General features: G+C 42.8%; 89 protein-coding genes, 2 tRNA genes, 1 other RNA gene and 1 other annotated feature (2 of these 93 running past the window's edge). Of the genes, 8 read left to right on the forward strand and 84 right to left on the reverse strand.

The annotated features are described in order from the left end of the window. From ABUA31_RS01055 to ABUA31_RS01080, 6 genes are all read right to left on the reverse strand, one after another. Window positions 1-249: the start of a DivIVA domain-containing protein gene (locus ABUA31_RS01055; RefSeq protein WP_055144408.1), read on the reverse strand. Its footprint begins 414 nt before the window's first position; 249 of the gene's 663 nt are visible here — the first part of the coding sequence; its start codon is at window positions 247-249; the stop codon falls past the left edge of the window. Window positions 250-415: 166 nt separating this feature from the next. After that, window positions 416-862 carry a D-aminoacyl-tRNA deacylase gene (gene dtd / locus ABUA31_RS01060; RefSeq protein WP_015534965.1) on the reverse strand — a complete coding sequence of 149 codons (447 nt, stop codon included), beginning with the start codon at window positions 860-862 and terminating at the stop codon, window positions 416-418. Between the two features lie 76 nt (window positions 863-938). Next, window positions 939-1,445 (reverse strand): acetolactate synthase small subunit, encoded by a 507-nt coding sequence (ilvN, locus tag ABUA31_RS01065; protein WP_022216434.1) that lies wholly within the window; start codon window positions 1,443-1,445, stop codon window positions 939-941. Window positions 1,446-1,526: 81 nt separating this feature from the next. Next, the gene (gene ilvB / locus ABUA31_RS01070) at window positions 1,527-3,251 is read right to left on the reverse strand and encodes a biosynthetic-type acetolactate synthase large subunit (RefSeq protein ID WP_349818368.1); all 1,725 of its coding nucleotides are present in this window, start codon (window positions 3,249-3,251) and stop codon (window positions 1,527-1,529) included. A gap of 101 nt (window positions 3,252-3,352) precedes the next feature. Further along, window positions 3,353-3,641, reverse strand: a binding site (T-box leader). Window positions 3,642-3,715: 74 nt separating this feature from the next. After that, window positions 3,716-5,026, reverse strand: a complete 1,311-nt coding sequence (locus tag ABUA31_RS01075) for a GNAT family N-acetyltransferase (RefSeq protein WP_349818369.1) — start codon at window positions 5,024-5,026, stop codon at window positions 3,716-3,718. A 109-nt stretch (window positions 5,027-5,135) separates the two neighbouring features. After that, on the reverse strand, window positions 5,136-6,491 hold the full coding sequence (locus ABUA31_RS01080) for an MATE family efflux transporter (RefSeq protein WP_055144404.1): 1,356 nt from the start codon (window positions 6,489-6,491) through the stop codon (window positions 5,136-5,138). 210 nt (window positions 6,492-6,701) lie between these two features. Here ABUA31_RS01080 and asnB point away from each other — a divergent pair, with 210 nt between their 5' ends. Continuing rightward, complete coding sequence (gene asnB / locus ABUA31_RS01085; RefSeq protein WP_015534968.1) at window positions 6,702-8,558, forward strand: asparagine synthase (glutamine-hydrolyzing); 1,857 nt, start codon at window positions 6,702-6,704, stop codon at window positions 8,556-8,558. 106 nt (window positions 8,559-8,664) lie between these two features. Here asnB and ABUA31_RS01090 read toward each other — a convergent pair whose 3' ends face one another. The 36 genes from ABUA31_RS01090 to ABUA31_RS01265 form a co-directional block, all read right to left on the reverse strand. Continuing rightward, on the reverse strand, window positions 8,665-13,728 hold the full coding sequence (locus tag ABUA31_RS01090) for a GLUG motif-containing protein (RefSeq protein ID WP_349818370.1): 5,064 nt from the start codon (window positions 13,726-13,728) through the stop codon (window positions 8,665-8,667). Between the two features lie 42 nt (window positions 13,729-13,770). After that, complete coding sequence (locus ABUA31_RS01095) at window positions 13,771-14,424, reverse strand: TetR/AcrR family transcriptional regulator (protein WP_022216428.1); 654 nt, start codon at window positions 14,422-14,424, stop codon at window positions 13,771-13,773. 163 nt (window positions 14,425-14,587) lie between these two features. After that, a complete protein-coding gene (locus ABUA31_RS01100) occupies window positions 14,588-15,538 on the reverse strand; it encodes a HipA domain-containing protein (RefSeq protein WP_015534970.1) in 951 nt (316 codons plus the stop codon). Then, a complete protein-coding gene (locus tag ABUA31_RS01105) occupies window positions 15,535-15,870 on the reverse strand; it encodes a HipA N-terminal domain-containing protein (protein ID WP_022216427.1) in 336 nt (111 codons plus the stop codon). Before ABUA31_RS01105 ends, ABUA31_RS01100 begins: the two co-directional genes overlap by 4 nt. Further along, on the reverse strand, window positions 15,870-16,070 hold the full coding sequence (locus tag ABUA31_RS01110) for a type II toxin-antitoxin system Y4mF family antitoxin (protein ID WP_015534972.1): 201 nt from the start codon (window positions 16,068-16,070) through the stop codon (window positions 15,870-15,872). The genes ABUA31_RS01105 and ABUA31_RS01110 overlap by 1 nt, the downstream gene beginning before the upstream one ends. Window positions 16,071-16,302: 232 nt before the next feature. After that, a complete protein-coding gene (locus ABUA31_RS01115; protein ID WP_015534973.1) occupies window positions 16,303-16,884 on the reverse strand; it encodes a dipicolinate synthase subunit B in 582 nt (193 codons plus the stop codon). Window positions 16,885-16,931: 47 nt separating this feature from the next. Then, a complete protein-coding gene (locus ABUA31_RS01120; protein WP_173794517.1) occupies window positions 16,932-17,849 on the reverse strand; it encodes an NAD(P)-dependent oxidoreductase in 918 nt (305 codons plus the stop codon). A gap of 60 nt (window positions 17,850-17,909) precedes the next feature. Then, window positions 17,910-19,097, reverse strand: a complete 1,188-nt coding sequence (locus ABUA31_RS01125; protein WP_055144391.1) for a D-alanyl-D-alanine carboxypeptidase family protein — start codon at window positions 19,095-19,097, stop codon at window positions 17,910-17,912. Window positions 19,098-19,198: 101 nt separating this feature from the next. Next, complete coding sequence (scpB, locus tag ABUA31_RS01130; protein WP_015534975.1) at window positions 19,199-19,873, reverse strand: SMC-Scp complex subunit ScpB; 675 nt, start codon at window positions 19,871-19,873, stop codon at window positions 19,199-19,201. 13 nt (window positions 19,874-19,886) lie between these two features. Then, entirely contained in the window at window positions 19,887-20,645 is a 759-nt protein-coding gene (locus ABUA31_RS01135; protein WP_022216424.1) for a segregation and condensation protein A, read from the reverse strand. A 122-nt stretch (window positions 20,646-20,767) separates the two neighbouring features. After that, window positions 20,768-22,234: a stage IV sporulation protein A gene (gene spoIVA / locus ABUA31_RS01140; protein WP_349818371.1), complete on the reverse strand. Its 1,467-nt coding sequence runs from the start codon at window positions 22,232-22,234 to the stop codon at window positions 20,768-20,770. 174 nt (window positions 22,235-22,408) lie between these two features. After that, window positions 22,409-33,064, reverse strand: a complete 10,656-nt coding sequence (locus tag ABUA31_RS01145; RefSeq protein ID WP_349818372.1) for a Cna B-type domain-containing protein — start codon at window positions 33,062-33,064, stop codon at window positions 22,409-22,411. Between the two features lie 217 nt (window positions 33,065-33,281). Beyond that, the gene (locus ABUA31_RS01150; RefSeq protein WP_349818373.1) at window positions 33,282-34,271 is read right to left on the reverse strand and encodes an NAD(P)H-dependent glycerol-3-phosphate dehydrogenase; all 990 of its coding nucleotides are present in this window, start codon (window positions 34,269-34,271) and stop codon (window positions 33,282-33,284) included. Between the two features lie 375 nt (window positions 34,272-34,646). Then, window positions 34,647-35,306 (reverse strand): glycerol-3-phosphate 1-O-acyltransferase PlsY, encoded by a 660-nt coding sequence (gene plsY, locus ABUA31_RS01155; RefSeq protein ID WP_173794513.1) that lies wholly within the window; start codon window positions 35,304-35,306, stop codon window positions 34,647-34,649. A 2-nt stretch (window positions 35,307-35,308) separates the two neighbouring features. Further along, entirely contained in the window at window positions 35,309-36,631 is a 1,323-nt protein-coding gene (gene der, locus ABUA31_RS01160) for a ribosome biogenesis GTPase Der (protein WP_022216420.1), read from the reverse strand. 25 nt (window positions 36,632-36,656) lie between these two features. Next, window positions 36,657-37,967: a DUF512 domain-containing protein gene (locus tag ABUA31_RS01165; protein WP_015534981.1), complete on the reverse strand. Its 1,311-nt coding sequence runs from the start codon at window positions 37,965-37,967 to the stop codon at window positions 36,657-36,659. Window positions 37,968-38,029: 62 nt separating this feature from the next. Continuing rightward, the gene (gene pgeF / locus ABUA31_RS01170) at window positions 38,030-38,875 is read right to left on the reverse strand and encodes a peptidoglycan editing factor PgeF (protein WP_349818374.1); all 846 of its coding nucleotides are present in this window, start codon (window positions 38,873-38,875) and stop codon (window positions 38,030-38,032) included. A 13-nt stretch (window positions 38,876-38,888) separates the two neighbouring features. Continuing rightward, window positions 38,889-39,248, reverse strand: a complete 360-nt coding sequence (locus tag ABUA31_RS01175) for a YraN family protein (protein ID WP_015534983.1) — start codon at window positions 39,246-39,248, stop codon at window positions 38,889-38,891. Between the two features lie 40 nt (window positions 39,249-39,288). Beyond that, window positions 39,289-40,044, reverse strand: coding sequence for a ribonuclease HII (gene rnhB / locus ABUA31_RS01180; RefSeq protein WP_015534984.1), 756 nt, complete (start codon window positions 40,042-40,044; stop codon window positions 39,289-39,291). Between the two features lie 64 nt (window positions 40,045-40,108). Then, entirely contained in the window at window positions 40,109-41,134 is a 1,026-nt protein-coding gene (lepB, locus tag ABUA31_RS01185; RefSeq protein WP_349818375.1) for a signal peptidase I, read from the reverse strand. Then, a complete protein-coding gene (ylqF, locus tag ABUA31_RS01190; RefSeq protein ID WP_015534986.1) occupies window positions 41,135-41,983 on the reverse strand; it encodes a ribosome biogenesis GTPase YlqF in 849 nt (282 codons plus the stop codon). Window positions 41,984-41,993: 10 nt separating this feature from the next. Further along, complete coding sequence (gene lepB, locus ABUA31_RS01195; protein ID WP_117548919.1) at window positions 41,994-42,566, reverse strand: signal peptidase I; 573 nt, start codon at window positions 42,564-42,566, stop codon at window positions 41,994-41,996. A 110-nt stretch (window positions 42,567-42,676) separates the two neighbouring features. Then, window positions 42,677-43,024: a 50S ribosomal protein L19 gene (gene rplS / locus ABUA31_RS01200; RefSeq protein ID WP_055272925.1), complete on the reverse strand. Its 348-nt coding sequence runs from the start codon at window positions 43,022-43,024 to the stop codon at window positions 42,677-42,679. 319 nt (window positions 43,025-43,343) lie between these two features. Further along, window positions 43,344-43,685: a transfer-messenger RNA gene (gene ssrA / locus ABUA31_RS01205) on the reverse strand. A gap of 94 nt (window positions 43,686-43,779) precedes the next feature. Next, complete coding sequence (locus tag ABUA31_RS01210) at window positions 43,780-44,127, reverse strand: hypothetical protein (protein WP_015534988.1); 348 nt, start codon at window positions 44,125-44,127, stop codon at window positions 43,780-43,782. 154 nt (window positions 44,128-44,281) lie between these two features. Beyond that, window positions 44,282-44,755, reverse strand: coding sequence for an SsrA-binding protein SmpB (smpB, locus tag ABUA31_RS01215; RefSeq protein WP_022216414.1), 474 nt, complete (start codon window positions 44,753-44,755; stop codon window positions 44,282-44,284). Then, window positions 44,718-46,901: a ribonuclease R gene (gene rnr, locus ABUA31_RS01220; RefSeq protein ID WP_349818376.1), complete on the reverse strand. Its 2,184-nt coding sequence runs from the start codon at window positions 46,899-46,901 to the stop codon at window positions 44,718-44,720. Before rnr ends, smpB begins: the two co-directional genes overlap by 38 nt. A gap of 116 nt (window positions 46,902-47,017) precedes the next feature. Further along, complete coding sequence (secG, locus tag ABUA31_RS01225) at window positions 47,018-47,269, reverse strand: preprotein translocase subunit SecG (RefSeq protein WP_015534991.1); 252 nt, start codon at window positions 47,267-47,269, stop codon at window positions 47,018-47,020. Window positions 47,270-47,360: 91 nt separating this feature from the next. Further along, window positions 47,361-50,024: a YfhO family protein gene (locus ABUA31_RS01230; RefSeq protein ID WP_349818377.1), complete on the reverse strand. Its 2,664-nt coding sequence runs from the start codon at window positions 50,022-50,024 to the stop codon at window positions 47,361-47,363. A gap of 107 nt (window positions 50,025-50,131) precedes the next feature. After that, window positions 50,132-51,613, reverse strand: a complete 1,482-nt coding sequence (gene thiD / locus ABUA31_RS01235; protein WP_082431249.1) for a bifunctional hydroxymethylpyrimidine kinase/phosphomethylpyrimidine kinase — start codon at window positions 51,611-51,613, stop codon at window positions 50,132-50,134. 25 nt (window positions 51,614-51,638) lie between these two features. Beyond that, entirely contained in the window at window positions 51,639-52,283 is a 645-nt protein-coding gene (gene thiE, locus ABUA31_RS01240; RefSeq protein ID WP_201858981.1) for a thiamine phosphate synthase, read from the reverse strand. A gap of 71 nt (window positions 52,284-52,354) precedes the next feature. Beyond that, window positions 52,355-53,176 (reverse strand): hydroxyethylthiazole kinase, encoded by an 822-nt coding sequence (gene thiM, locus ABUA31_RS01245; protein ID WP_055144359.1) that lies wholly within the window; start codon window positions 53,174-53,176, stop codon window positions 52,355-52,357. A 140-nt stretch (window positions 53,177-53,316) separates the two neighbouring features. Next, window positions 53,317-53,736, reverse strand: coding sequence for a large conductance mechanosensitive channel protein MscL (gene mscL / locus ABUA31_RS01250; protein WP_015534993.1), 420 nt, complete (start codon window positions 53,734-53,736; stop codon window positions 53,317-53,319). 145 nt (window positions 53,737-53,881) lie between these two features. Continuing rightward, complete coding sequence (gene gpmI / locus ABUA31_RS01255) at window positions 53,882-55,426, reverse strand: 2,3-bisphosphoglycerate-independent phosphoglycerate mutase (protein WP_015534994.1); 1,545 nt, start codon at window positions 55,424-55,426, stop codon at window positions 53,882-53,884. Window positions 55,427-55,535: 109 nt separating this feature from the next. Beyond that, a complete protein-coding gene (locus ABUA31_RS01260) occupies window positions 55,536-56,294 on the reverse strand; it encodes an exodeoxyribonuclease III (RefSeq protein ID WP_055144946.1) in 759 nt (252 codons plus the stop codon). 266 nt (window positions 56,295-56,560) lie between these two features. Then, complete coding sequence (locus ABUA31_RS01265; RefSeq protein ID WP_055144352.1) at window positions 56,561-60,196, reverse strand: carbohydrate binding domain-containing protein; 3,636 nt, start codon at window positions 60,194-60,196, stop codon at window positions 56,561-56,563. A gap of 224 nt (window positions 60,197-60,420) precedes the next feature. Between ABUA31_RS01265 and ABUA31_RS01270 the strand changes: the two genes are divergently transcribed. Next, window positions 60,421-61,179: a helix-turn-helix domain-containing protein gene (locus tag ABUA31_RS01270; RefSeq protein ID WP_022216405.1), complete on the forward strand. Its 759-nt coding sequence runs from the start codon at window positions 60,421-60,423 to the stop codon at window positions 61,177-61,179. Window positions 61,180-61,312: 133 nt separating this feature from the next. On the opposite strand, the gene tpiA is transcribed toward ABUA31_RS01270, so the two are convergent. From tpiA to gap, 3 genes are all read right to left on the reverse strand, one after another. Next, window positions 61,313-62,065 carry a triose-phosphate isomerase gene (gene tpiA, locus ABUA31_RS01275; RefSeq protein WP_004852916.1) on the reverse strand — a complete coding sequence of 251 codons (753 nt, stop codon included), beginning with the start codon at window positions 62,063-62,065 and terminating at the stop codon, window positions 61,313-61,315. Window positions 62,066-62,157: 92 nt separating this feature from the next. Then, window positions 62,158-63,372 (reverse strand): phosphoglycerate kinase, encoded by a 1,215-nt coding sequence (locus ABUA31_RS01280; RefSeq protein ID WP_022216404.1) that lies wholly within the window; start codon window positions 63,370-63,372, stop codon window positions 62,158-62,160. A gap of 214 nt (window positions 63,373-63,586) precedes the next feature. Continuing rightward, a complete protein-coding gene (gene gap, locus ABUA31_RS01285) occupies window positions 63,587-64,624 on the reverse strand; it encodes a type I glyceraldehyde-3-phosphate dehydrogenase (protein WP_004852921.1) in 1,038 nt (345 codons plus the stop codon). A gap of 334 nt (window positions 64,625-64,958) precedes the next feature. Between gap and ABUA31_RS01290 the strand changes: the two genes are divergently transcribed. Further along, complete coding sequence (locus ABUA31_RS01290) at window positions 64,959-65,780, forward strand: histidinol-phosphatase HisJ family protein (protein WP_022216403.1); 822 nt, start codon at window positions 64,959-64,961, stop codon at window positions 65,778-65,780. A 153-nt stretch (window positions 65,781-65,933) separates the two neighbouring features. Here ABUA31_RS01290 and ABUA31_RS01295 read toward each other — a convergent pair whose 3' ends face one another. The 18 genes from ABUA31_RS01295 to thyA all read right to left on the reverse strand — a co-directional run bounded on the left by ABUA31_RS01295 (window position 65,934) and on the right by thyA (window position 90,144). Continuing rightward, window positions 65,934-66,323, reverse strand: coding sequence for a hypothetical protein (locus tag ABUA31_RS01295; RefSeq protein WP_055272917.1), 390 nt, complete (start codon window positions 66,321-66,323; stop codon window positions 65,934-65,936). Between the two features lie 317 nt (window positions 66,324-66,640). Further along, a complete protein-coding gene (gene mnmA, locus ABUA31_RS01300) occupies window positions 66,641-67,690 on the reverse strand; it encodes a tRNA 2-thiouridine(34) synthase MnmA (protein WP_238050542.1) in 1,050 nt (349 codons plus the stop codon). A 75-nt stretch (window positions 67,691-67,765) separates the two neighbouring features. Then, window positions 67,766-68,947 (reverse strand): cysteine desulfurase NifS, encoded by a 1,182-nt coding sequence (gene nifS, locus ABUA31_RS01305; RefSeq protein WP_055272915.1) that lies wholly within the window; start codon window positions 68,945-68,947, stop codon window positions 67,766-67,768. Between the two features lie 164 nt (window positions 68,948-69,111). After that, entirely contained in the window at window positions 69,112-70,599 is a 1,488-nt protein-coding gene (locus ABUA31_RS01310) for an MATE family efflux transporter (protein ID WP_055272913.1), read from the reverse strand. Between the two features lie 600 nt (window positions 70,600-71,199). Then, window positions 71,200-72,261, reverse strand: coding sequence for an electron transfer flavoprotein subunit alpha/FixB family protein (locus ABUA31_RS01315; RefSeq protein WP_015535002.1), 1,062 nt, complete (start codon window positions 72,259-72,261; stop codon window positions 71,200-71,202). Between the two features lie 27 nt (window positions 72,262-72,288). Next, window positions 72,289-73,074 (reverse strand): electron transfer flavoprotein subunit beta/FixA family protein, encoded by a 786-nt coding sequence (locus ABUA31_RS01320; protein WP_022058361.1) that lies wholly within the window; start codon window positions 73,072-73,074, stop codon window positions 72,289-72,291. Between the two features lie 17 nt (window positions 73,075-73,091). After that, window positions 73,092-74,258 carry an acyl-CoA dehydrogenase gene (locus tag ABUA31_RS01325; RefSeq protein ID WP_004852934.1) on the reverse strand — a complete coding sequence of 389 codons (1,167 nt, stop codon included), beginning with the start codon at window positions 74,256-74,258 and terminating at the stop codon, window positions 73,092-73,094. Between the two features lie 42 nt (window positions 74,259-74,300). Further along, window positions 74,301-75,173, reverse strand: coding sequence for a 3-hydroxyacyl-CoA dehydrogenase family protein (locus tag ABUA31_RS01330; protein WP_022216397.1), 873 nt, complete (start codon window positions 75,171-75,173; stop codon window positions 74,301-74,303). A gap of 154 nt (window positions 75,174-75,327) precedes the next feature. Then, window positions 75,328-76,119 carry an enoyl-CoA hydratase-related protein gene (locus tag ABUA31_RS01335; protein WP_004852940.1) on the reverse strand — a complete coding sequence of 264 codons (792 nt, stop codon included), beginning with the start codon at window positions 76,117-76,119 and terminating at the stop codon, window positions 75,328-75,330. Window positions 76,120-76,144: 25 nt separating this feature from the next. Next, on the reverse strand, window positions 76,145-77,329 hold the full coding sequence (locus tag ABUA31_RS01340) for an acetyl-CoA C-acetyltransferase (protein WP_044998303.1): 1,185 nt from the start codon (window positions 77,327-77,329) through the stop codon (window positions 76,145-76,147). A 140-nt stretch (window positions 77,330-77,469) separates the two neighbouring features. Continuing rightward, the gene (locus ABUA31_RS01345) at window positions 77,470-79,449 is read right to left on the reverse strand and encodes a YgiQ family radical SAM protein (protein WP_055144341.1); all 1,980 of its coding nucleotides are present in this window, start codon (window positions 79,447-79,449) and stop codon (window positions 77,470-77,472) included. A 4-nt stretch (window positions 79,450-79,453) separates the two neighbouring features. After that, complete coding sequence (locus ABUA31_RS01350) at window positions 79,454-80,446, reverse strand: rod shape-determining protein (RefSeq protein WP_349818378.1); 993 nt, start codon at window positions 80,444-80,446, stop codon at window positions 79,454-79,456. Window positions 80,447-80,558: 112 nt separating this feature from the next. Then, the gene (locus tag ABUA31_RS01355; RefSeq protein WP_349818379.1) at window positions 80,559-84,068 is read right to left on the reverse strand and encodes a hypothetical protein; all 3,510 of its coding nucleotides are present in this window, start codon (window positions 84,066-84,068) and stop codon (window positions 80,559-80,561) included. A gap of 79 nt (window positions 84,069-84,147) precedes the next feature. Next, window positions 84,148-86,484, reverse strand: a complete 2,337-nt coding sequence (locus ABUA31_RS01360; protein ID WP_349818380.1) for a tetratricopeptide repeat protein — start codon at window positions 86,482-86,484, stop codon at window positions 84,148-84,150. Between the two features lie 38 nt (window positions 86,485-86,522). Further along, window positions 86,523-87,512: a rhomboid family intramembrane serine protease gene (locus ABUA31_RS01365; RefSeq protein ID WP_238050297.1), complete on the reverse strand. Its 990-nt coding sequence runs from the start codon at window positions 87,510-87,512 to the stop codon at window positions 86,523-86,525. Window positions 87,513-87,539: 27 nt separating this feature from the next. After that, window positions 87,540-88,649 (reverse strand): heavy metal-binding domain-containing protein, encoded by a 1,110-nt coding sequence (locus ABUA31_RS01370; RefSeq protein ID WP_022216390.1) that lies wholly within the window; start codon window positions 88,647-88,649, stop codon window positions 87,540-87,542. Window positions 88,650-88,770: 121 nt separating this feature from the next. Further along, a complete protein-coding gene (locus tag ABUA31_RS01375; protein ID WP_349818381.1) occupies window positions 88,771-89,271 on the reverse strand; it encodes a dihydrofolate reductase in 501 nt (166 codons plus the stop codon). A gap of 42 nt (window positions 89,272-89,313) precedes the next feature. Continuing rightward, window positions 89,314-90,144, reverse strand: a complete 831-nt coding sequence (gene thyA / locus ABUA31_RS01380; protein ID WP_022216389.1) for a thymidylate synthase — start codon at window positions 90,142-90,144, stop codon at window positions 89,314-89,316. Window positions 90,145-90,299: 155 nt separating this feature from the next. Here thyA and ABUA31_RS01385 point away from each other — a divergent pair, with 155 nt between their 5' ends. Then, entirely contained in the window at window positions 90,300-90,701 is a 402-nt protein-coding gene (locus ABUA31_RS01385; RefSeq protein WP_015535007.1) for a helix-turn-helix domain-containing protein, read from the forward strand. Between the two features lie 60 nt (window positions 90,702-90,761). Further along, complete coding sequence (locus ABUA31_RS01390; RefSeq protein ID WP_349818382.1) at window positions 90,762-91,205, forward strand: helix-turn-helix domain-containing protein; 444 nt, start codon at window positions 90,762-90,764, stop codon at window positions 91,203-91,205. A 5-nt stretch (window positions 91,206-91,210) separates the two neighbouring features. On the opposite strand, the gene mnmL is transcribed toward ABUA31_RS01390, so the two are convergent. The 5 genes from mnmL to ABUA31_RS01415 all read right to left on the reverse strand — a co-directional run bounded on the left by mnmL (window position 91,211) and on the right by ABUA31_RS01415 (window position 99,065). Further along, window positions 91,211-92,089, reverse strand: a complete 879-nt coding sequence (gene mnmL, locus ABUA31_RS01395; protein ID WP_349818383.1) for a tRNA modification radical SAM protein MnmL/YtqA — start codon at window positions 92,087-92,089, stop codon at window positions 91,211-91,213. Between the two features lie 27 nt (window positions 92,090-92,116). Continuing rightward, entirely contained in the window at window positions 92,117-93,763 is a 1,647-nt protein-coding gene (locus tag ABUA31_RS01400; RefSeq protein WP_055144329.1) for a putative manganese-dependent inorganic diphosphatase, read from the reverse strand. A gap of 170 nt (window positions 93,764-93,933) precedes the next feature. After that, the gene (carB, locus tag ABUA31_RS01405) at window positions 93,934-97,140 is read right to left on the reverse strand and encodes a carbamoyl-phosphate synthase large subunit (protein WP_055144327.1); all 3,207 of its coding nucleotides are present in this window, start codon (window positions 97,138-97,140) and stop codon (window positions 93,934-93,936) included. Beyond that, window positions 97,140-98,213: a carbamoyl phosphate synthase small subunit gene (locus ABUA31_RS01410; protein ID WP_022216387.1), complete on the reverse strand. Its 1,074-nt coding sequence runs from the start codon at window positions 98,211-98,213 to the stop codon at window positions 97,140-97,142. Before ABUA31_RS01410 ends, carB begins: the two co-directional genes overlap by 1 nt. A 192-nt stretch (window positions 98,214-98,405) precedes the next feature. Continuing rightward, window positions 98,406-99,065 (reverse strand): epoxyqueuosine reductase QueH, encoded by a 660-nt coding sequence (locus ABUA31_RS01415; protein WP_082418038.1) that lies wholly within the window; start codon window positions 99,063-99,065, stop codon window positions 98,406-98,408. 164 nt (window positions 99,066-99,229) lie between these two features. Here ABUA31_RS01415 and ABUA31_RS01420 point away from each other — a divergent pair, with 164 nt between their 5' ends. Beyond that, complete coding sequence (locus ABUA31_RS01420; protein ID WP_022216385.1) at window positions 99,230-99,460, forward strand: hypothetical protein; 231 nt, start codon at window positions 99,230-99,232, stop codon at window positions 99,458-99,460. A 98-nt stretch (window positions 99,461-99,558) separates the two neighbouring features. Here ABUA31_RS01420 and ABUA31_RS01425 read toward each other — a convergent pair whose 3' ends face one another. From ABUA31_RS01425 to ABUA31_RS01455, 7 genes are all read right to left on the reverse strand, one after another. Then, window positions 99,559-99,975, reverse strand: a complete 417-nt coding sequence (locus tag ABUA31_RS01425) for a putative ABC transporter permease (protein WP_022216384.1) — start codon at window positions 99,973-99,975, stop codon at window positions 99,559-99,561. A 55-nt stretch (window positions 99,976-100,030) separates the two neighbouring features. Beyond that, window positions 100,031-100,552 (reverse strand): DUF6106 family protein, encoded by a 522-nt coding sequence (locus ABUA31_RS01430; protein ID WP_022216383.1) that lies wholly within the window; start codon window positions 100,550-100,552, stop codon window positions 100,031-100,033. Window positions 100,553-100,619: 67 nt separating this feature from the next. Then, window positions 100,620-101,174, reverse strand: a complete 555-nt coding sequence (ispF, locus tag ABUA31_RS01435) for a 2-C-methyl-D-erythritol 2,4-cyclodiphosphate synthase (protein ID WP_349818384.1) — start codon at window positions 101,172-101,174, stop codon at window positions 100,620-100,622. Between the two features lie 59 nt (window positions 101,175-101,233). Further along, window positions 101,234-101,307: transfer RNA gene (locus tag ABUA31_RS01440), tRNA-Met, on the reverse strand. Window positions 101,308-101,319: 12 nt separating this feature from the next. Next, a tRNA-Val gene (locus tag ABUA31_RS01445) sits at window positions 101,320-101,392 on the reverse strand. A gap of 92 nt (window positions 101,393-101,484) precedes the next feature. Then, window positions 101,485-102,018 (reverse strand): DUF1700 domain-containing protein, encoded by a 534-nt coding sequence (locus tag ABUA31_RS01450; RefSeq protein WP_022216381.1) that lies wholly within the window; start codon window positions 102,016-102,018, stop codon window positions 101,485-101,487. Window positions 102,019-102,055: 37 nt separating this feature from the next. After that, window positions 102,056-103,123, reverse strand: a complete 1,068-nt coding sequence (locus tag ABUA31_RS01455) for a transglutaminase domain-containing protein (RefSeq protein WP_242859624.1) — start codon at window positions 103,121-103,123, stop codon at window positions 102,056-102,058. 233 nt (window positions 103,124-103,356) lie between these two features. Here ABUA31_RS01455 and argH point away from each other — a divergent pair, with 233 nt between their 5' ends. Continuing rightward, window positions 103,357-104,766: an argininosuccinate lyase gene (argH, locus tag ABUA31_RS01460; protein WP_117548889.1), complete on the forward strand. Its 1,410-nt coding sequence runs from the start codon at window positions 103,357-103,359 to the stop codon at window positions 104,764-104,766. A gap of 5 nt (window positions 104,767-104,771) precedes the next feature. Next, entirely contained in the window at window positions 104,772-104,969 is a 198-nt protein-coding gene (locus tag ABUA31_RS01465) for a hypothetical protein (protein WP_022216378.1), read from the forward strand. A gap of 91 nt (window positions 104,970-105,060) precedes the next feature. On the opposite strand, the gene sigG is transcribed toward ABUA31_RS01465, so the two are convergent. The 9 genes from sigG to ABUA31_RS01510 form a co-directional block, all read right to left on the reverse strand. After that, on the reverse strand, window positions 105,061-105,843 hold the full coding sequence (sigG, locus tag ABUA31_RS01470) for an RNA polymerase sporulation sigma factor SigG (RefSeq protein WP_022216377.1): 783 nt from the start codon (window positions 105,841-105,843) through the stop codon (window positions 105,061-105,063). Between the two features lie 168 nt (window positions 105,844-106,011). Further along, on the reverse strand, window positions 106,012-107,607 hold the full coding sequence (locus tag ABUA31_RS01475; RefSeq protein WP_015535017.1) for a peptide chain release factor 3: 1,596 nt from the start codon (window positions 107,605-107,607) through the stop codon (window positions 106,012-106,014). 21 nt (window positions 107,608-107,628) lie between these two features. Further along, on the reverse strand, window positions 107,629-108,129 hold the full coding sequence (locus tag ABUA31_RS01480; protein ID WP_015535018.1) for a helix-turn-helix domain-containing protein: 501 nt from the start codon (window positions 108,127-108,129) through the stop codon (window positions 107,629-107,631). A 37-nt stretch (window positions 108,130-108,166) separates the two neighbouring features. Further along, complete coding sequence (locus tag ABUA31_RS01485) at window positions 108,167-108,913, reverse strand: 4'-phosphopantetheinyl transferase superfamily protein (RefSeq protein ID WP_173795382.1); 747 nt, start codon at window positions 108,911-108,913, stop codon at window positions 108,167-108,169. 93 nt (window positions 108,914-109,006) lie between these two features. After that, window positions 109,007-111,577 (reverse strand): tubulin-like doman-containing protein, encoded by a 2,571-nt coding sequence (locus ABUA31_RS01490; RefSeq protein ID WP_118649173.1) that lies wholly within the window; start codon window positions 111,575-111,577, stop codon window positions 109,007-109,009. A gap of 171 nt (window positions 111,578-111,748) precedes the next feature. Continuing rightward, a complete protein-coding gene (locus tag ABUA31_RS01495; protein ID WP_349092668.1) occupies window positions 111,749-112,711 on the reverse strand; it encodes an NYN domain-containing protein in 963 nt (320 codons plus the stop codon). 20 nt (window positions 112,712-112,731) lie between these two features. Then, window positions 112,732-114,162, reverse strand: a complete 1,431-nt coding sequence (locus ABUA31_RS01500) for an alanine/glycine:cation symporter family protein (protein ID WP_349818385.1) — start codon at window positions 114,160-114,162, stop codon at window positions 112,732-112,734. A 167-nt stretch (window positions 114,163-114,329) separates the two neighbouring features. Continuing rightward, complete coding sequence (locus tag ABUA31_RS01505) at window positions 114,330-115,259, reverse strand: hypothetical protein (protein WP_015535022.1); 930 nt, start codon at window positions 115,257-115,259, stop codon at window positions 114,330-114,332. A gap of 35 nt (window positions 115,260-115,294) precedes the next feature. Further along, window positions 115,295-115,343: the final stretch of a hypothetical protein gene (locus ABUA31_RS01510; RefSeq protein ID WP_022216370.1), read on the reverse strand. 878 nt of this gene lie beyond the right edge of the window; 49 of the gene's 927 nt are visible here — the last part of the coding sequence; its start codon lies off the right edge, out of view; the stop codon is at window positions 115,295-115,297.

The following is a 115,343-nucleotide window of genomic DNA, read 5'->3' on the forward strand; positions in this document are numbered from 1 at the left end:
TGCTGCGTTGGCTTCCTTCTTGGAACCAGGAGCAGCCTGCTCGAGCTGCTTCTCAAGCTCATAAATCTTTACGCTGTTCTCCATAAGGTTCTTCTTTGACACTTCGTTCTCTGACTCAAGAGCTGCATACTTTGTCTCAAGTTCTGCATAATCTTCTGCAACTGAGCGCAGGAAGCTGTTAACCTCATCCTTATTATATCCAAAAAGTCCTTTTTTAAAGGTTTTAGATTCAATCTGATCCTTTGTCATTGTATAGTTCTCCTTTTCAGTATTAGTTCTCTCTATAATATTATCCTTTGCATATAGAAACTCCACTTGTAATTATATTAACAAATATTCATTTTTTCAACAATATTGTTGGATTTTATAAAATTTTCCCAATATATTACAATTTTTTCGGCAAATCATGGATATATTACAATTCATTACTGTCAAGTAATATGGTAAATGGCCCATCATTGGACAGATCCACTTTCATATCTGCACCAAATTCTCCATGTTCCACCACAGGAACAAACTCACGGCATCTTTCAATTATATACTCATACATCTCATTGGCCATATCAGGCGCTCCTGCACCAGTAAATGATGGTCTGTTGCCCTTCCGGCAGTCTGCGCACAAGGTAAACTGTGAAACGATCAGGAGTTGGCCGTTTACACTGTTTATGTCAAGATTTGTCTTGCCATTTTCGTCGGCAAATATCCTCATCTTCACAAGTTTGTTTATCATCTTGTCAGCGATCTCTCTGGTATCCGAATCGTATACTCCGACAAACACCAGAAAACCTTTCTGGATGCTGCCTATCATATTTCCATCTACCTCGACTGATGCGTGATTGACACGCTGTATAACAAATTTCATTTTACGGATCCTTTCATAATCTTTTTACAGACTATTTTACCAGCAATATCATTTTGACAGCTATTTGCCGGTTGTACTATCTGTCCGACATGCTTATCGCTTCAACTGCAACGCTGCCACCTCTTACAACCTCTATCCTGTTAGGGAAGCTCTCCTTGAACAGCTTTATGGCATTGTCGTTCTTTGCATCCGTCTGGACACACTCAACAAGCACAGATTTCTTATTATAATCTGTTATCTTATAGCCAAATGCATTTGCAATTCGGAACACCTCGTCCTTATCTTCATTTGAGCAGCTATTGACCTTGACATATAAGATCTCGTTGTTGTGGATTGCAATATCTGTGTAGTCGACGACCTTGATAACCTCCACACTTCTGTTGAGCTGTTTTTTCACCTGCTCAAATGTCCTGTCATCACTGGTGAAACCGATGGTCATTCTGGATATTGTCTCATCCTCGGTTACTCCAACGGTTATAGTATCTATATTGTATGATTTGCTTGAAAACAAACCTGAAATTCTTGCAAGTACACCTACCTCATTCTCTACGAACAGGCATATCCATCTCTTCTTTACGCTCATTCTATATACCCCTTTCATCTGGATAATATACAAATCTATATATGTACATTCTATTACCAATATAAAATCAATTTATCAATATCAGCAGTCAAGTATCATGTCATTCAGTGACTTTCCACCCGGAACCATAGGAAATACGTTGGCCGTAGGATCGATGAAGAATTCTATAACTGTAGGTCCGTTTGTATTTGCCCTGGCAGCCTCAAATGCCGGCCTGATTTCCTCAGGCTTTGTAACTCTGATGCCCTTTGCATCATAGCTCTCTGCCAGTTTTACAAAGTCAGGAGAATACTTTGGACAGCATTTATCCGGATTCTGACAGTCTCTGTTGCATCTTCTTCTGTATCTGAGACATGTACTGCTGTATCTCTTATTGAAGAACAGCTCCTGCCACTGGCGTACATTGCCGAGATAGCCGTTGTTCAGTATACAGAGGGTAACAGGAAGCTCAAGCGCAACAGCTGTAGCCATCTCCTGAATGTTCATCTGGACTCCGCCGTCTCCGGATATACAGATAACATCTTTATCCATGTTGCCAAGCTTTGCGCCTATGGCAGCAGGAAATCCATAACCCATGGTTCCAAGACCTCCAGAAGTTAAGAGCTGTTTGTTCTCGTCTATATCAATGTACTGCGTTGTCCAGAGCTGATTCTGTCCAACATCAGTTGTAACGATGAGATTGCTGTACATATCGTTTATGGTTCTGATGATAGCCTCAGGAGTCACACCATCATATCTGTTCATGTTGATAGGATACTCAGCCTTGACATTCATAATGTCATCCACCCAGCCTTTGATATCAAGAGGTTCTGCATATTCAAGCATCTTGGATATGGCAACCTTGGCATCAGCAACAATAGGTATATCTACCTTTATATTTCTTGATATGGACGCTGCATCTATATCAACATGTATGATCTTGGCATTCTTGGCAAATGTATCTATAGTACCTGTTATTCGGTCGTTAAATCTACATCCGATGGAGAAAAGTACATCGCTCTCCATGATAGCCTTGTTGGATGCCATGTTACCATGCATACCGATGTTACCGACATAGAGTGGATGGTCAGTAGGAATAGCACCCTTACCCATAATTGTAGTAACTACAGGTATACCGGTCTTCTCTGCAAGCTCCTGCATTTCTTTTCTCGCATGTGCGATATTGACTCCGCCGCCGCAGAGGAACACAGGCTTCTTTGCATTCTTAAGCTCCGCAAGGGCTCGCTTGATCTGTCCAACATGTACACCCTCTGAAGGCTTGTAACCTCTGATATTTACTTCTGTAGGATACTCGTCACTTCCCATGGCAAGCTGTATATCCTTAGGAATATCAACAACTACAGGACCTGGCTTTCCGGTTCTTGCTATGTAAAAAGCATTTTTAATGATCCTTGCAAGATCTTCTCTCTTTCTTACTGTGACTGCATACTTACATATGCTTCTTGTGATTCCAACTATATCAACCTCCTGAAAAGCGTCATTTCCAATAAGGTTCAACGGAACCTGTCCTGTAAAACATACCAGTGGCACACTGTCGTAGTTGGCTGTGGCAATTCCTGTTACAAGGTTTGTCGCACCTGGACCGCTTGTTACCAGACACACTCCAACTCTTCCTGTTGAACGTGCATATCCGTCCGCTGCATGAACAAGTGCCTGCTCGTGTCTTGGAAGTATCATATCAATACCTTCTGCATCATACAACGCATCAAACAGGTCTATCGCTGTTCCACCAGGGTATGCGAACAGAGTGTCTACTCCCTCTTCCTGCAACGCTTTTACAAACATCTTTGCTCCATTGATCTCCATATCTTATACCTCCTGTAAAGTTCATGATAATCTAAACTTACGCCTCGGGATGTATATATGCACCCCATGCATAGAAAAAGCCCTAAGCGCAACTGTTTTACGCTTAGGGCGAATATGTTCATATCCGTGGTACCACCTAAATTCAGACAAATGTCTGCACTTATCAGATACTATAATAAATTATCACTGTAATCATTATTAATATCTTATTCCTGTAACGGGGAAAACCGTTGAAACCTACTCGACAACAGCCGACAAATATGTATGCTGCAATCTTTCAATCCACTGCTCGAAGGCTACCTTCCACACATTCCTGATGAAGACTCTCACCACCGTCTTCTCTCTGTTGATCGGGGGGATGCATGTACTCCTCCTCGTCATAGCATTTGACTATTTCCCGGTCGTTTTACGACCCTTAGATGTGATTATTTTATCATTAACATGAAGATGTGTCAACGATTCTTTTACTTGCCCGCCAGCAGTTCAAACCAGAACACATCATAACCTGCCGCAGCGGCAACTCTCTGTGATGCTATATGTGACATTCCTGTGCCATAATATGGAATTTTGCCACACCTGAGTATATCCTTGGTCAGTTCAGATACCAGCGATGTACCCACATGTCTTCCCTCAGCTTCTTGAACAACATTTATACCAATCTGCCAGAAGTCGTCACTGTCAGCGCTTGCGCCAGCCATACCAATAATCTCACCATCTGATACAGCTGCCACAGCAAGTACATCAGGTGTGTTATCATCAAAGCAGAAAGCTTCACACCACCTGTCATCTCCTTTGAATTGCAGGATCTCATCCCCCGTATACCTGACAAGGTTAAAATCTTCTTTTATCATCGAATCAACAGTTTTATCTGTAGTATCTTTTCTCACTGCCTGTTCGCTCAGTTCCGTCGGAAGGTAAAATGGGTGAGCAGATTTCAATTTACATCCGTATCTGGAAAGAATACTGTCAAGCTCACGAAATTTCTCTATATCCATGAACCATTTGCCAGATGCATTCTCATAGCGTTTTCTGCATTCTTCTACAATCTCTCTACGACCGGTAAATAGCAGCTTGCCATTTACCACAGCTATTTTGAGTGGGCACTTTTCCTGTCCTTTGAACCGTCTTTGTCCTTCTATCTGTCTGTATTCAGAAAATATATTGTCACTGGAATATATATCGGCCGCATCACAGCAATAATCCCTGGCCAGCTGATCATACAGTGAATTATTCATCTTTTCAGACAGCCAATGTTTTCTCGTCATAATATTTGTATGTCCTATCCGGACTTCATTCAAAAGAGGCACATCCACTTCATCACAGGTATGATGAAACACAAATCCGAGCTTTTCCTGTACTATGCGGGACTTGGAATTGCCATCGTAGTAACCGCACCATATCGTTCTCATGCCCAGATCAAGGAATCCATGTTCTATAAGCCTCCCAGCCGCCTCCGGTGCGTATTCGTTGCCCCAGTGAGGCTTTCCTATCCAGTATCCAAGCTCACATTCGTCATCGCGGTCTGTCATATCTGTCCTTCCGTTTAACAGTAATTCAATGGCTCCGACAACCAGACCGCAGTCCTTCAGACACACTGCGTAACACTCCGGTCCATTAAATACATTCCGTATCACATCAAGGCTATATTCCCTGCTCTCATGCACAGGCCAGCCAGCTATAGGTCCCACATCAGGGTCACTTGCATATTCAAATAATATATCTACGTCACTCTCCTGCCAGTGACGTAATATTAATCTATTAGTTTCTAAAATCAAATCATATATCCCCTTTCATATAAGACTTTCTTTTTCTGATACGTCTATTCTAAATTATATATGCCACTGAATGTCGCACCCACTGTTTAGCTAATTCAGCCTTTTTACCTCAGTCTGTGCTTTCCCAGTTTTTCACTATCCTCAGATATTTGCCGAGATTGATAAAAGATCTAACGATCTCGTCCACTATGACTGCAAGAAAGACACCTGCTATTCCAAGCTTAAGGACAAACACGAACAAAAGTGCCACAGAAACCACCCACAACGTGCCAAACAACTGTGTTATGAGCATCCATATCGTGTTGCCACTGCCCCTGATCGCATTGCCAACAACTATGTTTGCTGATTTTGCGAAAAGATTGATGCTGATAAAGATCAGATATATCCCACACGATGCAATTATACTCTTGTCGTTGGTGAAAAGTGATATGATCTGCTGTGGAAACGCAAGACAGACACCGAGTGTGATGATTCCAACTACTATACACAAGCCATACGCACAGACACATACACCCTTGTATTTACCCAGATCATTGTTTCCTTTTGCCTCACCGGTTAGTGTCATTGTACCGTTTCCTATCGCTCCAATGATGACAACCGCCAGAACTTCAACACTGAATATGATGGAATAAATTCCGGCAGCCATCTCATTTATGGCGTTGAGAATCCTTATAAGCAGCAGATTGCCAAGATTCCATGCAAAATCCTCAAGAGCTGTGTTCACTCCCAGCTTTGCCGACAAAAGATACGGCTTTATATGTGCCTTTACTACCCATTTCATAGATGGTTTAGTGTTAAGTTTCTTGCTTGATACCACGAATATCACTGCAAATATAAGTCCAGAGTACTCCGCTATTGTCGTCGCTATGGCTGCACCCTTTATCCCCATGGCTGGAAACCCAAATCTTCCAAATATCATAACCCAGTCAAGGAGTATATTTACACCAGATCTTAATATTCCATATACAACAAGTGGTTTGGTATAGTTTGATGTCTGGAGTATGACGCTGAATGCACCGCCCAGTCCTGTTATCAAAAATACGGGCGCATAATACCTGGAATAATCAAGACACATCGGCATCAGGCCATCTGACACACCCATGAGTCTGAATACAAATTCAGCGCAGAATGTCCAGAAGAAAAATAACAGTATCGGTATGATATTATTGTATTTCACCATGGCACCGGAGTATTCCTCTATGTGTTCGGTATCTCCTGCACCAACACCCTGACTTATCAGTATAGACGCTCCTGTCACGATGGAGAAACAGAACGACATGGTGGTCCACATCGGTGAAGTCACATTGCCAAGTGCGCTCATGTACATGCTGTTTACGTGTCCTAAAAATATTCTGTCTATAAGCATCTGAAGCTGCGATATAAGATTGCTCAGCATGATTGGAACCGCGATGTTTAAAAGTCCCGGAAGGTATTTTTTGTTAGTCTTTATTAAAGTGTTTTTCATTGCAGTATTTCTCTTTCTATTATCAATATTTTGTAGGTTCAAATGTCATGATGCTTATTGCCGATTTTGTGTTCATACTCACCGAAAACAAATATGATACATTATATCAATACTTAACATATCTTGCATCAAACTTATAGTATTATATAAAAGTTCTATAAAATCAACTCCCCAATATAATATATAGATACCACAAAAAGAGGTAAATATATGTGTTCCATCGCAGGATTCTATAACTCCAACAGGATTTTCAATACCGAACATGAACGATACTCATACATATTGAACGACATGAATAAGGCACTTGCTCACAGAGGTCCGGATGCACAAAATACAGTGCTGTCATCGCACTGTGGAATGGCACACACAAGACTTTCCATACGTGACGTAGCAAGAGGCGAACAGCCTATGAAAAAGGTCATCGGCGAAAATACTATATACATAGTGTACAACGGCGAGATCTACAACACAAAGGAACTGAAATCGGAGCTGCTCGCCCTTGGATATACATTTGATACAACTTCGGACACAGAGGTTATTCTCAACTGTTTTCTTCACTTCGGTCCCGATTTTGTTCACAGGCTGAACGGAATATTTGCATTTGCGATATATGACGAACATATCCAGACCATATATCTGTACAGGGATCACTTCGGTGTGAAGCCGCTGTACTACTCAGTAACTGATGACGGAACACTTGTCTTCGCCTCAGAGATCAAAGGACTGCTCTACTATCCAGGTATAAGGCCTGTCATTGATGCACGGGGACTATGTGAGGTGTTCGGAATCGGGCCGTCCAAGACTCCAGGCTGTGGAGTATTTCAGAATATAGACGAAGTAAAGCCGGGACATTTCATGAAATTCTCACCCTACGGAATGACAGACTTCACATATTACCGCATAACCAGCAATCCTCACACTGACAGCTATGAAGACACTGTGGAAAAAGTCCGTTATCTTGTCAAGGACAGTATAGAGAGACAGATCGTATCGGATGTGCCTGTATGTACATTTCTCTCGGGGGGCATCGACTCATCAATCGTCAGCAGCGTATGCGCCGCAAAACTCAGGGAGCAAGGGAAAAAGCTGCACACTTTCTCATTTGATTTCAAAGATAATTCTAAATATTTCAAGTCAAATGCATTCCAGCCGGAGCAGGATCGACCATATGTAGATATGATGGTAGCCCACATAGGTTCAGACCACACATATCTCACCTGCAATTACAGTGATCTTGCAGACTATCTGTATACTTCCGTGGAATCAAGGGATATGCCGACCATGGCGGACGTGGATTCATCACTTCTGTACTTCTGTTCATTGGTGGCAAAGGAATACAAAGTTGTACTAACAGGGGAATGCGCGGATGAGATATTTGGAGGATACCCATGGTTCTACAGAGAAGAACTGCTTTCATCTGATACATTCCCATGGATGAAGGATCTGTCGCCAAGGCTCTCAGTACTGTCGCCGGACATCATAGATAGTCTTGATATACCGGGATATGTGTCATCACTATACAATTCTCTCCTGTCCGAGATCAATCTTCTTCCGGGGGAATCCGATACAGAAAAGCGGCGCAGGCAGATATCTTATCTGAATATCAGGATGTTCATGCAGACATTGCTTGACCGAATGGACAGAACAAGCATGGCAAGCGGACTTGAGGCGAGAGTTCCATTTGCAGATCCACGAATACTTGATTATGTGTTCAATGTTCCATGGGAGTACAAATATTCCGAAGGCTGTGAGAAAAAGCTTCTCAGAGAGGCCATGAAGGATTATGTTCCGCACGAAATCATGTACAGAAAGAAAAGCCCTTATCCAAAGTCATATGACCCTCATTATGAACAGGAGCTTGCAAAGAGGCTTCTCTGCGTGCTAAATGATCCGGAAAGTCCTCTTCTGCCTCTCATCGACAGAGAATATGTGAAAAGTTTCATAAATGCGCCAAAGGATTACGGCAGGCCGTGGTTCGGTCAGCTCATGGCAGGACCTCAGATGATGGCATATCTTCTTCAGATTGATCACTGGCTGAGAAAATATGCTATTGTCCTTGACATATAAAAAGACTTCCAGACTTCTGTATACATGCGGCGTATCGAAAATGGCGAATACGCTGCATGTACAAGAGTTCTGAAAGTCTTGTTTTTACAGGCAATTTATATATTTGTTATTTATAGATTGCTTTCGCAGAAGGACTGCCCTTCTTTATCAGTTTCTTGTATGCTGTGGCCTTATTCCTAGGTACTGCAAATGTAATTTTGCTGTATGTTCCACTGAAGGCTTTTGCGCCAACGCTCTTGAGCTTAGCTGACTTTATCGTCATCTTCTTAAGGTTTTTGCATGATAAAAATGCGTTTGCCCCTATGCTTGTCACATTGTTGCCGATAGTGACATTCTTAAGAGCAGTGTATCTGCTGAATGCATTTGCGCTTACAGATGTTATCTTAAACCTTACATCACCTATAACTACAGTGTCTGCGATGGTCAGTGATGCAAATCTTTTATCTGACCTTGAGTACGTTGTTCCGGCAATTGCAACTGTTCCTGTGCCGTCTGCCTTTGCTCCGGTTATTGTGTACCTGAACTTTCCAACTGTATATGTCTTTCCCTTAGCAGCCTTTACTATGGCAAATGTCTTTGTTATTTTACCAGAATATGCATTCTTACCACATATTGTCACACTTGCCTTGCCCACCGCTTTGTTCTTGCTGTAGGTGACAGTGTAATCCTTGTTCAGTCTGAGCGTCTTTGTGCCAGCCTTGACAACAAGCGATCTCTGGGTGTGCGCTCTTCCATTGTAGATCTTGTTCTCTATTCCGGAAACCGTGATCTTGCTTGTCTTTTTGCTTATATCAGTTGTTGCAAGTTTGGCAATACTTGCTGTTTTCGCAGCCTTGCACACGGTACATGTGTATGTCCTCACACCGGCTGCTGTGTATGTAGGTTTCTTTGTTACCCTGCCGGAATTCCACTTATGTCCAAGTTCCTTTACACACACACCTGTGCTCATGACATCGCCGCAGACTGAGCACTCTGTATGTCCTGTTCCTGCCTTTGTGCAGGTTGGAGCCTTCTCTCCTTTTAGTGTATACTTTACAGTCTTACCATCTGAACATGGTGCTCTGTATATGGTTACCTTTAGCTCTGTGCTGTCATAGTTTTCCTTGTCATCGCCAGCGTATACAGCTGTTGCCACCACTGATCCGCCTGCCTTTATCGCAGTGGCTGTGTCAGCAGCAAGCCATACCCAGTCTCCCGGAAGTGCGATACTTCCAACGGTCTTATGTGTATTATCTACACTTAACAGCAGATTCGGCATTGCAGCCTTGCTCACATTTACCGTGATCTCAATTTCTGCTGTGTTGTAATTCACACTGTCAGCCGGCGTAAATACAACGGTGTACAGCGTCTTGTCACTGTCAGATACAAACGGCTTTAGAGAATCATCCTTCCATGCAAATGTTCCAAATATCTCAACCTTGTTAATACCGTCAAAATATGCTGTTCCTCCGTATAAAACAGACTTTGCAAGGCTGTCGCCATATGTTATTGCACTTGCTGTCGGCAGATCAGCTATGTTTACATTGGCCTTTAAGACATTTACCTGAATAGTTCCCCTGATCGAATTGTAGTGTTTCTGGTCATCCGGGGTAAATACTACATCATAGTCTGTTACATCAACCACAGGAACTGTGGAATCGTCAGCCCAGCTCCATGTTCCGGTTATGTTTTCTCCTGAAACTCCGATTACGGCTCCGCCCGAAATGCTTGCTTCATTTAAGGTTTTGTGTGGATCGTAACTTATCGGATCTGCCACCGGAAGTTCACTTATAACCGGATCAGCTTTAACTATATCGAATTCAGCCTTGCAGTTTATATCGTAATTTCCGCCCGTGGCATCCGTGATGGTTATCGTTGCTGTTCCAACTTCTGTGTTATCACTGTAAGATACTTCATATTCGCTTGAAGGAATGACTGTCTCACCGTCCATAAGAGCAAACTCAGGCTCTACCTTCTGTCCTGTGTATGTGTACTCAGGCTTAAGTCCGTCAAATGTTGGACTGCTGATCTTCTTTGGCTCAATGGTAAATGTCACGTTCTTTGTTCCTGAGTAAGCACCGATTCCTGTTACAATCGCAGTCGCTGTGCCAGCGTTGATATTGTCGGAATACGTTACATTATAATCTGAGCCTTCTTTTAGCTGTACAGAAAACATATTGTCCCAATTATAATATACCTTTACAGATGGTTTTAACTCACTTCCGGAGTAGATGATGTTTTTATTTTCATCTAACTCTGCATATACTTTATCGTTCAGCAATGCTCCAATTCTAAGCTTATTATCTTCTATACTTGTTGACAGATCAATTATAGAATCATCTGATGATGCGTTGAACCAATCTGACTTTAACGCAATGCCATCACCTGCTACAGCATATGCAGCACCTTGTTGTACACCTATTCCATCCAGAACAATCGGAATAACATTATGAGGCTCTGCATTTATAATTATTTTTTCTCCGTATATTCCATACAAATATATTCCGTCATTGATTTTTATATCACTGTTGTTAAAGTATAATTTTATTGTTTCATCAGCTAGAATTATCTTGTTTATATCTCCACCATTTAGTATCAATTGACCCATAGTATGTATCGTTCCCGAAATTTTTACATTACCAATTGTTACTGTTGAATCTTTTTTTATATCTAAATGACCTTTTACGTCTCCTCCCGTCTTAGAATCAATTATCGTTATTTTTCCGTTTTTTACATCAATATCATCTGTCTTATGTCCATTTATGTCTATAGTAAAATCAGAATCGGGATTGTTTATATCAAGAGCTGTATTTGTATCTTCCATAACGGTGACAACACTGTCCGGCATGTTTTCGGCATAACTTATTGCTTCTGGCAGTGAAACACAGGATATAGTCTCATCACCTTTTGTGACTGTCGCTGCAAGTTTCTCACCGCAGTATCTGCATATGCCATCCTCGAAGTTATGTTTGCCAAATACATCCTTTTTCTCATTGCTGTATGACACCGAGGCAATTTCAGATGAATCGTTACAGCCCATATAAGTTATGCTCTTATATACCTTCGGACCATGTAATACAGGATAGGTGTCTGTTCCGATGGTCTGTCCCCAGATTTCTGCTGACTGACCGTTCTGCAGGAGATACGCAACTTCACCTGTTTTGAATTGCTCTGTCGTTTTACCTTCAACCTTTTCAGTGGTTCCGTCATTCGCGCCTATCGCATTTCCAGTATAAATAGTGCTGTCGTAATAACAGTTTGTAATGCTTGCATTGGATTCATTACGTCCGATCACACCTCCTACATTAACCCCTGTACCACTGACACTACCGGTATTATAACAGTTTGTGATAATTCCTTTATTCCATCCGTTCACGCCTCCTACATATCCACTACCACCAACACTACCGACATTATAGCAGTTTGTGATAGTTCCTCCGTCATTATATCCGCTCACGCCTCCTACATAACGTTCTGTACCACTGACGCTACCGGCATTATAACTATTTGTGATGGTTCCTCCGTCATTATATCCGTTCACACCTCCTAGATTTCCTAAACCACTGACGCTGCCGGTATTATAACAGTTTGAGATAGTTCCGGTATAATTATTTCCACACACGCCTCCTACCTTGCTGGTACCATAGAAATAAGAATCCAAAATACCTGCATTGGCAATCTTACCATTGTTACGACCGAACAATCCTACATCATAACTATTCTCTTGATTGAAATACAATCCACTGATTGTGTGGTTTTGTCCATCAAATATACCAGTGTATGGACTTGCGCTAGTTGCAATCGGTGTCCATTCCTTAAATGTTCCCTCATTCAAGGTTCCATCCGACTTCAGAACATTTGCATTCACAACAATATCCGCTGTCAGGACTGCATTGGCTGATTTATTCTGCGCTACGCCTGAAAGTGTGCCATTTACAAGTCCGGCAAACCAGTAGAGCTGACCTGCATTACTGATCTCGTAAACCGCATCCTTTGTCCCGTCCTCATTAATATCATACTTGTCCGTAGTGAGCACCGCCGGCTGATATGCGTCGCAATCTGTACAAAATCCCTGCGAATTATAATTGTGTGCTTCCGTCTCTTTAGTCACATATCCGATCGGACAGTCTTTGCATGCTACTCCTTTTGTATGTTCTTTGTCATCTTGCCAAATGTATGTAATATCACCGTTTGTATTATGTTTGTGTTCAGCTCCATCTACCAGAATTGTGGCTCCATCTTCAACAATAAGCTTGTCCAGATTGGTGATGCTTGCACTACTCTCAAATTCTATGCTTTCTCCACTTGCAATCGTTAAATCTTCTTTTAAAGCGGCTTTGCCATATACATATGTTTTCGTTACATCATCACCGGTCTCAATGTCGTTCCATTGCTTTGTGATGACAGAGTTGCTGAAGTCACAATCACTTAATACAGGTTCTTGACAGGCTAAAGCACGGCTAACCACGATCTGGCTTCCTGATACATTAATTTGTTGATTTGATCTAATTACCTCACCTTCGTATCGTTCTGTTGTTGCTTTCGCTTCAACATAACTGTCTACTATATTAATTTTATCACCACTAATTACGTTTGAATGATCCTCCTCATTTGCTACCACATGGCTATTTTCAATCGTTAAGCTGCCGCTACATTCAATTTGGGAAGTCTCCAGCGTTGCTCCTATAATTTTTATATTATTATTATTTGAGCCTAAGTCATCTGCACTGATTTTTCCACAACTTAGACTTTCATTCTGATTGTTACCATTTATTTCTAATGTAGGCACAATTCCGCTTTCTGTTAAAATACTTTGAATCACCATATCTGATCTCATAGTATTTGTTCCGGATAACATAATCGAAAGATCACCGTTCTGAATCGTAATGTTTCCAGAAATATACGCATTTTCCAGTACAAGCTGATTCCTCGTGATGTCATAGTACCAATTGGTTCCCTGATATATCGTGTCATCATTACCAGAAACTCCATCATCTTGCAATTCCCCATTATCAATAAGCCTTGTTGAGCCCATCAATAAATATTTGGGTATTTTTTCCGTTGTAGTCTCCTCTGCCTTAGCATTCATCACTCCCCAGCCGCTTACACCCATCACCGGCGCAGGCGACGTAACCACCGCTGCAGCAAGTGCAAATATAATTCCCTTCTTAAATACTAATCCCTTTCTCATTCCATACCTCCATTTCCATAACAGTCTCTCCTGTGAATTCTGTTACTTTATCCCTTTTGTTGCGTAATCAAGTATCATTTCCTTAATCATTATCAGCTCGTCCGTGTAGTCCTTGTTGTCGTCCGATCCCCATATGAAGCCCTCCGCATAATGAGCGCAGGCCGTCATCATGGAGTGGACGGTGACACGCATGAATTCTGCTTCCGGTATGTCTGTCCGGATAGTTTTGTCCACCCTCGCTTTCTCGTACATCATGTGAAGTCTTGTATCCACCGAATACAGTGAACTGTGAAAATCTACAAGCTGATCATTGTTCTTGCCTTCATGTGTCACATAGTAGTTGAAGTTGTCATTGTACCTGAGCAATGCCTTGTGATGCTGATACATATCTATGTAGCTGTCCATGGTAAATCTCAGTCTGTCTATGGCTGGTATGTCATGTACAGACGATATAGGTCTTCTCGCGTCCAGGCCATCCAGGTATCTCTTCCACTGATCAGCACATACCGCTATGACCAGCTCAAGCTTACTTGGATAGTACCTAAACAATGTAGCCCTTCCCACGTCGGCAGCCCTTGCGATATCTCCCATGCTCACCGCCTCTATCTTCTTGTCTACGAACAGCTCAAATGCAACATCAAGGATCTTTCTTTTGCGCTCGTCCATTTCCTCTTTCAGTTTTTCCGGATCTCTCATATATTACTTTTCACTCCAAAGTTATATTGTGATACTCCCTGTCTCACAATAAATATTTTACAGGACTATCTTATGTCAGTCAACAAAAATCCCAGAAGTCACATTTCGAATCACATTTCGATAGTAAGTAACTTCTGGGATTTCGTATTATATTAAATTTTTATCAATCTGCCAAAATCAGCATTCTTTCCTCAATCAAATGATTGAAGTCTGATTTCATTTTTTCAGGTATATAAGATTCGTCACACATCTTTTTCATTTTATCCTTATTTTTAACTACCAAACTTATCATCTTCTCCGCTGATATCCGACTTAAACCACATACATCAGCAAATATAAGGAAATCTTTTCTTCTCACATTTCTCTTTTTCCCATTCATCGGTATCGCCAATTGCTCTGTATCCTCAGGCATGATAACATTTATCGGCAGCAGATCATAGGCTGGTGAGAGAACATAATCTCCGCTTCCCACCTCTGTTTCAATAAGCGAAAAATTCTTCAAATGCATATCGGAATTGCCAGTCACGAAAGAAAATACAATTCTCATATAGAATTCTGCCATATCCAGACCTACACGACTTGAATATTTTTCTATGATCTTTGCACATCGCTCGTATGAACCTTTATATTTGTCCTGTGTAAGACGATAGTCCAACTGACAGAAATCTTCCATTGCAAGCATTTCAACAGTTGTTTTCTCGAATATCCTATCCACTCTTTTAGTAATATATGCCATCTGCCCATTTCCTTTGATCAATGCATGCGGCACCGTTGAAATTCCTATCATATCAGCCATAGACATCACAAGCTGCTCCGCTTCAGGCATCGCTTTAAATTGATCAACCTGAGGTTTAAGTATATATCCTGTTGGGTAGTTTACCAATGTAAGTCTTGGATTACCTGGTTCAGAAAGCAGGTGTAACGACAGTTTCTTCTGTACACCCGGGACCGTATACCCCTTGTTTATACTTTCCTCTGCAAGAACTTTTAGTTTCTGATCATCTATATCTATGTCTGGCAGCTTAGTCGTCATAAAAAATCTCTTCACACAAGCTTTATGCCAGCCTGTTCCGTCGTCATTTTTCAAAGTTTTTCCACAGCACAAACAATTCATATGCGATCCTCCCTGACACTTACATTGCCTATCGCATCGCGGCATGCAACAAGCAGCAATCCAAACCTGTCCCTTACATCTATTTTCCAATTTCTACTGACCACATCAAGCAGCCAGCCCTCGGGGATGAGTCCATCAAAAAAAGAAAATAAAGTCTTGGATCGATACATGTCCTTCGACAATGGCATGGTAAGTGATACAGCACTGGCATTTTCTCTATCAAGATATTCTTCATCGTAAGAAAATGTATATCCCTCGTCGGTCTCACATAAAATTCCCGCAAATTCATTTCTTATATATACATAAGCCGTTCTAAAAGTATTATCCACCATCAATCATCCTTTCTCCCTGGAACCGCCTCCATGCCGAACATTGCAAGAGCTTCATTGACCTTGTCCATACGCACAGTTTCTTTCCCCTGTTCAAGTTCGCGGACAAATCTGAGTCCGAGGCCTGATCTTATTGCGAATTCTTCCTGTGTAAGACCCGCTTCTTTTCTGTTAGTCTTTATAAATTCAGCTATCTTATTCATCGTTATTACCTCTTATATGTGATTCCTCCTACACGTGATTCCTCTTACACGTGATTCTTCTTATACGCTATTCTCCTTATATATTACACCCGATAAGGTATAATTTCAATCAAATATAATATTTTTTATACCATAACGGGTATAAAAAATATTATATAAAACAAAACTACACCCGATGGGGTATAATAGCCGCAATAAGCAACAAACTTATACCCTATCGGGTGCAGTAAAACTACTTTATGAGAACCGGCTGTATCTGCCTTCCCTCAAGAGCCTCCTCTATGGTGGCTGGGATGAGATCAAGTCTGCTTATGAGTGAATTGGGTTTCTTCACACAGTTATCCTGTTCAAATGGAACAAAATAAATATTTTTCATGTTCATGAGCTGGCCGATATTCTTGAAGTTCATACCCATGGCATCATTTGTCGAAACCGATATGATGAGCGGCTTATTGTTCCTCAGATGTGCCTTCGCAGCCATGAGAACCGATGTGTCTGTTATTCCATTTGTCAGCTTGGCGATGGTGTTTCCGGTACAAGGTGCTATGACCAGCGCATCAAGATAGGCCTTGGGACCTATAGGCTCAGCCTCCTGTATAGTGTAAATACCCTTTCGCCCTGCTATCGTCTCAACGTCATTTACGAATTTGTCAGCTTTTCCAAATCTTGTGTCGTACTCTGCGGAGTGAGGCGAGAATATCGGATACACATTTATTCCCATCTCAACCATTTTCTTTATTTCTATCTTAATCTTATCAAAGGTACAAAATGAACCGGTTATAGCCATACCTACATTGCACTTTGATAAATCCATGTTATATACACTCCTATTTATTAAGCGTCAGTTCATACAAATCCATTTCAGCGGTGAGCCGACACTGCCTCTATCACTGCATCGGCAAGAATCATCCCCGAGGTCTTTGGAGACAGCTTACCCGGGATTCCCAGGCTGTGTTTATAAGGAATATCATGTTCCTTGCAATAATCAAAATCCACCCCTCCCGGCATAGATGCTATATCTATTACAACCGCATGTCTGCTGAGCAGAGACAGGATATCTTCACATACAACTCTCGCAGGTACTGTATTGAAGCAAAAATCCACTTCTGACAGTATATGCTTATATATCGGAATATCCTCAAATGACATAACCTTGTAGCCTATGAGCGCCGCATCACTCCTCTGCTTTGGACGTCTTGCCATAACTATTACATCTGCTCCCCAGGATGCAAGCCTTTCGGCAAGAACCCTGGCACATTTGCCAAATCCCGTCACCAGACATACGCTTCCGTCTATATTAATATCAGACAGCTCCTCCGCATCGCAGACTGCCCCCTCCGCGGTTGCAACTGCATTTCTCTCGGCCACAACATCATCTGCAAGAAAATCAAATACATAAGGACTATTTTCGTTTGTATCAGACATATATTTGCCTATCCCGCCTCCAAACACAATGTCAAATTCCTTGCTGCATTCCAGAATGCTGTTCACGGTGAGAAGGGTTCTGCCGTTGACAAATTCACCATCCCTCGTAACAGGCACAGGAAGAATGATAGCTTTCAGCATTTCTACAGATGGAGACGCACATTCGCCCTCTATCAGTCTGCGAAAGCCCACTCCTGAAGCCCCCGAAATAATGGTGACCGGCGAATGTCTCAGCAGATCGGCATCATATGGATCGAAATGAAACACATTACTGCCTTTCTCCGCCAGATTGAGAGACATATAGCAGCTTCTCCTGTCACCGCCTACCACGTAGTATACACAATCCATATCCATACCTCAGTGCACCGCCCTTATATTATTGATAATTTAGGATATGCCTGTGCCAGGCAAATGTTACATTGCAGCACGATATAAAACTTTTATTATCTCATCCTTAAATGTCACATCTGCTATCTCCTCGGACACAATAACATTCTCAACATCTATAAGTTCATCGTCCAGGTACACTTCAAGCGAACCGGCCACAGCGCCTTTATGCACAGGTGCCTTTAATGTATCCGCGACTTTGTATACATACTGTATACTACCTTCAGATGCTGTCACAGTCCTGTTCAGCCTGCATTTTGTCGCTGTGCTTCCATCTGCCGACGAGCCCGATGAATATGTTATCCTGATGTCAGGCGAAGCAGGCGCCTTAAGCTCCGTGTATATGGTGTGTTCCTGTGCAAATGCCACAAGTGCCCTGGAATCTTTCCATTTATAAGTCTTATTATTCGGCCATCCGCAGCCAAGGAGAGCCCATATATATGTATGTCCCTCAACCTCCGCAGCTCCTATATAGCAATATCCAGCATCGCAGGTAAAGCCGGTCTTTCCTGACAATGCGCATGGCATCATATCGAGAAATGCATTGTGATTAATGCATGCAAATGTTCTATTTCCGGTATTATCAGTGAATGTGTATGATTTTGTTCGGGTAATCTTCAGAAATTCATCCTTTTGGGGTGAAATAAGAATACAATACCTCATGATCCTGACAAGATCCTCCGCAGAGGTGCCATGGACGCCATTTTCGTCCTGGGCATCCAGACCATTTGGCGTGATAAAATATGTAGAATGGCAGCCTATCTCCTCAGCCTTTGCGTTCATCATCTCCGCAAAGTGCTGTACACTGCCACCGATATGTTCCGCTATGACTACAGCGGCGTCGTTGTAGCTCTCGAGCATCATGGCGTACAACATGTCTTCAAGTGTGTACTTCTCGCCGTCACGAACCCCAAGTCTGACCTCAGGCATCTTGGATGCATAGGATGAAGCTGTCACATCATCCGCCAGATTCCCGCACTCGATTGCAAGTATACATGTAAGTATCTTGGTCGTGCTGGCGTTGGGTCTGTGCTCATCACTACATTTGTCATATAGTATATCTCCAGTCTCCCCATCCAGCAGAATCGCATTTCTGGCAAATAGCTGTACATCCGCTGTATTGTCTTCCTCAGCATACGCTTTTATAAATATATTGTTACCAACGAGAAACTGTATTACCAGACTTGCTGCAGTCCAGGCTGCAACAAGCAACATAAACCGCCTTATGCGTGATCTTTTTCCTGTAGAAAACATATGCATATACCGTCATATCCTCATAATATTGGTCATGATATTATATTACAGGAACATGTCTGTTATTCTTCGGATGTCGTATCTACACTGAGCGTGAAATCTGCTTCCTCCAGCGCTTCTTTCTTGAAGTCCTCTATCTTATCAGGGCTTATCATCGGAAGATCATTTGTCGATGACACTCCAAAGCATCTGAGGAATTCCTCTGTTGTTCCAAACATGATAGGTCGTCCAGGAGCATCAAGTCTTCCAACCTCCTGCACGAGATTGTACTCTATGAGCTTGTTTATGGCATGTACACATGAAACTCCTCTTATAGCCTCGATCTCGGGCCTTGTTATCGGCTGTTTGTATGCAATTATAGACAAAGTCTCAAGAACAACATCCGTGAGGGAAAGCTTCTTCGGTGTATTGACAACCTTGGCGAGAATTCCATAGTATTCGTTGCGCGTACAGAGCTGAAGCGAACCGTCAAGATCTATGATCCTGATACCCCTGTCGCTGTTGTTGTAATTATATATGATACCCTCAAGCTGCTTTGTAAGCTTCCTCTTGTCCATCTCAAGAGCTGAGGCAAGTCTGTCGATCGATACAGACTCACCCACTGAGAAAAGTATAGCCTCGATGGCGGATGTGAGATAATCGTCACTGTACTCCTTGTCCGTCCTGGCCTCCTCATTCTCTTCTGAAGGGGTATTTACTTCATCTATTTCCTCATTCTGTAAATCTTCGTTATTCATCGTTACCTCATCTCTATATAGTATCCAGAGAATCAATGATTATCTCTCCGAATATATCTTCCTGTCTGATCGCTATTGCGCCTATCTTCATAAGCTCAAGTATGGCAAGGAATGTGACTATGATATTCATCTTTGATGCCTGCATCTCAAGCAGTGTCCTGAAGTTTATGCCCTCCAGTCCTCTGACTTCTTCTCTTACCTCCGCCATCTTCTCCTCAAGGGAAATCTCCTCCCTCTCGATCTCTTTGAATTTGCTTCGTATCGGATCTACCTTGTCGACCTGCTTACGCATAACCGATTTGAATATCTCATTGAGCTTCTGGAGATCCACATCAGCCTTGGAGATCAACTCATAAGGATCGACCTCCTGCTTGACATTCTTCACCTCAGCCGGTATGGTCGCCTTCTTGAAAAATGCCTTGTTTCCCTCAATCTCCAGATCCTTCAGTTCACCGGCAGCATACTTGTACATCTTGTACTCAAGCAGTCGTCTGACGAGCTCTTCTCTAGGATCCTCTTCATCCTCAGGATCCTCCTCATCCTTCGGCAGGAGCATCTTGGACTTGATCTTGATCAGAGTCGCCGCCATGACCAGAAATTCGCTCATGACGTCAAGATCTTCTTCCTCCATATTGTTCACATATTCCAGATACTGCTCTGTGATAGTGACGATCGGAATATCGTATATATTGACTTTGTTTTTCTCTATCAAATGCAAAAGAAGATCCAGTGGGCCCTCAAATACATTAAGCTTTACATCTATCGCAGACATATGTACGTCTCCATCCTGAATTGATAACCACCATAATGTTCCATGCCCGGACAATCAAATGTCTAAGGCATCCACCAGAACACCTTAGACATTTTAACATAGCCTGCCATAAATATGCAATCTTATATTATTATGCACACCATTCCGCCATTTCCGTCATTTACGATCTTCTCCATGGTATTCTGAAGCTTCTGCTGACTCTCCGCACCTATCTTGCTGACCTTGTTGTTAAGTCCATCGTCAACGAGTTGTTCTATGGTCTTGCCAAATATATTAACTCCCCACATATCTCCATCATCGCTGTTGTCAGATATGTATGTGACAAGATTATCCGCCTGCTCCTTGCTTCCCACAAGAGGCATGATCTCGGTGGTGATATTCGCCTTGATCATATGTACCGATGGCGCGCTTGCCGATATCTTCACTCCAAATTTTCCTCCGGTCTTTATAACCTCAGGACTTCCGAGCTGGACATTCGACTTATCCGGCATAACGAGGCCATAACCTCCATTGTTCACCTGCTCAAGCGCTCCCATGACACTCACACAATACTTACGATTATCTGCCATGGATTTGAGCTCAGTGATAAAATCGTACTCGTTTGTTATATCTGCGCCCATCATATCTGACAGCATTGCGTAATAATAATTATCGTAGATATCGACGTTTATATTCACACATCCATCCGCCATATTTATGCTGGAACACTTATATCTCTTGACATATTCATTCTCAGGGTAGTCCATATGATCGATATCCCTCAGGCTGTCTGCAGCCGCCATTATCTGGACTGCATCACATATAACGCTGCTCTTGATCTCATTGTCATCATCGACAACCTCAAGCCATTTCGGTATCTCAAAATATATAGATGTGACAGGGAAGCTCATAAGAAGTTCTGTAAAAATATATGTAATATCCGATTCTCTGAGCTGCTCCACGTTTACCGGAATAACACTTGCACCATATGTATCGCTCATTTCTGCCGAGAGCGCGGCCGTCTGACTACTGGATGGTTTGTCGGTGTTGAGAAGAATGACAAATGGCTTCCCAATGGTCTTCAGCTCATCAACAGTCTTCTGCTCAGCTTCAAGATAGCTCTCCCTCGGAAGCTCACCAAAGCTGCCATCCGTGGTCACAACAATCCCAACAGTTGAATGGTTATTTATAACCTTGTTTGTGCCTATCTCCGCCGCCTTGGAAAACGGAATGTCATAGTCAAACCACGGCGTTCTCACCATTCTCTCCTTGCCATCCTCAAACTGACCCTCGGCATCCTTGACGACATATCCCACGCAATCGATCATCTTTACCTTCATATCCAGATTGTCAGCAACATTGATTGATACAGCTTCCTTTGGTATAAATTTTGGCTCAGTTGTCATTATGGTCTTTCCTGATGCCGACTGCGGCAGTTCATCCTGTGCAAGCTGCCTGTCATTTTCCCCTGAAATGTTAGGAATAACCATCTGGTTCATAAATCTTTTTATAAATGTGGATTTTCCTGTTCTCACCGGTCCAACTACGCCGATGTATATTTCTCCGTTTGTTCTCGCCTTGATATCCTGATATACCTGATACTCCTCCATACATCCTCCTGACATGCTATTTATTTACATAATTGCATTACTGTAAACACAATAGATCTACGGTCATTTTCTATATATAGCATATGAATGTAACTGCTGTTTTATGAACAAAAAAATCCCCCAGAATACCACCATATAAGGTGATATTCCCGGGGGACATGTCACAGCTTTGTATTACTTGCTGCTCTGATTATCTTTTCTCTTTTTAGATGCCACAATAACACCGCATCCGGCAAGACTTATTAAGAGCACAACTGCTATTGGTACAACAGGAGCTCTGTCACCAGTATCCGGCTTGTTCTTGTCCTCTGTTGTTATTTCAGTTGTCTGTGTTGTCTCTGTGGTTTCGGTTGTCTCTGTGGTTTCCGTAGTCTCGGTCGTTGTTGTCTTCTTATCAACCATTGTGATAGTCACTACAATATCCTCACCGGCTGCAACCTTATCATCAGAAACTGTGAACAGTATATCATCAGCCTTGTCATAGCCCGAAGGAGCCTTAACCTCTATGAGTGCATAGATCTTGCCAATTACAAGTACATTGTTGACTTCATGCGCACTGCCATCTGTTACCCACTCATCAATGAGTTTTCCATCAGCATCCTCGAGTCGAAGTGTTGCGCCCTTTACAGGAACACCATCCTCATCTACTTTCTCAAAGCTGTATTTTACTGAAGGTTCAAGCCATGTAATGTTTCCATTCTCATCAACTCTGGCTGTGACTTTACCTGTGTCAGTATTAAAACCACCGTCAAATGATTCAACTGTAATCTTTCCGTTCTCATCTTTCTTGAACTTGATTGATATTGGCTGTTCAGATACATAGTATCCATCCGGCGCCTGTATCTCTCTGATCGTATACTCTGTGCCGATCAAAATACCGTCAAACTTGAGAACTCCGTTGCTGTCTGTTGTAGCCTTAGCGACAAGCTCTTCCTCACCATTCTCGTTCTCCTTGTAGAGTCCGTATACTGAATTTGGAAGCTTTATGCCATTGTTCTCCTCTGCAACCTTCTCTATCTTGAGATCTGTTCTAGGAAGATCATTTATCAGTGTGTTATCCTGAACACCATTTAACACTGCATAAGTGTCAATGTTTGCCTCTGTTACCTCTGCTGTGTAGACTGTGTTATCGATAATATAATCTCCGATAGTCTTACTCTCTTTTACAAGATACGTACCAATCTTAAGATCCTTGAATGTCACAACACCATTTACACTTGTTGCTGTCATTACAGGATTCTCACACTCTGTATCTGTACCCTCATAGAGCGCAAACTCTACACCATCAAGCATTTTTACATCATCAGGGTCTTCAGCACATGACTCCTTATAAAGTCCAGCCTTAGTGAACTTGACAGTGCCAAGCTTGTAGGTATCAACGAACTCTACATCGGCTGTATTTCCACCAATAAGTGTTATTCCGGATGCCTCTGTTCCTTCACCGTCTATTCCATCCACAGTATAGCTGACTGTTACCGCTGCTCCATCATATGCATATGATGTTTCCTCAACTGTATATGTACCATCCGGCACATTTACAAGAGTTATCTCATACTTGCCATTTCCAAGCTTTGCCACCTCAGAGTCTGTAAGCTTTATGATCTTACTGTAGCCTGCATTGTTTGTAACATTGAACGTTACATTTGCCGCTGCATCATCTGCTGTAATATCTCCATTTATGGTCTTGGTAAGTTTTATAACATTTGGCTTGTATGTGTTTGTTATGTCATATCCAGTAACAGATGCCTTGTATCCCGAAACAGCATTCTCTGATACAGAATACTTGATCAGGGTTCCATTATCTTTGTACTTTGGTAAATCTGTAAAGCTGTAATTCCAGTCAGTATCTGCTGTAACCACGAGGCTCTTTATAACAGTACCATCTGCAAGAAGCTTAACTGTTATTGAATCTGGTCTCTGACCATCGTGATCATCGTCATCAACCCACGTCTTAGTACCTGATACATTGATCGTCTCAGGTGTGTGCTGATTGTCAACCACATATCCATCAGCTGCATTTCCTGTTATGACTGTTGTGTAACCATCTATAGTTGTAGTCTCCTCAACTGTGTAGTCGATGGTCTGTCCATTTTTCTTCTCGTCAAGAGCATTCCATGTATGTGTCCAGTTATTTGCCTTGCTGAGTGTTACCCCAGAGCCAGCTACAACCTGTCCATCAGCCAGAAGACGAACCATTACGCTAGGTGTTCTCTTGCCGTCCTGGTTATCATTATCACTCCACTTCTTTGTAACTGATACACTTGTCTTTCCCGGTGTGTAACTGTTCGTGATATTATAACCTGTAACCTCACCTGTATATTCTGGTACATCAACCTCAGATACAGAATACTTGATCTGAATTCCACCATCTCTATACTTTGGAAGATTTGTAAAACTATACTCCCAGTTTTCTGCCTCGGTTACCGTCTTTGTAGCATATACGCTGCCATCTGCAAGAAGGTTTACCTTGATATTTCCAGGTCTCTTGCCATCCTGATCGTCCGCATCATCCCATGACTTGCTGCCGCTCACTGATGTCGTCTCTGGTGTATAGCTGTTCTTTATTGTGAATCCTGTCTCAGCATCGCCTGTGACTGTGGTTGTATATCCATCAATTGCGGTTATCTCTCTTACACTGTAGACGATATTCACACCACTCTTCTTGACATCAAGTCCTGCCCATGTATATGTCCATTTGTTGTCAGCACTGAGAGTTGTTTCTGATCCAACGACAGGAGTTCCATCAGCAAGGAGTTCAACCTTTACTGAACTCTCTCTCTTGCCGTCCTGATTGTCGGCATCATCCCAAGCCTTTGTAACTGATACACTTGTCTTTCCTGGTGTGTAACTGTTCGTGATATCATATCCATTTACAAGTGTCTGATAATCCTCAACAGCATTTTCTGTGATACCGTATGTGATCTCGTTGCCACCTGCGTACTTTGGAAGATCTGTAAAGCTGTACTTCCAGCCGTTCGCAGCTGTAACTTCCTTATCAGCCACCTTCACTCCGTTTGCAAGAAGATTTACTGTGATCTTTCCTGGTCTCTTACCATCCTGATCATTTGCATCATTCCATATCTTCTTACCACTTATTGAAGTTGTCTCTGGTGTGTAACTGTTCTTGATGATATAACCGGTCTTCGCAGATCCTGTGATAACTGTTGCATATCCTTCAACCGATGTAATCTCTTCAACAGTATATTCAATAGGTGATCCATTCTTGTTGATATCAAGATCACTCCATGTATGACTCCAGTTGTTGGCATCACTGAGATCCACCTCAGAATCTGCAACTACGTTTCCGTCGGCAAGAAGTCTTACTTTTATATTTCTAGCTCTCTTGCCATCCTGGTTATCAGCATCATCCCAGGCCTTTGTAACTGATACACTTGTCTTTCCTGGCGTATAACTGTTCGTGATATCATATCCGTTGACAAGTGTCTGATAGTCCTCAACAGTATCCTCTGTGATGGTGTACGTGATTTTATTGCCATTTTTGTACTTTGGAAGATCCGTGAAATTGTACTTCCAACCATCTGCCTCAGTTACTTCCTTCGTAGCATATATGTCTCCATCTGCAAGAAGATTTACCGTAATCTTTCCTGGTCTCTTGCCATCCTGATCGTTTGCATCGTTCCAGGTCTTTGTTCCTTCTATATTGATCGTTTCAGGCGTGTGACTATTGGTAAATGTATATCCGTTTTCTGCGTCTCCTGTCACAGCTGTAGTGTATTCGGAAACAGCATCCTCAGTTACTTCGTATGTTATCTCTGATCCATCTGCATATTTAGGAAGGTCTGTAAAACTAAACTTCCAGTCATTTGCTGCTGTGACTTCAAGACTCTTGATCTTTGTTCCGTTTGCAATCAGGTTGACTGTGATACTTGGAGGTCTGATACCATCCTGATTCTCACCGTCGTCCCAGATCTTAACGCCCTTTACTGATGTCGTCTCTGGTGTGTAGCTGTTCGTAACTGTGTATCCTGTTGTCATATCTCCGGTTATCACTGGAGTATATCCTTCAGTAATATCTGTTTCTTCTACAGTGTAAGCTATCGCAGCTCCATCCTTGTTCACGTCAAGATCTGTCCATGTATGTGTCCAGTTGTTATCTGCTTTTAATATAGTCTCTGAGCCATCTACTGCTATTCCGTTCGCAAGCAGCTGAACCTTTACACTCGTAGGTCTCTTTCTGTCCTGATTGTTTGCATCATCCCAGCTCTTTGTGACTGACACACTTGTCTTTGCCGGTGTATATGTGTTTGTAATGTTATATCCGTCTATTACAGTAGCATAATCACCGACCGCATCCTCTGTAATGGTATAAACTATCTTGTTGCCACTGCTATACTTTGGAAGATCTTTGAAACTATACTTCCAGTCTTCCTCAGCTGTAACAGTCTTTGTCTTGTATAACTGACCATCCGCAAGAAGATTTACAGTTATGCTCTCAGGTCTCTTTCTATCCTGATTGTTTGCATCATCCCATGTCTTTGTACCAGCTATATTGATGGTCTCTGGTGTGTAGCTGTTGGTTATTACAAATCCTGTCTTGGCATCACCCGTGACCTTCTTCGTATATCCGGTTACTGTAGCTGTCTCATCTACTGTATAACCTATAGCTGTACCGTTCTTATAAACTGCAAGATCTTTCCATGTATACGTCCAGTTGTTGTCCTCTTTAAGAGTTACCTCTGAACCGGCAACCTCTGTGCCATCAGCAAATAATTTGACAGTGATTTCTTTTGCCCTCTTGCCGTCCTGATTTCCAGCGTCATCCCAGATCTTCGTGACATTGACATCTGTAGTCTCTGGAACATGTGTGTTTGTAATATCATAACCATTTGGAGCTGCTGTATATCCCTCCACACTGTCCTCTGTGATGGTATACTTTATCTCCTGACCATTGCTGTACTTTGGAAGACCTGTAAAGCTGTACTTCCAACCTTCTGCCTCTGTAACAGTCTTTGTCTTGTAAGTCTGACCATTTGCAAGGAGATTTACTGTGATGCTCTTAGGTCTCTTACCATCCTGATCATTTGCATCATTCCAGGTCTTTATTCCATCGATATCTATCGTCTCAGGTGTATGACTATTGGTAACAGTGAAACCTGTCTTGACATCTCCTGTAACTTCAGCCTTATATCCTGGCACATTGCTTGTCTCTTCAACAGTATATGTTATATCCTTACCGCCGGACTTAAGTGGAATATCGTTCCATGTGTTTGTCCAGTTGTTATCGGCATTCAGTGTTACTTCTGAATCTGCAACATCTGATCCATCAGCAAGGAGCTTGACCTTAACACTGGTTTCTCTCTTGCCATCCTGATTATTGTTATCATCCCAAACCTTTGTCACTGAAATGCTTGTCTTACCAGGTGTGTAGCTGTTGGTGATGTTATATCCATCTATCAAAGTTGTATAATCTTTAACAGCATCCTCTGTTATTGTATACATGATCTCTGATCCGTTGTCATACTTAGGAAGATCTGTGAAACTGTACTTCCAGTTATCATTCTTTGAAACCTTCTTTGAAGCAACCTCATTGCCATTTGCAAGAAGTCTTACTGTAATCTCAGAAGCTCTCTTTCCGTCCTGATTATCTGCATCATTCCATGTCTTTGTTCCGCTGATATCAATTGTCTCAGGTGTATGACTGTTGGTGATGACAAATCCAGTCTTCACGTCGCCGGTTATCTTGGTATCATAACCCGCAACCGCATCCTCTTTAACGGTATAAGCTATCTCATTGCCGTTATCATCGTACTTTGGAAGATCAGCAAAGCTGAAATTCCAGTTACCTGACGCATCAGGGGTAACCGTCTTACTTGCGACCTCAGTCGTTCCATTCATAAGACGGACTTTAATATCCTTAGCTCTCTTGCCATCCTGATTATTATTGTCATCCCAAACCTTGGTTCCACTTACCGTGATAAATGCCTTGTATTCATTCGCCACAGTCACAAGTGATGATGACGATGATGAAATAACAACATCCGCAGCCGTATTGCCTGTTGATGAACCTACAGTATATGTAACTTTATGTGTATATCCATCAAACGCTGCACTTGTCTCTGTTACAGTGTATTTTCCATATGGAGCATTATTGATAACGTAGCTTCCTAAGTAAAACTGATCATATGTTACGATTGTAGGTCCCTTGTATCCCTCAGGGCCTGATATTGTAAATGTGATCTGCTTCTTCTGTGCATCTGTAAGCTTTGTATCATCGAGGTCTCCGCTGAAGAACTTCGTGATAACAAGGCTTCCAACATTCAGCTTGTTTGTGATCGTTGCAGCGGTAACTACATCGTTCTCATCCTTTGTGAGCTGAACATCGCTTGTATATCCTTCTACGTCATCCTCATCTACAGTGTAGTTGATAAGATTGCCATCGGCATCCTTCTTATCAAGATCTGTAAATGTTCCACTCCAGTTATTTGAATCATTGAGTGTAAGTGTCTTGTCAACGATCTTTGTTATATTGCCCGCCGCATCCTCTGTGGCAAGTGTAACTTTGATGTTCTTTGGTCTTGCTGACAGAATGTTGTCGCTGTCATCCCACTTCTTGGTTACAGGAATATCGATCGTCTCATTTGTCACCTTTGTGTTGGTGTTCGTGATGGTGATCGTTCCGGTTGCTGTTCCATTATTACTTATTGTGACCTGGTAATCAGCATTATCGAAATCCTCTTCTGCAAAGTAGTAGAGGTAGTTGCCATTTGCATCAGCTACTTTAAGCTCTATCTCATCACTTGTCCACTTATTTGCACTATTTAAGGTAATTGTCTTTACAACAGGATCTGTGTTCTTGTCGTAACTTGATGGATTAGTTGATGCATAGATCTTAACTGTTATACTGTCAACCGGAATATCCTTCAGTGTTCCACCTGCAGCATCCTTCCATACCTTTTTAACAGTTATCTTTCTGTTCTCAGGAGTGTTATCTACTGGCAGTGTATAATCCTGTGAACCTTTGCTGTCAAGGACTATGTCTGAGATAGAATCAGTTGTCACCTCAGCAGGTTTCGGTCCTGTCAGGCTGGATGAGATATTGTTCTCATATATGTATATAGGATCTGTGAGCTTCTCATAACCCTCTGGTGCTTCCACCTCTATAAGCTTGTAATAGTAATTATAATACAAACTTGATAATGTAAGTCTTCCCTGTTCGTTAGTTACTCTTTCCTCATCGCTTCCAGGTACCATGAGATTCCAGTTAGTGTCTGCACTGTTGTTTGGATCACCATATCTGTAAAGCGCAAACTTCGCACCAGCAAGCTTGATTCCTGTCATTATAGAGTCAGTTTTTATTATCGAAAGATTAAACTGCTCTGTATCAGTTCCCATTGATGAATCCTGATCATTGATGTTCGTGTCCGTTGATGACGAATCTGCCGAACTTGTAGATCCAAGAATACCAACGCTGTTCTTAACATCCGCTGTAAGCTTACCTGTATATACAAGAGTATATGTATACTTCAGAATAAACTTTGTCTCATCCGGCATGGTGAGTGTCAGTGTAGACATCTTAGCTGTCGTATCATCTGCATATGTATAGCTGTATTTGTCCGCCGGAACTTCAGCGCCTGTATCTGCGTACAGAAGCTTAAACGAACCATCCTTGATAAATACTCTCTTTACTGCATCCGCATTGCTGTAGTCATACTTGTCAACTACAGTTATGGATCCTGTATTGCCAAGAGCCTCACCCTTCTCATTGATATGCACAGTATATTCAATACTGTTGGTGTCATTATCATAGTTTCCTGCAGTTTTGGTAATATTCGGTCCAGTCACAGTAACCTTTGCGCTGTCATCCTTGGTCTTAGTTGAACCGTCGGTTCTGACAACTGTTGCCGAACAATTGTTGGTGAATTCCACGTCACTGCCACCAACAACGGATGATATATCCTTTGTGACCTTGACTGCATAGTAGACAACAACCTTGACATTTCTGGTATAAAACTCAAGTGACTTTATGTCAAAACTAATACTGTTGCTTGCCACATTAAAGTTCTCTATATAATTATTTGCACCTGTCTGAGGTCTCGTCTTATTATCTGCATAATAAGAAACAAAATATATTCCAGCATGGCCAATAGTCTCTCCTACACCCTCTGGAAGCATATCACTCTTAAGGTATGTAGTATCGAGCTCAGTTCCTGCAGGAAGTGTATCTGTAAAGGAAAGTCTGTCTCCATCTCCATACGCAAAGTCACCGTTGAGAACTACCTTATATACGAACACATTGTTAGCCTTGTCATATACTACAATGCTTTCTTTCTCATCAGTACCATTAGTGTAGCTGTACTTCTCTACAACAGACCCCTTCGTTATTCCAGATACAGGATGTGAATCCTGTGATGTCTTGGATGAACCATCAATAGTAAGAGTACCCTTGTTGACTGCCGTATACTTGCTGTCAGACTTTACTGTCGTATTATATGTGATAACATAATCTATCGGGGTCTCCTCCGTGCCTGTTATATCTCTGAGGAATTCTATTGTATATCCTATTATGTAGTTATCAGATGATGCCGGAACATCTGCAACGCTGTCAATAGTTGAAAGCGTTGGTGCCCATACATTTGAGAAGTCAGCGTATGTTACCTTTACCTTGTAGTCAACTCCCTCTGTGAGGCCAGCTATTGTAAGTCCGTTTATCTGATCTGCCGTAAAGTAATGCTTTGGAAGTGCTCCATTATCATATGTTACAGAGTCAGTATATGTATCATTCGCATTGAGCTTGTCAACGCCAGATATTGTAGACTTCCATGCAAGGGTATATGTATCATCGTTCTCCGTCTCTGATACGAATTCCTTCTTTACTGAATCACCGGCCACCTCTACAGTCGCCTCGGCGCTGTCCGTAACTCCGTTCTTCTCTATTGTCGCTACATTCTTATAAACATCAGTCAGCTTATCAAGCTTGGATGAATCTGTTGTGTAGGTGAACACGATCTTGGATTTGTTCTCTGTCACATCAACCCTTGAAGTTCCATCCGTCAAATAAAGTTTACCATTCTCTTCCACAAAGCTTGCAGGAAGATTGATAGTGGTTGAAACATCTGTGTCATTTATGGATACGCTGCACGTCTTTTCGTCTGTGAGCTCTGTCCCATTCTTTGTGAGTATATCCGATACTGACATTCCTGTCAGATTCTTCTTCTTATCCGCATTCACGGTTACTGTCCATGTTATGGTTGACTTGTCACCTGACAGTGAACCGGTCTTACTTATGGATGCTGTAGACTTGCCGGCATTGTACCATGTACTGCTGTCGTTATCAGTATGCTCGTCATGTGAATCATCTGACACGTCTACACAATTCTTATTGTGTACATTTATGCTTCCGATGTCATCGGCAATATCTGAGACAATAACCTCGTATGTGATCTCATACTGTGAATTAGCGTCAAGCTTCGGAAGCTTTCCATTTATAACTGTTTCACCATTTCCTATGGTTCCTGTTGCAGGAGTCACATATCCATTTGCTGTGACATCCGTGTACTGTCCGTTGCTGTCCTTGAGCTTGCATGTAACATTCTGTACTGTTCTCTTGGCATCAGATCCAAGTTTTGAGTCAAGTTCATTTGCAAGAATATCATCAAGTGTAATATCACCATCGCTTCCATACTCAGAACTTACTATAACCTTGTATTTGTAAACTATCTTGTGATCGTCAGGATCAATGCTCACACCATCTGAGGATTTTGTAACCTTGAGATCTGTGGCACCATCCTTCACATATTTGTAGCCCTTGTTGGTCTGATCCTTATCATCAACCTTTGAATTCTTAGCCTCTGCAATATTGCTCTGGTTCAGATTGATCACGTCCTGAGAAAGATCATCGACTTTACTCTTTACTGTATAGGTTATCTTATATGACTCCTTTGCTCCGAGTGCAGGAAGAGTTCCTTCTATACTAGAGGTACTACTGTTATATGTGAGTGATGAGCTGCAGTCTGTGTTGTCAGACTTGATCACCTTTATATCTGTAACTTCAGGTATGACACCTGCTATGTCGTTGGCTATAACATCACTAAAGTTCAGATCCTCACTGGCACTTCCATGATTGGATGAAACTTCTACGGTATAGTCAAAGTATACATATCCATCCTTAGGATCTGTAACTCTACCCTCGGATGCGGTCTTCTTCACATCCACATCAGGCTTGAAATCCACATCCACAGTCACAATCACAGTGCTTGTGAATTTGTTCTCGACCTGGTTTTTCTCATTGTACTTTGTGAGATCCATATCGATCCACGCCTTGAAGAAAGCCTTGAGCTGGGCTCCCCCCTCGAGTGCTGTATGATCGATCGTCGCAGTAAGGACTCCGTTCACAACTGAATACGAACCGATCCTGTTACCACTTCCATCAGTTATATTCTCATTCAGAATATCGGAATTAAACTTTATGGTATCCGGCATCGTATAAGTAAATGTTGCATCTTCACCAGACTCCACTATGCTATTAACAACATTTTCCGGAAACACTATATCCATAGACATCTGGATATCTACACCGGCTTTTGTAGGATCATTTGGATCTACAGGAAGCGGCGTTGTGGACGGTCTGGAACTGCTACCATATATATTACCTGCTTTATCAGCAATCGTAGCTCCAGTAATATAATCTTCAAGATTTCCGGTTACTGCTGCACTCGACAGCATTGCTATCGAATCAGTAGCCGTGGCGTATGCGTCTCCCCCTCTCGTCTCGGCCGCATTGGACCAACTATAATTAGAAGGCGAAATCAACGTAGTTATCATAACTACCGCCAGCAGCAGTGCTATAAGCTTTTTCGTAGTTTTTGCCATTGTAATACCTCTTTTCTAATTATTTTTCGACTTACACACTTGCTTTAAATTTATCATAACACATGGTAATTGTAAACAGTTTGTGAACAAAAAGAACAGTTTTCTGTTGCTTTTTTGTTCACATTTACTTTATCGTTTAATTATTAGTTGATTTTGTACTACTATTCTTCGGCAGCATAATCTATCGAAATATATCAAACATATAAAATATAATCGATTACAATTCACTCTTTCTGTCTCTGTTGAGAAGCTCTGTGAGAGCCTCTTTTGCCGTCATGCCATTAAATAATACGTTATTGACTGCTTCAACGATAGGCATCTCAACCCCATGCTCCCTGGCAAGTGCCAGTGTTGCCTTGGCAGAATAAACACCCTCAACAACCATCTTGACCTCCGCCATAGCTTCCTCATAGGTCTTACCCTGACCGATGAGATATCCGGCATTCCTGTTACGGCTGTGCTTGGATGTACATGTAACTATAAGATCTCCCATTCCTGAAAGTCCTGACAGCGTCTTGACATCTGCGCCCATGGCAAGTCCAAGTCTCATGATCTCCGCCATTCCTCTGGTCATAAGAGCAGCCTTCGTGTTGTCGCCAAGTCCAAGTCCATCTGATATTCCGGCTGCCAGAGCTATTACATTCTTCACTGAACCACCCAGCTCAATACCAGTCACATCAGTGCTTGTATATACCCTGAAATAATCGTTCATAAATGCGTTCTGGATCGTCTTTGCAATCTCTATATCACGGGCACCGGCAACTACCGTTGTAGGTATTCCGCGGCCTACTTCCTCTGCATGTGACGGACCCGAAAGGACAGCCACCTTAGCCTGTGGGATTTCTTCCTCAATGATCTCCACGAGAGCCTTGAGTGTGGACTCTTCTATTCCCTTACTGACATTCACGATAAGCTGTCCGTTGCTCACCTTGTCAGCGATGTTCTTTGCTGTGCTTCTGACAAACGGAGAAGGCACTGCGCACACTATCATCTCCTGACCAATAACAGCCTTTGACGCATCTGTTGTATATTCAATACTGTTGTTAAGTATAACGCCTGGAAGTCTGTCTCTCTGCTCATGAAATTCCTTGAGCATGGCAACCTCTCTCTCATCTATAGACCACACTATAACCTCGTGTCCATTTCCTGCCAGCAGATTAGCAAGTGCAGAACCCCATCCACCTGCTCCGAGAACACCTATTTTCATCGTAAAATACCTCCAAAATATTTATATTTCTTTTTTCAATCCTTGAATCATTTTTTTCTATTTTAACTTTTTTTCATCATTTAATCCAGTCTATAGTGACAATACATGGATGTTTTTGCAAATTTTTACTGTATTTTTAGATTCTGGGCTAGTTATGTAAACTCACATTATTCTAATCAACAGTTTTTAATACGCATTTCACTGCGTATAAATATCACATAACCATAATCTCAGTTTTATGTATACTCATTATGTTATCTGATTTTGTTTTATCCAGACATCTATAAAACGTTGCTCACTACAAAAAATCTCCTCCTTCCTGTTTTATCCAGTAAGGAGGAGATTCAATAACTCTCTATTCGCTTCCGCTTTCCATCAAGCCTTCTTAGAACCAAACGACAACTTATTCTCCGTTCCCGCTATCAGTCTCTTGATATTCTGCCAATGTCTTATCACGGCCATTCCGGCTATGATTCCCGCCATGATTATTCCTTCGATCATTTTGGCATTCGATGTGAAATTATAATCTCCATGAATTGCAAATACTGTGTATAATATGAAGAATCCGATCATGATCGTAAGTGATCCAACCGATACATATCTTGTTATCACAACACTTATAATGAACGCTGCAAGGAGTATCACTACCAATCTCCAATCCCACAGACCTACTATCATTCCGCCGCTGGCAGCAATTCCCTTGCCGCCCTTGAACTGCATATAGAATGGGAAGTTATGACCAAGCACAACTCCAAGTCCTGTATACAGTACGAACATGTATGCATTACCTATACCTAGCTGGCCAAGTATGATATGTGTCAGTGAGCAGGCGATTATTCCTTTGAGGAAATCCCCCAGGAAAACTATCAGTCCAGCTTTCTTTCCAAGAACTCTCAGTGCATTTGTCGTTCCCGCATTTCCACTTCCATACTTTCTTATATCAACACCTTTTATCCTGCCGTAAATATACGCTGTCTGAATGAGTCCTACTCCATAGCCCCCAACCAGACATATAGCCCTAATCAACATCTCCATGACTACTTCTCTTTCCTCTCCCTGATTATGAATTTTAGAGGTGTACCTCTGAATCCAAAGGATTCTCTTATCCTGTTCTCTATATAACGTGTATATGAGAAATGCATAAGCTCCTTGTCATTTACAAATATGACAAATGTAGGAGGTTTAACTGACACCTGGGTAATATAATAGAGCTTAAGTCTCTTACCCTTATCTGATGGTGGCTGCTGCATAGCAACCGCCTCACTCATAATCTCATTCAGAACACCAGTAGCTATGCGGAGTGAATGATTCTCTATAACAGCATCTATGGTCTCGAACAGCTTTGGAAGTCTCTGTCCGGTCTGGGCTGATATGAAGAGCAGCTCCGCATACGGCATGTATGAAAGCTTGTTTCTGATCTCCTCTGTAAACTTATATATGGTCTTGTCATTCTTCTCGATGGCATCCCATTTGTTCACAGCTATTATCATTCCCTTGCCACGATCATGTGCGATTCCCGCGATCTTGGCATCCTGGTCGGTTATTCCCTCCGTTGCGTCTATTACGAGGACTGCAACATTACATCTCTCAACCGCTGATACTGTTCTTATGATACTGTATCTCTCTATATCCTCTTTAATCTTGCTCTTTCGTCTGAGTCCCGCTGTGTCTATGAATACATATTCTCTGCCATTTCTGACGATCTCTGTATCCACGGCATCTCTTGTAGTTCCGGCTATATCTGATACAATAACCCTGTCCTCACCGAGAAGCTTATTAATTATAGAAGATTTTCCTACGTTTGGCTTTCCTATGATGGCGATTCTAGGTCTCTCATCCTCCGTGTCATCCTTTGCAGACTCATTGAAGTGTGATACCACCTCATCGAGCATATCTCCTATTCCAAGTCTGGATGAACCTGATATAGGATGTGGATCTCCAAGTCCAAGATTATAGAACTCATACACATCCGGCATGAACTTTTCAAAGCTGTCTACCTTGTTGACAACGAGAACTATAGGTTTCTTGGATCTTCTGAGCATATCGGCAACCTTGGCATCATCATCAACCATTCCCTGTCTGACATCCGTCATGAACAGGATGACGTCCGCTGTCTCTATGGCTATCTCTGCCTGTTCTCTCATGCTCTTAAGTATAATATTGTCTGACTCCGGCTCAATTCCTCCTGTGTCTATCAGAGTGAAATTGTAATCCAGCCAGTTGATATCAGCATAAATTCTGTCTCGCGTAACTCCCGGTGTATCCTGAACTATGGATATCTTTTCTCCGGCAAGCACATTGAACAGAGTTGATTTACCTACATTGGGTCTGCCCACTATGGCAACTATAGGTTTACTCATTCTATCTTCCTCCATATATAATTAATTACATATCATCGCCAATTACTGCATGAATAAAATCAGCACCACTTGATTCTACAATACAAACATCGACTTGTAAAGCATCTGTGAGCTCTGCAAGTGTCACATCATCAAGGAATTTTGGCTCATCCGCCATAAGAGTATTGGAAGGCAGTATAAGACGCTGCCCAAGAGGCTTTCCTGTGAGCTGCTTTCTTATATCTCCACCCGTAAGCAATCCAGTCACGGTTATTCTGTGTCCAAAAAAATCATTAATGATCTTATACAGATGCACCTTCACATTAGGAAACTTCTCAGGGATCCTGTTAGCAAGGAGCTTTATGGAATCATATACGAGCACTCCAGTAACCATGGACACCTCATACTCTCTGTCATCGCCCTCTACGCAGCTCCACTCTTCATCAAACTCATCAATGAGCAGTCTCACCATGCCCACACCATTTTCAAGCTGGATAAAGCCATCATACCTGTCAGCCTCAGGGAAATCCCTGCCAGCATTTATATACCATTCATCACTTGCCTGGACAAAATGTGTGCCATGCTTTTCAAATGCCTTTTTCTGAAAATGTTCTATTATATCAATAACCTCGCAGGCGTCCTCTCTGTTGAACGGTTCAAGATGGAACAAGCCATCTCTGTAATCTGACAAACCGACAGGAACCACGGACAAGCTCTCCATAACAGGAACAAACTCCATAAGATCAGAGATCGTACGCCACAATTCCTCCCCATCATTTATCCCCTTGCACAGAACTATCTGTCCATTCATAGGAATACCAGCTTCATAAAATTTCCTTATATAGTCAAGTATGGCACCGGCAAATCTGTTGTTCAGCATACTGCAGCGCAGCTTGGGATTGGTAGTGTGCACCGATATATTTATCGGAGCAAGGTGATAATTGATTATTCTGTCAATATCCTTTTCCTTCATATTAGTAAGGGTAATATAATTTCCCTGAAGAAATGACAGTCTGGAATCATCGTCCTTGAAATATATAGTGTCTCTCATACCTTTCGGGTTCTGATCGATAAAGCAGAATATGCACTTATTATAGCAAGACTTGTAATTATCCATCAGGGAATTTTCAAAAACAATCCCTAGATCCTCGTCATAATCCTTATCTATCTCCAGAAGCCACTCCTCGCCGTCAGACTTCCTCACGAGAAGTTCTATATATTCGTCATTTATGAGATACTGATAGTCAAATATATCCTCTATAGGATGGTCATTGACCGCCAGAATATTATCTCCCGGTTCGATCTCCATCTCCTGGGCTATACTTCCCTCAAGTATTTCCTTTACAATATGTTCCATAATTTCCTCTTTTATATTAATTGTCTACTGATCAAAAGCTGCAGCAAATGAATAACGCCCTATCATTCAGGGAGCATGATCACTGCCGCAAGATTACCCCGCAGGCCTTTGCTCGCCCTGTGTGAAAAAAGCCATTCGCTGTTACAGCATGTACATATATTTGTCACGTCAATATTCTCAGGTTTTACACCTGAATCAACAAGATTGTAATAGTTGGCCTTGTGGAGATCAAGCAGATATTTGCCATTACCCTTGCTAAATACGATCTGAGCCGTCTCTGCTTCCGTATATGCCGCCATAAAGCGTTCAGCTACATCTTCACTCACCTCATAGCAATTCTTGCATATAGAAGGTCCTATGGCGCAAATAAGATTCTCTGGAGATGTTCCATATTCAGACTTCAATCTGTTTATCATATGTCCGCTTATCTTGCTGACGGTTCCCTTCCACCCGGAGTGATTCGCCGCAACAACCTTTTTCACCGGATCATAGAACAATACAGGGACACAGTCCGCATAAAATGTCATAAGTGGTATCCCCGGAACATCCGTCATAAGTCCATCGATCTCCAGAATATCCGACTCTCTGATTATTCCCTTTCCGGCATCCTTCTCTGTAACTTTATATATGTCTGTCTTATGCACCTGATCTGAGAACACAAGCTTTTCGTAATCATACCCCACTGCAGCGGCAAATCTGCGGTGATTCTCCATTACCAGATCCGCATCATCGCCTCTGTGGAAGCTCAGGTTCATGGAACCCAGATATCCCTCACTCACTCCGCCGATCCTGGTGGAGAATGCATTTACAACTCCGGCTCTGTCCAATTTGTCAAATGATATATAATCCACGCCATCCACCGTGTGGACATGTGTTGAATTGTCTTTCCTAATATACTTTATATCCATATCCGCCATCCTATCAATATCCCGAATACTCAAATGCATTTTCTATATGATGTATATCCTCACCAAGTATGGTTATCACATCAAATCTAACCGGGGTGTCCATTCCATATCCATATTTGTTCAGGAAGAATAATGCAGTCCTACATATCTGTCTCTGCTTGCGCACATCGACAGCCTCCTCCGGCAAGCCCTTATGTACTCCGGACCTATACTTCACCTCGATAAACACTATATATCCATCGTGTTTTGCCACTATATCTATCTCACCGCTGGCCACCCTGAAATTCCTGCACAGGATCTCATAGCCCCTGCCAGCCAGATGATCAGCAGCTAAAGCTTCCTTTTCATTACCGGTTGCTCTGCTGTTATACATCATTTCACCTTTCCATGAATATATGTGTGATGAACAATTGTTATACAAAGTTCTTGATAAACGTCCTTCTGTGTATTGCGCACGGACCGATCTTCTTGAGCGCATCAATGTGCTCTGCCGTACCATATCCCATATTTTTTGCAAATCCATAACCCGGATACAGACTGTCATACTCAACCATAAGCCTGTCCCTTGTAACCTTTGCAATTATACTTGCTGCCGCAATCGACGCAGACAGCGTATCACCTTTTATTATGCCTACCTGCTCGATATCAACACCCGGAATATTAACCGCATCGTTTAACAGGAGCTGTGGTTTAACCTGAAGCTTCGATATAGCCTGCTTCATCGCCTCGTAATCTGCATTGAGAACATTTATCTCGTCAATTACTTTCTCGTTTGCCATACCCACGCCTACAGCTACAGCCTTCGCCATGATCTCATCGTATAGAGCCTCCCTCTTCTTCGGTGTGAGCTGCTTGGAGTCGTTGAGGTATAAAATATCACAGTCCTTTGGAAGAATGACTGCAGCAGCCACTACAGGGCCTGCAAGCGGGCCTCTTCCGACCTCATCTATACCACATATATATCCCTTATCAGCGTATTTTCTCTCAAATTCAAACATTTTATAGCTGCGGGCTTTTTCCTTTTCAAGAGCATTGATCTTTTTCTGAGCGGACGCTATGATCTTCTTTACCCCATCTCTCTCATCGTCGCCATACTTCTCGATAAGCCCCGAATATTCACTTATATCAGCATCAGCAAATACTTTTTTTATCTCCGCTATACTTTCCATATGTCCTCCACCTAAAAACAAGGACCATTGCCACTTTTTAGGCAACAGCCCCTGATATCTTATCCTATTCTATCTTGCCAAAACCGCCTGTAAATCTGAATACAGCCCTGCCGATGATGTCTTTCTTGTGTATATTGCCAACATCCTCCACACGGCTGTCACGGCTGTTGTTTCTGTTATCTCCCAGAACAAAGTACTCGTCATCACCCAGTGTGATCTCCTCGGCTGCAACTCCGCGCTTGTCGCTGGCTATGGCCTCTCTGCCATACACATCGCCCTCCAGAGGCTCGTCATTTATATTGATAACACCATCTTCGTCTATATACACTGTCTCACCCGGAAGTCCGATTATACGCTTGATGAAGAAGGTCTCATCATCGTCTCCATACGGGAATACAACCACATCAAATCTCTTCGGCGAGCCAAATTCATACTCAAGCTTGTCGATCCATAATGTATCTCCGCTGTGAAGAGTATTGCTCATGGACTCTCCACTGACCTCTGTTCGCTGTCCGACAAATGTGAGCACAGCCCAGCATATGCCAATTACTATTATTATATAAATACACAGAAATATGAGATCCTTGACAATATTGACTTCCTTTTCGGCCTTTTCTTTCTTTTTTGCCTCTTTCTTCTCTTTCCTGAGCTGCTTCTTTAAAGCCTTCTCGTCAAGTTCTCCATCCCCATTGTACACTTCTTCAGAAGAGTCTGTATTAACCGCTTCTGCAGTTTTATCTGAGCTCTCAGATTTAGCTGCTCCTGCAACTTCTTCCGATGTCTCCTTCTGAGATGCTTCTTCCGATTTATCTGCTGTCTCCGCCTTTGCATCAGCCGAACTCTCAGCGACTGCTTTGTCCCATGACCAGGAGGACTTCTCCTTATTTTCCTGCTCATCGTCGGCAGTTTTCTTTTCAGCTTCCTTTGCTTCCTTCGCAGCCTTTTTTGCAGCCTTCTTCTGTTCTTTATCTATCGCTTTCTGACGCTTCTTCTCATATTTGGCGATCTCTTTGTCCCTTTCCTTCTTCGCAGGGTCATCCTCAAATATATCGTTTAACGCATCAGCAACATTCTTGTTTTCTTCACTCATCTAGTCTTCCTTCGGGGTCTCCAATGTAATACGCCCCAGCTTTCCCGATCTGAAATCATCGATCAGCAGAGCCGCAGCCTTGTCATAATCGAGCTCCCCGCCCTTCTTAATGCATTGTCTCTTCTCTGCGATACCTGTCAGCATCTGTACAGGATCATCAACACTTTCAATATTATACCTTTGAACAAGGGTATTACAATAGTTTGCCTGTAAAAATTTAATTAATTCAACCGCTATATCCGTTATGCTGAGTATCTCATCATTGATCGAACCTATGAACGCAAGTCTGAGACCAACGGCCTCATCATCGAATTTCGGCCATAAAATACCGGGAGTGTCCAGAAGCTCAATATTCTTTCCAAGTCTTATCCACTGCTTGCCTTTTGTGACACCAGGCTTATTTCCAACCTTGGTGCAGGCCTTTCTCGCATAGGAATTGATAAACGTGGATTTGCCGACATTCGGGATACCGACTATCATCGCCCTTATCGGACGGTTTATGATTCCCCTTTTTCTATCCCTCTCTATCTTCTCTTTGCAGGCCTCCTGCACGATATTGTTGATACTCTTCATCCCCATACCGTCACGGGCATTTATCTTTGCAACGGCAAAGTCTTTATTCTTATAATAGTTTTCCCACTTTGTTGTGACTGCATCATCCGCAAGATCTGATTTGTTGAGGAGTATGAGTCTGTATTTGTTCTTTGCAAGCTCGTCTATATCAGGATTCTTACTACTGAATGGGATTCTTGAATCCACCAGCTCTATGACGATATCTATAAGTTTTATATCCTCCTGCATCATTCGTCTTGCTTTTGTCATATGTCCGGGATACCACTGTATATTCATATCTCTACCTCTATTTTATCTTTACTCTGCCCAGCATCTCGCTCTTTTGCACATTGCCAGCCGCCTGAAATCTTGAATCCTGGCTGTTGTCCGGATTGTCTCCGAGCAGGAAGTATTCATTCTCTCCAAGTGTGATCGCAGATTCCGCTATTCCGGCTGTTTTTATCTCACAGTCGACGGGATAATCTGCAAGCGGATTGCCATTTATATATACCTGACCATTCTGGATAAGCACAGTCTCACCCGGCAGGCCTACCACTCTCTTGATGGAATAGTATTTGTCCTGATTCTCAACTATACGATACGCTACCACATCGTATCTTTCCGGGGATGTCACCAGATAAACAGCCTTATTGACCAGATACGATTCTCCATCCGTCAGTGTCGGCTCCATGGATGGTCCTACCATATATACCGTCTGGAATCCAAATGCAACAAAACCATAACCAAGTATAGCCGCTGTCAGTATCGATATGAACCAGCCAAGTGCGCTCTTCATAGTCTTTTTCAATGATCTCTGTTGTCTTCTCTGACGCCTTTTTTCTCTCCTTATCCTTCGGAGTCTGTCATATCTCTCACTCATGAATTCTATCCTTCAATCATCAATATATTTGTTCAGTTCATTTCATCCATTCTAAAAATGGCTGGAGTAGAAATACTCCAGCCACTTTTACTTTCATGTTACAAGCTTTATTATTTAACAAGCTCCTTAACCTTTGCTGCCTTACCAATTCTTGAACGTAAGTAGTAAATCTTAGCTCTTCTAACTTTACCTTTTCTTACAACTTCAATCTTCTCAACGAAAGGTGAGTGTACAGGCCATGTCTTCTCAACACCGCATCCGCTAGAGATCTTTCTAACTGTGAATGTCTCTCTGTTGCTTCCGCCCTGTCTCTTTACTACAGTACCCTCGAAGATCTGGATTCTCTCCTTGTTACCCTCTTTGATTCTGTTGTGTACCTTAACAGTGTCTCCTACGTTGAACTCATCAACGCTCTCCTTCATCTGTGAAGCTTCAAGATTCTTAATGTAATCGTTCATTGTGTTCCTCCTTAATATTCTGATGTTCTTACTACCATATCCACCGGATATATGGGCACAGAGGACCATCACTCTTTTCACAACTCATTTAATATAACATACTGAAATTGTAGATGCAAGAAGAATTTTCGGATTTTATCCGTTTTTTAGCAAACAGGGCATATAGATTGATTTCTATATGCCCTGTTGCATTAAATATCTTGTTCGACTTAATTCAGTCAAGTGGAGCAGACGCATTAGAAGACGAACTTCGTTCGCAGGCGTCTGCGTGCTTCACAAGGATTCCTCCCACCTACGGCGGGCCCCTCCTTATGAAAAATAGTGGAGCTGGCGGGAGTCGAACCCGCGTCCAAAAGCTCATTCACTACAGTTTCTTCCATCACAGTCAGTGCTTTAACATTCCCTCAGCCTATCGCCCACTAACATGCTATAGACCTTAGTAGCTTCATGGATTTTCCTACATCGCAAAGCTTAGATGCAGGAGTTTGCCGAAAATCGACGCCATTCCTAAAGGCTCGGCGTTCCTAAAGGATGACGACTGCCCTTAGGCAGCGTATGCTAAATTATCGTTAGCGTTTATTTTTTTTCCAGCTTTTAGCGTGGCTCTGGTCCACGGATGGCTTCCATAGCTTCAAAACCCCTGTCGAAACCAGTCAACCCCTGATCATAGATCAGTGATAACCAATCATTTATAATATATGCAGCAAATATCAAAATAATACTTGCGCCTATATATCTTAATTTATCAGATGCTCTTACTCAGCGTCAGCAGTTGTATCTTCCTCTGCATCTGTCGCCTCTGCTGTATCTTCTGCATTTTCAGTTGTGTCTGCTGTGTCCTCAGCATCGGAAGCTGTGGCAGAAAACAGAGTGTCATAACCGCTGTCCTTCCAAGTCTTGTCTACATATTCTGACAAGCCTGAAGCATCAACATACTTAGGTATCGCCTTATATATCTTCACACCCGCAACGCTTCCAACTATAGCAGCGATAACAACGATCGTAACTGTTATAGCAATAATCTTCTTGATCTTCTGCTTCCTGAGTATCTCCTTGCGGTGCTTTTTCTCATATTTCTTCTTATCTACTTTACTCTGACTCATAACGCCCTTCTCCAGACTATCGTTTATTTGATTCCGATACACACATTATATCTGAACCAGCTTATCTTATTCAACACCTTGCTAGTATAACACAAGCTGCATTATAATTCCAATAATAAGTTTGATTTCACAGAAATTCCACAAACGCTCACGATCAGAAGTCCTTGCTCCTGCTCTTAAGATCTCTCTCCATCTCGCGCTTCATATCCTTCTTGGCGATATCCTCACGTTTGTCGTAGAGCTTCTTACCTCTTGCCAGACCTATCTCCATCTTGACAAGTCCATCTCTGATATATACCTTGAGCGGCATAATGGTATAACCCTTCACCTTCTGCTGTCCGATAAGCTTGTTGATCTCGTACCTGTGGAGCAGCAACTTTCTCGTCCTGAGCGGATCTTTATTGAATATATTCCCCCTCTCATATGGGTTGATATTCATTCTGTACACATACACCTCGCCGTGGTCTATTCCGACAAATGCTTCCTTGATACTGCAGTGTCCCTGTCTTATGGACTTTACCTCGGTTCCCACAAGCTCTATTCCGGCCTCAAACTTCTCTTCTATAAAATACTCGTGATATGCCTTTTTGTTATTTGCGATGAGAGTGTTTCCTCTTTCCTTTGACAAATGTATCCTCTCCTTTATATACAATACTGAAATCTATCGACTTCGTCATCTTGTCTGTATTCTTCACCTTTATCTGTATAGGATCACCGATGGCATATTGTTTGCCCGTGTCCTCACCTATCATAGCATAATCTTCCTGAGAAAAATAGTAATAATCGTCGCGCATATCTGCCACGTTCACAAAGCCTTCCACCGTATTCGGCAGTTCCACGAACATTCCCCGGTTTGTAACTCCTGAGACAAATCCGTCATAGACCTCGCCAATGTGAGCTGACATATATTCCACCTTCTTGAGCTTCTCCACATCACGCTCAGCTTCCTCAGCTCTTCTCTCCTTGCGCGAATTGTCATCAGCCACCCTGTCAAGTATCATGCTGTAATGTTCTATTCTCCTCGAGTCAAGTCTGCCATGTATATTTTCCTTTATTATACGATGTATCTGCAGATCTGGATATCTCCTTATAGGAGAAGTAAAATGACAGTAATACTTACACGAAAGTCCAAAATGTCCTGTGCACTCCGTTGAATACTTCGCCTGTTTCATGGTCCTCAGCGCCATCCTGCTCACAAGATTCTCATAAGGCTCACCCTTTATCCTGTCAAGTAGCTTCTGGAATTCTTTCGGATGTATATTCTCCTTTGATGCCTTAAAGTACATTCCAAAATTACTTATAAGGAGCGCCAGCTGCTCAACCCTGTCTGCATCAGGTGTCTCATGGACTCTGTACTCAAATGGTATATCCTGCCAGAAATAATCCTCAGCAATCGTCTCATTTGCAGCAAGCATAAAATCTTCAATGATCTCATTGGATCTGCGTCTCTCATATACACCTATTGATACAACTTTGCCGTCGGAGTCTATCTTGATCTTCGATTCGTCAAAATCAAAATCTATTGAGCCTCGCTTTCTTCTGTTAGCTCTGAGAAGATCCGACACATGAAGCATCATCTCGAACATAGGCACAAGCTCCTCATATTTTCTGGTCTCCCCTGGATCGTGATCCTCGACAATTGCAGACACACTTGTATATGACATTCTACGGTCCACATTGATCACAGTCTCACATATCTTATGTCCTACTATGTGGCCCTTCTGATCTATGTCCATAAGGCAGCTCAGCGCCAATCTGTCCTGCCCTTCATTCAGCGAACAGATACCATTTGACAGCTTGTGCGGAAGCATAGGTATTACCCTGTCCACGAGATAACAGCTTGTACCTCTGTTAAGTGCCTCTTTATCCAGAGGGGAATTCTCCTTTACATAGTGGGTCACGTCAGCTATGTGCACACCAAGCTTGTACATTCCGTCCGCCTCATAGAGTGTTATGGCATCGTCCAGGTCTTTTGCATCCTCGCCATCTATCGTCACTGTCTGAAGATGTCGGAGATCCGTTCTGCCTGCCATCTCCGATGCGCTGACAAAATCAGGGATCTGTGAAAGGCTGTCCATGACCTCGTCAGAAAAATCGACTGGAATGTCCAGAGCTCTGACCACAGACAGCACGTCACTCTCCGGATCATTTATATGTCCAAGTATCTCTATAATCTTTCCCTCCGGAGACTTCACTTTGTCTCCATAACTGATGATCTCCGCCACAACCTTATGTCCAGCCATGGCGCCCATGGAATTTGCCTTGGATATAAATATGTCTCCATCTATTTTCAGATTGTCAGGTATGACAAATCCAAAGTTCTTATTCTTCTGATAGACTCCGACAACCTTCTTTAGTCCACGCTCAAGTACCTTTATAACCGATGCTTCCTGCTTCATTCCCTTCGGTCTGTCCTCCGCACGTATGAGGACTGTATCACCGTGGAACGCTCCCATGGTATTCTTCTCAGGGACAAAGAAATCCTCCTTCATGCCCTCAACGCGGACAAATCCAAAACCTCTCTGATTGCCGATAAATATTCCCTTGTATGTCCCTTCTCCGACCTTCTGATATCGTCCTTTTGCCGATCTGATGATCAGTCCCTCCTCTGTGAGGTCATTCAGTATATCGAGAAATGTCTGTCTCTCATCTCCAGGGACCTGAAGGAATGTACACATCTCCTTGAACTTCATAGGCGGATAATCATCATCGCATATAAATTCATATACCGTCTGTTTTCTTCTGTTGTATAACTCCAAATCCTTATTATCCATAACAAACCCTTTCTATATACATTATGCCCGCATCCCTACCGCACAAATACATTGCATAATGAGCAAAAAAATGCTTACATATATCAGTTAATATATGTAAGCATCAGAAATCATTATTAGTTGAAAAGCTTTGAGTCAAGCAGTAATGCAAGTACAAAGAAGAGAACTGTGAGAACTGCTGTTATCTTCTTAAGTATCTCCTGCTTTGAGCTTCCCTTATTCTTGCTCCAGTAGGAATTGTCAAATCCGCCGCCTGCTCCTGATATGGAACTTGTAAGGCTCGCATCCTTTCCTTCCTGTGAAAGAACCACTATTGCTAATACTATACATACTATAACATAAATTACCATTAATATTGTCTTCAGCATCTTAACACCTCCGTTTCCGAAAAAATGGTGTGTGTATAATTTTAACACCAACTTGAAACATAATAACACAACAAAATAATATATTCAATAACTATTTTCTTCGTTTTCTGTAAAACTCCGCAAATACCAGCATTGCGATACCTATTATCGAACAGGCAATACCTGCGCCTGCATATTTCACATGGAATTTCATCTCAACAACATTCTCACCCTCAACAAGACTTATAGAATACAGGCTGTCTACCACCTTATCCGGCTGTACCTTCTGGCCGTTAACTTTGACTGTCCAACCATCACAGTAAGGAATAGATGTGAATAAACTCTGTCCTTCCTTGGCATTTACAACAATTTCTGCGCTGCCATTTTCTATATCCATCACATCAGGGGTATATTTCTCAAGCTCCTCTGCTATGCTTTTCAGCAAATCCAGATCAAGAACATAAAACTGCTCTGCTCCATCATCCAGATCTAGCTTCTGCTTTGAGTGAAGCACAACCTTGTAGTAATCACGATCCTCATTTACAGGAATATTGAACACTGACGGCGAAAGCCATCTGGCATATCCGGTCCTGTATATTCCATTGACATTCAGCTTTGCATTAAACAGACTGTTCCATGGGATATTGCCATAAGCGATGTAATTGCCTTCCGGGATCTCCATCTTGTATACACGCTTCTTCGCTTTACTTACAACCGTCTCGTACTTTAAAGGCTTATAGATCTCAACCTTTCTGCCGAGCAGCTCGCTGTAGAGCTCATTTTGATATTCAAACGGATTGCCGTTATATTTTGCCGCTGTATATTTGCCTGAATCATATACAAATGCCATAGGCAGGCTGTATGGGTTCTCGTATACACCGGCTCCATTTGCATTGTCTGCAATATCCTCTACTTTATCCATGCCCTCCAAAGCATAATCAGATACGATGTATCTGACTCCCAGCAGTGAATCAGTTCCAAGCACCGGCATGTTGACAACACTTAGGTTATCGCCTTCGCTCCTGTATCCCGTGTCCACAAGGAAGTTCAGCACTGTGCTGTCAGCGGTTGACACATACGATCCTATCGCCCAATACCCATAACCAAACGACTCGTCATAATTTGCTCTGACATTGTTCTTATATTTAAAATTATCATCCGTATCTTTGCCATTATTGTTTTTCTTTTTTTCGAGTGATCTTGTCGCCCTTGATCTGGTCTGGCTGATCCTGTATGTATCGGAATCATATTCTTTCAGATCATTTATAAGGCCTTCCATAGCCGTCTCATACTCAACAAAACTCTCACCGTTGTCGATATGGATATTGTCCATTTGCAACATCACGCTGTATCCTGTCTCAACAGTCAGCACTGCACACAGAATGACCGTAAATATAATCCCGAACACTCTTCCGGCTCCTACGTTTTTCGAAAGCCTGCTTATGAGTGCTATCAAAACGGCTACCCCTACAATAAGCGCATCGGTCAGCCATACAAGTTTGTTATCCTGGACTCCATGCAGATAGTTTACACCAAGCATAGCCGCACTGAATATCGCACTTGCAATGATAACCCGCCATTTTACAGCATTCAGATCCTCCGAGAGGAAAAATTCAGCGGCAAAGAATAATATGCAGAATATTCCAACATGTGAATATCTGTACCAATATGATCCAACCTCTTTGAACAGAGAAAATGCCATGCACAATGGATTCCAGTAAAACATGAGCAGCATTACCACAAGCGTGACAAATGCTAATATCTTCTGCTTTACATTGTGTTTCTTACCGATGAAGATTCCAATAAATCCTATCAACGCCAGACATCCGCAGTACAGAGACACGCTTCCCTTCTGACTCTGTGCGCCAAGCGAATATCCGTCTATCACAGATGAAACATCACCGATAAATGACATGTCGAGCAGAGAGCCTAAATCAAGACTTCCTCTTACACTGTAACGCATCGCACCTATCGTCGGAAGGAACAACACCCCACTGATCAGAACTCCCGCCAGCATTGAATATATAAACCGTCCAAGTTTTCCGGCAAAATCCTTTATGACAGTCTTCTCAGCCTTAGTATCCCCACTGTACAATCTTGAATATGCAAATTCAAACAAAAACCAGAAACAGGCAAATACACAGTTGATTCCGCCCATATACCAGTTGAACAGAACTGCCAATGCAACTGATACGGAAAGCATAACAGGCCTGCCACCGTTAACCACTCTGTACACGCCCAGCATTATGAGCGGTAACATATAGAAGCCGTCAAGCCACATTATATTACATGCCTGGGCGATTCCATACTGACTCACTGCATAGCTCACCGCCAGAAAAATGATAAGTGCCTGTTTTTTCACAGAACCATCATTCCACTCTTCAAATCTCCTGTTGAGATAAAATGCAAATGTCGCCGCCGCACAGGCAAGCTTTAACGTTATGATCACATGTACGAACAATACAAGCTGGGATTTGTCGAATAACAACAGCAATAAATTGAACGGGCTGGAAAGATAGTAACTGAATACTCCTATGCAGGCCCCTCCTATAGATTTGCTGAAAGAATAATCTATATTATTTTTGCCGTCAAATACATCCTTCAGATATGCCGGAAAATCAAGATACTGAAAATCAGCATCCTTGGATGCGAGTGAATGTACTCCGAACGGCACATACTTTTTTATATAAAACAGAAGCCACAGCAGGCAGAATGTGATAATGCCCGCTGTAAGCATCTGAATAACGAGCTGTTTTCTCTGTTCTTTCTCCATCATATTCTTCTCCAGATTATTTAGTTTTAATATAATACTACACAATCTGTGAAAATACTATATAGATTAAAAATTTTTAATGAAAGAATTTCTAACTTTTACATACTGATTTATAACATATACCTACTTCGTATATCGAAACCATGATTCAGCGGTCCACTGCCCGATCCCAGATCCAGCATGGCCGCCAGGGCACCGGATATATATTGTTTGGCCATTCTAACTGAATCACTTACATCATATTCCTTTGCGAGATTTGAAGCGATCGCACTTGAAAGCGTACATCCTGTGCCATGTGTATTCGGATTATCAATACGCTTACCCGAAAACCAGGTGATATTCTCCCCGTCAAAAAGCATATCATTTGCATCATTTATGCTGTGTCCACCCTTTACAAGGACAGCGCAGCCATACTTTCCGTATATACATCTGGCAGCATTCTCCATATCAGCTACGCTCTTCACCGATATACCAGTGAGCGCCTCAGTCTCAGGTATGTTTGGCGTTATGAGCTTTGCAAGTGGGAACAGTTTACCGGTCATGACCTCCACCGCATCATCGCTTATAAGCTTAGCACCACTGGTCGCCACCATCACAGGGTCAAGCACGACATTCTCCGCATTGTATCTGGCAAGTCTGTCAGCTATCACATCAATAAGTTCAGGAACAGATACCATTCCTATCTTGACCGCTTTCGGCCGTATATCGGTAAACACCGCATCTATCTGGGCGCCAAGTACATCAGGGATAACGTTCATGATAGCAGTCACTCCTGTGGTATTCTGAGCCGTGAGGGCTGTGATCGCACTCATACCAAATACGCCATTTGCCTGCATGGTCTTGAGATCCGCCTGCACACCTGCGCCACCTGAGGAATCGCTTCCGGCTATGGTGAGGACAGGCACAAGACGGCTTCTGTCAGAATTTATACTGCACAGCATGTCATCCATACTCTTAAAATAATGATCACAATGTGCTATAAGATCTCCCTGTCTGTCCCTGCTGGATTCGTCAAAGAGACCGACCACAACAAATCCTCCGTTCTGTGCTGTCTCCGCCGCATGATATGCGTCCTCGAATACAAATGTATCCGAAGCCGGAGTTCCCATAAACTCAGCCGCCATCTCATATATCTTAGGTGAGGCTGCCTTGCCCACGCCCACCTCAGAACATGTAAATATCCTGTCAACATACTTCATAAGTCCTGTCCGCACAAGTGCTGCCTCAACATGGCATCTGTCTGTGGATGTTGCAACAGTGACCGGGATATCATATCTCTTTAAGAACCTCAGCAGTTCAGGCACACCTGACTTCGGCTCAACTTTATTTGCATAGAAATCGCGCACAGTCTCATTGATACCGTCTATAATCTCCTTCGCGCTGAGTTCAAGTCCATAGTGTTCCTGCATATATTCTGCGCCCTTCATCATGGTCATGGTGAAAAGCACCTTCTCAAGATCAGGTTCTGCCTGTATCCCCTGTCCCGCCAGATACATCTCTCCGGCATGATCCCACATAGGCATAGAGTCAAGCAGAACCCCATCCATATCAAATATCGCACCTTTTATATCACTGATAACTATTTTTTTCATGTACACCTCTATATCATATATTTAGTCAGGCATCAAGCATATTCTCTACAGAAAACTTGAGCTCCTCTGTGGCCTTCTGTATGTCCTTCTGTCCGAATATGGCACTTATAACTGCCACACCGCATATTCCGGAGCCCGCAAGCTCGGCCACATTATCCTTTGTTATGCCGCCTATGGCAATGACCGGTATGGACACCGCCTCACAAATGGCCTTGAGAGTTTCATGGCTCACATCGTCCGCGTCATCCTTTGAACCTGTTGTAAACACTGCTCCTACACCAAGATAATCTGCGCCGTGCTTTTCCGCTATAATCGCCTGCTCGACAGTCTGTGCAGACACTCCAAGTATCTTGTCAGGGCCGAGTATCTTTCTGACGTCCATGGCCTCCATATCACTCTGTCCCACGTGTACACCGTCAGCATCTATATCTTTTGCTATGCTGACCTCGTCATTGATGACAAATGGAACTCCATATTCCTTACAAAGCTTCTGTATCTCCTTCGCCTCAGCGAGGAAGTCTTCTCTGTCGAGCTTCTTCTCCCTGAGCTGTACAAATGTTGCACCGCCGTCAAGTGCCTTCTTTACCTGATCATACAGAGTCTCTTCACCAAGCCAGTGTCTGTCAGTTACTGCGTAGAGCAAGAGCTCTTTCTCACTGCAATTTATCATACTATCCGTCCTTCCTATATGTTTCGATCCCGATCTGATGCAGATCCAGGCAATTATTAGACTTCCGTCAATTATCTGATTTCAAACTTTGCACCCTGTTCAAGTGTATCCCCGTCCATATTGTATATGGCGTCGATTATCCTGTTCCTGTATGTTGAATTCCCCTCAAATGCCTGCAGATGGGAATAACCAATCTCCCCAGCAAGTCCCATGACCATGACAGCCACTGCAGCAGCCTCAAGCTTGTTGTCCTGATTTGCCACAACATATGCTGTCATCATTCCTGAGAGCTGGCAGCCTGTTCCAGTGATCTTACCCATCTCAGGACGGCCGTTTCTGATTACATAACATTTCTCGCTGTCCGCAACAAGGTCTATTGCGCCTGTTACAGCTATGATAGATCCCGTTTCAGCAGATAGCTTCTTGACAAATGCCACTGCATTATCAAGCGTATCCTCCGTAACCGCATCTGCCACATCGGCATCAACACCCTTTGTACTGCCGGAACCATATGCCAGAGTTTTGATCTCAGAGATATTTCCCCTTATAACATCAAATCTAATCTCCTTCATAAGTCCAACAGCCGTATCAGTTCTGAGCTTACTTGCTCCTGCTCCAACAGGATCGAGAAGTACAACATGTCCAAGTTCATTTGCCTTCTTCCCTGCCAGGTACATTGATGGAATAGTGTTCTTGTTAAGTGTTCCTATGTTGATATTCAGACCACCACATATACTTGTGATATCCTCCACGTCACCCTCATCATCCGACATGATAGGACTTCCACCGCACGCCAGAATGACATTTGCCACATCATTTACAGTTACATAGTTTGTTATATTGTGTACCAGAGGTACATTCTTTCTCACATTTTCAAGGCACTCTTTTATCATGTTTTTCTGTCTCCTTTATATATACTCTGTTGTTTATCTGCTAATCTTTTTTGACGAAAAGCGGCCATACCATAAGGCACAGCCGCTTTTCTTATGCTGTATGTATCCCTACGCCGGCGCTGATCCAGGTCAGACCTGATCTACTCCTGGGCAGGAGGTACATCAGATGTACAATGCATACACTTTGTTGCTTTGATATCTATCTCACCCATACAGTATGGGCACTTTCTTGTGAGAGGAGCTGCCTCCTCTTTCTTCTTACCAAGATCCATGATCGCATTGATCCCCTTCATGATGACAAATATAACAAATGCCATGATTATGAAGTTGATAACTGCTGAAATAAACGCTCCATACTCGATATACTGTCCTGTATGGAATATCTGAAAATGTCCACCAATCTCTGCTCCACCGATACTGTTGATTATTGGTGTGATGAAACAGTCTGTAAAAGATGTAACCAATGACTGGAACGCTCCACCAATGATAACACCGATTGCAAGACTCATCACATTTCCCTTAAGGGCAAACTCCTTAAACTCTTCCAAAAACTTCTTCATATGTATCCTTCCAACTGAATACAGCACCAATCATAACAAACTTATATTATAATTCGGTGCCGTATCTTTTATTTATTGTTTCTCGCGCAATTGATATGACATATATCTACATTTGCTGTCATTGCTAATCGCACATCATCTTTTTTTACTTTCTTACAATAAGTGACTTGCCTGTCATCTCCTTAGGCTGAGGAAGTCCCATAACCTCAAGAAGTGTAGGTGCGATATCTGCAAGACATCCGCCCTCACGAAGCTCTACATCTTCACCATAGTTGTAAAGGATAAATGGTACAGGGTTAGTTGTATGAGCTGTATGTGGAGCACCGGTCTCATAGTTGATCATCTGCTCTGCGTTACCATGATCAGCACAGATAAAGAGAACACCATCAACCTTATCAATTGCCTCTACAGCAGCGCCAACGCACTTGTCAACTGTCTCTACAGCCTGGATAGCTGCTGGGATAATACCTGTATGACCAACCATATCAGGGTTTGCAAAGTTGATGATGATCACATCATACTCGCCACCAAGGATAGCTGCATTGAGCTTCTCGCTTACCTCTGGAGCGCTCATCTCTGGCTGGAGGTCATATGTTGCTACAGCAGGTGACTTTACAAGGATTCTGTCCTCGTTCTTGTTAGGCTCCTCAACACCGCCGTTGAAGAAGAACGTTACATGAGCATACTTCTCTGTCTCAGCAAGTCTGAGCTGCTTGAGGCCCTTAGCTGCAAGGTACTCACCGAATGTGTTGTCAATCTCTTCCTTCTTGAATGCTACAAGCTTGTTAGGTATTGACTCGTCGTAGTCCTTGAAACATACATATGTGAGTGGCATGCGGCCATTTGCTCTCTCAAATCCATCAAAATCATCACAGCAGAATGCTCTGGTGATCTCGCGGGCTCTGTCTGGTCTGAAGTTAAAGAATATAACTGAATCATTTGGCTTAACAAGTGATACAGGCTTACCATTCTCTGTGATTACTGTAGGAAGAACGAACTCATCATATACTTCCTTGTCATATGACTCCTGCATAGCTGCAACCGGGTCCTCAGCCTGAACGCCCTCACCTGTTACAAGTGACTTGTATGCAAGCTCTACTCTGTCCCATCTGTTATCTCTGTCCATTGCGTAGTAACGGCCTGACATAGATGCAACCTTACCTACACCAATCTCCTTCATCTTTGCGATAAGCTCCTCAAGGTATCCCTTACCTGATGCAGGCGGTGTATCTCTTCCATCGAAGAATGGATGAACGTATACGTTCTCAAAGTTCTGCTTCTTGCAGAGCTCAAGGATCGCATAAAGGTGTGTATTGTGGCTGTGAACACCACCATCTGAGAGAAGTCCCCAGAGATGAAGATCTGAATTGTTCTTCTTGCAGTTTTCTATTGCAGCAAGCATCTCCTCGTTCTCAAAAAAATCTCCATCAGCGATTGCCTTTGTGATTCTTGTAAGCTCCTGATATATGATACGGCCTGCGCCGATATTCATATGACCTACCTCTGAATTGCCCATCTGACCGTCTGGAAGTCCTACAGGAAGTCCTGAAGCTGCGCCCTGCACAAATGGTGCTGTAGCCATAAGTTTGTCCATAACAGGTGTCTTTGCAAGTGCTACTGCATTGCCCTCTGTCTTGTCACTGAGACCATATCCGTCGAGGACCATTAAAACTACTGGTTTCTTACTCATAATTTTTCTCCTTTTTATTTATTCCGGCTAAATGCCTCTTAATCATAATTCACTCATTTGAGATTATACTTATATAATGCCTATTTTTCAAGTTCAAATCCAACTCAAATCACAGGTCAATATCCAGTTCAACCGGGCAGTGATCAGATCCCATGATATCAGTGTGTATCTTAGCATCGACAAGCTTGTCCTTCAAACTCTCAGATGTGAGAAAATAGTCGATACGCCAACCTGCATTCTTCTCCCTTGCCTTGAATCTGTACGACCACCATGAATATATATTTTCCTGATCCGGATAAAAATATCTGAATGTGTCGATGAAGCCATCATCTAGAAGCACCGTCATCTTCTCTCTTTCCTCATCAGTAAATCCCGCATTCTTCCTGTTTGTCTTTGGATTTTTCAGATCTATCTCATTGTGAGCCACGTTCATATCGCCGCACACTATAACAGGCTTATTCTCCTCAAGCTTTTTCAGATATGCTCTGAAATCATCCTCCCACTTCATCCGGTAATCAAGCCTTGCAAGCTCGTTCTGTGAATTTGGTGTATATACAGTCACCATGTAGAAGTTCTCATATTCAAGTGTTATGACACGACCCTCATGGTCGTGTTCATCTATGCCTATACCTTTTGTTTCACTCAAAGGTTTCTCTTTTGTGAAAATAGCCGTACCTGAATATCCCTTCTTATCCGCATAGTTCCAATACTGATAATATCCTGGCATATCAAGTGTGAGCTGTCCCTCCTGCATCTTGGACTCCTGTATACAAAATATGTCTGCATCTATGCTGTTAAAAAAGTCCATGAAGCCTTTACCGGCGCATGCCCTTATTCCATTTACGTTCCATGAGATAAGTTTTTTCATAAATTTATATACCATTTTATCCTTTCATTATTATTTGGGGAAAATCATGTTTTATTTTATCATGTCGCCTACCGGCTCCATGCAGGCATTCGCATTATGACGGCTTGCGCAAGCGCATCCGTCGCAATGCTCATTATATCATACAAACACCCATTCTGACTGTCAAATCATTTAAAAATTCACCAAAATCCTGCTATGGCCACAATGAAAAAGGCAGCGACGATCCGCCGCTGCCTAAGGGTATATATTATTTTTAGGGGTCAAATTTAATTTTTTACAAATGATACATTTGATATAGAAACTGTATGTGCTCCAAGTGTGTATCCTTCAACATATCCCATTGAGAAGAATAATCCGGCACCTGTATCAACAGTGATACCATCTGTGAAAACTTCTTCCTTAGGTGTAATTGTGAGTGTTACATCCTTAGCCTCACCAGCTGTAAGAACTACATCTTCACCGCCATGCCATGCATATCCGGCTGAAGGAGTCATAACAGCAACCTTCACAACTCTATCAACATCAGAAACCAATGTACATTTAAGAGTATATGACTCGCCCTGCTCAAGAGATAATCCCATCTGCTTAAGCTGGATGTTCCAGTCTGCCTCACCCACGTTTTCAACACTGTATGTGATCTTTCCATCTCCAGCCTCAAATGTGGCATCTCCAGGAGCAGTTACTGCATTTTCCCAACCGGCAAGGCTACCATCCTCACTCATCTCAAATTCTGAATTTGTGATAAGATTCTTGCCTACAGGCACATCTATCTCTGGAGCTGAAGTCTTTTCAAGAACAATATTGTCAATACAGATTCTATGCTGATCAGTAATTGCCGAACCATTTTCTCCGCCTGCGCCAAGTGCAATATTGAAAATACTCTCTTCGTCTGTGTCACAGGCCATCTGGAATGTGTTTGAAACAGTCATATATTTCTGATCAGCCTGATCGTATGCATCAAGCTTTACTGTTTCCTGAACATATGGTGTCCAGTCCTCTGCACCTGTACTATCCTTATGCGTGCTTCCATCTCTCTGTATCGCGTACTGAACAGTTCTCGACACAGAGCTCTTTATATCAAATGAAAGCTTGTACCACTGACCTTTCTCAAGCTTGATATTATTCTGCTTGAGCTGTATCTTCCAGTTTTGGTCACCTGAATTCTTTATTGTGAAGTCAGCAGCATTGTCCTCCTTCTGGCTGTCCACAACAGACTCTGCATCCGCACTGCTGTCTATATACACATCATATCCAGCAAAATCTGCTGAAAAGTTCCCATTGAGAAGAAGTGAATCCTGCATTATCTTCACATTGTCTAACAGAACTTCTCCGCTGTTACCAAAATCAATGCTGATTGAACTGTCAGTCACTTCTTCTCCGGTCTCAAACTTGTAAACATAATTCTTAATTCCTTTATCCAGAGTTACAGCAAACTTTGAATCTCCTGTAGTGATAATTATATTCTTTCCCTCAGTTGCAGTCTCAGCATCAAATTTAAGTACATACTTTGTATTTGGGGCATACGCAAGCTCATCCTGTGATAATACGAAGTTGCCATCTATACTCTCATCCAATGACTTGTATGAAAATCTTCTTCCGTCAGACAGACCTGTCACCTTATACTCAGCACCGCAATTGTTGCTGACTGTCCAATATCCAAGTCTTCCTGTTCCTTCCTGAAATTCTCCATTGTAAACTAGGTTTCCATCAGCGAGGATCGTCTTCTTGTCAACTATCTCAGTCTGATTTGTCTTTACCAGCTTTACATTTGCAATATGTACACCAGCCACGCTTCCCTGATTGCCGAAGTTGAATTCTATTCTTCCCTTGTCATCAGATGAATCAGTCATCGTATACTCATACTCAAATGTCTGTTTCTCTGTTGTCATATCAAATTTTGTATCCTTAAGATATCTTCCCCATGATCTGGTTGGCGCTGAGACATCAATTATGCCTGTTCTCGCCTCATCCGCCCACGCATCAAATGAAAGCTTGTATGTGGCACCTTTTTCTACAGGAATATCAGGCTGTACCAACTGTATGCTGTAATCAACCGTTCCTGCATCAATTGTATTTATGTTGATTGTATTGTTCTCGATGACCGCTGTTCCTTCGCCGCCATTCTGCGCCATAAAAATCCAGTTTTCTGCATCTCCCAGATCCTCGGTCTCACTAAAATCACCATTTATTACATAATTGCCATTTTCATCCGGATCACGAATTATAACTTCACGCTCTGGCTTTGTCACATTTTCGTCATAAGACTCCTTCTGGTATACTCTCACATAATCAACATATAAGCTCTCACTGTTAATATAATCTGCATCTGCATCCGGATTTCCTGGCCAATTGCCGCCAACTGCAAGATTGAGTATTACATAGAATGGCTGATCAAACGGTGCCGGATAAGTAACTGTACCTTTTCCGGCAGTTGTAGAATACCAGTCATTTTCCTCATGCATCTTAACTCCATCTACATACCACGTAATTTTTCCAGGCTCCCAGTCGCATGTAAATACATGATAGCTGTCCGCAAATGACTTTCCATTTGAAAGTGTATATTTTCCCTGTGACTCTGAATGCGGATTGCCATAGTGAATCGTTCCATAGGTTGTATATGTATTGTCTCCAAGAACCTCCATCACATCTATCTCACCACATCTAGGCCACTGTCCATACAGACTCTCATTTGTAGGCATCATCCATGCTGCAGGAAGATAGCCCTTACCTGTAGGTACCTTTGCTCTGAACTGTACTCTGCCATACTTGAAATCCTGCTTATTCTGTGTGTTTACTCTTCCCGATGTATATGATATAGAACCATCCTCATTCACTTTTTTCTTTGAGCTTATAATAAGTGTGCCATTCTTGACTTTTATATTATCTTCAGAATCAACATATGACTGAAGCTCATTATTGACCCAGCCAGGCTCATGGAGTTCAACATTCCAAATATCACGGTTGAGCTCTGTTCCGTCAAATTCATCATGCCATAAAAGTTTATACCCCTGCGACTCGTATTTATTTTCTACAGTCACCTTCTTATTTACAGTCACTTTACATGTTGCTTTCTTTCCTGAACCGTCAGCAGCTTTTGCTGTGATTGTAGCTGTACCTGGTGCTATAGCCTTCACAACGCCTTTTGCAGAAACCGTTGCAATCTTTTTATTGCTCGATGTCCAACTTAACGTCTTGTTGGTTGCCGATGCAGGAGCGACAGTAGCTGTAAGAGTTTTACTGCTTCCCTCTGTGATAGTGAGTGTTGCCGCTGAAAGCTTGATAGAAGTAACTGGCTGTTTTACTGTAATCTTACATCTTGCATATTTGCCACTTCCATCCATAGCCTTCGCAGTTATATATACTCTTCCAACCTTAACTGCTTTTACAACACCTTTCGAGGAAACTGTTGCTATTCTTTTATCTGATGATGACCACTGAATTCTCTTATATGTGGCATTCTTTGGAGCAATTGAAGCTTTTAACGTCCTGCTGGTTCCTTTAAACATGTTCACAGCCTTTGCAGACAATTTAACAGTCTTCGTAGGAACCCCAACATAAACATTAAACCTATACATTACCTTTGGGTTTGCAGCACTCTTCACTGCTACAACCGCTTTTCCTGATTTTACCGCTTTGACAACACCCTTGTTATCTACTGTAACTATCTTCTTATTTGATGATACATATGTTACTTTTTTGCTGATCTTACCTGTAACTACAACTCTAGGTTTCACCCGAAACTTTGTACCCTTTTTTAGTACAAGTTTATTTGTGACAAGATTTGTCACAGTTACAGACTTTACCGCAGCTTTTGATGTTCTAGCGCTAACGTCTGATGGACACAGAGTGATCAACATACAAACTACAAGTATCATAGCCACAAGCTGTTTTAACCTTCTCATAAAATACTCCTCTCCAAAAATAAAATAATAATATTTACGACGTCGCATCTTTATAAAGTATTTTGATAATAACATCTTATACATTTGCCATATATCGTTTTATTGCTTTTTATATAGTTTACATGATATATTATAGAGGAGTTGTAAAGTAAGACTTTTATAAACTTTTGATAACATATAAATTTTTACCCTGACACAATTTACTGGAAAGGATTTATACACATATGAAATACTCAAAGGAAATATTCTACCAGGAATTTATAAGACGCGAAGATTCAACCAATAGAGCGCCCTATAACCCTGAACTTGAATTTTACTCAATAATACAAAATGGAGATATAGAACAGGTTAAAGAATTGTGTAAAGCCTCACCACTTAAGGATAAAAAAGGACTCGGCTTACTATCTGAAAAGCCGGTCAACAACATAAGATATCATTTTGTCATAACAACAGCCCTTGTTGCAAGATACTGTATTGAAGGTGGTCTCGATGTGGCAACTGCTTACAATCTCAGTGATTTTTATATAAAAAAGTCAGATACAATGAAGTCTGTGGAGGATATATCTGAATTACATGCATTCATGTGCATCGACTATGCAAAAAAAATGCGAAACCTTAAGAAAAATTCCATATGCTCCAAACCGGTCGCAGAGTGCATAGACTACATATACGATCATCTGCATACTAGGATCACTGTTGAACTTCTGGCAAAACGTGTCAATCTCACCCCGTCATACCTGTCAAGGCTGTTCAAAAAAGAGACCGGAGATAATATCGGACATTATATAAAAATGCTAAAACTTGATACTGCAAGGAACATGCTCATATACTCTGATTATAGCCCTGCCCAGATAGCACAGACTCTCGCATTTCCAAGTCAGAGTTATTTTACCGAACAGTTCAGATTACATACTGGTCTAACACCTGCGAACTATAGAAATATAAATTTAAGGCAAACCCCATTTCATAAAAACAATACTTAGTTCCTGAAATATACCTCCTTGTTTTTCTAAGCGTAAACAAAAGGGATTACCTTGTGATAAAGCACTTGATAATCCCTTTCAATATTCTATATCAGATTTAATCTAAAACTAATATATTTTGGCCTGTTTAAAATTACTTTCCGGCATTTACAACCTGACCGAAATCAGCCTTGAGTGAAGCACCGCCGATAAGACCACCGTCGATGTCTGGCTTTGCAAGGAGCTCAGCAGCGTTGCCAGCGTTCATAGAACCGCCGTACTGAATTCTTACCGCCTCAGCTGTATCTGTATCGTAGATCTCAGCGATGAGATCACGGATTCCCTTACATACTTCCTGTGCCTGATCTGATGTAGCTGTCTTACCTGTTCCGATAGCCCAGATTGGCTCGTAAGCGATAACCATTGACTTAACCTGATCTGCTGTTACGCCAGCGAGATCTGACTTGATCTGAAGACGGATCCAGTCCATAGTAACACCGAGCTCTCTCTGCTCAAGTGACTCACCACAGCAAAGAATAGGGGTGATACCAGCCTCAAATGCCTTCTTAACCTTCTTGTTGAGAAGAACATCATCCTCCTTAAAGTAATCACGACGCTCTGAATGTCCGATGATAACGTACTTAACACCAGCATCAACAAGCATTGCTGCTGAGATCTCGCCTGTGTAAGCTCCGCTCTCCTCGAAGTACATGTTCTCTGCACCTACAGCTACGTTTGTTCCCTTTGTTGCCTCAACAACTGGTACGATATCGATAGCTGGTACACAGTATACTACATCTACGTCATCATTCTTTACTAAGTCCTTTAACAGGTTAACAAGCTCAACAGCCTCGCTAGGAGTCTTGTTCATCTTCCAGTTACCTGCAATAATCTTCTTTCTTGCCATTGTAATCTACCTCTTATATTTGTATTTTTTGATGAGTACCGGCCTGAACCGGCACCCACCAGTATAATCTTTATATCTCAGTGATATACAAATTACTTGTCGTTAGCTGCTGCTACGCCCGGAAGCTCCTTACCCTCAAGGAACTCAAGTGAAGCTCCACCACCTGTTGAGATGTGGCTCATCTTTGAACCGTAACCAAGCTGGTTAACTGCTGCTGCTGAATCTCCACCACCGATGATTGTTGTAGCATCTGTATCAGCAAGTGCTGCTGCAACTGCCTTTGTACCGGCTGCAAGTACAGGGTTCTCGAATACACCCATAGGTCCATTCCAAACAACTGTCTTAGCTGTCTTAACTGCGTCTGAGTAAAGCTCGATAGTCTTAGGTCCGATATCGCAGCCTTCCTTGTCTGCAGGCATCTTGTCAGCGTCAAATACCTCTGTCTTGATGCTTGGATCGTCGATAGGGTTAGGGAAATCCTCGATCATAACTGTATCAACTGGAAGAAGAAGCTTCTTGCCAAGGCTCTCTGCCTTTGCCATCATCTCCTTGCAGTAATCGATCTTAGAATCGTCTACAAGTGACTTACCGATCTCATATCCCTTAGCCTTAAGGAATGTGTAAGCCATACCACCACCGATGATAAGTGTATCACACTTCTCAAGAAGGTTTGAAATAACATTGAGCTTGTCAGCAACCTTAGCACCACCGAGGATAGCTACAAATGGTCTAACTGGGTTCTCTACTGCATTGCCAAGGAAGTCGATCTCCTTCTGCATTAAGTAACCAACTACTGCTGTGTCAACAAGTCCAGCAACACCAACGTTTGAGCAGTGAGCTCTGTGAGCTGTTCCGAATGCATCATTTACAAATACATCACAGATGCTTGCAAGATCCTTAGAGAAAGCCTCTCCGTTCTTTGTCTCTTCAGCTCTGAAACGTGTATTCTCAAGAAGGATTACATCTCCGTCCTTCATAGCGTCAACTGCAGCCTTAACTGTGTCGTCAACAACCTCAAGGCTTGGTACAAACTTAACCTCCTGTCCAAGGAGCTCTGTAAGTCTCTTAGCAACTGGTGCAAGGGTCTTAGTCTGCTTGTCCTCCTCAGTCTTAACCTTTCCAAGGTGTGAACAAAGGATAACCTTTCCACCGTCAGCGATAAGCTTCTTGATAGTAGGAAGAGCTGCAACGAGTCTGTTCTCGTCTGTGATCTCTCCGTTCTTTAATGGTACATTGAAGTCGCATCTGCAAAGCACGCGCTTGCCCTTAACATTGATATCATCTACTGATTTCTTGTTTAATGACATTTCTAATTCCTCCTAAATAATGTTATAGAACAGAAAACTATAAGTTGTCCTCTGCCCAGCTACCTACCCGCTCTTATGCGGGAACATAGAAACGCATAATTGCTTCCTACGAAGAAAAAAGGGCCCGGTCCTTGGAGACCGGACCCTCTATTAGGTCTAATAAATACTTTTAAATGAGCTTACATTATAAAAGCTAATTATAGCTTGAAATAACTTATGCTAACTCTGCGAAGTACTTGATTGTTCTAACCATCTGGCTTGTGTATGAGTTCTCATTGTCATACCATGAAACAACCTGAACCTCATATAAATCATCAGCGATCTTTGATACCATTGTCTGAGTTGAATCAAATAATGAACCATATCTCATACCGATAACATCTGATGAAACGATTGGATCTGTGTTGTAACCGAATGACTCTGAAGCAGCAGCCTTCATTGCAGCGTTGATTCCATCAACTGTTACATCAGCACCCTTAACAACTGCTGTAAGGATTGTTGTTGAACCTGTTGGAACTGGAACTCTCTGAGCTGATCCGATAAGCTTGCCATTTAACTCTGGGATAACAAGACCGATAGCCTTAGCAGCACCTGTTGAGTTAGGAACGATATTAGCAGCACCTGCTCTAGCTCTTCTTAAATCGCCCTTTCTGTGTGGTCCGTCAAGTATCATCTGATCACCTGTGTAAGCGTGGATTGTTGACATGATACCAGACTGGATTGGAGCATAGTCATTAAGAGCCTTAGCCATTGGTGCAAGACAGTTAGTTGTACATGAAGCTGCTGAGATGATCTGATCATCAGCTGTTAATGTATCCTGGTTAACTGAGAATACGATAGTCTTAAGATCATTACCAGCTGGAGCTGAGATAACAACCTTCTTAGCACCTGCGTTGATATGAGCCATTGACTTCTCCTTTGAGCAGTAGAAACCAGTACACTCAAGAACTACATCAACACCGATCTTACCCCAAGGAAGGTTGTTTGCATCTGCCTCCTTGTAGATTGTAAGAGTCTTACCATCAACTGTGATTGTGTTAGCCTCATCATCAGCTGAAACTGTGTGAAGGTTCTCACCGATCTTGCCACAGTATCCACCCTGTGCTGTATCGTACTTGAGAAGATCTGCAAGCATTGAAGGCTTTGTTAAATCGTTGATTGCAACAACTTCATAACCCTCTGCACCGAACATCTGTCTGAATGCAAGACGACCAATACGTCCAAAACCGTTAATTGCTACTTTTACTGCCATTTTTTATTCCTCCTAGGTTTTTGAAATATAATAAAAGTATTTATCAATCTGCTACGCGGGAACGTAGCAAATAAATCGTGTTAAATACACAAGCTAATCATACATTCTTTAGGTATAAATTTCAAGCCTTAATCTCATTTTTTTAGTTATCATCTATCCAAAATAGACAAATTTGTTTTAACAAATTATACTAATGGGCTGAGGCTATAGAAAAAATGTTTCTACTACAATTTGATAATAATAAGATTACTCAACAGCTTTACTTTATATATTTTTTTCAGTGTTTTATGTTATAATATGAAACGCAATGATTATAAACGGAGGTATACAGAAAATGATCATCTGTGATTCGCATATACATTCGGAGTTCTCAAGCGACTCTTCCGCTCCACTGGACAGTATAATCCAGAAGGCAATACAACTTGGAATTCCAAAGATCTGTCTGACAGATCACCACGATATAGACTTTCCTATCAATCCGGAGGACGGTTTTGACTTCCAACTTGATTTCGATTCGTACTTTGCTGCGATAGACGAAATACGACACAGATACGGAGATCGGATTGACGTGAGAAGCGGCGTGGAACTCGGTCTCATGAATACGGTTGCCGGCAAGGCAAGGGACATTGCTGATAAATACAAAAATGAACTGGACTTTATCATAGGATCATCACACCTTGTCAGGGGCCTCGACCCATACTATCCAGCTTACTATGAGGGACGTACAGAGATAGAAGGTATACGTGATTACTTTGAGTCCATTCTTGAGAATGTGACTCTGATAGATGACTTTGACGTATATGGTCATCTTGACTACGTAGTAAGATACTGCCCATCAGGCGAGAAGATCTTTAGGATGGCAGATTATAATGATGTGCTTGAACAGATTTTCAAAATAATCATCCCAAAGGGAAAAGGTATAGAGATCAATACCGGAAGCCTGTACAAGAATATGAGTTACGCACATCCTCACATGGATATCCTGAAACTCTACAAGGATATGGGTGGCGAGATCATCACAGTGGGATCTGATGCACACAAGCCCGAATATCTGTGCTATGATTTTGAGACATATGCAAGGGATGCCCTCACATCACTCGGCTACAGATACTACTGTACATTCAAGAACAGAAAGCCAGAATTCAATCCGCTGTAAAAAAAAATTGCAAAATATCAATTTATTTATATACTTATAAATATAAAAAGATGGAACACATACGCCAGTTCAATGGCTTATATGTTCCATCTTTTTTATACCGTAAATTCAATTCCGGCAGTCACCTGACTGCTCTATTTGTTTCATATCTCATTATGTATTGTTTCCTGTATAGTACGGACTATGTGGTATATCATGAATGTCTGTTTTTCTCATTTTTTCAAGATAATCGCCTCCGGCGCCATCCAGATCACCATATATCGCATTTGGGCAATAACTGAGGAGCATGTCAAGGACTTTCTTTTTTCTCTTTCCGGTCACAAGTCCTCTTAAATTAATATATACATTATTTTCATGATTTCCAGTATACATACAGTAATATTCCAATTTGCCTCTTCGCATACTCGTATATACATATGTTATAAGATACACATCCCATCTGTACGCAAGGTTGTATCTCATTGTCTTTGATGCGATAACCTCATGTGAAGCCATAATGTATTTATTCTCATAGATAATATCACCATACAATTTGTCTGCCATTTCAAACACACTGCCACCATGATTTTTATTCTCTCGGTTGAGCAACTTCTCCGGAGTCCGTATAATCCTAATGCCATCCCATATGCATATAACCGAAATTACAGTCAGAAAAATCAATGGTCCTGTGAAACTATTCAATTCAAACTCTCCATTATGTATCATGGAGCATATAGTGATTATCATAAAAACAAAAATCACTGAAAAGATACCAAACAATATTCATCCACGCACTTTGACGTCTTTGCGCAAAACTTCTCTGCCTGTATCACCCATACGAAATCTCCTTATGTCAGACCATCACCCTTTGTAAAACCCTGTCAACAGATGCTTCCTCCGCCAAGCACATGATCATCTTCATAGAACACTACAGCCTGTCCCTTTGTCACAGCTCTTACCGGCTCGTCAAATACTGCTTCTACCAGATCTTCATCTATCTTTCTGATGGTACACATACTTCCCTTATGATTGTATCTGATCTTCGCCTTGACATGCATTGGCTCCGTGAGATCCTCTATGGACATAAAGTTCAGTCTGTTGCATATCAGCCTTTCTGAAAATACATCTCCGTTCTCTCCTATAACAACCTGATTTGTCTCAGGTATGATGTCCACCACAAATACCGGATGCCCCATCGCAAGTCCCAGTCCTTTTCTCTGTCCTATGGTGTAGTGTATGATTCCCTTATGTCTTCCGATCGCATTGCCATGTATGTCTACAAAATCTCCCGGAACCGCCTTAAGTCCTGCTTCATTCTCAAGATAACCGGCGTAATCTCCATCTGGCACAAAGCATATATCCTGGCTATCCGGCTTGTGAGCCACCATAAGTCTGTGGTCCTCTGCAATTTTTCTGATCTCAGGCTTGCTGTACTCTCCAACCGGCATGAGTGTCCTGGCGAGCTGCTCCTGGGTGAGATTGTAGAGAGCATATGTCTGATCCTTCTCTATTCCCCTGGCCTCCTGGAGAGTATATCTGCCATTTGGAAGCTGTATGATCCTTGCATAGTGTCCCGTAGCAATATAATCGCCCCCGATGGCCATGCATCTCGTAAGCAGAGACTCCCATTTTACATATCTGTTGCATGCAATACATGGATTCGGAGTTCTTCCGCATTTGTATTCGTCCACAAAATAGTCTATTACGTACTTCTTGAATTCTTCCTTGAAATTCATAACGTAATACGGAATATCGAGCTGCGATGCCACACGCCTGGCATCATCCACAGCAGAAAGTCCGCAGCATCCGGCATGGGCACTCACCACGTCCCTGTCCTCATCCTGCCATATCTGCATGGTAACTCCTATTACATTGTAGCCCTGCTCCTTGAGCAAAAGTGCGGCAACCGACGAGTCGACTCCGCCTGACATACCAACACACACTGTCTTCTTATCTGTATCGACCAAATTTTTTCCCTCTTTATACATAGTTATATCTTGTGTAATTTACATGTTTCTCCTGGCAAAATCCTGATACGCAGGTGACATTTTTCTGAGATTTTCCACGATTCTCTTGAGATTATCTACCACCGCATCCGCCTCATCCATGGTGTTCTCATATCCCAGAGTCAGTCTGACCGCACCATGGGATATCTCCTTCGGAAGCCCTATAGCTGTCAGCACATGGGAGGGATCAACAGAACCCGATGTACATGCGGAACCGGCAGAAGCACATATGCCCGCCATATCAAGCATGATGAGGATCGTCTCGCCCTCAACGAACTGGAAGCTGACATTTACATTGTTCGGAAGTCTGTCTTTGTCATGTCCGTTCAGTCTGGAATAAGGAATCTCCGATAAAATTCTGTGTATTATATGATCTCTGATATCTGTCTCCTGCTTCATCCGATCTTCCATTGAGAGCATCGCAAGCTCCGCAGCTTTGCCCATTCCTACAATCCCCGGTACATTCTCTGTTCCGGCACGTCTTCCTCTCTCCTGCTGGCCTCCGTGGATAAAGCTTCCAAGCTTTATTCCGCTCCGTATATACAGAAACCCGATTCCCTTCGGGCCATTAAGCTTATGTCCGCTGCTGCTGAGCATATCTATGTTCATGGCATTTACATCCAGTGGTATCTGTCCATACGCCTGAACCGCATCCGTGTGGAATAGAATGCCATGTTCATGCGCAATAGCTCCTATCCTGCTTATCGGCTCTATGGTTCCTATCTCATTGTTTGCAGCCATAACCGAGATGAGGATCGTATCCGGTCTTATCGCCGACTCCAGCCTATCAGGATCAACCATCCCCTTCTCATCCACATCCAGATATGTCACGTCAAAGCCCCTCTTCTCCAGATACTGACATGTGTGAAGAATGGCATGGTGCTCTATCCTGGTCGTAATTATATGTTTTCCCTTATCCTGAAAGGCTTCCGCTACAGCCTTTAAAGCCCAGTTATCCGATTCCGAACCACCGCCCGTGAAATAGATCTCCTCAGGCTTTGCGCCAAGCGAATCAGCAATTATATCCCTCGCCACATTTATCACATCCTTATTTCTCGATGCAAATGTATATACGCCTGAAGGGTTTCCAAACTTTTCTGTAAAATAAGGCAACATGGCGTCGAGCACTTCAGGTCTCACCGCCGTCGTCGCTGCATGATCCATATATATTAACTTTCCCATTTTCGCTCTCTTTCCATTACCTTTTCTGTCACTTGTCAATGACAAATGCAACACTGCATTCATCACACGAAACTATATTACTATATAGTATTCTACCACTATACAAATGCCACGTGCTATGTATATATTATTATGCTCTCATCATATCTCATTATCTTCGTCTCTTAATCTCTTTGGACGCTTTCCATAGGCTTTACTATTTTCTTATAGACCCTGAGAAGAAAGATCGTCGATATGATCACACTGAAAACCTCTGCGATAGGGAACGCTGCCCACACACCATTCACACTGTTCATTGCTTTCGACAGGAAATATGCCACAGGAAGTATGACAAAAAGCTGTCTCGCCATAGACACTATCATACTGTACACGCCCTTTCCTACAGCCTGAAACATTCCCGAACATGTGACAGAAAATCCCGCAAATATAAACGCTGTACTCATGATCCTGACCGCTGGTATACCCATCAACAGCATCTCATCTGTGGCATCAAATATTTTAAGTATCTGTCCCGGAAATACCTGCATGATAGCAAGACAGAATACCATAATGGAACAACCGACCATCACACCAAGCTTCATGGTGCGTTTCATTCTGTCAGGTTTCTGCGCTCCGTAGTTGTATGAAATTATCGGTATCATTCCGTTGTTCAATCCGAATACAGGCATAAATGCCATACTCTGCACCTTGAAATACGCTCCGAACACTGCAACGGCCAATTTCGAGAATGAGTACAGTATCAGATTCAGGAAATAATTCATCACAGAACCTATTGCAACCATGATAACCGACGGCACACCTACGCTGAGAATCTTACCAATTATCTCGCCATGTGGCCTGAATCTTCTGAGTGTTATATGGAGATCCGGATTCTTCTTGATATTAAATATCATAGCAAGAGTTCCGGCTATACACTGTCCACATACAGTTGCAATGGCAGCACCCTTTACTCCCATTTGTGGACATCCGAGAAGACCAAATATCATTATAGGATCAAGTATAAGATTGATGACAGCACCGAGTATCTGGGTTATCATACTGTACATTGTACGTCCCGTGGACTGCAGCAATCTCTCAAATGTCATCTGGAAAGCTATACCGAAAGCACAACAGCAGCACACCTTGAGATACTCTGTTCCATATTGGATTACCCGTGCATCCCCCGTCTGACTTTCCATGAATGTCCTTGCAAAGAATAAACCTATTATCAGGAATATCACATATCCTATCGCCTCAAGGAATATTCCCTGTCTGGCAACTTCATTTGCCCTGTCAAATTTCTTCTCTCCAAGTGCCTTGGATATAAACGCATTAAAGCCAACTCCCAGTCCCGAGAAAACTCCTATCATCAGATTCTGTATCGGAAATGCCGTGGACACAGCCGTAAGTCCGTCCATGCTGAATCTTGACACAAACACACTGTCCACAACATTGTACATAGCCTGGAACAGCATGGAAATTATCATAGGAAGTGACATTGACATCAGAAGCTTTCCCTCAGACATCACACCCATCTTATTTTCTCTGCTCTCACCTGCGAACGCCTTTCCATTAGCAGATATTGTTTTATTATCAGATATTATTTTCTCACCAGATTTTTTTCTGTTATCAGGTGATTTTTCATTATTTTCGACGCTGTCTTTCTCTTTCATATGTACCTCTCCTCTGCATGCTCCTGCTGTGCATAATGTACTATACCTGCCATTTGTGCTTATCCTCACACACACTTATCTTCACTTGCACTTATCCTCACATGCATACTCTCTTTATCTACTATACTCAAACTAATTAATATTACATTATTTTTGTATTATTTACAATACACTTGTATTTTGATTTTCGATCTCTATTTTCTGATTTCTAATTTTCGATTTATCGATTTCTCATCGACTCAATTCACCGACTCGTATATTGGACCCATATATTCACATTTACAATCATCAATTCATTTATAGCTCACTAATAATGCTATTCACTCATCATCGAGCAGAGTATCCCTAGTAATGAAAACGGACACTCAATAAAAAACAGCACATAATTTTTCGCAAGTATATCCTCAACACAACCCTCACGTAGCCGCACACAAATCATTCCGTACCTGAATTCATCCTGCAACAGCCCTATGCAATTCAAACGATTCTACAATTCAGACCACCATACAGCTCAAAAAATCCCCCTCTTGAATATCAAATCCAAGAGGGGAACTTATAATTGATAATCTAAAATTATCTATATGACAAACAAGCTGTTAATTACTTATTAGCAAGCTCTGCTTTGATAGCCTCTGTAAGAGCTGGAACGATCTTGTTGAGATCTCCAACTACACCATAGTCAGCTACATCAAAGATAGGAGCATCCTCATCCTTGTTGATAGCAACGATGATGTCTGACTCTTCCATACCAGCTACGTGCTGGATAGCACCTGAAATACCGATTGCGAAGTATACCTGTGGACGAACTGTCTTACCAGTCTGACCAACCTGAAGCTCCTTTGGCTTCCAGCCTGAATCTACAACTGCACGTGAGCATGATACCTGTCCACCAAGTACCTCTGCAAGATCATCAAGGAGCTTGAAGTTCTCTGCTGAACCAACTCCACGACCACCTGAAACAAGGATTTTAGCATCCATGATATCCTTGATATCTGAGATAGCCTTTGAGATCTCAAGAATCTCAACATACTTGTTGTTAGGTACGAATCCTGGATTGTACTCGATAACCTCTGCCTTCTTACCAGCTACCTTGTCAAGCTTCTGCATAACACCTGGACGAACTGTAGCCATCTGTGGACGGTTGTCAGGACATGCGATTGTAGCGATTGTGTTACCACCGAATGCAGGACGTGTCATAAGAAGCTGATTGTGCTTCTGCTCCTGATTTGGAAGTGCAACAAGAGGGAAATCACCGATCTCAAGTAATGTACAGTCTGCTGTAAGACCTGTAGCAACTCTTGCTGAAACTGTTGGACCAAGATCTCTACCGATTGCTGTAGCACCAACTAAAACGATCTCTGGCTTGTACTCATTGATAACTGATGCAAGTGCGTGTGCATATGGCTCAGTTCTGTACTCCTTGAGCTCTGGATCGTCAACAACGATAACTCTATCTGCGCCGTACTCTGCAAGCTCATCTACAAGACCCTTAACGTCTGAACCGATAAGGACTGCAGTTACCTGCTCATCAAGCTTCTCTGCCAGTCTCTTTCCTTCGCCGATAAGCTCGAAAGAAATACCACTTAACTTATTATCTACCTGCTGTGCAAAGACAAATACGCCTTTGTAGTTCTTCATTTCTTCTGCGTTCATTGCGCCCATTTTATTCACCACTTTTCCTTTACTATATTAGATTACATGCTTATCCTTTAACTTGCCAACAATATAGCTAACTGCCTCATCTGGAGAATCAGGAACAACCTTCTCGCCTGCACCCTTTCTTACCTTATCTGAAGCCTTAGCGATCTTTGTAGGTGAGCCCTTAAGACCGATGTTAGAATCATCAACATCAACGAGGTCTGCTCTGCCAAGTGTTGTGATCTCTGCATTAACTGCATCGAAGATTCCACCTGGAGTCATGTATCTTGGCTCATTTAACTCAGAAAGTGCTGTTACAAGGCAAGGCATCTTAGCCTTTAACATATGATATCCGTCATCATACTGACGCTTAACGATAACTGCGTCTCCGTCAACCTTGATCTCCTGTGCATATGAAATTACAGGAATTCCAAGATGCTCAGCGATCTGTGGTCCAACCTGAGCTGTATCTCCATCGATAGCCTGACGACCTGTTATGATCAGATCATAATCAAGCTTTCTGAGAGCTCCAGCGATTGTTGTTGATGTAGCCCATGTATCAGCTCCACCAAGAACACGGTCTGTTACAAGAACACCCTTGTCAGCTCCCATAGCGATTGCTTCCTGAAGAACGTCAGCAGCCTTTGGAAGACCCATTGTAAGAACTGTTACCTCTGCACCATACTGATCCTTTAATCTAAGCGCAGCCTCAAGTCCTGCCTTATCATCAGGGTTCATGATTGTAAGCATTGCTGCTCTGTTTAATGTACCGTCTGGGTTGAACTGTACTCCACCCTTTGTATCAGGTACCTGCTTTATACAAACTATAACCTTCACGTTAAGTACCTCCTATATTACTTTAATAAGTTTGCAGAAATAACCATACGCTGAACCTCTGAAGTTCCCTCGTAGATCTCTGTAATCTTAGCATCACGCATCATACGCTCAACATCGTACTCCTTGATGTAACCGTAACCACCGTGTAACTGAACACACTTTGTAGTAACTTCCATAGCAACCTCGGCTGCGTAAAGCTTAGCCATAGCTGCCTCTACTGAGTAAGAAACCTTAGCACCGCTCTGGTACTCATCCTTCTTTCTTGCTGCCTTGTATACGAGAAGCTTAGCTGCCTCGATCTTTGTTGCAAGGTCTGCAAGAACAAACTGTGTATTCTGGAACTGAGCGATTGATCTGCCGAACTGCTTTCTCTCTTTAACATAGTTTACTGTTGTCTCGAGAGCGCCCTCTGCAATACCAAGAGCCTGAGCAGCGATACCGATACGTCCACCGTCAAGTGTGTGCATAGCGATATTGAATCCCTTACCCTTCTGTCCAAGAAGAGCGTCCTTTGGAATACGGCAGTCTGTGAAGATAAGCTCGTATGTTGAAGAACCACAGATACCCATCTTGTTCTCCTTTGTACCGAATGTAAATCCAGGTGTACCCTTCTCTACGATGAATGCTGAGATCTCCTTCATCTTTCTGCCACGCTTCTCAACGATACCAGTAACTGCGATAACGATATATACGTCAGCCTCTTTACCGTTTGTGATGAAGCACTTTGATCCGTTAAGTACCCACTCGTCTCCGTCAAGTACAGCCTTTGTCTGCTGTCCCTGAGCATCTGTACCAGCACCTGGCTCAGTAAGACCGAAAGCACCAAGCTTTCTGCCTGAAGCAAGATCAGGAACATACTTCTCCTTCTGAGCTGGTGTACCAAATGTTACGATAGGATCAACACAGAGTGATGTGTGTGCTGATACGATAACACCTGTAGTACCACAAACCTTTGAAAGTTCCTCAACGCACATAGCATATGTGAGAATATCACAGCCCTGTCCGCCTAACTCCTTAGAAACAGGGATTCCTAAGAAACCATACTTTGCCATCTTCTCTACAGTCTCTCTAGGAAATCTGTGCTGTTCGTCAATTTCCTGAGCAAGAGGCTTTACTTCATTCTGCGCGAACTCTCTGAATAAATTCTGCGCCATTTCATACTTCTTGTCTAAAGCGAAATCCATTCTAATTATTCCTCCATGAATATATTATATTACTTAGCACTATTACTGAGCATCAACTGGTGTCTTTGTACGATCAGCATTGTATACATAGAATCCTCTGCCGCTCTTAACACCAAGGTTGCCGCCACGTACCATCTTACGAAGTAATGGACATGCACGATACTTGCTGTCACCTGTCTCATTGTACAGAACGTCCATGATTGCAAGACAGATATCAAGGCCTACGAAATCACCTAACTCAAGTGGTCCCATTGGATGGTTAGCACCAAGCTTCATAGCAGCGTCAATACCAGCTATGTCTGATACACCTTCCATCTTGATGAATGCAGCTTCGTTGATCATTGGGATGAGGATTCTGTTTACTACGAATCCAGCAGCCTCGTTAACCTGTACTGGAGTCTTACCGATCTCCTCTGAGATCTTAACGATCTTCTCTACAATCTCAGCTGGTGTATTAACACCTGCGATAACCTCGATAAGCTTCATTCTGTCAGCTGGATTGAAGAAATGCATACCGATCATAGGACGTGTAAGACCATTTCCAATCTCTGTGATAGAAAGTGATGATGTGTTTGAAGCGAATACACACTCTGGCTTGCAGATCTTGTCAAGCTCAGCAAATGTTGTCTTCTTTACTTCCATGTTCTCGAAAGCAGCCTCAACTATAAGGTCGCAGTCTGCACATAAGTCTTCCTTAAGACCTGGAGTGATGCTGGCAAGAATACCATCAACCTTCTCCTGTGTCATCTTTCCTTTTTCTACGAGTCTTGCATAACCCTTAGCGATCTTGTCCTTACCGCCTTCAGCCCACTCCTGCTTGATATCACAGAGTGCAACCTCGTATCCGTCAACCTGAGCAAATGCCTTAGCAATGCCCTGACCCATGGTTCCTGCACCAATTACGCCAACCTTCATTTTTATGTCCTCCTAAATCTTTTTTTCCGGTAAACATGAGAAATTCATATACGTTTCGTTTAACATGCTACCATAATACTTATATCACACATTTAGGATGGTTTACCTTTATCAGATTCCCCACCCTAAATGTTAATATCAGAACTGTTAATTATTACTTATTCTGGAAAGGAACAACCTTAAGTTTCTTCTCCTTGTCTTTCTCAAGGAAATTGCCCATTCCTGCCTTCTGATCCTCTGTCTCGAAACAGTCACCAAAAAGCTTCTCTTCAATAACAATTGCCTGATCCATATCTACCTGTAAGCCATCGTTGATAGCCTTCTTGCAGTTTCTTACTGCAATAGGAGCGTTTGCTGCGATTCCGGCTGCCATCTTCTTAGCTGCTGGAAGGAGCTCCTCAAGTGGATAAACAGCGTTCACAAGACCGATTCTGTAAGCCTCGTCTGCCTTGATGTTTCTTGCTGTGTAGATAAGCTGCTTAGCCATGCCTGCACCTACAAGACGTGCAAGTCTCTGTGTTCCGCCAAAACCAGGTGTGATTCCAAGACCAGCCTCTGGCTGACCGAATATTGCATTCTCTGAGCAGATTCTGATATCACAGCTCATTGAAATCTCGCATCCGCCGCCAAGAGCGAATCCATTCACTGCTGCGATGACTGGGATAGGGAATGTCTCAATGGCTCTGAACACATCGTTACCCTTCTTACCGAAGGCCTCTCCCTCTGCCTTTGTGAGTGTTGACATCTCACCTATATCAGCTCCGGCAACAAATGACTTCTCACCGGCACCTGTAAGAATAAGACATCTTGTTGTATCAAGATCAACTGCCTTGAATGTTGCATCAAGCTCTTCAAGAACTGCACTGTTGAGTGCGTTCAAAGCCTTTGGACGGTTGATTGTGATAATTCCTACATATCCATCCTGTTCGTATGTAACAAACTCCATGATGTATCTCCTTTATTATCTAAAATTAGTCCTCGATCTTAACGACTGTTGAGCAGCCCATTCCACCACCGATACAGAGAGTAGCAAGGCCTGTCTTAGCACCCTTTGCCTGCATCTCATGAAGAAGTGTAACAAGAATACGGCATCCTGAAGCTCCAACTGGATGTCCAAGAGCGATAGCACCACCGTTAGGGTTAACCTGCTTGTCAACATCAAATCCAAGTTCCTTAGCAACTGCTACTGACTGTGCAGCAAATGCCTCGTTTGCCTCGATAACATCGAAGTCCTCAATCTTGAGACCAGTCTTAGCCATAACCTTCTTGGTTGAAGCTACAGGTCCGATACCCATGATTGAAGGATCAACTCCGCCAAGTGCTCCAGCTACCCATGTAGCCATAGGCTTAACGCCAAGCTCCTTAGCCTTCTCCTCGCTCATAACAACGATAGCTGCAGCACCATCATTGATACCTGAAGCGTTACCAGCTGTAACAAATCCGTTAGGATTGATTGTTCTGAGTCTTGAAAGTGTCTCAACTGTTGTACCAGGTCTTGGTCCCTCATCCTTCTTGAACTCAACCATCTCTTTCTTCTTCTTTACCATAACTGGAACGATCTCAGCATCAAATGCACCTGACTCCTGAGCTGCAACAGCCTTCTGCTGGCTCTTTGCTGCAAACTCATCAATCTCCTCACGTGTAAGACCCCACTGCTCACAGATATTGTCAGCTGTCTTGATCATGTGATAATCATTGAATGCATCCCAGAGAGCATCGTTTACCATTGTATCTACGAGTACACCATTGTTCATTCTGTAACCGAAACGACCCTTCATCATAGCGTAAGGAGCCATAGACATATTCTCCATACCACCTGCAACTACGATATCAGCATCTCCTGCCTCGATCATCTGTGCAGCCATGTTGACACAGTTAAGACCTGAACCACAGACAACGTTAACTGTAACAGCAGTTGTCTCGATTGGAAGTCCTGCCTTGATTGAAGCCTGACGTGCAACGTTCTGTCCCTGACCAGCCTGGATAACACATCCCATGTATACGTGGTCTACCTGATCTGCAGGAACTCCTGCTCTGTTGATAGCCTCCTTGATAACGATTGAACCAAGCTCTGCTGCTGGTGTTGTGCTGAGTGATCCACCCATTGTTCCGATAGCTGTACGACATGCGCCTGCTAAAACAATCTTCTTTGCCATTTTCAAATCCTCCATTTAAAAAAATATTAGTGTGACATAAGACTACATATAAAAAAACCTTAAAGGTTCACACAATCTGCCATAATTCTAGCACAAAAGCATGTGCCACGCAACCAAAAATGAACGACTCCGCGAAGGAGCTATTTCCTTTTATTCCTGTTTTTGCCATTTTTAGCATTCTTCTGCCCGGATGATTTTGTGTTTTTCTGTGGAACAACTTTATTATTTTTGCTGTTTTTACCATTATTGATTGAATTGTTCTTACTTTTATCATTTTTGCCATACGAACGTTGTCCCTGGTGTTCACCTTTCCTGTCCATCTTTCTCGGCGCTATCAGACATTTTTTATCAAAACCGATAAGATCCTGTCTGCCGGCCTTTATGAGCGCCTCTTTGACCAGATCATAATTCTCCGGTTTTCTATACATCATAAGAGCCTTCTGCATTGCCTTTTCATGTGGATTATGAGGTACATATACCGGTTTCATGGTTCTAGGATCGACTCCGGTATAGTACATACATGTGGATATCGTGGACGGCGTAGGATAGAAATCTTGCACCTGTTCAGGCATATAGCCTATATCCCTTACATATTCGGCAAGCTCCACCGCCTCCTTCAGCGTAGATCCGGGATGTGATGACATCAGGTACGGAACAACATACTGCTGCTTTCCAGTCTTTGCATTTACCCTTTTGTATCTATCAATGAATTTCTCATATACACTGTTCTGTGGCTTGCCCATCATCCTGAGAACATTATCCGATACATGCTCCGGCGCAACTCTGAGCTGTCCGCTTATGTGCTTCTCGCAAAGCTCTTTCAGGAATTCATCATTGCTGTCCGCCATCACATAATCGAATCGTATTCCCGATCTGATAAATACTTTTTTCACACCCGGAACCGCTTCCAGCTTCCGCAGAAGCTCAACATAATCCTTGTGGTCAACCTTCAGATTCCTGCACGGTTCCGGGAACAGACACTGCTTGTTGGTGCATACACCATATTTATCCTGCTTTGCACATGATTTATGCCTGAAATTCGCAGTCGGCCCTCCGACATCATGTATATAGCCTTTGAAATCAGGATCATGCGTCATGCGCTCCGCTTCCTTTATCAGTGACTCGTGGCTTCTTGTCTGTATGATCCTGCCCTGGTGAAATGTCAGTGCGCAGAAGCTGCATCCTCCGAAGCAGCCCCGGTTGCTCGTCAGGCTGAATTTTATCTCTGATATAGCCGGGATACCGCCCGCCTCCTCATATATCGGATGGTAGTTATTCATATATGGCAGATCATACACATCGTCCATCTCCATCTGGGTGAGCGGATAAGCCGGAGGATTCTGAACAACATATCCTCTGTTTCCGTATCCCTCAACCAGCGTTTTAGCCGAGTATGGATCTGTATTTATATACTGTGTATAAAAGCTTCTTGCATATTCCAGTCTATCCTTTGAAAGACTGTCATAATCCGGCAGTATAATGGAATCCTCGGGCACACCGGATATATCCTTTGTCCTGTAGCATGTACCCCTGACAAATGTGATATCTTTCACATCTATTCCGCTGTCGAGCGCCTCCGCTATCTCTATCATGCTGTGCTCACCCATGCCATACGAAAGTATATCGGCGGATGAATCCACCAGAATGGAATGTTTCAATTTATCAGACCAATAATCATAGTGTGCCATACGTCTGAGGCTGGCCTCTATACCTCCGATTATGATCGGAACATCCTTGTACGTTCTCCTTATCAGATTACAGTAGACCGTGGTGGCATAATCAGGCCGAAGTCCCATCTGTCCACCTGGAGAGTACGCATCCTTCTGTCTTCTCTTCTTGGACACAGAATAATGGTTCACCATGGAATCCATATTGCCTCCGCACACCAAAAAGCCCAGTCTTGGTCTGCCAAAAACATCAATGCTCTTGTCATTCTTCCAATCAGGCTGGGCAATCATACACACCTTATATCCATATCTCTCAAGCAATCTGCTTATGATTGCAGGGCCAAATGAGGGATGGTCAACATAGGCATCACCTATGACAAACACAAAGTCCGCCTGTGTCCACCCTCTCTTCTTCATGTCCTCCATGCAGATCGGCAAATAATCTCTTTCCATACATTTAATCTTCTTTCTTATCGCTGAGGTTGACAGACATTCCAGCGCCGAGAGCCACTGCCTCAAGTGCTTTTTCCGATACATATGCCTCTATCCCTGTGCGCTCTTTGATTATTCTGTCCATTCCGTATATAAGACTTCCTCCTCCGGTAAGCACAATGCCCGATACCGCAATGTCAGCCACCAGCTCCGGCGGTGCAGTCTCAAGAACATTGTGTATTGCTCCAAGAATATGCTCTGTAGTCTCCTCAAATGCATCCACTGTTTCATTCGCAGTTATTGTTACAGCCTTTGGAAGTCCCTTGATAAGATCACGGCCCTTGATCACATACTCAACATCTTCATCACGCTTTACGACTGAGCCAACAGCAATCTTCGCATTCTCCGCTGTCTGATAACCTATAAGCAGGTTGTATTTTCTTCTGGCATACTTGATGAGTGCATTATTATAGTCATCTCCGGCGTATTTTATGGAGCTGCTCTCCACTGCACCACCAAGGGATACGACCGCAATATCCGTGGTTCCACCGCCTATGTCGACCACCATATTACCCTTTGCCTCATAGATATCTACATTTGCTCCTACAGCAGCAGCCAAAGGTTCCTCCATGACATACACAGTCTTGGCACCGGTCTTGTACACTGCTTCCTCAACAGCTCTTCTCTGCACCTCGGTAACACCGCTTGGAACACACACGCATATCCTTGGTCTTCCAACTCCCGAACGTTTCTCCATTGCGCTTCTGATAAATGCCTTAAGCATTATCTCCGCTATTGTATAATCAGATATAACTCCCTTATTGAGAGGTCTGACGACCTCTATATTCTCCGGAGTCTTTCCTATCATTTTCTTGGCTTTTGTTCCTATTGCTATTACTTTTTTTGTAGATACTTCATATGCGACAACAGACGGCTGGTTTACAACAATTCCCTTACCTCTTACGCTGATCAATACATTTGACGTTCCTAAATCTACTCCAATATCAGTTGAAAGCATATAAATTCTCCTTTATCACAACAAAATAATACCAGTGCTATAACACAGATATTATAAGCACTGGTATTGTTTTTTTCAACAAAATTCTACAACGGTATATCCGTCACAAAACTTATTTTATCTCTTTTTTAAGAATCTTCTTATCGATAGGATCTCTGGTCTCAGCAGCCTTCATGGCATCATCCATAGCACCGAGAAGTCTGTCGATATTTCCTGACTCCATCGCCATCAAAGCATTCTTTATAGCTGTATCTGCTCCGCTCTCAAGCTTGAAGCCCTTCTCATCAGCGTAGCACTCTGCCACATTGATCATTCCACTCTCATTGATCTGGTCAAAGTATACTCTGTTGTTGAACGATCTTGCCTGAGTCATATTTGCTGCAAGCATATTGCTGAGAGCTGTCTTCTCTCCTGTGAGGATGATCTTAACATCATTCTTCTCAGGTGAACACATATCAACCATCTCTTTGAATCTCTCAGGTGTTATAAGTCCTGCACTCTCAATGATAAGACATCCGCCCTTGAGCTTGCCAACTGCTCCTGCAAGCTTACCGCTGTTTATAACCTTTGCCTTAACCTTTGCCTTTGCCTCAGACTTGCAGATTCCCATATCATAATAGAACTTTGCAAAATCCTCACCGACCATGGTAAGTCCAAATCCGTGCTGTCCAAGAATAACAACATTCTTAGATCTCTTAGGATCTACCTTGAGAGTCTGGAGAACGTTAACGATCTGTGCACCAGCAGGCTCGACTCCGAGATACTTGTAGAGGTACTTTGCCTCCTTAGGCAGTGATTTACGTCTCGCAGCAACAGCCTCACTTACTGAAGCAGCCATAGTTGCTTCTTCATCCTGTGTGATAACCTGTGCAGCTTCCTCAACCTTGCCTTCCTTCAGAAGCTCTTCCTGCTTCTTGTACTCTTCCTCACGCTTTATAGCCTTTTCAAGTACCTTTGCAGCAGCAGTAGCCTTGCTTCTTATATCCGCGAGCTGTTTCTTGACATCAGCCTCGGCCTTGTCTATTGCTGAGAGATCTTTCTTCTTCTTCTCCTCAGCCTCGGTCTTGGCCTGATCAGCAGCCTCTTTTCTTGCAACAACGCGCTCAGCCTGTTTTGTCTTGAGCTCAGCGATCTTGTTCTTTAACTCTTCTTCTTTCTTCTTTGCATCATCGAGAAGCTTCTTAGCATCAGCTTCAGCCTTTGTCTTCATATCTGAGGCTTCCTTCTCAGCCTTCATAGCTGCAGTCTGAACCTTCTCGAGCTCACTTGCCTCTGCCGTAGCATACTTCTCTTCCTCAGCAGCAAGGAACACCTCATGCTTGGTCTCTCTATCTTTTCCTTCTGCCGTAAGCTTATCTGTCTTTTCCTTGGCAGCAGCTTCCGCATTCTGGATCTCAACCTCTTCTGCGATCTTAGCCTCTTCGACTACCTGCTCCGCTTCCTCGGCAGCAGCCTCTGCCTTTGCCAGAAGATCCTCAGCCTCAACAAGAGACTTCTTAGCTGAGTCGAGAGCTTCCTGAGCCTCTGCCTTCGCAGCCTTGAATGAGTCATTCTCCTTCTTTGCAGCGGCAACATCCTCACTGATCTTCTTGTTGTCGTTCTCAGCAGTTGTAATCTGATCAGCAACCTTCTTTATGAACTCTTCGCTGTCTGAAATCTTCTTCTGAACCTCTTCCTTGGCTTTCTTTGCTGCCTCAAGAGCCTTTGCAGCCTCCTCCTCAACCTTCTCTGCCTTCTTCAGTTCTTCCTTCTGTATTGCAAGCTTTGTGTTTGCATCATTTCTGCTGTTCTTTGCATTCTTAACAGCCTTCTCTGACTCCTCAAGCTTCTTCTGGAGCTCATCAAGAGTCTTCTGTGACTGACTCTCCATCTCAGTGGTATTCTTAAGATTAGCATCAGCCTCTTCCTCAGCCTTCTTAGACTCGCTGAATATTGCACCAGCCTTTGTCTTGTCTGCCTCGGCAGTCTTCATGATCTTGGCTGCTCTTGCTTCCTCATCTGTGCGCTTCTTCTTGGCCGTCTCTATAGACTTCTTCTTATCCGCATCTATGTCTGCCAATTTCTTCTTATCAGCATCAACAGCCTTGTTGTACTCAGCAACACCCTTATCCACATTAGTCTTCTTGGTGTCTGCAAGTGCCTTTATAGCCTTGTCGGCAGCAGCCTGAGCCTCATTGATCATATTGTTCTTATATGTATCAGGATCACTCTCCTTGAGGATTCTGTCTGACTCTTTCTTAGCAGATTCATTTGTATCTGATATCTCTTTCTTGAGCTTTGCAATATTGGCATCAAGCTCTTTCTCCTCTCGCTCAAGCAGTTCAGCATCATTATTCTTCTTTGCCTCAGCCTCCTGTGCCATCTTTGCATCATAGTTCTGCTTCTTGGCAGCAAATTCTTCAAGCTGCTTTTCGAGATCCTTCTCTGTCTTCTCGCATTCCTCGATGGTCTTCTTCGAGGTCTCAGCATGTTTCTTTGCCTCTTCAGCATTCTTTCTGGCATCGTCGATCGCCTGCTGCTTCTTTGCCTCAGCCTCAGCCTTAGCCTTTTCAGCGGCAGCCTTCTTTCTTGCCTCTTCTGCCTCTTTGCGCTTCTTCTCCTCTTCAGCCTTACGCTTAGCCTCTTCCTCGGCCTTCTTCTTAGCTTCTTCCTCAGCCTTCTTCTTGGCTTCCTCCTCAGCTTTCTTCCTAGCCTCCTCTTCAGCCTTCTTCTTGGCTATCTCCTCAGGACTCTCCTCGTCTATATTGGACAGGTTCTTTATTCCTGCTCCAAGGAAATCGTCATCATCGTCATCATCATCATCAAAATCATACAATGACTCTCCAGCCGCAGCCTGCTTGTTTCTATCTGGGAGAATGCTGAACAGATCTCCGTTCGCATCACTGCCTCCCTTAGGTGACTTAACTTTATTCACCTTTGCATTCTTATCAGTTACCCACTCAAGTGTCTCTTCATCCTCAGCATTTTCATCATCATCAGTGAGAACAATATTGCTTCCACCTGTTGACTTAACTGTACCTTCAGTTCCGGCGCCGAACTTAAATCCGCCACCAAGACCGCCTTCTGTTTTAGGTGTTTTTCCAAGACCGCCGCCAAGGCCGCCTGATCCAAGGCCTCCCTCTGTCTTAGGTGTACTTCCGAGTCCTCCGCCAAGGCCGCCTCCGAGTCCTCCAAGACCGCCTTCACCTAATCCGCCGCCAAGGCCTCCTCCGAGACCACCGCCCGACATATCATCAGCGATGCCTCCAAGGTTAAGACTGAGCTTAGGTGCAGCTCCCTCTGTTTTTTTATCTTCTTTTTTATCTTCAGGCTTCAGTCCCTCTCCCTCTTTTGGAACATCGTCCTGCTTTTCATCCTCAGTTGAAGTTTCCGGTTCATCCTCATGAACAATTCCAAGAGCCTCTTCTCTCTTACGGCGTTTCTTAGCCTCGATTCGTTCTAACTCCTCCTTGGACAAAGTTTTGTGTTGGCTTTTAGCAGTCTCAGCATCTTTCTTCTTGCTGCCGCTCTTGAGAAGTTCTTCCTCTTCTTCCCTCTTTTTCTTGGCAGCTTCTGCAGCTCTTTCCTTTTCAAGCTGTGCCTTGATCGCCGCAATCATTGCTTCTGTCTGATCTAAAGCCAATTCCCTCGCCTCCTTCCGTTTGTTCAAATAAAAAGCAATACACTATATGTATGATCATGCTACTTTATTTCTTCTTTGATCAGCCCTTCAGTCTGAACGGCTTTTTCTTCGGTTGCTCTGGTTCAGCGTCAACCGTTTCCTGTTGTGGGGATTCCTGCTCATCTGTCTTCTCCTCGTCGGGAGCTGCCACATCATCCTCTTTATCTTCATCATCAAAATTCAATATAGAATTGAATTCCGTGTTGAATTTAATTCCAAGTCTTGCAAGGAGTCTGTCTGTTTCACCGATAAGATCCTCCTCTTTCTTAAGACTTTCCAATATCTTGGCTTCATCAGCCTCTATCTCTGCATTTATATCTTTCTCTGCCGACAGATCATACAGTGCTGCATTCTCTGTGTTGTAGTCAGGGAACAGACTGCTCTTAAACACCGGGAAGCCATTATTCTTTGGCTTTTCCGGTTCTGTCTCCATCGCAATTTTCTCTTCTGACTTATCCTCTGCTTCCATTGTGAATTCCTCTTCGACCTCTGATTCAGCTTCAGCCTCAGTTTCTTCGATCTCCAGTTCAGCCTCAGCTTCAAATTCTTCCACCTCTGGTTCGACTTCCACTGGAACTTCTTCCATCTCAGATTCCTTAGATTCCGCATCGATTGTAAATTCTTCTAACTCTGGCTCAGCTTCAGTCTCAAATTCATCTTCAATCTCCGCTTCGGCATCGATTGTGAATTCTTCCTCAACCTCCGGCTCTGCCTCGACTGTGAATTCTTCCTCAGCCTCTGGCTCTGCCTCGATCGTGAATTCTGCGCCAACCTCAAGTTCTTTTTCGAATTCAGGCTCAGAATCTGCATCTACCTCGAATTCTTCTTCGATCTCCGGTTCGATCTCAACTGAAACTTCATCAACTTCCGGTTCATTCTGCTCTACACCCGGCTCAACAGCAGTTTCTTCCACATCATTCTGAGACTCCGCATCTTCCATCAGATCCTCGAGATTCTCATCGTCAACCTCGAACTCCTCAAGAGATTCAAAGGCTTTATCAAAATCAAACGTTTCTGATTCAACCGGTTCATCAGGCAAAGTCTCCGGCTCTGCATCCGCCTCAAATCCATCCTCAAAGTCTCCCTCGAACTCAGGATCAAAGGTCTCCACAACAGTATCGTCTTCAGAATCGCGATCTGACGCACTGTCAGATACGTCATCAGAATCGTCACCATCAACTTCAACCATGACTACTTCCTCCGGCTCTTCTTCGATAACATAGTTATCTTCCTCCACCGGTTCGGAATCCTCATACTCATTGTCGTTATCTTTGTTATACACCGCTGCATCCTCAGGAGTCAGCTCCCCGCTTATCTCAGTCATATCCTGTGACTTTCCCTCAGGAGCTTTCTCACTGTCACTGCTCATCGCCTTGAGCTCAGGCTTTGCCGTATTCCCGGCATCATCAGCAGTATCGGAAATAACTTCCTCGAGCAGTTGTTCCTTGTCAAGATTCTCGTTCTTCAGAGATTCCATCTCCTGCTCGACAAGCTCTTCCTCTTTCCTTGACATCAATCCAAATAAACCTCTGGATTTCTTCTTCGGCTCAGAATTCTCTTCTTCCTGACGAGCTTCCTTTTTCTGCTCTTTTTTATCCTTCGATCTAATCCACATCTGCTTGAATTTCATGGAACTCGTCACAGGTGCGTCATCCTCGACCATGATCATGATCTTAGCATCCTTTGGATGCATTCTCAGATCGTCTTCTTCCAATATCTTATTTTCATTTGCTCTTGTATCTGCCTGCTCAGGATCATCATCCGACATCTCCGTGTCAGGATAACAATAAATCATGGATTCAAGATCCACATCGCCGCCCATGAGCTTGTCCAGCATATACAAATGTGAAGAGTTCTTGTAATGCGCTCTGAATTCAACACAGGCGCTGTCAAACTTCTCCCTGTTTCTTATGTACGCATGAAGCAGAAGCATCTCAAAATCCCACTCTTCATCCGTCTCAACATCATTCGCCGACACCAGTATGCTGTAAAGTTCATTCACGGGCTTCCTGTGTGCCTTGGCTATCATATATTCAAGTCTGTATGTACCTGCATCCTTATTGGCCTGATTAAATGTATATATCTCAAAATAATGCTCTGCAAGCTGTGTAAATCCCATGGATAAATACAGTTTTATCAAAGAATATATTATCTTGTTACCAGCCGGAGCCATGGCATGTGCCTTGACAAGCGCCGCTCTGGCCTCAGGATATCTTTTGTTCTCGTAATACACCTCGCCGCATATTCTAATAAACTGTGGACTAAGTGACTTCGACAGATCCTGATGTTCAAGTATATCGAGAGCGAGACTGTAATCGCCATTGTCTGCAAGTTCCTTTATTTTGTTTACACTTGACATACTGATTCCAGTACTCATAACCCAGCCTCCCACTTTTTTATCATCGTATTATTTTATCATAAACGGCTATTCTTTACAACCTTTTGATTGGTCAGCAAAAGGACTATCCCGGCCACTAACCCGGCCGCAAATCCCGCCACATGGGCAACATTATCAATACCTTCTGACATCTTTCCGTTAACCAGTGTCAGAATAAATAATATAAGCATATTAATAAGTGACAGATCCTTCACCCGGCCTTTATTATAAAATGCTATGACAACCAGCACTCCCAGAAGACCAAATATCGCTCCGGATGCACCAGCCGAGTAAGCATATGTATTATTATAAAAACAATCTATGTATGATGCAAATGACGCAGTAAGACCCGTGGCAATATAAACTATGATATAATTGAATCTGCCTATTATATTCTCAACCCTCGCACCGAGTGCGATCAAAATCACCATATTTCCAACCAGATGTGCTATTCCAAAATGTGTAAACATTGATGTCAGGAATCTGTAATATTGTCCTTTTTCTGATATCGCAAGCACTTCCACAGCCAGTTCCGTAGGTTGATATACAAAGATACATGCAACGTACACCAGAATATTTATCAACAGTAATATCGGTGTTACAACACCGAACATTCTTATCAGATTGTGCTGGGATCTGCGGTTATCCACCACCGTTTTTTTATCGATCACATCATAGAGTGAGTCAAAGTCAGTGGGCTGATTCTCAAATATATACAGCTTTCCGTAATCCTCCGCGAACAGCCAGACATTGTCCAGTTCTTCAACTATCTTTTTTGTCATATCATCAAACATTCCGTTTGGAGTGATGAGTATATTGAGAAGATTGACTTTTATATGCGAATCCGAAGAAACATCAAGCAATATTTTATTATTGAACTTTTTCAGAGTCTCAGAATCAAGATTATGATTACTGCCTATAACAACAATATATACGGCATCGCTGTCTGCTCTGCCGTATACATTGTTACTTTCCGGATTGAGTTGTCTGTAACCCTTCTCCTTAAGATTTTTTATTATCTGTACCATGTACTGTTGCATATCGTCTTATAATCCCTATAATCCAAGGAAGAGATTCTCAACTTTCTCGATAACAGAGTCCTTCATGGATCCTCTGCTCTTCTCGTAATTAAGACCGGACTCCATGATCTCAAGAAGCTGCATTCTCATTCCTGTATCAATGTCCTTGATGTACTTCATGAGTACATCCTTGATCTCTATTACATACTCTTTTGTCTTCATCTCTTCAAGCATAGGCTCGTAGTTGAATGTGATAGAGTTCTTCATCTCATCCTGCTTTCTTCCACAGATCACACATTCCTCTGCGCCGCCTTCGTTTACGTGTCCACAGTTACATGTCCACACAAGTCCGTCTGACTTGTAGTTTGCAACTGCATCAATTCCCTTTTTGAGCTTGAGTGCCTTAAACTTAACGTCAGACATCTCAATTCCGATAGAATCCGCATCTATCTCGTATACTCCGCTGGCCTTGACATACTTCTTGATGTATACCTTGACGGAGGATATCATTTTTATATACTTGTCCGGAAGCTTACACTCCACATAATCCGACTTGAGGAGCTTGAGGTTGGTCTTATCAAATGTAAAATCAACATCCGGCAGTGTTATATTGTCACCATAGATATTGGTGAACTGAAGCTCTGCCTTAAGTGCCTTTATATCGTCGTTATTGTAGTTGTTGAACCACACGGAAATCTTTGTTCCCTTGCCCTCTGATGCAAGCACCACCTTTGATGCTCTTGGCACGAGCAGGTCGTAATAGTTTCTTACATATATCTCGTTTCTGATAAAGCTGCTCTTGTCAAATTCCGACTTGTACTGCTCCTTTATGTTTACCAGAGTTCCACTGGCAACAACAGCAGTTACGTTGTTGGTGTATTCCTCAACACCTGTTCTGAATCCAACTACAGCATTGTACTTCGTCTCACGGACCATATCTGTGAAATTATTGATTGTTTCATTGAGGATCTCATCGATCTTCTCCTGATAGATATCTCTTCTATCCGTGGCAATATCCGCAATAGATGTTCCGAAATCCTTCAAAAAGTTGGAATTAAGTATCGTCTGTGTGAACTTGTATGTTCCATAGCCAACGATATCATATCCCTCAAAGCTTGTTCCCGATGTAATTAATACTTCCTTCATTAGCGCACCTCCCAAATATAAAAAAATTGTATCACAATAATCTTCATTTAACAAATGTTTTTTGTGAATTTTTAATCAAAAAAAGGTGCTTTTTTGTGAATATTATAAAAATAATTATAATTTATTTCTTCAGGTCACTATTTTTATATGTGACAAATGTGAAATTCACCTCTGACACATCCTCACCCGGTCTCTCATCCGTCACATCCCAGTTGTCCAGTTTGTCGAGATTCGAAATGAAGGCATCGGCCTCAAATTCCCTGTCTATTTTGGTGATTACTGCCTCATCACAATATGGTATGAGCTCATCGTAGATAGTCTGTCCGCCTATGACAAAAATGTCATCCGTATCATATTTTGCCAGTTCTGTAAACAGTTCGTCCATAGAGTGGACAACCACCGCATCCTCAACTGCATATTCAGGTTTCCTGCTGAGAATTATATTTGCCCTTCCCTTGAGTGGTCTTCCGCCCGGAAACTCCTCCAGAGTCTTCCTTCCGAGAACAACGACATGCCCCATCGTGGTCTGTCTGAAATTTCTCTGATCCTCCGATATCCTTATCAGTAATCTGCCTTTATTTCCAATGGCCCAATTCTTATCTACCGCTGCAATAAACTTCATATGTCCTCCATCTGTATAATTCCCGTCCCATGCTTCATAGTCTTATATCGCAATAGGAATATTCTTAATCTGTGGTCCTGTCTCATAGTCTTCTATCCTGAAATCATCCAGAGTAAAGTCATAGAAATCTTTGACATCCGGATTCATATAGAACTTTGGAGCAGGATGTGTAGGTCTTGTTATCAGCTCCTTGACTATCGGTATATGTCTGTCATATATGTGTGCATCCGCGATCACATGTACCAGTTCTCCCGGCTTAAAGCCCGTGACCTGGGCAAGCATATGTACCAGTACCGCATACTGGACAACATTCCAGTTGTTGGCCGCAAGCACATCCTGGGATCTCTGATTCAGTATAGCGTTGAGCCTGTCCCCTGTTACATTGAATGTCATGCTGTACGCGCACGGATACAGATTCATCTCACTCAAGTCCTGATGAACATATATGTTAGTGAGCATTCTTCTGCTGTATGGGTTATTCTTAAGGTCATATATCAGTCTGTCCACCTGATCCATCATGCCCTCTTTATATTTATGCTTTACACCAAGCTGATATCCATATGCTTTTCCTATGGAACCGTTCTCATCTGCCCAACTGTCCCATATATGGCTTTTGAGATCATGAACATTATTTGACTTTTTCTGCCAGATCCAGAGCAGCTCATCAATAGCCGACTTCACATACGTCTTTCTAAGTGTTATCGCAGGGAATTCCTTTGACAGATCATACCTGTTGACAACACCAAAACGCTTTATGGTGTAGGCATATGTTCCATCTTCCCACTTTGGTCTGACCTTCTCCCCCTCCGTACTATATCCATTATCGATTATATCTTTACACATGTTTATAAAGAGATCATCTGCAAGACTCATTTTGGTAACCTCCGATTGTTTTTTCAGATAATTATATCATACTCTCCATCCCACATGTGATTAATTATTACATCAAACAACACTTTTATTACATTTTGATTTACAACGGACTATTTTTGTGTACAATGCAGAAAAACATTCAAAGGAGGTGAAACATGAAACCACATTCATCCAATCCACTACCTGCCCTTCTCAGATATTTCAGACAGAAGGCAGGACTCACACAGCAGGATGTCGCAGCAGCGCTATCTATTTCCAGATCCGGATATGCCAACTACGAGGAAGGGAGAAACATCCCTAATATAGAACAGGCCATAAAGCTGTCAGAGCTTCTCAACCACGATTTTCTATATGCATACACCCTGTCATCAAGATACATGCAGGGGCATCCAAAGCCACTACAGATCGTCATGGAGGACAATTCATACATGACCGCCATAGAATCTAACCAGAGCACAGCAGACATGCTGGGCAATTACAGATCTCTCAGCGACAGCGACCGTCAACTTATAGACACATTTGTGGCAAATCTAGCATCTAAAAATTCCAGACTGTAAATCCAGTATTATACCCACCAATTACAGTAAATATTATTTTTAAGGAGAAAACAGGAAAATATGAAAAGAAGAAAAGAACGCAACATTGATCCGTCGGTGTATGAAGACGATTCATCCGATCAGGATTTTAACTGTGCAGTGATAGGCGGCGCACTGAAGTCTCTAAGGCGCAGCCACGGAAAAAGGCAGCAGGAAATAGCCGCCATCTTGAAGGTGTCCGTCTCCGCCTACTCGCACTATGAATGTGGAGAGCGAATCCCGGATCTCATAAATCTTATCAGGATATCCAATTTATACAGTATTAATATGAGTCATCTGGTGCTGCTCACCTGCATCGATATAGCAAAGAAAAATAAGATGGACATCAGCGAAGTGTTCCTCGCCTACAGCCACGGCAGGACTCTTCCACCGGAAGCGACAGGAATAATGTCCGACTGTGATCAGCTTGACGACAACGGCAGGGAAAATCTCAGGCTGTTTTTAAAGTCTGCACTGAGCTGCTAGCAGACTCACAATTTCGAAATAATACGGTTCAGATCGTTTATAACTCTCTTCTTATCAGCACTCCACAGAGGCGCAACAAGAATATTCTTAGGCCCATCCCCGGTGAACCTGTGAACAACCATATCAGGAGGAATCTCTTTAAGACAATCACACAAAATATCTGCGTATTCATCAAATGTCAGTGCACGGAACACTCCTTCCTCATACATTTTTTCAAGAACAGTTCCCCTGAGGACATGAAGCAGTTGGAGCTTTATACCATTTGCGCCGCTTCGCACTATGTACCTTACCGTATCAATCATATCCTCCTTCGTCTCACCGGGCAGGCCTATTATCATATGAACTATAATGTGAACTCCCAGTTCTCTGAGTCTGTTCATCGTCTCATCATACACACTTATGTCATAACACCTGTTGATGAGCTGTGCTGTCCTGTCATTTGCTGTCTGGAGGCCAAGTTCTATCCACACAGGTTTAACAGCTATTATATCTTTTATCATATCTATGACCTCCGGGCCAAAGCAGTCCGGTCTGGAGGCTATCGATACAGCCGCAATGTCATCCCTTCTTGCAGCCGCCAGAAACTTTTCGCGCAAAGCGTCGACATCACCGTATGTATTTGTATATGACTGGAAATACGCTATATATCTGTCGCATTTGCATTTGCCTGATATCCTCTTTTTTGCCAGTTCTATCTGTTCACCTATGCTCAGGTCTGCATTTTCTGAAAAATCTCCGGAGCCGCTGGCACTGCAAAAAATACAGCCACCTGTCCCGGCTTTACCATCACGGTTGGGACAGGTGGTTCCTGCATTCAATGATATCTTATATAATTTCTCTCCAAATGTATCTCTTATATACGCATTTGTTGTATATATATCCATACTGTTACCTTCTATATACGATCCTGTCTATATCTGATGTGTCGCCTTTACAAGAGCAGGGACTATCTGTTTCTTTCTTGATACAACACCGGGAAGATATGCATAGCTATCCTCAAGCTCCACACCAAATGCTTTGCTGCACAGTTCCTGTGCATTCTCTCCCACGCATATGATACCTGAGCCCTCCTGAAGAATATTGGTCATTGCAAACATGACCACATCACAGCCAGGCTCCATATATCCACCGAGGAATTCACGCATACCGTTTCTTATTCTGTCTATCTCTTTCTCATTGACGGAATTGATCTGTCCAACAGCAACAACCATATCTCCAATGTCGAATTTCTTGAAATCCTGATGAAGTATCTCATCCATGGTCTTGTCCTTGAGGTTGCTTCCCGCGTCGAACATCTCCATGGCAAATTCATATATGTCTATCTCTGCAAGCCTTGCAAGCTCCTTTGCAGCAGCCTCGTCTATGAATGTACACGTCGGAGACTTGAATGCCAGTGTATCGGAAAGTATCGCTGCGCAGAGAAGTCCAGCTATCGGCTTATCTATCTTGACATTCTGCTCTTTGTACATCTGATAGATGATCGTAGCAGTACATCCAAGTGGCTGATTTCTGAAATACACAGGATTCATGGTCTCTATATTCGCAATCCGGTGGTGGTCGATTATCTCGAGTATCTCGGCATTCTCCACGCCGTCAACAGACTGGGTTCTCTCATTGTGATCAACAAGTATGAGCTGTTTCTTTCTCGCATTGATGTAGTTACGCCTTGATACAAGTCCCTTGTAGTTGCCATAGCCGTCCGTAACCGGAAAGTATCTCACTCTGGTCTTTGCCATGGTCGTCTTAAGCGTATCTATATCGTCATCCTCATAGAATGTCATGATGCGGTCTCTTATCATAAAGAATCCTATAGGCATGCTCTGTCCGATAAGTCTGGCAACAGCATAGGTGTCCGTCGGTGTAACAACAACCGCACAGCCCTTGTTCTTTGCAAATTCCAGAACCACGTCAGATATACTGTTCACAAGACATACTATAAGCATGCTCGCACCGCAGTTTATGGCCGCAAGCTGAGCCTCAACCCTGTCACTCACTATGACTATGTCATTTTCCTTGACATGTCTCTCAAGGATGTCAACCTGGGCAGCTCCCACGATCACTCTTCCATCCTTAACATATTCGTCGGCGTCACCGTACACAAGCTCGCCATTTATAGTATCTATTATGTGTGAGAACTTTGTACCAGCTATGAACAGGGAATTATCATCCTTCTCAAGCATATATGCCTCGGCTATATCTCCGACCGTTATTATTCCCTTTATCTTGCCATTATTGACAACCGGAAGTGTCGTGGCGTCGTTATCCTGCATTATCTCAAATGCTCTCTTCATGGTGATATCTCCCGACACACCATCAACTATTCTGTATGCTATATCCTTCACCTGTACATTTACATTGCTCACAAGTGCCGGCGCCTGCACACCAAAATAATCAAGGACAAACTGTGTCTCTTTATTTATATTTCCAGCTCTCTTTGGAATGTATTTGTTCTCATGCTGATTTTTCAGATGGGCGTACGCAATCGCTGAACATATAGAATCCGTATCCGGATTCTTATGTCCTATGACAAACACCTCATCTGTAGGAACATTATGCATATTTCACCTCTTATTTCTATCAATTATAATGTATTCATTTCTATGCCACGCAGGGAAGATGCCTTGTGACATCCCACATGCTAACAAGCATAAATTGAATGAGGCAAAATGACAACCCCTTTTAACGTTGTTTATCATTTTGCCCCATTTTTTATCTGTTTAATCAGAACTTATATCTCGCTTATATCCACGAGTGAAAGCTTTGTGGTATCAGCGGTCTCAAGGCTTGTGAGCAGCGCATCGGCTGTATCAAGGCTTGTAAGACATGTAACACCTGTCTCAACTGCGTGACGTCTGATAATAAATCCATCCTTGCTTCTATCAACACCCTGTGATGGAGTGTCGATTATCAGATCGATCTCATGGCTCAGTATCAGGTCAAGCAGATTTGGTGATGGCTCCTCAACCTTGTTGATGAGCTTTGCAGGAACACCATTCTCATTGAGAACTCTGCATGTGCTTCTTGTTGAATATATCTCATATCCAAGAGCAGCAAATCTCTTACCGATATTTATAGCATCCATCTTATCTGAGTCCTTGACTGTGAGGATCATCTTCTTGGTTTTTGGAAGATTGATTCCGGCTCCAAGGAATGCCTTGTACAGAGCCTCATTGTAGTTCTTGGATATACCAAGGCACTCTCCTGTTGACTTCATCTCAGGTCCAAGGCTTATCTCAGCGCCTCTGATCTTCTCAAATGAGAATACAGGCTTCTTGATTGCGAAATACTCTGACTCCGGCTGAAGACCAGGTGTGTAACCCATATCCTTGATCTTCTCACCTGTGATAACACGTGTTGCAAGATCTACGATAGGTATTCCTGTTACCTTGCTTATATATGGAACTGTACGGCTTGAACGAGGATTTACCTCTATTACATATACCTCATCATTGTATGCAATAAACTGTATATTTATAAGTCCGATTACGTGCAGGCTGTTTGCAAGCTTCTTGGTGTAATCAGCGATGACTCTCTTTGTCTTTGGTGAGAGTGTCTGTGCAGGATATACCGAGATACTGTCTCCTGAATGTATTCCGGCTCTCTCAACATGCTCCATGATACCAGGGATAAGTATGTCATCTCCATCACATACAGCATCGACTTCGACCTCTTTACCCATGATGTACTTATCTACAAGTATTGGGTGCTCCTGGGTATGTCTGTTGATGATATCCATGAACTCTATGATATCCTTATCAGAGATTGCGATCTGCATTCCCTGTCCACCGAGAACGTATGAAGGTCTTACAAGTACCGGATAACCCAGCTCATTTGCAGCCTCAAGCGCCTGCTCTCTTGTAAATACCGTCTTACCAGCAGGTCTTGGTATACAGCACTTCTCAAGGATCTCATCGAAGAGCTCTCTGTCCTCTGCTGCATCTACATTCTCTGCACTTGTTCCAAGGATTGGTACCCCCATCTCCATGAGTGCCTCTGTGAGCTTGATAGCGGTCTGTCCACCGAACTGTACAACAGCTCCATCCGGATGCTCCAGATTTACTATAGCCTCAACATCCTCCGCTGTAAGAGGCTCAAAGTAAAGCTTGTTTGCTATATCAAAGTCTGTACTGACTGTCTCAGGGTTGTTGTTGACGATGATTGTCTCGTAACCCTTTCTCTCAAATGCCCATGTGCTGTGAACTGAACAGTAATCGAACTCGATACCCTGTCCGATTCTGATCGGGCCTGAACCAAGTACCATTACTTTCTTCTTTGAGTTATCCTCAGCGACCTCGTTCTCCAGAGAATCAAAGCATGAATAGTAATATGGAGTCATGGCATCAAACTCTGCTGCACATGTATCAACCATCTTGAAGTGTGCTGTTACACCGTAGTCGTAACGCATCTGTCTGATCTCTTTCTCTGTCTTGCCTGTGAGTCTCGCGATAACCTTGTCAGGGAACTCAACTCTCTTGATCTCCTTCATTAGCTCCTTGGAGATATCTCCCTTGGACTCGATTATCTTTCTCTCAGCCTTAACAAGGTTGTGGATCTTGTCTATGAACCATCTGTCGATCTTGGTGATGTCATAGATCTGATCGTATGATATTCCACGTCTGATAGCCTCAGCTATGACATAGATACGTCTGTCATCAACATGTCCGAGAAGCTTTATAACCTCTTCGTCTGTCATATCCTTGTATCTGCTTGACCAGAGACTGTCTACATGCTGCTCCAGTGAACGGAGAGCCTTCATAAGTGCACCCTCAAAGTTTGTACAGATACTCATAACCTCACCGGTTGCCTTCATCTGTGTTGTCAGATCATGGTCAGCGGCGATGAATTTATCAAATGGAAGTCTAGGGATCTTGACAACCACGTAATCAAGTGCCGGCTCAAAGCTGGCATATGTCTTCTTTGTAATAGCGTTCTTGATCTCATCCAGGTTGTATCCAAGGGCTATCTTGGCAGATACCTTTGCAATAGGATATCCGGTTGCCTTTGATGCAAGTGCTGATGATCTTGAAACTCTTGGGTTTACCTCGATAACACAATACTCAAATGAATTAGGATTCAGAGCAAACTGAACGTTACATCCACCCTTGATGTTGAGCTCTGAGATAATGTTCAGTGCTGAGCTTCTGAGCATCTGGTACTCCTTGTCACCAAGTGTCTGTGATGGAGCCACGACTATAGAGTCTCCAGTGTGTACTCCGACAGGATCAAGGTTCTCCATGTTACATACGGTTATACATGTACCATTTGCATCACGCATAACCTCGTACTCGATCTCCTTCCATCCTGCGATACATCTCTCGACAAGAACCTGTCCTACACGTGAAAGTCTCAGACCGTTCATGAGGATCTCCTTGAACTCTTCCTCATTCTCAGCGATACCACCACCTGAACCTCCAAGTGTATATGCAGGACGGAGAACTACAGGGTATCCAATCTTCTTGACAAAGTTAAGACCGCCCTGAACTGTTGTAACGACCTCTGAAGGTGCTACAGGCTCATGGATCTTCTCCATAGTCTTCTTGAACTCAAGTCTGTCCTCGGCCTTCTTGATGGTCGTTGATGATGTTCCTATGAGAAGCACGTCATGCTCTCTGAGGAAACCTGACTCATCAAGCTCCATGGCGATGTTGAGGGCTGCCTGACCGCCGAGTGTCGGCAGAAGGCTGTCCGGCTTCTCCTTCTCAATGATAGCCTTTACAACATCAACCGTAAGAGGCTCAATATATACCTTATCTGCTATATCCTTGTCCGTCATGATGGTTGCAGGGTTTGAGTTGATGAGGACAACGCACAGTCCCTCTTCCTTAAGAGAACGGCACGCCTGTGTTCCGGCGTAATCAAACTCAGCAGCCTGACCGATGACTATAGGACCTGATCCGATAACTACAACCTTTTTTATATTAGGATTCTTTGGCATTACTTTGACACCTCCATCATATTCATAAATGTATCAAACAGTGAATCTGTATCCAGCGGACCTGCACATGCCTCCGGATGGAACTGAACTGTCTGTGCATTCTTTCCAAGATAGTGAACTCCCTCTACTGTTCCGTCATTTACATTGACGAAGCTGACCTCTGCGATCTTTCTGTCGAGGCTGTCTTCCTTGACCATATATCCGTGATTCTGTGTTGAAATATATACCTTGCCGGTCTTCATATCTCTTACAGGATGGTTTGCACCTCTGTGTCCGTACTTCATCTTCTCTGTATCACCGCCGTTGGCAAGCGCCATGAGCTGATGTCCAAGACATATAGCAAAAATTGGAATATCTGTATCGAAAAGCTTCTTTACCTGAGCTATTGTGACCTTACACTCCTTTGGATCTCCAGGACCATTTGTAAGCATGATTCCGTCCGGAGCGTCTGCGATGATCTCCTCAGCAGGTGTCTCTGCAGGATATACAGTAACCTGACAACCTCTTGCAAGGAGGGACTTGACGATGTTCTTTTTAACACCGAGATCGATGACTGCAACCTTGAATCCGTCACCAGGATAGAATATTTTCTCCTTACATGTAACATCGAGAACAACATGTCCCATCTTCCATGCCTTAATACGCTTCATGCACTCATCAAAATCATAATTCTCATCAGTTGTGATCATACCTCTCATGGTACCATCTTTCCTGAGGATCTTGGTAAGTGTTCTGGTATCTATTCCTTCTATACCAGTTATATTATTCTCAACAAGAAATTCGTTTATGGTCATCTCGCTTCTGAAATTACTAGGAGTCTTGCAGAGCTCTCTAACAATGAATCCTGACTGCCAAGGTCTGCCAGCCTCCATATCCTCTCTGCATACACCGTAGTTGCCTATAAGCGGATATGTCATACATACTGACTGCCCTGCATATGATGGATCTGTAAGAATTTCCAGATAGCCGGTCATCGAAGTATTGAATACTATCTCACTGATTATCTCATCAGTAGAGCCAATACTTTTACCTTCAAACACGTGTCCGTCTTCAAGTATCAAAAAAGCTTTCATAATCGTATTCCTTTCGTTTTTTCTATTTTTGCTCAAAAAAAAAGAGTGAAAACGGGGGAAACGCTTGAGATAACCCACATTTATTGGCCTCTTTTTTCTTAATTTAATAAATACTACCACATTTGACAAGGCGGTACAATATTTTTTTCGATATATTTTTTATTTTTGTGTTCACGGCAAAAATCTTGTTTTTTATTCAATATTTTTATTAATTTTTTCATCTCTGAGCTCAGCAGCCCGTCTGCTAAATTCACATCCACAGAAATTCTGTCTGTATAATCCATATTCCTTTGACAGCTCTATCGAGTGCTTATATCCATTTTTCTTCTTGAAATCACTGAACAGATAATCTATGTCGTATTTCCTGCTCATCTCTGCACCTATCTCGTTCAGCCAGTCCGCATTCTTGTGGGGGCTTATCGACAATGTGGTCGTAAATACGTCATATTCATTTTTCTTCGCATGGATCGCGCTCTTCTCAAGTCTCAGCTTATAGCAGTCATAGCACCTGAGTCCTCTCTCAGGAAGATCCTCCCTGCCCTTAGCCATATCCAGAAACACCTGCGGCTCATGCTCCGCCAGTTCGACATCCACTCCTTCCACATATACTTCATGTACAAATCTGTCAAGCTCACGGAATCTTTTTATGTACTCATCGTAATCCGTTATATTTGGATTGTAAAAATAAGCTGTTATGTCAAAATGCTCCGCAAGGACCGACAGACAATGGCTGGAACATGGCGCACAACAGCAGTGCAGCAACAGTTTTTTTCTGCCGCATTGTGTATTTTCACTATCAAATTCAGCTATCTGTCTCTCCATCATTTGATAATAATTTGCATTTTGCATCATTGTTTTCTCCTTTTTTTGTCGATATTTCACACCACATTTTACAACATTCGATTATCTTTTGCACATTTGTGCATGTTTACTAGTTGACTTTGTTATATCTTTACAATATACTGTAGATAGTTACTAAAGCACGTTATGATCATTTATCAATGGAGGTGTAGATTATGACAGTTCAGCAGGCAATTAAAAAGTACAAGTTAGAGCCGCTCAGCGTCAGCGTTGCCAAGGTCAAAGCCAAGGAGCTCAACGTTGATGAAGTTCTTTACATGAATGTGCAGAAGAACAAATATGCGTATATCGTACGCGATTCACGTGGTATAATGTTGTACTCTGATGAGCGCAATCTTTATACTAAGCTTTATAAGGGTTTAAAGATTACTCCCCTTGAATCATAATATTTTCACACGGAATTTATTAAATATGCACACACATGGAATATGGGAAAAAGCTGTTACTCCACTCCCCTATGGAATCAAGAGCTTTTTCCCATATTTTATATTAATCTGTACTCAGGCCTTTCTTCATTATACATATGACACCGTATCTCATCATCCACATATATTATGATCAGCGACAGGAACATCCACAGGATAGAATAAGGCACACATATCTGCCCCGCAAGATTTAACGGCATATCAGAGTAATCCCACACGTTAAGTCCTAGTCTTATATTCACAACATACCCGGTCAGGAACTCCAGCTCAGATATTATCACAGAGGAAACCAGCATCTGCGCAAGTATCCCCATCTTCGGAAACATCTGGTTCAGTCCGCCGCACAAAAGCGTAGCAAGACCTCCACAAATTATCATGGAATAATGGGAATAATGCCTGGCTGATATCTCCAGGAAATAATATATCATCCCACCCGTCATAAATATAGTAAAGCACTTACACACAAAGACCCTCACAGCGACACCTCCTGTATATATACAGTTTAGTATCAACCGTGAGGGTCAATATTATTTATTCTTTATACTTTCCTCTGAAAAAGTTATTTACATGATCAATAGTTCTGTCTGAGAGCTCAAGCTTCACGAATTCAGCCTTGCCGTTCTTGTTGAGGACGAACACATACACACCATCCTGATTCTGCTTATTGCCGGATGTGAAATCCCTGGTCTTTATTGAGCTGTCCTGCTGAAGCTCATTGTCGAGGTAAATGCATCCCTCTTTCGCAATGAACTTTACATCGGCGTTGCTGAAGCTCATGATCTTTTTTCTGCTCTTCTTTGCAATGATCCTTGCGATGTCTATATCCTCATTCACCATTATATATTCATACTCCGTCTCTCTTCTGGAAACAAAAATACCAAATACAACAGCACCTGCAATCGCAACTAAGAATCCAATACTGCCAAAGCCCTGAACGAACATCGCTGCGCCAAGTCCGGCGATCATCAGCACGATTCCGGCAGCCATACCGCAGGTAACACTCGCAGGTGTCTTCGCCTTAACTATATGTTCTGCATAACCATCATTTAACATACCTTTTTTCTCCTTAAGTTCTTTAAAATTCTAAGCCCTTATATTCTAGCATACATGGGCTGTTTTGTCATCTTATTCCCGCTGGACATCCACCGCATCCGCCACAGCCTGCCGTTCTGACAGCTCCGGCATCATCTCCGGCGTAATTAAATGCCGACTCTATGAGGCACACCGCCTGGGAGCTTATTCCAAGTCCCCCTCCGGTAAACCCAAGCTTCTCCTCCGTTGTCGCCTTGATATTGACCTGATCCTTGTCTATACACAGGCAATTACAGATATTCTCCCTCATCTGATCAATGTACGGCGCCATCTTAGGGCTCTGGGCAATTACGGTCGCATCTATGTTCTCGATGATGTAGAGCTTCTCCTCGAGAAGTCTCTTCACTTCTGACAGGAGCTTCATGCTGTCCGCTCCCTTATACCTCTCATCAGTATCAGGGAAATGCTTTCCAATATCCCCCAACGCTGCAGCACCGAGAAGCGCATCCATTATCGCATGAAGAAGTACATCCGCATCGCTGTGTCCAAGGAGTCCTCTCTCATATGGAATCTCAACTCCTCCGATTATAAGTTTTCGTCCCTCAACTAGTCTGTGGACATCGTATCCAATTCCAACTCTCATGTGATATCCTCCTTATATGAATAAAAAAAAGACGGAATGTCTTCCGTCTCATCAAATAGTAGCGAGAGGGGGATTCGAACCCTCGACACTGCGGGTATGAACCGCATGCTCTAGCCAACTGAGCTATCTCGCCATGTCTTGTAAATGGGACCTATAGGGCTCGAACCTATGACCCTCTGCTTGTAAGGCAGATGCTCTCCCAGCTGAGCTAAGATCCCATATTACTTCGTGTCATCGCTGACACCTTTGTTAGTATACTCAAGTGACCATGTTTTGTCAACAACTTTTTTCACTTTTTTTATTTTATTTTTTATCGGCCTCCACCAAACAGGTAAATAATGAGATTCACTATGAACAGAATGATGACAACAGGTATCACGATATACCACACTATCTTAAATCCCAGCCAGATAACTCCAAGCACTATACCTATAACAAGTGCAGCCACAAGAATGAGTATTATCGCTGTCAGCACCTTGCCTATCGGTGAACTGAAATCAAGCTTGCCATAAGCAAAGCTTGTATTGCCCTCGTCGTCCACATTTACATGCCAGCCCTTCTGACTGCTTCCGCTGGCTTTGCGGGTGTTGTAGCTGCCATCATACGAAGAGGATTCTGTATCATAATATCTTCCGCTTGCGCCCTGTCCCTCTGTGTCAATGATCGTCTTGGCGATCAGTCTTGCAGATCCCAGAGATGAACATATCTCCTCCTCTGACTTGCCTGCTTCTTTCTGCTTCTTAAAATAATCCTCATAATAATTTATCGTGTCATAATATGTCTGCGTTGAGACATTTCCATCAAGAGCTTTCTTCAGCTCATCCATAAACTCTCTTTTTCGCATATCGCACCTCCGCGCCATTATGTCAATTCTATTTTTATCACTTCATATTAAGATATACGACGACAACTTTGTAGCCGCCCATATCTTCCACCACATAATTTATAGACCTTATATTGCCATAATTGTACAGAAATGACAAGTCAAATGTTTCGTCATCTGTATATATAGCAGCTTCCAGCACATTACTGCCGCCCATCTGTATCCTTATGCCTTTTTTATACTCATCGAACGAGTCATAGGTATAAAACCTCTTTTTATAGAAATTATACGCTGTGTCGGCACACTCTCTGTAGAATTGCTTTTCCCATGAGTGAGTCAGTTCCAGTGTGCTGTCATCGACATTCACATAGGTGTGCTTCAGATAGCTGCCCATATCCGGCAGCGAGTCATCCCATGTCAGATCCACATTATACCATTCTCCGCCGAGCTCTATCTGATTCCATGCATGAAGTCCTTCCTCCGTGCTTCCGACTACTATGTCACATTTGACGCCCAGACAGGACATGATTATGAAGAACGCCTCAGCGTAGCCGTCGCACACGCTCTGGTGAAGCACCAGCGCTCCATATGCCGTATATGCATCATCATTATTGTCGGGATATCCATAGACACAGTTTTCCACTATATAATCGTGCACGGCGATCTCCTTGTCAAGGTCGCTCATGCCATCTGAAATGTTGTCATTTATAAAGCTGTCGATCACCTCATATATCTGCTTCGCCCTTATGTTGTCCTCCGGGATATCCGTTCCTTCTATATATTTTCTGACAGCATAATAATTATCCGACAGTTCATAGTTGAGCTGTATTGCCAGATATCTTCCCGTCTCGATTATTATCCTGTACGTATCCACTGAGCCGTATGCCGAATCTATATATTTGTTGATGTTGTGCACATCACTTTTCGCCACATTACTTACATAATACATGCCCGACTCGTCTCCGTCCTCCATATCCTGGACAACGGCCGCCCGGAACTCCACCAGGCCATCAAGCATCTGGCTGCTCTTGATCACATTGAAGAACAACCACCGCACTCCCACCATCATCAGCGAGAGAACAACTACAATACTTATAACTCCAAGAATCTTCTTTTTTGTACCCAAACTTCCTGTCAATCCTCCATCCCTGCTTTGCTGCGGTGATCCGCCTGTATATTTTATCATCTGTACTTTTGCGCCGCAAGCACCAACCACGCATTTCCTGTGGTTATAAATAAACCTTATTTGTGTTGATATGCGCACTTTTATGTTGTAAAATGTACGTTGTTTGAAAACTACCTTATAATTTACTCAGTTTTCAACCTAAAACAAAAAAATAACAGAAAAGAGGATTTAATATGGCTCAGCTCTGGGGCGGACGCTTCACAAAAGAAACAGACAAATTAGTATATAACTTTAACGCATCTATTTCATTTGATCAGAAATTCTACAGACAGGATATCCGCGGAAGTATCGCACATGTAACCATGCTCGCTTCATCCGGTATTCTCACTGACGAGGAAAGAGATCAGATCATAGCGGGACTTAAGGGCATACTGAACGATGTGGAGAACGGTTCTCTGCAGATCACTTCAGAATACGAAGATATACACAGCTTTGTCGAGGCAAATCTCATCGACAGGATCGGCGATGTGGGCAAAAAGCTCCACACCGGACGAAGCAGGAACGACCAGGTCGCATTGGACATGAAGCTCTATGTAAGAGACGAGATCATCGAGCTCAAGGAGCTTATTTACAAGCTTCTGACTACTCTTCACGGACTTATGAATGAGCACATCGACACATACATGCCTGGATTTACCCACCTCCAGAAGGCACAGCCAATAACTCTGGCACATCACTTTGGAGCATACATGGAGATGTTCAAGCGTGACTACGACAGAATGAACGATATATATGACAGAATGAACTACTGTCCTCTCGGATCAGGTGCCCTCGCAGGAACCACATATCCGCTCGACAGAGAGCTCACCGCTTCTCTGCTGGACTTCTACGGTCCAACTCTCAACAGCATGGATTCAGTTGCCGACAGGGATTACTGCATAGAGCTTTTATCCGCCATGTCTACCATCATGATGCATCTCTCACGTTTCTCCGAGGAGATCATCATCTGGAACTCAAATGAATATCAGTTTGTTGAGCTCGATGATTCATACAGCACAGGAAGCTCTATCATGCCACAGAAGAAGAACCCGGATATAGCCGAGCTCGTAAGAGGTAAGACAGGCAGGGTTTACGGTGCTCTCACCTCCCTTCTCACAACCATGAAGGGAATCCCTCTCGCATACAACAAGGACATGCAGGAGGATAAGGAGCTCACATTTGACGCGATAGACACTGTAAAGGGATGTCTCGCACTGTTCACAGGCATGATAGCCACCATGACAGTCAACAAGCCTAGAATGGAAGCATCAGCCAAGAACGGATTCACCAACGCAACAGATGCCGCAGATTACCTTGTAAATCACGGTGTACCTTTCCGTGATGCACACGGCATCGTCGGCCAGCTCGTTCTGAAGTGCATAGAGGAGAACATCTCCCTCGACCAGCTTAGTCTCGACGAGTACAAGGCCATCTGTCCTGTATTTGAAGATGACATATATACAGCCATCAGCATGGAAGAATGTGTTCAGAAGCGTAACACAATCGGTGCTCCGGGACACGCTGCAATGCAGAAGGTGATCGATGCAAACGACAAGTTCTTAGCATGGGCTGAGCAGGATTTAACCAAGCACACCAAGGAGTGATTTTTATGAACAATACAACAAAAGCCAAATACGATATGGCAGAAAAGATGCTCAAGGTCGATATCTCTCTTGAGGAGGTTGCTCTTATGACCGAACTTCCAATGGAAACACTGAAAAAGATACAGCACGACATAGAAAAAGATGGCCTTGTGACCAGACACGATGTAAAGGATGTTGATCTCGGTACAAGTTATCTCATCTGATCGTCTTCTATCACTATATGCATGTATTGCACAATAAATATCCCCGCTGTTATTGTAAAAACAGCGGGGGTATTTATATTGTGTATCACTATTACTTGTCCTCAAGATACCTTCTAAGACTTTTTATCGCATTCTTCTCGAGGCGGCTGACCTGCGCCTGGGATATGCATATCTCCTCCGCCACCTCCGTCTGGGTCTTTCCCTCAAAAAATCTCAGCCTCACTATATTCTTCTCCCTGTCGCACAGCCTGTCCATAGCCTCTCTGAGATCAAGGTTTTCAACCCACATCTCCTCCTTATTCTTTCTGTCTCTTATCTGATCCATGATGTACAAGGTGTCTCCACCCTCCTGATACACCGGCTCATACAGAGACAGCGGTGCCGATATGGCATCAAGCGACATGACTATATCTTCCTTCGGTATACTTATCTCCTCCGCTATCTCCTCTATCGTCGGCTCCTTATCCTTTGTCTTCTGGAGATTTTCCTTGGCATATATCGCCTTGTAGGCTATATCACGCAATGACCTTGATACTCTTATAGCATTGTTATCTCTGAGATACCTTCTGCACTCACCTATGATCATAGGCACAGCGTACGTACTGAATTTGACATTGAGACTTCTGTCAAAATTATCCAACGCCTTGATAAGCCCTATACAGCCAACCTGGAACAGATCATCCGGATTCTCATTTGAACTGCCAAATCTCTGGATCACGCTGAGCACAAGGCGGAGATTCCCCTCTATAAACTCCTCCCGGGCAGAGCTGTCTCCCTGCTCCATCCTGTCAAACAGCATGTTCTTCTCATCCTCTGTAAGATATGGTAATTTCGATGTATTTACACCACATATAACTACTCTGTTCAGCGCCATATCATGTCCCTCCACGTGTTATCTGTCTAACACTAGGATTGTCAGATACATGCCAATTTATTCATATTTGCACCACTTTTACTGATATATATGCACGCAAAAAGACCATGAAAACCAATTTGTGCCCTAAGACACTCATCGTCTTCATGGTCTCTTATCTTCGTATATCTAGTTCTTTCTGAACTCCTCAAGTTCAAGTCCCTCATTGTGCTGGAGAACCTGATCGATGACCCACTCATTTGCAAATAGGAGAAGCGGATTACCCTTCATGTCCTTAACCTTCTTGACATCGCTCACACGCTTGAGCTTTGTCACGTCTATGGTAGGATCCTTCACCCATCTGATATAGTTATATGGTATCGGCTCAAGTCTTATCTCACAGCCGTACTCATTCTCAAGTCTGTACTTAAGTACATCAAACTGAAGTACGCCGACAACTCCGACTATGATCTCTGAAAGACCCGCAGTGTACTCCTGGAATATCTGTATAGCACCCTCCTGGGCAATCTGGGTAACACCCTTGACAAACTGCTTACGCTTCATGCTGTTGAGCTGAACAACCCTGCAGAAGTGCTCCGGTGCAAATGTAGGGATACCCTCATACTCAAACTTCTTTCCGCCTGTTGTGAGTGTATCTCCAATTGAGAACAGATCAGGATCAAATACACCTATAACGTCACCGGCATACGCCTCGTCGACGATCTTCCTGTCCTGAGCCATAAGCTGCTGTGGCTGGGAAAGTTTGATCTTTCTCTTGCTGGCAGCATGATATACCTCCATGCCTGCCTCAAACTTACCAGAGCAGATTCTCATAAATGCGATTCTGTCTCTGTGAGCCTTGTTCATATTTGCCTGGATCTTGAACACAAAAGCTGAGAACGGCTCTGTTACAGGATCTATGATTCCCTCTGATGAATTACGTCCGAGAGGAGGTGTCGTCATCTTAAGGAAATAGTTCAGGAACTGCTCGATACCAAATGTATTCAGCGCAGAACCGAAAAATACAGGGGAGAGCTCTCCGGCTCTGACCTTCTCTATATCCATCTCCTCTGTGGCACCATCTATAAGCTCTATCTCCTCATTGAACTGGTCAAAGAGGTATGGGCCGACAAGCTCCTTGAGAGCCTCATCGTCTATATGATAATCTGTTTCCTCCGCCTTCTTGGCTCCACCTGTCGATATAGCCTGGAACGTGGACACTATCTTGGTCTTTCTGTCATATACACCCTTGAACTCTTTTCCTGAACCTATAGGCCAGTTGACAGGGCATGTCTTGATACCGAGAACAGTCTCTATATCATCGAGAAGCTCAAATGTATCCCTTGCATCTCTGTCCATCTTATTTATAAATGTGAATATAGGTATATGTCTCATGACACATACCTTGAAGAGCTTTATGGTCTGAGCCTCAACACCCTTGGATGCATCGATCACCATGACCGCAGAATCCGCAGCCATAAGTGTACGGTAGGTATCCTCCGAGAAATCCTGATGTCCAGGTGTGTCAAGTATGTTTATGCAATATCCGTCATAATTGAACTGCAGAACAGACGAGGTTACCGAGATACCTCTCTCCTTCTCTATATCCATCCAGTCCGACACTGCATATTTGGAATTTGCCTTTCCCTTTACAGATCCCGCTGTGTTTATTGCGCCGCCAAAGAGCAGAAACTTCTCTGTGAGTGTAGTCTTACCTGCATCAGGATGTGAAATTATGGCAAATGTCCTTCTTCTGTTGATCTCTTCTCTTAACTTGTCATCCATTATCTTTTCCTCATATACAATTTATTGATTCTTATTCTTCAAAATGTCCCTGTTCTTCTGAGCCCAGAGCATAAGCGACTGTATATTCACAGACATCTTCTCCAGCTCCTCAAGGACAGCATCAAAAGCTGCAACCTCGGTCTCATCGACTATTCCATCAGCGGTGATCTCTATAAGCTGCTCAGATATATCTTCCATCTTCTTGGAGGATCCGAGGAACTGAAGTATGAGCCTGTCAAGGCTGTCCGCATTTATCGGCTTCACCGTCTCTTTTCCTATAGGGCAGTCGCCTGAACAATAGCTGTTACAGAGCTCGGGTATGTCATACGCCTTTGACATGGAAAGTACCTCCTCAGGGTACGGAACTACTGTGCCAAGCTCTATTCTTGAAAGCCTTGTCCTGTCTATATTGAGCACCTCTGCACTCTTCTCCCTGCTTGTAAGGTTATCGTTCACCTTAGACGCATTATATCTTGCGACATAATATTTATTGTTAAGCGCCTTTGTAGCTTTTTTACTCATTTTTTTCTCCTTATGTAGTTCTTCCTAATACACCTAATTAAACATAATAACACACAATATCAGCCGAATCAATCATCTTAATATCCGGTGAAAAAGTTCCATCAGAAGCTGCGCAAAATGCAGCTATAAAGTCTATATTCATATCTCCCTCTGCATGCGCAGGATCCGCTATTTCATCCATATGCATACGGCCGTCACACTCAGCCCTGCATACTGCATAATTGCCCAGCCAGATATTCTTCTTCTCCATATGCGCATTGTCCATGACCATTTGCTGTTCCTCATCCTTCATAAGTATGCCTGTTCCGGTCATCTTGCTGTACGCCTCGCGCCTTGTCCACACACATGTGCTGTATATTTCCGGGTGTGCACACGACATCACACATTTTTTATCCTCATCCGAATACATGCGGTTAACTATGCTGTCCGGTATCCTTCTGACTCTCTCAACGTCTATACCACAAGGCTCACTGCCTATCGCAGCCGCCACACAACCCTCGGTATGGCTTATCGAAAACTGAATGTCCTTTATAAACGGCTTTCCCGCCTTATTCTTCTCATACGTGACCAGCCGTTCATCAATTCCGGCACATTCCCTGAGAGCATGTGCAAGCAGGATTCCCGCTGCAAGACTGGCATTCCTGTCATCCCGCCTCCTGAGACGTTCCACCTTACACCTTCTGTATTCCGATACTGCATCCAGACATCTGCCATATATCCCATCGTCAGCAAATGCCCCCGTATCCATTATATATGCTCTGTATCCGTTAAAAGATTTATTCAAATCCAATTCCATCTCTTTCTACCAAATACGCCATGGTCATAACAACAATACAGCCCCTTAATACTCGCATATTAAAGGGCTGTATAAACTAACCTATATTGTGACAAAATCAGGGAAGCTCTTCATATCCTTGTTCACCTCATCAATATGAAGTCCCTTGTAATCATATACTGCATTGTAAGCCATCTGCATCTCCATCGCACACTGCATCATGGATACCGGAACACCGACAAATATATCATCGATCGAGATCTCTATCTCACCCGGATTGAGCGTTATTGAATCCTCCTTCTCATTGTAAGGTGGAGCCATCAGTATCGCTTTGACTGCCTTGCTGAAATACGGCATCACATTTGGAACCGATATATATTTCTTTGCAAGAAGCTTCTCCTTATATCCGTCAGCAAGAACACACAGAGGCTGTTCCTCTGATATATCATCCACAAACGCCCTGGCAGCCTCCTCCATGATGGATGTTCTCCTGTCGTTGATCGGAGATCCGTACATAACGTTGAGATCCTGCTCAGTGAGCTTCTTATCAGCAAATGCCACTGTGAACATCTTCTCAGGACCATATGCTCCGACACCGGAAAATAGCTCTCTGTATATCTTCTCCATCTCATCCTTGACAGGAACAACTCTTCCACTGTCTATATTGGACTCGTTGTCCAGCATGAGCTTGATGATCCCTGTCTCCATCTCTTTTATCCTTCTGGATGTGACATAATCAGTCGGAAGGAATTCATGTCTCTTGGCTTTCTTGAGTATATTGCCAACAGCCTTATCACCGTTATTCGCAAGATCCTCGATGGAATTCTTCAGATCCTCTCCAAACTGTGAATATATCTCGTCAAGTCTCTCTGCCCTCTGCTGAAGCCATCTAAGTGTATCTCCAAACAGATCCTGTGCATCGAGTTCATCTATAAGCTTTGTTCTCTCCGCAGCAAGTGCTTCCTTGATGCATGCATCGAAATAACCATTTTCAGTCTCCCTCTTCGCTGAAGGGAAAGTGAAGAATCTCTTCGCAACAATGGTCTTGATGGAATCAATGATTCTGGTATATTCACCCGACGGTGTATAATCCTTCATCATCTTCTCAAGCTTTCTGACTTCAGCCATCATACCCTTTGTAGAATCTGTTACACCGGCACTCGGTGCACCTATGACATCTATTGCGCCATATGGGCCAAACTCATTCATATATTTGGATATCACATCATCAAGTGAACTCCAAAGCTTGTTCTTCATCGACTTTATGATAACCGGAAGTTCCTTCTCAAAGTTCTCCATCTTCTTGGCAAAGCCCTCTCGAAGACCGTCCGTATTCTTCTTTATCATCTTATATGTAGGCTTGGTGATCTGACCGTACTGTATGAGACCGTTCACGGCAAGTTTGATATTCTCACCCTGCTCCTCCTGCAGGAATACAGTGAGCTCTGTGAGTACATTCTTGATATCCTCCTCGGCATTGCCCTCCTTGAACGGAGATCTGAACAATCCCTTATATGCCTGGGAAAACAGATCATTCTCACACATATTCTCTATCTCTTTGATAGGAATATGGTAGTCAGCCTCGCTTACTACCTTGTAATAGCAGTTTGACTTCTTGATATTCTCGTCACTGTGCTCCATCTTCCAGTTCGTGATGGAATATCCCTCATTCTCAAAAAATACATCCCTGAGAAGCTTCCTGTCGTTCTCCACGTCATTGTTGCCAATGAACTTGTTACTGGCTAGCCTGTAGAGGAAGCTTGCTGTATCCCTTGTGATGTATCCCTCAGGTATGTAGCCCTGTTCGTCCTTTCTACCTGATACAAGCATGCAGGCATCAAAGAGATTCTCCCTGATGACCATCTTGTTTGACTTACTGATAAATGTATAGTTGTCATCCTTCTCGGAGAGCTTCATATAATAATCAACTTCCTTGAGGGTCGCACATCCATTTGCATTGAGTCTCGCCACAAGCTCTGTATCTTCATATACAGCCTTATGACCGAACAGTACATCCGGTGTGAGCAGGCAACCGCCAATCCTCAGATTGTTCCACTTCTTCGCCTTGCCATACGCACGTATGTTATATGCGACATCTGAGAGAATTCCACTTCCGGTTCCTCCGGCAATTCCGGATACGATCAGAACATCGACTGTTCCCTCCGTCGTCTTGTCGTATACATCCTGAAGCTTATCAAAAAGAAGCATTCTGACATCCGTATATGCATTCGAGAACATCAGACGTCCAATCTGTCTGTTCCCCTTTGCTCCGTCTCTTCCTATCGTGATAGCCGGGAATTCAGGATCCATCCAGTTTGCAAGATTCTCATGGATCGGATTCTTCTGGATTCCATTCTCCAGAACATTCTCAATGTCCGGTCTGTATATACTGATAACCTCAAGGGCATTGAAACCGACACCCTCCTTGCTATCATCTATGGTAGCCTCCATCTCTGCTATATCTGAATCTATCATGAGGAAATTAATGTTATCCTCGGGTGTGATGTTATCCATCAGCATACCCTTAAGCGCGCAAACGGTTCTGCCTCCAAGTCCCCCAAGACCTATTACGAGCAGATTCTTGTTGAATCTGTTCTCATGACTTATACGTCCAAAAACACGTATGTCTTTTAATTTGCTAAACTCCTCTTTTTGAGTATCAATAAGTATCATAGATTATGCCTCTCCTTAATATGCACGTACACTTCTTCCCCCATAGTGAATTTTCTGTACCTGAAAACCCACATTTTCAATTTATCACTATTCTTATTGATTTTCAACAAAAAGCGTTAATTTATTTGGCATTTTTTCTAAATTTTGACATATTTAAGCATTAAACACTTTCTACTTATCTGTCAATTTTACCCTGTCTCCCACAATCTCAAAACAACCGAAGCTTTTGAGAAAGCTTGAAAACTTACTGTATCCATATTTCTTTATGCTGAAGCCGGGTATAATATTCTTAAGTTCTGTATTCAGCAGTCCCATATTGTACATAGTGTCAGAATTCTCCGTGAGAAGTCCCACTATGCGCAGCTTGACAGCACTCTTAGGATCGATATGGTTCTTGATGGACACAAATTTCTGCCTGCCGCTGTCTATATCCAGATCGTCAAACTCCTCACTGAGGAATGTTGACAGCTTGGAATATCCATAATTTCTCACGTCAAAGTCAGGATATTTGTTCACAAGGCGGCTTCCGATCTCACCCATATGAGTCTTCTTATCCTTGTCATCGTTCTCATCTATTATATTGTAGACCGTCTTCTTTATGTCCCTTATGCTTGTGATATATGACTCGTCCACAGCCGCAGCCTCAAGCATGGCATTCTTCGATGCCGGCTTGTTGAGATCCTCTGTCACCAGTGAATCAAGGATCTTGAAGCTTGTACACGCACTCACGAACGCTTTCGGAGTCTTGCGTTCTCCCATTCCGATGACCTGCTTGCCAGCCTCCCTGAGTCTTGATGCAAGCCTAGTGAAATCGCTGTCGCTTGTCACCAGACAGAATCCATCTATATTGCTCGTATAGAGAAGATCCATCGCATCTATTATCATGGCCGAATCCGTTGAATTCTTTCCCGCCGTGTATGAAAACTGCTGTACAGGCTGTATAGAATATGACAGCAGACAATCCTTGTCCCAGCCATTGTTATTCTTTGACCAATCCCCATATATCTTCCGCACCGTTATTGAGCCGAGCCTTGACAGCTCATCAAATATACTCTCAATATATTTTGCCGATACATTCTCTGAATCGATAAGTATCGCATACTTGTTAGAAATCTCACTTGATATTTCTTCCATATAAAAGTCCCTTTCATTTATCAGTTCTCTTTGCCGGTCTCAACCCCAAACTTGCCCGGTCCATCCTGAAAATACTCACGGGTAAGCTTCACAACTGTACCTGACAGCATGAATACTGCGATCAGGTTAGGTATGATCATAAGTCCGTTGAAGGTGTCCGCTATATCCCAGAGAAGTCCGAGATCCATGGTCGCACCGATGATTGCTACAAATGCATACACAACCATGAACGGCTTGATAAGCTTACTTCCGAACAGGAATCCGACACATCTTGAACCGTAAAGTCCCCATCCGAGTATGGTTGAGAACGCGAAACAGCACAAAGCCACCGCTGTGAATATCGATATCCAGTTGCCGTAGGTTGCAACAAAGCCGTTGATCGTGAGATCGGCTCCTGCAGCCTGTCCGTAGGCTACCTCAGTTCCACTGCACAGTATTACAAGTGCTGTAAGTGTACATATAACTATAGTATCAATGAATACCTCGAATATTCCCCAGAGTCCCTGCTGTACAGGATGTTTTACATCAGAGCACGCATGTGCGATCGATCCTGTTCCAAGGCCGGCCTCATTTGAAAAGATTCCTCTCGAAACACCCTTTCTCATGCTGAGAAAAAGGCTTCCAACCACTCCTCCGGTCACTGACTTCGGATTGAATGCCCCCTCAAATATAGATGCAAATACGCCTGGAACGCTCTTGATATTTATAAACACAAGGACCACCGCCATGATGATGTACATAGCCGCCATGAAAGGGACCAGCTTCTCTGTCACGCTTCCAATTCTTTTGATTCCCCCTATCAGAATAAGTGCAACCAATATGGCTATAATAATACCTATCACAAGATTGATGGTAAATGTATTGCTCCTGTCAGCCAGATTATAATTAAAAAGTGCTGAATCTATAGCCGTAGTTATGGTATTTACCTGTGTCGCATTTCCAGTTCCAAAAACAGTGAGTATTCCGAGAACAGAATATGCTATGGCAAGGAAATATGCATTCTTGCCAAGACCATTCTTGATATAGTACATTGGTCCGCCGACCCAGTCTCCATTTGAATCTTTCTCTCTGTAAAAAACAGCCAGTACAACCTCAGCAAACTTTGTTCCCATTCCAAGGAGTGCTGATATCCACATCCAGAACACGGCGCCAGGGCCTCCTATAGCAATCGCTCCCGCAACCCCCGCTATATTACCGGTTCCAACTGTTCCCGCCAGCGCAGTACACACAGCCTGAAACGGACTTATAGCACCGTCCGATGTCTCTTTCTTGTTGAATATCTTTCCGAATGTGTGCTTGAACGCATAACCGAACTTTGTAAACTGAACACCTCGGTTTCGTATAAGGAGCCACAGTCCTACACCCACGATACATATCATGGATGGCACTCCCCATATAAAATTGTTCACCGATGAATTAACATCAGTAATGATCTTAAGTAATTTATCCATATCTGCTCTTTCTCTTTTCGTTTTTCTTATTTTTTACATACCAAGTATGATTTTACAATACATTGTGCTTGTTGTGCAAGAAAAACCGCATCCACTTTAGTCATGGATGCGGTTTTTAATTTATATAATATTGTTATATACTTTTAACTCAAATTATGTATTTGGAGCTATTCAATCTCTGCCCAGCTAAGTGATGAATCACTTTCTACAATTACATAATCATTTGTATAGTCATTATTGTATGTATCATCATTTTCTGAAGCATATTCTGCAAGGCCACTATCCAAAGAAGTTATTTTCTTCTCGCCATCGCATAGCTCCCACTGTTTTAATTCGCTATTATACACTGCTCTAACCCATTCTTTTTGACGAACCTTTGTGTTTTTGTCTCTCCACAATGCATAATATTCCAAAGCATCATAATTGTCCGTTATAGATGCAACACATACTGTTGCAACCTCATACGGGCCTTTCACACCAATATAATCTAACACGTCACCAACAGTATACGCCGGTGCATTCGTGTACTCAAATTTAACATAATGTTGATCACCAAACGCCTCGTCATTATTATCCAAAACATCTTCTGCATCTGCATTCTCCTGCCGTTCCTTGATTACTGTCTCATAATAATATACTTTTTCATCAAGATTGTAATCCCACTTGACAATCGTATCTGAGCCAAACATATTTTTCTCAACAGTAACAGGAACACCTCTTAAATATCCCTGAGGAACTTTTACATCCACAGATACATCATATACAATATAGTATTCATCTGTTTTTATCACATTGTCAACAGACAGAACATCTATCTGACTTTCATCACTAATATCAACATCAACAATATGCCCATTATCATCACACACTCTACCTGATGTATTCATTAGATTCTTTTTTATTTTGTCCGCTCCTTTATTAGCCAGCATTACGAATTCAGGAATAATTCCCCAAACAATTGTGACAATGCCTACACACACCATCAAAATTATCTCACATACTCCGAGCGCCGAATGTTTGTCCACATTTTTCATAAATAAATGAACACACAATATGAACAAGCAAATGCATCCTATTATCAATATTGGTAATTGCATAATTTAATTTTCTCCCGTAAAAAAATAGTGCGTGTCTATTCGATAATGTCAATTATGAACGAATATCCAGATGTTCGAACACAA

Origin of the sequence: Coprococcus sp. RTP31081st1_H1_RTP31081_211007 (assembly GCF_040227275.1) — a bacterium.
In the GTDB taxonomy this organism is placed as follows: domain Bacteria; phylum Bacillota; class Clostridia; order Lachnospirales; family Lachnospiraceae; genus Coprococcus; species Coprococcus aceti.

What these genes read in the sequence shown, in the direction of transcription:
- dtd (WP_015534965.1), bottom strand. Translation starts at nt 862, where the DNA reads ATGAAATTTGTTATACAGCGTGTCAATCACGCATCAGTCGAGGTAGAT.
- ilvN (WP_022216434.1), bottom strand. Translation starts at nt 1,445, where the DNA reads ATGAGCGTAAAGAAGAGATGGATATGCCTGTTCGTAGAGAATGAGGTA.
- ilvB (WP_349818368.1), bottom strand. Translation starts at nt 3,251, where the DNA reads ATGGAGATCAATGGAGCAAAGATGTTTGTAAAAGCGTTGCAGGAAGAG.
- ABUA31_RS01080 (WP_055144404.1), bottom strand. Translation starts at nt 6,491, where the DNA reads ATGAAAAACACTTTAATAAAGACTAACAAAAAATACCTTCCGGGACTT.
- asnB (WP_015534968.1), top strand. Translation starts at nt 6,702, where the DNA reads ATGTGTTCCATCGCAGGATTCTATAACTCCAACAGGATTTTCAATACC.
- ABUA31_RS01090 (WP_349818370.1), bottom strand. Translation starts at nt 13,728, where the DNA reads ATGAGAAAGGGATTAGTATTTAAGAAGGGAATTATATTTGCACTTGCT.
- ABUA31_RS01095 (WP_022216428.1), bottom strand. Translation starts at nt 14,424, where the DNA reads ATGAGAGATCCGGAAAAACTGAAAGAGGAAATGGACGAGCGCAAAAGA.
- ABUA31_RS01100 (WP_015534970.1), bottom strand. Translation starts at nt 15,538, where the DNA reads ATGAATTGTTTGTGCTGTGGAAAAACTTTGAAAAATGACGACGGAACA.
- ABUA31_RS01105 (WP_022216427.1), bottom strand. Translation starts at nt 15,870, where the DNA reads ATGGTGGATAATACTTTTAGAACGGCTTATGTATATATAAGAAATGAA.
- ABUA31_RS01110 (WP_015534972.1), bottom strand. Translation starts at nt 16,070, where the DNA reads ATGAATAAGATAGCTGAATTTATAAAGACTAACAGAAAAGAAGCGGGT.
- ABUA31_RS01115 (WP_015534973.1), bottom strand. Translation starts at nt 16,884, where the DNA reads ATGGATTTATCAAAGTGCAATGTAGGTATGGCTATAACCGGTTCATTT.
- ABUA31_RS01120 (WP_173794517.1), bottom strand. Translation starts at nt 17,849, where the DNA reads ATGGATATGGATTGTGTATACTACGTGGTAGGCGGTGACAGGAGAAGC.
- ABUA31_RS01125 (WP_055144391.1), bottom strand. Translation starts at nt 19,097, where the DNA reads ATGTTGCTTGTTGCAGCCTGGACTGCAGCAAGTCTGGTAATACAGTTT.
- scpB (WP_015534975.1), bottom strand. Translation starts at nt 19,873, where the DNA reads ATGAATAACGAAGATTTACAGAATGAGGAAATAGATGAAGTAAATACC.
- ABUA31_RS01135 (WP_022216424.1), bottom strand. Translation starts at nt 20,645, where the DNA reads ATGTCTGCGATAGATGTAAAGCTTAATGTATTTGAGGGCCCACTGGAT.
- spoIVA (WP_349818371.1), bottom strand. Translation starts at nt 22,234, where the DNA reads ATGGAGGAGTATCAGGTATATCAGGATATCAAGGCGAGAACAAACGGA.
- ABUA31_RS01145 (WP_349818372.1), bottom strand. Translation starts at nt 33,064, where the DNA reads ATGGCAAAAACTACGAAAAAGCTTATAGCACTGCTGCTGGCGGTAGTT.
- ABUA31_RS01150 (WP_349818373.1), bottom strand. Translation starts at nt 34,271, where the DNA reads ATGAAAATAGGTGTTCTCGGAGCAGGTGGATGGGGTTCTGCACTTGCT.
- plsY (WP_173794513.1), bottom strand. Translation starts at nt 35,306, where the DNA reads ATGGAGATGTTGATTAGGGCTATATGTCTGGTTGGGGGCTATGGAGTA.
- der (WP_022216420.1), bottom strand. Translation starts at nt 36,631, where the DNA reads ATGAGTAAACCTATAGTTGCCATAGTGGGCAGACCCAATGTAGGTAAA.
- ABUA31_RS01165 (WP_015534981.1), bottom strand. Translation starts at nt 37,967, where the DNA reads ATGGAACATATTGTAAAGGAAATACTTGAGGGAAGTATAGCCCAGGAG.
- pgeF (WP_349818374.1), bottom strand. Translation starts at nt 38,875, where the DNA reads ATGGATATAAAGTATATTAGGAAAGACAATTCAACACATGTCCACACG.
- ABUA31_RS01175 (WP_015534983.1), bottom strand. Translation starts at nt 39,248, where the DNA reads ATGTATAACAGCAGAGCAACCGGTAATGAAAAGGAAGCTTTAGCTGCT.
- rnhB (WP_015534984.1), bottom strand. Translation starts at nt 40,044, where the DNA reads ATGGAAAGTATAGCGGAGATAAAAAAAGTATTTGCTGATGCTGATATA.
- lepB (WP_349818375.1), bottom strand. Translation starts at nt 41,134, where the DNA reads ATGAGTGAAGAAAACAAGAATGTTGCTGATGCGTTAAACGATATATTT.
- ylqF (WP_015534986.1), bottom strand. Translation starts at nt 41,983, where the DNA reads ATGAATATACAGTGGTATCCCGGACATATGACAAAAGCAAGACGAATG.
- lepB (WP_117548919.1), bottom strand. Translation starts at nt 42,566, where the DNA reads ATGAGTGAGAGATATGACAGACTCCGAAGGATAAGGAGAGAAAAAAGG.
- rplS (WP_055272925.1), bottom strand. Translation starts at nt 43,024, where the DNA reads ATGAACGATTACATTAAGAATCTTGAAGCTTCACAGATGAAGGAGAGC.
- ABUA31_RS01210 (WP_015534988.1), bottom strand. Translation starts at nt 44,127, where the DNA reads ATGAGTCAGAGTAAAGTAGATAAGAAGAAATATGAGAAAAAGCACCGC.
- rnr (WP_349818376.1), bottom strand. Translation starts at nt 46,901, where the DNA reads ATGGATAATAAGGATTTGGAGTTATACAACAGAAGAAAACAGACGGTA.
- secG (WP_015534991.1), bottom strand. Translation starts at nt 47,269, where the DNA reads ATGCTGAAGACAATATTAATGGTAATTTATGTTATAGTATGTATAGTA.
- ABUA31_RS01230 (WP_349818377.1), bottom strand. Translation starts at nt 50,024, where the DNA reads ATGATGGAGAAAGAACAGAGAAAACAGCTCGTTATTCAGATGCTTACA.
- thiD (WP_082431249.1), bottom strand. Translation starts at nt 51,613, where the DNA reads ATGAAAAAAATAGTTATCAGTGATATAAAAGGTGCGATATTTGATATG.
- thiE (WP_201858981.1), bottom strand. Translation starts at nt 52,283, where the DNA reads ATGATAAATTGCAGTGAGAAAGAGCTCTTGCTCTACGCAGTAACTGAC.
- thiM (WP_055144359.1), bottom strand. Translation starts at nt 53,176, where the DNA reads ATGATAAAAGAGTGCCTTGAAAATGTGAGAAAGAATGTACCTCTGGTA.
- mscL (WP_015534993.1), bottom strand. Translation starts at nt 53,736, where the DNA reads ATGAAGAAGTTTTTGGAAGAGTTTAAGGAGTTTGCCCTTAAGGGAAAT.
- gpmI (WP_015534994.1), bottom strand. Translation starts at nt 55,426, where the DNA reads ATGAGTAAGAAACCAGTAGTTTTAATGGTCCTCGACGGATATGGTCTC.
- ABUA31_RS01260 (WP_055144946.1), bottom strand. Translation starts at nt 56,294, where the DNA reads ATGAAAAAACTTATCTCATGGAACGTAAATGGAATAAGGGCATGCGCC.
- ABUA31_RS01265 (WP_055144352.1), bottom strand. Translation starts at nt 60,196, where the DNA reads ATGAGAAGGTTAAAACAGCTTGTGGCTATGATACTTGTAGTTTGTATG.
- ABUA31_RS01270 (WP_022216405.1), top strand. Translation starts at nt 60,421, where the DNA reads ATGAAATACTCAAAGGAAATATTCTACCAGGAATTTATAAGACGCGAA.
- tpiA (WP_004852916.1), bottom strand. Translation starts at nt 62,065, where the DNA reads ATGGCAAGAAAGAAGATTATTGCAGGTAACTGGAAGATGAACAAGACT.
- ABUA31_RS01280 (WP_022216404.1), bottom strand. Translation starts at nt 63,372, where the DNA reads ATGTCATTAAACAAGAAATCAGTAGATGATATCAATGTTAAGGGCAAG.
- gap (WP_004852921.1), bottom strand. Translation starts at nt 64,624, where the DNA reads ATGGCAGTAAAAGTAGCAATTAACGGTTTTGGACGTATTGGTCGTCTT.
- ABUA31_RS01290 (WP_022216403.1), top strand. Translation starts at nt 64,959, where the DNA reads ATGATCATCTGTGATTCGCATATACATTCGGAGTTCTCAAGCGACTCT.
- ABUA31_RS01295 (WP_055272917.1), bottom strand. Translation starts at nt 66,323, where the DNA reads ATGGCAGACAAATTGTATGGTGATATTATCTATGAGAATAAATACATT.
- mnmA (WP_238050542.1), bottom strand. Translation starts at nt 67,690, where the DNA reads ATGTCAGGCGGAGTCGACTCGTCGGTTGCCGCACTTTTGCTCAAGGAG.
- nifS (WP_055272915.1), bottom strand. Translation starts at nt 68,947, where the DNA reads ATGGGAAAGTTAATATATATGGATCATGCAGCGACGACGGCGGTGAGA.
- ABUA31_RS01310 (WP_055272913.1), bottom strand. Translation starts at nt 70,599, where the DNA reads ATGAAAGAGAAAGACAGCGTCGAAAATAATGAAAAATCACCTGATAAC.
- ABUA31_RS01315 (WP_015535002.1), bottom strand. Translation starts at nt 72,261, where the DNA reads ATGGGCGCAATGAACGCAGAAGAAATGAAGAACTACAAAGGCGTATTT.
- ABUA31_RS01325 (WP_004852934.1), bottom strand. Translation starts at nt 74,258, where the DNA reads ATGGATTTCGCTTTAGACAAGAAGTATGAAATGGCGCAGAATTTATTC.
- ABUA31_RS01330 (WP_022216397.1), bottom strand. Translation starts at nt 75,173, where the DNA reads ATGAAGGTTGGCGTAATTGGTGCAGGAACCATGGGTCAGGGCATTGCT.
- ABUA31_RS01335 (WP_004852940.1), bottom strand. Translation starts at nt 76,119, where the DNA reads ATGGAGTTTGTTACATACGAACAGGATGGATATGTAGGAATTATCACA.
- ABUA31_RS01340 (WP_044998303.1), bottom strand. Translation starts at nt 77,329, where the DNA reads ATGGCAAAGAAGATTGTTTTAGCAGGCGCATGTCGTACAGCTATCGGA.
- ABUA31_RS01345 (WP_055144341.1), bottom strand. Translation starts at nt 79,449, where the DNA reads ATGGAAAGAGATTATTTGCCGATCTGCATGGAGGACATGAAGAAGAGA.
- ABUA31_RS01350 (WP_349818378.1), bottom strand. Translation starts at nt 80,446, where the DNA reads ATGCTTTCAACTGATATTGGAGTAGATTTAGGAACGTCAAATGTATTG.
- ABUA31_RS01360 (WP_349818380.1), bottom strand. Translation starts at nt 86,484, where the DNA reads ATGAGTACTGGAATCAGTATGTCAAGTGTAAACAAAATAAAGGAACTT.
- ABUA31_RS01365 (WP_238050297.1), bottom strand. Translation starts at nt 87,512, where the DNA reads ATGGTACAGATAATAAAAAATCTTAAGGAGAAGGGTTACAGACAACTC.
- ABUA31_RS01370 (WP_022216390.1), bottom strand. Translation starts at nt 88,649, where the DNA reads ATGAAGGAAGTATTAATTACATCGGGAACAAGCTTTGAGGGATATGAT.
- ABUA31_RS01375 (WP_349818381.1), bottom strand. Translation starts at nt 89,271, where the DNA reads ATGAAGTTTATTGCAGCGGTAGATAAGAATTGGGCCATTGGAAATAAA.
- thyA (WP_022216389.1), bottom strand. Translation starts at nt 90,144, where the DNA reads ATGAGTCTTGCAGATGATCTCTTTATAAACATGTGTAAAGATATAATC.
- ABUA31_RS01385 (WP_015535007.1), top strand. Translation starts at nt 90,300, where the DNA reads ATGAAACCACATTCATCCAATCCACTACCTGCCCTTCTCAGATATTTC.
- ABUA31_RS01390 (WP_349818382.1), top strand. Translation starts at nt 90,762, where the DNA reads ATGAAAAGAAGAAAAGAACGCAACATTGATCCGTCGGTGTATGAAGAC.
- mnmL (WP_349818383.1), bottom strand. Translation starts at nt 92,089, where the DNA reads ATGGATATATATACAACAAATGCGTATATAAGAGATACATTTGGAGAG.
- ABUA31_RS01400 (WP_055144329.1), bottom strand. Translation starts at nt 93,763, where the DNA reads ATGCATAATGTTCCTACAGATGAGGTGTTTGTCATAGGACATAAGAAT.
- carB (WP_055144327.1), bottom strand. Translation starts at nt 97,140, where the DNA reads ATGCCAAAGAATCCTAATATAAAAAAGGTTGTAGTTATCGGATCAGGT.
- ABUA31_RS01410 (WP_022216387.1), bottom strand. Translation starts at nt 98,213, where the DNA reads ATGAAAGCTTTTTTGATACTTGAAGACGGACACGTGTTTGAAGGTAAA.
- ABUA31_RS01415 (WP_082418038.1), bottom strand. Translation starts at nt 99,065, where the DNA reads ATGATGCAAAATGCAAATTATTATCAAATGATGGAGAGACAGATAGCT.
- ABUA31_RS01420 (WP_022216385.1), top strand. Translation starts at nt 99,230, where the DNA reads ATGACAGTTCAGCAGGCAATTAAAAAGTACAAGTTAGAGCCGCTCAGC.
- ABUA31_RS01430 (WP_022216383.1), bottom strand. Translation starts at nt 100,552, where the DNA reads ATGTTAAATGATGGTTATGCAGAACATATAGTTAAGGCGAAGACACCT.
- ispF (WP_349818384.1), bottom strand. Translation starts at nt 101,174, where the DNA reads ATGAGAGTTGGAATTGGATACGATGTCCACAGACTAGTTGAGGGACGA.
- ABUA31_RS01450 (WP_022216381.1), bottom strand. Translation starts at nt 102,018, where the DNA reads ATGCGAAAAAGAGAGTTTATGGATGAGCTGAAGAAAGCTCTTGATGGA.
- argH (WP_117548889.1), top strand. Translation starts at nt 103,357, where the DNA reads ATGGCTCAGCTCTGGGGCGGACGCTTCACAAAAGAAACAGACAAATTA.
- ABUA31_RS01465 (WP_022216378.1), top strand. Translation starts at nt 104,772, where the DNA reads ATGAACAATACAACAAAAGCCAAATACGATATGGCAGAAAAGATGCTC.
- sigG (WP_022216377.1), bottom strand. Translation starts at nt 105,843, where the DNA reads ATGGCGCTGAACAGAGTAGTTATATGTGGTGTAAATACATCGAAATTA.
- ABUA31_RS01475 (WP_015535017.1), bottom strand. Translation starts at nt 107,607, where the DNA reads ATGGATGACAAGTTAAGAGAAGAGATCAACAGAAGAAGGACATTTGCC.
- ABUA31_RS01480 (WP_015535018.1), bottom strand. Translation starts at nt 108,129, where the DNA reads ATGAGTAAAAAAGCTACAAAGGCGCTTAACAATAAATATTATGTCGCA.
- ABUA31_RS01490 (WP_118649173.1), bottom strand. Translation starts at nt 111,577, where the DNA reads ATGATACTTATTGATACTCAAAAAGAGGAGTTTAGCAAATTAAAAGAC.
- ABUA31_RS01495 (WP_349092668.1), bottom strand. Translation starts at nt 112,711, where the DNA reads ATGGAAGAAATATCAAGTGAGATTTCTAACAAGTATGCGATACTTATC.
- ABUA31_RS01500 (WP_349818385.1), bottom strand. Translation starts at nt 114,162, where the DNA reads ATGGATAAATTACTTAAGATCATTACTGATGTTAATTCATCGGTGAAC.
- ABUA31_RS01505 (WP_015535022.1), bottom strand. Translation starts at nt 115,259, where the DNA reads ATGCAATTACCAATATTGATAATAGGATGCATTTGCTTGTTCATATTG.